The 83,819-nt window shown below is 68.2% G+C and carries 75 protein-coding genes; 22 read left to right on the forward strand and 53 right to left on the reverse strand.

Translation table 11 applies throughout. The features are described 5' to 3' along the window. The 6 genes from C265_RS31135 to C265_RS30030 form a co-directional block, all read right to left on the reverse strand. Window positions 1–1,641 (reverse strand): VCBS domain-containing protein (locus C265_RS31135; protein WP_010813943.1); only part of this gene is annotated, 1,641 nt, incomplete at its 3' end. A gap of 74 nt (window positions 1,642–1,715) precedes the next feature. Then, window positions 1,716–3,104: an HlyD family type I secretion periplasmic adaptor subunit gene (locus C265_RS30010; protein WP_010813944.1), complete on the reverse strand. Its 1,389-nt coding sequence runs from the start codon at window positions 3,102–3,104 to the stop codon at window positions 1,716–1,718. Beyond that, entirely contained in the window at window positions 3,088–5,280 is a 2,193-nt protein-coding gene (locus C265_RS30015) for a type I secretion system permease/ATPase (RefSeq protein ID WP_010813945.1), read from the reverse strand. Before C265_RS30015 ends, C265_RS30010 begins: the two co-directional genes overlap by 17 nt. 293 nt (window positions 5,281–5,573) lie before the next feature. Continuing rightward, window positions 5,574–5,780: a DUF6494 family protein gene (locus C265_RS30020; protein WP_010813946.1), complete on the reverse strand. Its 207-nt coding sequence runs from the start codon at window positions 5,778–5,780 to the stop codon at window positions 5,574–5,576. 146 nt (window positions 5,781–5,926) lie between these two features. Continuing rightward, entirely contained in the window at window positions 5,927–7,171 is a 1,245-nt protein-coding gene (locus C265_RS30025; protein WP_010813947.1) for a CaiB/BaiF CoA-transferase family protein, read from the reverse strand. Then, entirely contained in the window at window positions 7,171–8,085 is a 915-nt protein-coding gene (locus C265_RS30030; RefSeq protein WP_010813948.1) for an SDR family NAD(P)-dependent oxidoreductase, read from the reverse strand. The genes C265_RS30025 and C265_RS30030 overlap by 1 nt, the downstream gene beginning before the upstream one ends. Window positions 8,086–8,275: 190 nt before the next feature. Between C265_RS30030 and C265_RS30035 the strand changes: the two genes are divergently transcribed. Next, window positions 8,276–9,178: a LysR substrate-binding domain-containing protein gene (locus C265_RS30035; protein WP_010813949.1), complete on the forward strand. Its 903-nt coding sequence runs from the start codon at window positions 8,276–8,278 to the stop codon at window positions 9,176–9,178. A gap of 21 nt (window positions 9,179–9,199) precedes the next feature. On the opposite strand, the gene C265_RS30040 is transcribed toward C265_RS30035, so the two are convergent. Then, window positions 9,200–9,706, reverse strand: coding sequence for a DUF2628 domain-containing protein (locus C265_RS30040; RefSeq protein ID WP_010813950.1), 507 nt, complete (start codon window positions 9,704–9,706; stop codon window positions 9,200–9,202). A gap of 196 nt (window positions 9,707–9,902) precedes the next feature. Continuing rightward, a complete protein-coding gene (locus tag C265_RS30045) occupies window positions 9,903–10,370 on the reverse strand; it encodes an MgtC/SapB family protein (protein WP_010813951.1) in 468 nt (155 codons plus the stop codon). A gap of 497 nt (window positions 10,371–10,867) precedes the next feature. On the opposite strand from C265_RS30045, the gene C265_RS30050 reads away from it, so the two are divergent. The 5 genes from C265_RS30050 to C265_RS30070 all read left to right on the forward strand — a co-directional run bounded on the left by C265_RS30050 (window position 10,868) and on the right by C265_RS30070 (window position 16,449). Continuing rightward, window positions 10,868–12,037 (forward strand): acyl-CoA dehydrogenase family protein, encoded by a 1,170-nt coding sequence (locus tag C265_RS30050; RefSeq protein ID WP_010813952.1) that lies wholly within the window; start codon window positions 10,868–10,870, stop codon window positions 12,035–12,037. 9 nt (window positions 12,038–12,046) lie between these two features. Next, a complete protein-coding gene (locus C265_RS30055; protein WP_010813953.1) occupies window positions 12,047–13,243 on the forward strand; it encodes a CaiB/BaiF CoA-transferase family protein in 1,197 nt (398 codons plus the stop codon). A gap of 79 nt (window positions 13,244–13,322) precedes the next feature. After that, window positions 13,323–14,705, forward strand: a complete 1,383-nt coding sequence (locus C265_RS30060; RefSeq protein WP_010813954.1) for an MmgE/PrpD family protein — start codon at window positions 13,323–13,325, stop codon at window positions 14,703–14,705. Window positions 14,706–14,715: 10 nt separating this feature from the next. Continuing rightward, the gene (locus C265_RS30065) at window positions 14,716–15,540 is read left to right on the forward strand and encodes a CoA ester lyase (RefSeq protein ID WP_010813955.1); all 825 of its coding nucleotides are present in this window, start codon (window positions 14,716–14,718) and stop codon (window positions 15,538–15,540) included. Window positions 15,541–15,582: 42 nt separating this feature from the next. After that, window positions 15,583–16,449 (forward strand): MaoC family dehydratase N-terminal domain-containing protein, encoded by an 867-nt coding sequence (locus C265_RS30070; RefSeq protein ID WP_010813956.1) that lies wholly within the window; start codon window positions 15,583–15,585, stop codon window positions 16,447–16,449. Between the two features lie 908 nt (window positions 16,450–17,357). On the opposite strand, the gene C265_RS30075 is transcribed toward C265_RS30070, so the two are convergent. Beyond that, entirely contained in the window at window positions 17,358–18,329 is a 972-nt protein-coding gene (locus C265_RS30075) for a tripartite tricarboxylate transporter substrate binding protein (RefSeq protein ID WP_010813957.1), read from the reverse strand. A gap of 57 nt (window positions 18,330–18,386) precedes the next feature. After that, window positions 18,387–19,907: a class I adenylate-forming enzyme family protein gene (locus C265_RS30080; RefSeq protein WP_010813958.1), complete on the reverse strand. Its 1,521-nt coding sequence runs from the start codon at window positions 19,905–19,907 to the stop codon at window positions 18,387–18,389. A gap of 344 nt (window positions 19,908–20,251) precedes the next feature. Here C265_RS30080 and C265_RS30085 point away from each other — a divergent pair, with 344 nt between their 5' ends. The 4 genes from C265_RS30085 (at window position 20,252) to C265_RS33115 (ending at window position 24,496) form a co-directional block, all read left to right on the forward strand. Continuing rightward, entirely contained in the window at window positions 20,252–21,445 is a 1,194-nt protein-coding gene (locus tag C265_RS30085; RefSeq protein ID WP_010813959.1) for an acyl-CoA dehydrogenase family protein, read from the forward strand. A gap of 13 nt (window positions 21,446–21,458) precedes the next feature. Then, on the forward strand, window positions 21,459–22,586 hold the full coding sequence (locus C265_RS30090) for an acyl-CoA dehydrogenase family protein (protein ID WP_010813960.1): 1,128 nt from the start codon (window positions 21,459–21,461) through the stop codon (window positions 22,584–22,586). A gap of 301 nt (window positions 22,587–22,887) precedes the next feature. Continuing rightward, window positions 22,888–24,267 (forward strand): DUF1329 domain-containing protein, encoded by a 1,380-nt coding sequence (locus C265_RS30095; RefSeq protein WP_010813961.1) that lies wholly within the window; start codon window positions 22,888–22,890, stop codon window positions 24,265–24,267. A 106-nt stretch (window positions 24,268–24,373) separates the two neighbouring features. Then, entirely contained in the window at window positions 24,374–24,496 is a 123-nt protein-coding gene (locus C265_RS33115; RefSeq protein WP_010813962.1) for a hypothetical protein, read from the forward strand. A 71-nt stretch (window positions 24,497–24,567) separates the two neighbouring features. On the opposite strand, the gene C265_RS30100 is transcribed toward C265_RS33115, so the two are convergent. From C265_RS30100 to C265_RS30205, 22 genes are all read right to left on the reverse strand, one after another. Next, a complete protein-coding gene (locus tag C265_RS30100; protein ID WP_037025766.1) occupies window positions 24,568–25,359 on the reverse strand; it encodes an SDR family oxidoreductase in 792 nt (263 codons plus the stop codon). A gap of 26 nt (window positions 25,360–25,385) precedes the next feature. Next, a complete protein-coding gene (locus tag C265_RS30105; protein ID WP_010813964.1) occupies window positions 25,386–26,486 on the reverse strand; it encodes a Rieske 2Fe-2S domain-containing protein in 1,101 nt (366 codons plus the stop codon). A gap of 75 nt (window positions 26,487–26,561) precedes the next feature. After that, window positions 26,562–27,755: an NADH:flavin oxidoreductase gene (locus tag C265_RS30110; RefSeq protein WP_371258390.1), complete on the reverse strand. Its 1,194-nt coding sequence runs from the start codon at window positions 27,753–27,755 to the stop codon at window positions 26,562–26,564. A gap of 71 nt (window positions 27,756–27,826) precedes the next feature. Further along, a complete protein-coding gene (locus C265_RS30115; RefSeq protein ID WP_010813966.1) occupies window positions 27,827–30,268 on the reverse strand; it encodes an RND family transporter in 2,442 nt (813 codons plus the stop codon). 38 nt (window positions 30,269–30,306) lie between these two features. Then, entirely contained in the window at window positions 30,307–31,272 is a 966-nt protein-coding gene (locus C265_RS30120) for a YCF48-related protein (RefSeq protein ID WP_010813967.1), read from the reverse strand. 70 nt (window positions 31,273–31,342) lie between these two features. Beyond that, the gene (locus C265_RS30125) at window positions 31,343–32,545 is read right to left on the reverse strand and encodes an acetyl-CoA C-acyltransferase (RefSeq protein ID WP_010813968.1); all 1,203 of its coding nucleotides are present in this window, start codon (window positions 32,543–32,545) and stop codon (window positions 31,343–31,345) included. A gap of 13 nt (window positions 32,546–32,558) precedes the next feature. Next, the gene (locus C265_RS30130; protein ID WP_010813969.1) at window positions 32,559–33,014 is read right to left on the reverse strand and encodes a MaoC family dehydratase; all 456 of its coding nucleotides are present in this window, start codon (window positions 33,012–33,014) and stop codon (window positions 32,559–32,561) included. Window positions 33,015–33,054: 40 nt separating this feature from the next. Further along, window positions 33,055–33,858 (reverse strand): SDR family oxidoreductase, encoded by an 804-nt coding sequence (locus tag C265_RS30135; RefSeq protein ID WP_010813970.1) that lies wholly within the window; start codon window positions 33,856–33,858, stop codon window positions 33,055–33,057. After that, window positions 33,855–35,057 carry an acyl-CoA dehydrogenase family protein gene (locus C265_RS30140; RefSeq protein WP_010813971.1) on the reverse strand — a complete coding sequence of 401 codons (1,203 nt, stop codon included), beginning with the start codon at window positions 35,055–35,057 and terminating at the stop codon, window positions 33,855–33,857. Before C265_RS30140 ends, C265_RS30135 begins: the two co-directional genes overlap by 4 nt. Continuing rightward, window positions 35,054–36,217, reverse strand: a complete 1,164-nt coding sequence (locus C265_RS30145) for an acyl-CoA dehydrogenase family protein (RefSeq protein WP_010813972.1) — start codon at window positions 36,215–36,217, stop codon at window positions 35,054–35,056. The genes C265_RS30140 and C265_RS30145 overlap by 4 nt, the downstream gene beginning before the upstream one ends. An 11-nt stretch (window positions 36,218–36,228) precedes the next feature. Then, the gene (locus C265_RS30150) at window positions 36,229–37,113 is read right to left on the reverse strand and encodes an SDR family oxidoreductase (protein WP_010813973.1); all 885 of its coding nucleotides are present in this window, start codon (window positions 37,111–37,113) and stop codon (window positions 36,229–36,231) included. A 10-nt stretch (window positions 37,114–37,123) separates the two neighbouring features. Next, window positions 37,124–38,275 carry an acetyl-CoA C-acetyltransferase gene (locus C265_RS30155; protein WP_010813974.1) on the reverse strand — a complete coding sequence of 384 codons (1,152 nt, stop codon included), beginning with the start codon at window positions 38,273–38,275 and terminating at the stop codon, window positions 37,124–37,126. A gap of 20 nt (window positions 38,276–38,295) precedes the next feature. Next, entirely contained in the window at window positions 38,296–39,363 is a 1,068-nt protein-coding gene (locus C265_RS30160) for an acyl-CoA dehydrogenase family protein (RefSeq protein WP_010813975.1), read from the reverse strand. A gap of 20 nt (window positions 39,364–39,383) precedes the next feature. Further along, entirely contained in the window at window positions 39,384–40,550 is a 1,167-nt protein-coding gene (locus tag C265_RS30165) for an acyl-CoA dehydrogenase family protein (RefSeq protein WP_010813976.1), read from the reverse strand. Beyond that, window positions 40,540–41,331, reverse strand: coding sequence for an enoyl-CoA hydratase family protein (locus tag C265_RS30170; RefSeq protein WP_010813977.1), 792 nt, complete (start codon window positions 41,329–41,331; stop codon window positions 40,540–40,542). The genes C265_RS30165 and C265_RS30170 overlap by 11 nt, the downstream gene beginning before the upstream one ends. Before the next feature lie 19 nt (window positions 41,332–41,350). Beyond that, window positions 41,351–42,433: a nitronate monooxygenase family protein gene (locus C265_RS30175; protein ID WP_010813978.1), complete on the reverse strand. Its 1,083-nt coding sequence runs from the start codon at window positions 42,431–42,433 to the stop codon at window positions 41,351–41,353. Then, window positions 42,430–43,317: an enoyl-CoA hydratase gene (locus C265_RS30180; protein ID WP_010813979.1), complete on the reverse strand. Its 888-nt coding sequence runs from the start codon at window positions 43,315–43,317 to the stop codon at window positions 42,430–42,432. Before C265_RS30180 ends, C265_RS30175 begins: the two co-directional genes overlap by 4 nt. A gap of 7 nt (window positions 43,318–43,324) precedes the next feature. After that, on the reverse strand, window positions 43,325–44,125 hold the full coding sequence (locus tag C265_RS30185; protein ID WP_010813980.1) for a CoA-transferase subunit beta: 801 nt from the start codon (window positions 44,123–44,125) through the stop codon (window positions 43,325–43,327). A 23-nt stretch (window positions 44,126–44,148) separates the two neighbouring features. Next, window positions 44,149–45,039, reverse strand: a complete 891-nt coding sequence (locus C265_RS30190; RefSeq protein ID WP_010813981.1) for a CoA transferase subunit A — start codon at window positions 45,037–45,039, stop codon at window positions 44,149–44,151. A 7-nt stretch (window positions 45,040–45,046) separates the two neighbouring features. After that, window positions 45,047–45,943, reverse strand: coding sequence for a VOC family protein (locus C265_RS30195; RefSeq protein WP_010813982.1), 897 nt, complete (start codon window positions 45,941–45,943; stop codon window positions 45,047–45,049). Window positions 45,944–46,048: 105 nt separating this feature from the next. Continuing rightward, on the reverse strand, window positions 46,049–46,765 hold the full coding sequence (locus tag C265_RS30200) for an EthD domain-containing protein (protein ID WP_010813983.1): 717 nt from the start codon (window positions 46,763–46,765) through the stop codon (window positions 46,049–46,051). A gap of 256 nt (window positions 46,766–47,021) precedes the next feature. Next, entirely contained in the window at window positions 47,022–48,209 is a 1,188-nt protein-coding gene (locus tag C265_RS30205) for a helix-turn-helix transcriptional regulator (RefSeq protein WP_010813984.1), read from the reverse strand. A 232-nt stretch (window positions 48,210–48,441) separates the two neighbouring features. Between C265_RS30205 and C265_RS30210 the strand changes: the two genes are divergently transcribed. Beyond that, window positions 48,442–49,272 carry an SDR family NAD(P)-dependent oxidoreductase gene (locus tag C265_RS30210; protein WP_010813985.1) on the forward strand — a complete coding sequence of 277 codons (831 nt, stop codon included), beginning with the start codon at window positions 48,442–48,444 and terminating at the stop codon, window positions 49,270–49,272. 43 nt (window positions 49,273–49,315) lie between these two features. After that, complete coding sequence (locus C265_RS30215) at window positions 49,316–50,215, forward strand: NAD(P)-dependent oxidoreductase (RefSeq protein WP_010813986.1); 900 nt, start codon at window positions 49,316–49,318, stop codon at window positions 50,213–50,215. 54 nt (window positions 50,216–50,269) lie between these two features. Here C265_RS30215 and C265_RS30220 read toward each other — a convergent pair whose 3' ends face one another. From C265_RS30220 to C265_RS30230, 3 genes are read right to left on the reverse strand one after another with little or no spacing between them, the layout of a single operon-like run. Next, the gene (locus C265_RS30220) at window positions 50,270–51,028 is read right to left on the reverse strand and encodes a glucose 1-dehydrogenase (RefSeq protein ID WP_010813987.1); all 759 of its coding nucleotides are present in this window, start codon (window positions 51,026–51,028) and stop codon (window positions 50,270–50,272) included. A 25-nt stretch (window positions 51,029–51,053) separates the two neighbouring features. Beyond that, the gene (locus C265_RS30225) at window positions 51,054–51,911 is read right to left on the reverse strand and encodes an SDR family NAD(P)-dependent oxidoreductase (RefSeq protein ID WP_010813988.1); all 858 of its coding nucleotides are present in this window, start codon (window positions 51,909–51,911) and stop codon (window positions 51,054–51,056) included. Further along, on the reverse strand, window positions 51,908–52,327 hold the full coding sequence (locus C265_RS30230) for a nuclear transport factor 2 family protein (RefSeq protein ID WP_010813989.1): 420 nt from the start codon (window positions 52,325–52,327) through the stop codon (window positions 51,908–51,910). Before C265_RS30230 ends, C265_RS30225 begins: the two co-directional genes overlap by 4 nt. 205 nt (window positions 52,328–52,532) lie before the next feature. Here C265_RS30230 and C265_RS30235 point away from each other — a divergent pair, with 205 nt between their 5' ends. Beyond that, window positions 52,533–53,399: an SDR family NAD(P)-dependent oxidoreductase gene (locus C265_RS30235; RefSeq protein WP_010813990.1), complete on the forward strand. Its 867-nt coding sequence runs from the start codon at window positions 52,533–52,535 to the stop codon at window positions 53,397–53,399. A 96-nt stretch (window positions 53,400–53,495) separates the two neighbouring features. On the opposite strand, the gene C265_RS30240 is transcribed toward C265_RS30235, so the two are convergent. The 9 genes from C265_RS30240 to C265_RS30280 form a co-directional block, all read right to left on the reverse strand. Continuing rightward, window positions 53,496–53,960, reverse strand: a complete 465-nt coding sequence (locus C265_RS30240; RefSeq protein WP_010813991.1) for a nuclear transport factor 2 family protein — start codon at window positions 53,958–53,960, stop codon at window positions 53,496–53,498. Further along, window positions 53,960–55,600 (reverse strand): FadD3 family acyl-CoA ligase, encoded by a 1,641-nt coding sequence (locus C265_RS30245; protein ID WP_010813992.1) that lies wholly within the window; start codon window positions 55,598–55,600, stop codon window positions 53,960–53,962. Before C265_RS30245 ends, C265_RS30240 begins: the two co-directional genes overlap by 1 nt. Window position 55,601: 1 nt before the next feature. Beyond that, window positions 55,602–56,669, reverse strand: a complete 1,068-nt coding sequence (locus tag C265_RS30250; protein WP_010813993.1) for a ferredoxin--NADP reductase — start codon at window positions 56,667–56,669, stop codon at window positions 55,602–55,604. A 28-nt stretch (window positions 56,670–56,697) separates the two neighbouring features. After that, window positions 56,698–57,462 (reverse strand): SDR family oxidoreductase, encoded by a 765-nt coding sequence (locus C265_RS30255; RefSeq protein WP_010813994.1) that lies wholly within the window; start codon window positions 57,460–57,462, stop codon window positions 56,698–56,700. Then, window positions 57,446–59,152 carry an FAD-binding protein gene (locus C265_RS30260; RefSeq protein ID WP_010813995.1) on the reverse strand — a complete coding sequence of 569 codons (1,707 nt, stop codon included), beginning with the start codon at window positions 59,150–59,152 and terminating at the stop codon, window positions 57,446–57,448. Before C265_RS30260 ends, C265_RS30255 begins: the two co-directional genes overlap by 17 nt. Before the next feature lie 19 nt (window positions 59,153–59,171). Beyond that, window positions 59,172–59,696 carry a flavin reductase family protein gene (locus C265_RS30265; RefSeq protein ID WP_010813996.1) on the reverse strand — a complete coding sequence of 175 codons (525 nt, stop codon included), beginning with the start codon at window positions 59,694–59,696 and terminating at the stop codon, window positions 59,172–59,174. Then, window positions 59,693–61,447 (reverse strand): FAD-dependent oxidoreductase, encoded by a 1,755-nt coding sequence (locus tag C265_RS30270; protein ID WP_037025771.1) that lies wholly within the window; start codon window positions 61,445–61,447, stop codon window positions 59,693–59,695. The genes C265_RS30265 and C265_RS30270 overlap by 4 nt, the downstream gene beginning before the upstream one ends. 25 nt (window positions 61,448–61,472) lie before the next feature. Further along, window positions 61,473–62,666 carry an acyl-CoA dehydrogenase family protein gene (locus C265_RS30275; RefSeq protein ID WP_010813998.1) on the reverse strand — a complete coding sequence of 398 codons (1,194 nt, stop codon included), beginning with the start codon at window positions 62,664–62,666 and terminating at the stop codon, window positions 61,473–61,475. A 193-nt stretch (window positions 62,667–62,859) separates the two neighbouring features. Beyond that, window positions 62,860–64,011 (reverse strand): LLM class flavin-dependent oxidoreductase, encoded by a 1,152-nt coding sequence (locus tag C265_RS30280; RefSeq protein WP_010813999.1) that lies wholly within the window; start codon window positions 64,009–64,011, stop codon window positions 62,860–62,862. A gap of 211 nt (window positions 64,012–64,222) precedes the next feature. Here C265_RS30280 and C265_RS30285 point away from each other — a divergent pair, with 211 nt between their 5' ends. After that, window positions 64,223–64,567, forward strand: coding sequence for a VOC family protein (locus C265_RS30285; RefSeq protein ID WP_010814000.1), 345 nt, complete (start codon window positions 64,223–64,225; stop codon window positions 64,565–64,567). A 15-nt stretch (window positions 64,568–64,582) separates the two neighbouring features. Here the strand turns inward: C265_RS30285 and C265_RS30290 are convergent, their stop codons facing one another. After that, complete coding sequence (locus tag C265_RS30290; RefSeq protein WP_010814001.1) at window positions 64,583–65,767, reverse strand: helix-turn-helix transcriptional regulator; 1,185 nt, start codon at window positions 65,765–65,767, stop codon at window positions 64,583–64,585. A gap of 402 nt (window positions 65,768–66,169) precedes the next feature. Here C265_RS30290 and C265_RS30295 point away from each other — a divergent pair, with 402 nt between their 5' ends. Genes C265_RS30295 through C265_RS30305 form a run of 3 tightly spaced genes read left to right on the forward strand, consistent with a single transcriptional unit; the run spans window position 66,170 to window position 69,063 of the window. Beyond that, a complete protein-coding gene (locus tag C265_RS30295) occupies window positions 66,170–66,979 on the forward strand; it encodes an SDR family NAD(P)-dependent oxidoreductase (protein ID WP_037025790.1) in 810 nt (269 codons plus the stop codon). A 33-nt stretch (window positions 66,980–67,012) separates the two neighbouring features. Beyond that, the gene (locus C265_RS30300; RefSeq protein WP_010814003.1) at window positions 67,013–67,969 is read left to right on the forward strand and encodes an alpha/beta hydrolase; all 957 of its coding nucleotides are present in this window, start codon (window positions 67,013–67,015) and stop codon (window positions 67,967–67,969) included. Continuing rightward, window positions 67,966–69,063 (forward strand): 3,4-dihydroxy-2-butanone-4-phosphate synthase, encoded by a 1,098-nt coding sequence (locus tag C265_RS30305; RefSeq protein ID WP_010814004.1) that lies wholly within the window; start codon window positions 67,966–67,968, stop codon window positions 69,061–69,063. Before C265_RS30300 ends, C265_RS30305 begins: the two co-directional genes overlap by 4 nt. Before the next feature lie 4 nt (window positions 69,064–69,067). On the opposite strand, the gene C265_RS30310 is transcribed toward C265_RS30305, so the two are convergent. From C265_RS30310 to C265_RS30325, 4 genes are read right to left on the reverse strand one after another with little or no spacing between them, the layout of a single operon-like run. Then, window positions 69,068–70,033, reverse strand: coding sequence for a hypothetical protein (locus tag C265_RS30310; protein ID WP_010814005.1), 966 nt, complete (start codon window positions 70,031–70,033; stop codon window positions 69,068–69,070). A gap of 15 nt (window positions 70,034–70,048) precedes the next feature. Continuing rightward, window positions 70,049–70,840, reverse strand: coding sequence for an SDR family oxidoreductase (locus tag C265_RS30315; RefSeq protein ID WP_010814006.1), 792 nt, complete (start codon window positions 70,838–70,840; stop codon window positions 70,049–70,051). Window positions 70,841–70,873: 33 nt separating this feature from the next. Continuing rightward, window positions 70,874–72,067, reverse strand: coding sequence for a sulfotransferase (locus C265_RS30320; protein WP_010814007.1), 1,194 nt, complete (start codon window positions 72,065–72,067; stop codon window positions 70,874–70,876). Next, window positions 72,064–73,182 carry a DUF1214 domain-containing protein gene (locus C265_RS30325; RefSeq protein WP_010814008.1) on the reverse strand — a complete coding sequence of 373 codons (1,119 nt, stop codon included), beginning with the start codon at window positions 73,180–73,182 and terminating at the stop codon, window positions 72,064–72,066. The genes C265_RS30320 and C265_RS30325 overlap by 4 nt, the downstream gene beginning before the upstream one ends. A gap of 212 nt (window positions 73,183–73,394) precedes the next feature. Here C265_RS30325 and cysD point away from each other — a divergent pair, with 212 nt between their 5' ends. The 4 genes from cysD (at window position 73,395) to C265_RS30345 (ending at window position 78,208) form a co-directional block, all read left to right on the forward strand. Beyond that, entirely contained in the window at window positions 73,395–74,291 is an 897-nt protein-coding gene (gene cysD / locus C265_RS30330) for a sulfate adenylyltransferase subunit CysD (protein ID WP_010814009.1), read from the forward strand. After that, window positions 74,291–76,225 (forward strand): sulfate adenylyltransferase subunit CysN, encoded by a 1,935-nt coding sequence (gene cysN, locus C265_RS30335; protein ID WP_010814010.1) that lies wholly within the window; start codon window positions 74,291–74,293, stop codon window positions 76,223–76,225. Before cysD ends, cysN begins: the two co-directional genes overlap by 1 nt. 325 nt (window positions 76,226–76,550) lie before the next feature. Further along, the gene (locus C265_RS30340; RefSeq protein ID WP_010814011.1) at window positions 76,551–77,690 is read left to right on the forward strand and encodes a helix-turn-helix transcriptional regulator; all 1,140 of its coding nucleotides are present in this window, start codon (window positions 76,551–76,553) and stop codon (window positions 77,688–77,690) included. Between the two features lie 200 nt (window positions 77,691–77,890). Beyond that, a complete protein-coding gene (locus tag C265_RS30345; protein WP_010814012.1) occupies window positions 77,891–78,208 on the forward strand; it encodes a nuclear transport factor 2 family protein in 318 nt (105 codons plus the stop codon). A 36-nt stretch (window positions 78,209–78,244) separates the two neighbouring features. On the opposite strand, the gene C265_RS30350 is transcribed toward C265_RS30345, so the two are convergent. The 4 genes from C265_RS30350 to C265_RS30365 all read right to left on the reverse strand — a co-directional run bounded on the left by C265_RS30350 (window position 78,245) and on the right by C265_RS30365 (window position 82,751). Continuing rightward, complete coding sequence (locus C265_RS30350; RefSeq protein WP_010814013.1) at window positions 78,245–78,826, reverse strand: isochorismatase family cysteine hydrolase; 582 nt, start codon at window positions 78,824–78,826, stop codon at window positions 78,245–78,247. A gap of 175 nt (window positions 78,827–79,001) precedes the next feature. Further along, the gene (locus C265_RS30355) at window positions 79,002–80,948 is read right to left on the reverse strand and encodes a 7TM diverse intracellular signaling domain-containing protein (protein ID WP_037025774.1); all 1,947 of its coding nucleotides are present in this window, start codon (window positions 80,946–80,948) and stop codon (window positions 79,002–79,004) included. A 2-nt stretch (window positions 80,949–80,950) separates the two neighbouring features. Then, window positions 80,951–81,658 carry a response regulator transcription factor gene (locus tag C265_RS30360; protein ID WP_011616706.1) on the reverse strand — a complete coding sequence of 236 codons (708 nt, stop codon included), beginning with the start codon at window positions 81,656–81,658 and terminating at the stop codon, window positions 80,951–80,953. 172 nt (window positions 81,659–81,830) lie between these two features. After that, on the reverse strand, window positions 81,831–82,751 hold the full coding sequence (locus C265_RS30365; protein ID WP_037025793.1) for a pyridoxal-phosphate dependent enzyme: 921 nt from the start codon (window positions 82,749–82,751) through the stop codon (window positions 81,831–81,833). Window positions 82,752–82,895: 144 nt separating this feature from the next. On the opposite strand from C265_RS30365, the gene C265_RS30370 reads away from it, so the two are divergent. Then, window positions 82,896–83,807, forward strand: a complete 912-nt coding sequence (locus C265_RS30370) for a LysR family transcriptional regulator (RefSeq protein WP_010814017.1) — start codon at window positions 82,896–82,898, stop codon at window positions 83,805–83,807. Window positions 83,808–83,819 lie beyond the last annotated feature (12 nt).

An 83,819-nucleotide genomic window follows, 5' to 3' on the forward strand; every position in this document is an offset into this window, starting at 1 on the left:
GGCGGAGGCGTCGCCGAGGTCGGTGTTGCCTGCGCCGCCGGCTTCGGTGACCGCCTTGTCCTCACTGGCCGAGGCCGAGATGGTGGCGTGGTCGTTGGCACCGGTGATGTCGACCTTGATGGTCTGCTGCGCGCTCTGGTCGGCGGAGGACACCGTCAGCGAATCGCTGACCTGCTGGCCCGCGATCAGCACATCGGCCTTGGTGTTGTCGAGCGTATAGCTCCAGGCGCCGGTGTTGCTGTCGAAGCTGAAGGTGCCGTACTGTCCTGCCAGACTCTCCGGCGGCACTGCGGCAAAGTGCGCTTCACCGGTATCGACGTCAGTGACCGTCAGCTTGCCGCTGGCGGAGGCGTCGCCGAGGTCGGTGTTGCCTGCGCCGCCAGCCTCGGTTACCGCCTTGTCTTCGCTGTCCGAGGCCGTGATCGTGGCTCCATCGTTGGCACCAGTAATCCGGATGCTCAGCGATGAAGCCGCGCTGGCCTGCCCGTCGGACACCTCATAGTTGAACGTGTCCTGGACTTGCTGGCCCTGCCGCAATGCCTGCACCTGGCCATTGCCGTTGTCCAGCTCATAGCTGTAGCTGCCGTCGGCGTGGAGCGTCAGCGTGCCGTACTGGCCGGCATAAGTGCCGGGATTGGCCACGGCCAGCACGTTCCCCGCATCGACGTCGCTGTCGTTCGACAGCACATTGCCGGTGATCGGGTTCGGAGAGTTGTTCTCGCCGATCGCGTGGGTATCGGCCACTGCCGTTGGCGCATGGTTGTCGTAGCCAGCGAAGTCCGACTTGGTCAGTTCGTGCAGGCCGTTGAGCTTGATGACCATTTCCGCCGTGGCGGGATTGCCGTCGACATCCACGTAGACATAGGTATTGCCCCCCGATTGCTGGAACCAGGCTCCGTGGGCCGTGGGCTGGCGGCCACCCCATTCAAAGCCAGTGTCGCCCAGCACGGGCCGCAAGTCGAGGTGGTCCACGCCGCGCTGGAAGTCGGTGATCACATCCATGCCGGCCGCGGTGGAGTCGGAGACGGCGTTATAGACAAAGACGTCGGCGCCGCTGCCGCCGCTCAGGGTGTCGCCGCCTGTCCCGCCGGCGATCTTGTCGTTGCCGCCTTCACCGTAGATGGTGTCCTTGCCGTTGCCACCGGCAATGATGTCGTCGCCGCCCAGGGCGGCATTGTTGCCGTTGTCCCCGTAGATCAGGTCGTCGCCGTTGCCGCCATAGATGCGGTCGTTACCCGGCCGGGCTGACTCATGGCCGGCACCGAGCAGGTAGTCGGCGTAGCTGTCATAGCCGTCGCCATACAGCGTATCGCCGCCATTGTCGCCGGTGTAAAGCGCCGACGAGCCGTCGATGCTGCCGATCACGTCATCGCCGCTGCCGCCATAGACCGCGTCGGTGCCGTTGCCACCCGACAAGTTGTCATTGCCGAGCCCGCCGAAGACCCGGTCCTTGCCGTTGGCGCCCAGCAGCGTGTCGTCGCCGCTGCCGCCTTCGACGATATCGTCGCCGTTGCCGGCATCGACATAGTCGTTGCCATCGCCGGCGCTGACATAGTCATTGCCATTGCCGCTCAGGATGGTGTCGGCGGACGTGGTGCCGCTGATGCTGTCGCTGCCGTTGCTACCTGTCAGGGTTGCCATGATCACTCTCCGTCCTGAATGCCAGCCTGCTGGCCATGCCTTGCTTGTTGTCGTCGTGGGCAAACCGCCCGCTCTTATCGTTCCCGGAACGCCAGTTCCCTGGTCTTGATGATGGGCTTGAGCAGGTAATGGAGCACCGTCTTCTGCCCGGTCAGCACATCGACCGTCGCCACCATGCCGGGCAGGATGGGCACCTGCACGGCACTGCCGCCTGGCCGGTTGTCGCGCGTGCGCACGCGCACCAGGTAGTAGCTTTCCGGGCGCTCGCCCGGGCGCTCCGGTGTCAGCGTATCGGCGCTGATATGCTCCACGGTGCCGGCAAAGCCGCCATAGATCGAAAAGTCATAGGCCGACAGCTTGACCACCGCCGGCTGGCCGGGCCGCAGGAAGGCAATGTCGGCAGGCCGCACGCGCGCCTCTACCAGCAGCGTGTCTTCCAGCGGGACGATCTCCAGCAGATCCATGCCGGGCTGCACCACGCCGCCAACGGTATTGATCTTGATCTGCTTGATGACGCCCGCAAGCGGGGCGCGTACCAGGGTACGGTCGACGCGGTCCTGCAGCGCGGTGTTGGTGGCACTCTGCGCGGCCTGTTCGGCCTTGGCCTGGTTGAGCTCTTTCATGGCCTCGGCACGATAATGCGTGCCCAGTTCGTCGGCTTTTTGCTGGCTCTCGCGGTAGGCGGCCTCCAGGCGCGGCATGGCGAGCCGCGCGGCCTCGAGCTCGCCTTTCAGGTCATTGGCCTGGCGCTCCAGCCGCAGCAGGTCGACCTCGGACACGACGCCCTGCGCCATCATCGGGCGCATCATGGCCAGCTCCTGTGCCACCAGCCGATGGCTCTGCCGCAGTTGCTGCTCGCGCGAGCGCTTCTCGGTCAGCTCCTGCCGCCGCTGCTCGGACTGCTGGCGCAGCACTGCGAGATTGGCATCGAACGCGCGCTTGCGTGACTCGAACAGCGCGCGCTCCTCGGACACGAAGCGGCGGCCCTCGGCATCGGCCGGCGCGCTCGCCACGAACGCCGTGCCGTCGGCCTCGGCGCTCAGGCGCGCAATGCGTGCCACCAGCGCATCGTCCCTGGTGCGGCCTTCCTGGTATGAAGCCGTGAAGCGTGTATCGTCGATGCGCATCAGCGGCTGGTCCTTGTTCACCACCTGCCCCGGTCGCACCATGATCTCGGCGATGATCCCGCCTTCGAGGTTCTGCACCACCTGCACCTGGCTCGACGGGATCACCTTGCCCTCGCCCACGGCCACCTCGTCCACCCGCGCCAGCGCGGCCCAGGCCAGCGCCAACAGCACGAAGACCAGGGCGGACCAGAGGATCCAGCGCGTGAAATAGCGCGGTTGCGCCATCGCGGCCGCATCGCGCTCGCACATGAAGGCGGTGTCGTCGGCACGTGGCCTCAGCGCGGCGATCAGGCGCCGCACTGGCCCCATGCGTTGCGGATCAGGCTGAAGCGACATGGAGCTTCCTCCCCGCGAGCGCGTTCAGGACTTCGGCCTTGGGACCATCGGCGACGATACGGCCCTGGTCCATCACGATCAGGCGATCGACCAGGCTGAGCAGCGAGCCGCGATGCGTGACCAGGATCAGCGTGCGCCCGCCCAGCGCTAAGGCCAGGCGCGCCTTGAACTGCTCCTCGGTGCGGTTGTCCATGGCGCTGCTGGGTTCGTCGAGCAGCAGCAGCGGCGGCTGCAGCAACTCGGCACGCGCAATGGCAATGGCCTGGCGCTGGCCGCCCGACAGGCCTTCGCCGCGCTCTCCCAGGCGCAAGTCATAGCCGTCCGGCAGGCGATCGACAAAGTCGCTCACGCCGCCCAGGCGCGCCGCGCGCAGCACCGCTTCGTCGTCGGTGTGCGGGGCGCCCATCACGATGTTGTCGCGCAGCGTCCCGCTGAACAGCATCACGTCCTGCGGCACATAGCCGATGTCGCGCCGCAACGCGGCCGGGTCCAGCTGGCGCACCTCCGCGCCGTCGACCAGCACGGTGCCGGCATCCGGTGCGTACAGGCCAAGGATCAGCTTCTCGATGGTGGTCTTGCCTGAGCCGATGCGGCCGATCAGGCCAACCCGCTCGCCGCTGGCAATGCGGAACGAGACCCCATCCAGTGCCGCGATGTCGCGGCCCGGATAGCGAAAGCTGACCTGCCGGAACTCGATCTCGCCGCGCAGCGGCGGACGGTGCAGGAAATGCTTGCCGGGCGGGCGCTCGACGGGCAGCGCCATCATGCGGTCGATGCCGGCCAGCGCGGTGCGCGCCTGGTGATAGCGGGTGGTCAGCCCCGCCACTTGCGACAGCGGCGCCAGCGCGCGGCCGGCAAGGATGGTGCAGGCAATCAGGCCGCCCGTGGTCAGCCGGTCGTCGGCGATCAGGTAGACGCCGATCACCACCACCACCAGCGTGGCGGCCTGCTGGGCGAACAGCGAGAAGTTGATCACGCAGGCGGAGAGCAGCCGCGCGCGCAGCCCCAGTTGCGCCATCTGCCCGACCGCCTGCTCCCATTTGCGCTGGGCGGCACCTTCGGCACCGCTGGTCTTGACGGTCTCCAGCCCCACCAGGGTTTCGACCAGTGCGGCCTGGCGCTGGGCCGCGCAGGCGCTGCTGGCGCGCACCGCGCGCGACAGCGGTCCCTGCAGCAGCAGGCTGGTGCCGATCACCAGCGGCACCGCCAGCAGCGGCACCCAGGCCAGCGGGCCACCGACCCAGAACATGGCCGCAATGAAGACCGCGGCGAACGGAAGGTCGACCAGGGTCGTGATGGTGGCCGAGGTCAGGAACTCGCGCACCGACTCGAATTCATGCAGCTGGCTGCTCAGGCTGCCCACCGACGCCGGCCGCGCCTTCATCTCGATGCCCAGCACCTTCTCGAACACCGTCGCGGAGACCGTGACATCGATGCGCCGGCCCGCTACGTCGACAAAATAGCCCCGCAGCGTGCGCATCACCAGCTCGAAGCCAAGCACCAGGCCCACACCGATGGCCAGCGCCCACAGCGTTTCCAGCGCATGGTTCGGCACCACACGGTCATAGACGTTCATGGTGAACAGCGGCATGACCAGCGCGAACAGGCTGAGCAGCAGCGAGGCAACCAGCACCTCGCCATAGAGCGGCCACGACTGGCGCATCACGCCCCAGAACCATCCATGTGGCGACGTCGGCCCGGCATCGTCCGCCGCCTCGAAGCGGTGCGCGGGCCGGACAAAGATGGCATGGCCGGTGTACCGGGCCAGCAGGTCTTCCTGGCGGACCGGCTGCTCGCCGTCGCCCCACTCCGGCTGCGAGACCAGCAGCATGCCCACGTCGCCACGGCGCAGCATTACGCAGGCCTCGCCCTGGTCGAGCAGCAGGATGGCGGGCAGCACCAGGTCCGGGATGTCGCCCAGCGGGCGCTTGACCAGCCGGGCCGACATGCCCGCGCGTGCGGCCGCGCGTGGAAACAAGGCAGGGGTCAGGCGCTCCGCCTCCAGCGGCAGGCCCGCAATCAGGGCTTCGGCCGCGACTGGCCGCTGGAAGCGCCGGGCCAGCCAGAGCAGGCACGCCAGCAGCGGATCATCGGGGCGCGCGTGCCGACCTGCCGGATCCGGCAGGTTCCAGCCGGTGTCCTCGATGTTCCTTGCGGGCGCGGCGGCGGCATGCATGGCAACGGCCCCCGCCCTTCAGAGCGGCGCGTGGCGAGTGACCCGCCCTTGCGCACATAGCGTTGCACGGCCTGCGCATACCGCGCCCCCTGCGCAATGCATGCGCTCGTTGCATCCAGCCATGGTTTCCCCCCGGTCCCATTGGTTCGACGTTTCCGGGAAGAATATGTGAAGGGGCCCTGCGCGCCCATACTGCGGATGGATCAGATGGCGCAACAAAAGGACCGGGCGGGGTCATCCTTTTGGCGTTTCACGCAAGAAACAGAACCAAAACGAGCACCGCCATGACTGCCTTACTCAAGCTGGATTTCACCCTCGAAGCGCGCCTGGAGCTTGACACCCGCCAGTTCCAGCGTCACCGACACCGGCAAGTGCTCGTTGCCGGCGATGGTACCGTCGGCCATGGCCCTGGCTATCGCCTGTTCGATCTCGCGCTGTGAGCTGACGCCGACCACCTTCAGGAACTTGCGGATGCTGAGGTTGAAGGTCTCTTCGTTCATGGCTGTCTCCTGTGGGGAACCCGGGAATCACGGTTCGGGCCGCTACCCAGACAGCCTAGGCGATGGGGGGACTTTGTGCAGAGGCCTGGTGATCCGCCCGGAAGCAGGCAGTGCCCGGCAGTTGCCTGCCAGGCATCCGTCACCAATCAGACCACGCCTTGCTCGCGCAGCCTGGCGATGCGCTCGGCCGACATACCCAGCACCGATTCCAGCACCTGTTCGGTATGCTCGCCCAGCCGCGGCGGCGGTGCGTCGTATTGCACCGGGGTTGCCGACAGCCGCAACGGGCTCTTGACGGTCGGGCACAGGCTGCCGTCGTCGCGCACCAGGTCGACCTGCAGCTCGCGATGCCGCACCTGCGGGTCTTCCAGCACCTGGCCGTAGTCGTTGATCGGCCCGCACGGGATGCCCTGCGCTTCCAGCGCCTGCACCCAGTGCGCCGTCGGCCGCGTGCGCATATGCGCCTCGAGCAGCGGCACCAGCGTGTCGCGATGGATGATGCGGCCGGGGCCGGTGGCAAAGCGCTCGTCGGCGGCCAGGTCGGGACGCTCGACGCCGCGGCAATACGCCTGCCACTGCCCGTCGTTACCGGCCGCCACGATCATGTAGCCGTCGGCGGTGGCAAACACATGGTAGGGCACCATATTGGCGTGCGCATTGCCGTAGCGCGGCATGGCCTTGCCGGTCACGCGCTGGGCGATGATCGGCGTGGCGCCGACCGCCACCACCGCATCGAGCAGCGCCATGTCGATATGCTGGCCCTCGCCGGTGCGCTCGGCATGGCGCAACGCGGCCAGCACGGCCACGGTGGCATACATGCCGGTAAGCATGTCGACCACCGCCACGCCCACCTTCTGCGGCCCGCCGCCGGGCAGGTCGTCGCGCTCGCCGGTGACGCTCATCAGGCCGCCCAGGCCCTGGAAGATGAAGTCATAGCCGGGCTTGTGCGCGCTCGGCCCGGTCTGGCCGTAGCCCGTGATCGAGCAGTAGACGATGGACGGGTTGATCGCCTTGAGGCTGTCATAGTCCAGCCCGTAGCGCTTCAGGTCGCCGACCTTATAGTTCTCCAGCACGATCTGCGACTTGGCCGCCAGTTCGCGCACAATCTCCTGCCCTTGCGGGCTGGCGATATCGAGCGTCACCGACTGCTTGCCGCGGTTGGCGCCGGCAAAGTAGGTGGCGTCGCGCGACGGCTGCCCGTCCGCGCCGGGCAGCCAGGGCGGCCCCCACGAACGGGTGTCGTCGCCCGCGCCGGGCCGCTCCACCTTGATGACTTCGGCGCCCAGGTCCGCCAGGTTCTGCGCGCACCAGGGACCGGCCAGGATGCGCGACAGGTCCAGCACCCGCACGCCGGCAAGCGCGCCGTGCGCCGCGGCCTGGCTGCCCGCCATCAGATCGGGTCCCAGCTGATCACATCGGGCGAACGCTCCAGCTTGAAGAAGCTGTTGCGCATCGCCGGCATGGCGATCTCGCCCACGGTTTCAGGCGTCCAGCCATCGCTCATGTGCACCGAGCGCACCGGGCGCGGCTGGCTCATCAGGATGATCTCGTTGGCACGCACCGCGAAGATCTGGCCGTTGACTTCGCTGGCGGCCGGGCTGGCAAGGTAGACCGCCACCGGCGCGATCTTGCCGGCTTCCATCTTCTGCAGCTTGGCCACGCGCGCTTTCTCTTCCGGCGTTTCGGCCGGGATCGAGCTGGTCATGCGGCTCCAGGCGAACGGCGCGATGCAGTTCGAGCGCACATTGAAGCGCTGCATGTCCAGCGCGATCGACTTGGACAGCGCGGCAATGCCCAGCTTGGCCGCCGAGTAGTTGGCCTGGCCCAGGTTGCCGATCAGGCCCGAGGTCGAGGTCATGTGCACGTAGGCGCCGCTCTCCTGGTCCTTGAAGTAGCTGGCCGCGGCGCGGCTGACGAAGAAGGTGCCGTGCAGGTGCACGTCGATCACCGAGCGCCATTCTTCTTCATTCATCTTGAAGAACATGCGGTCGCGCAGGTTGCCGGCGTTGTTGACCACGGCGTCGATGCGGCCGAAGTTGTCCAGCGCGCATTGCACGATGGCATTGGCGCCGTTCCAGGTCGACACGCTGTCGGTATTGGCCACGGCCTCGCCGCCGGCGGCGCGGATTTCCTCCACCACGCGCTGAGCGGGGCCGGCGTCGCCGCCCTCGCCGGTCATCGACACGCCGAGGTCGTTGACCACCACCTTGGCGCCGGCGGCGGCCAGTGCCAGCGCGATGCCGCGCCCGATTCCACCACCTGCGCCCGTCACCAGCGCGACCTTGCCTGCCATCAAACCGCTCATTGCGTTGCTCCTCTGAATACTTTTTGTGCGGTCACCGACCGCAAACCCGGCGAAACACCCCTGCGCCGCGGGCATTCGCCCGCCGGTGCGGTCAATCCGGATGTCCACGCCGCAGTGGATACGATAAATTGACGGCCGAGACTTTGGAATTCACGAATCACAAAACTGGCCTTTGGCCTGACGGAAGCCCATGCATTACGACCTGACCGACCTCCGCCTCTTCCTGAACGTTGGCGAGACGGAGAACCTGACCCGCGCGGCCGAACGCAGCTTCCTGTCGCTGCCCGCGGCCAGCACCCGGATCAAGCAGCTGGAAGAGGCGTTCCAGACACAATTGCTGATCCGCCAGGTCAAGGGCGTGCGCCTGACGCCGGCGGGCGATGCGCTGCTGCGTCACGCGCGCGAGGTCTTCCGGGAACTGGAATGCCTGCACGCCGACCTGCGGCCCTATGCCAAGGGCGTCAAGGGCCGGGTGCGGCTGCTGGCCAATACCACCGCCACCAACTCGTTCCTGGCCACCGGCGTATCGCGCTTCCTGAGCGAGAACCCGGACGTGGACATCGAGCTGGAAGAGCACCTGTCGCAGGAAATCGTCTCGGCCATCAGCGCCGGCGCCGCCGACCTGGGCATCGTGGCTGGTGAAGTCGCCACCCAGGACCTGGATGCGATGCACCTGTGCAGCGATGAGCTGATCGTGATTGCACCGGTCAACCACCCGCTGCCGGCCTTCAAGCGGCTGCATTTCGCCGACCTGCTCGATACCTGCCGCTTTGTCGGCCTGAACCAGTTCAGCGCGATCCAGTCGTTCCTGGACCGCATCGCCGGCGGCATGGGCAAGCGCATCAGCCTGCGCATCCAGGTGGGCAGCTTCGATGCCGTATGCCGCATGGTCGAGGCCGGCGCGGGCATCGCCATCGTGCCCAACAGCTGCGCGCGCCGCTACGCCAGCCGCAAGGTGCTGCGCTTTATCCAGCTGGAAGACGAATGGGCCAAGCGCGAGCTGCGCCTGGTGCGCCGCCCGGGGCGCGAACTGCCCCAGTTTGCCGAAACCCTGATCCAGTACCTGGTCGACGCGGCGCGCGAGCCCGTGTAAATCAGGGAGGCCGCCGACCGTTCAGCCGGCGGCCAGCCCGCCGCCCTGCACCACCAGCCCCGCCAGCGGGCTCAGCGACACCGCCATCACCACCAGCAGCAGGCCCATGGCGAACACACCGGGCCAGCTGGTGCGGCCACAGCGCGCCAGCGAGTCGTGCACCAGTTCCGGTGAGAAATGGTACTCGCGCAGGTGCCGGATGGTCGCCTCGGCATGCCAGCGGTAGATCTGGTTGCCATACATGCCCAGCAGCAGCGCCATGGCATACAGCATCGGCCGGACCGCCAGCGGCATCTTCAGCCCGAACAGCGCGTGCAGCACCGGTTCGGCGCAGACGATCAGCGCATAGACCCCCACCTGCCAGTACATGCGCCGGTAGGCCATCCAGAACGGCCCCAGCAGGCACGCCGCCCAGTTCCACGACATGCCGCCGCGTGCCTCTGCCAGGGACCAGCGCTGGCTGTAGTACGCATAGCGCGGCCCCACGAATGCGGCCAGCGCCGCATCGTCACGGATCGATGATTTCATGGCTGCCTCCCCCTGCTCTGCCACGGCCGCGCCTGTGGATCGCGGCGCAACCTGTGCCACAGCATAGGGCGCAGCGCGCGCGGGCAGCGTGCGCTGGCGCGCATTACTGTGGGAAATGACGCAAATTGGCGGGCAAGCGAACAGACCGGCGCACGCCGGGCGGCACGGGGTGCCGGATGCACCGGGCGCGGGTGCGCTATTTCCAGCGCTGCAGGACCTGCAGGATGACCAGCGTGAAAATGGTGGCGATCACCGCGGTGGTATCGCGACCCAGGCCGGCAGCCACGCCGATGGCCGCGACCATCCAGATGCTGGCCGCGGTGGTCAGGCCCTGGATGTGGGCTTCGTCGCTGTGCTTCAGGATCGCGCCGGCGCCAAGGAAGCCGATGCCGGCAATCAGCCCCTGCAGCACGCGGCTGATGTCGGCCAGCGGCGTCCCTGCCTGCAGCGGCACCAGCACGAACAGCGCCGAGCCCAGCGCCACCAGCATATGGGTGCGCAGCCCCGCTGCCTTGCCGGAGGCCTCGCGCTGATAGCCGATCAGGCCGCCCAGCAACACCGCCATGAACAGGCGTGCCAGGATGCGGGTGGCCTCGCCAGCGTCCGGCACATCGGCGAACTCGGCGCGCAAGACACTGTAGATCTCGGACCAGACCCCGTCCATGGCTCGTCTCCGGGTGCTTGGGTACACCTGAGCGTAGCACGGGATGGCCTGCCGGCAACCGGGCCGGCGGGCCCCAAGGCGCTCGCGCCACACCGCGCGGGCCGTCCGCCAGGCGCTTGCGGCTGCGTCCTACACCGCAAGCGGAAGCTCGCCGACAGTGCCGCCATGACGGCATTCCTATATTGGAATCACCGATTACCGTCATCGACAGGAGTTGCACCATGCCCTATATCCTTGCCTGGCTACTTGGCGTCCCGGCCTTCATCCTGGTCCTGATCTGGCTCTTCATGCACTGATTCCCAGGCCCGGCCTGCCAGCCATCCCCGCGCAAGAGGCCGCTGCGCCGGCCTCTTGCGCAACTGCGGGCGCCCCGGCGCCGCATGCAGCTTCCGCCCCCCCGCTTCCGGCCCACCTAAGCCGCTCTTTCGCAAATCCGAATTTCAGCGTGCCGGGGGCTCGGGAATAATGGCCCCATTCAATCCGAGCGGGGCTACCCCATGCACGCACATCAGGATCCAGACCAGCTCTACCCCGAAATCCGCGAAGCGGTGCGCGACCTCTGTGCCGGCTTCGATTCGGCGTACTGGCAACGGGTGGAAGAGCAGAACGCCTTTCCTGAGACCTTTGTCCAGGCTCTGACCCAGGCGGGCTGGCTGTCAGCGCTGATCCCCGAAGCCTATGGCGGCTCGGGCCTGTCGCTGACAGCCGCCTCGGTCATCATGGAGGAAATCAACCGCAGCGGCGGCAATTCCGGCGCCTGCCACGGCCAGATGTACGTAATGGGCTGCCTGCTGCGCCACGGCTCGGAAGCGCAGAAACAGCGCTGGCTGCCGGGCATCGCCTCGGGCGAGCTGCGCATGCAGTCGATGGCCGTGACCGAGCCCACCACCGGCACCGACACCACCAAGCTCAAGACCACCGCGGTGCGCCAGGGCGACAAGTACATCGTCAATGGCCAGAAGGTATGGATTTCGCGCGTGCAGCATTCGGACCTGATGCTGCTGCTGGCACGCACCACGCCGCTGGACCAGGTCAAGCGCAAGTCCGAGGGCCTGTCGGTGTTTGTGGTGGACCTGCGTGATGCCATCGGCAAGGGCCTGACGGTCAAGCCGATCCGCAACATGGTCAACCACGAGACCAACGAGCTGTTTTTCGACAACCTCGAAGTCCCTGCCGGAAACCTGATCGGCGAGGAAGGCAAGGGCCTGAAGTACATCCTTGACGGCCTCAACGCCGAGCGCATCCTGATCGCCGCCGAGTGCATCGGCGACGGCTACTGGTTTGTCGAGCGCGCCAGCAACTATGCGCGCGACCGCATCGTGTTCGACCGCCCCATCGGCCAGAACCAGGCCGTGCAGTTCCCGATCGCGCGCTCCTACATCAATGTCGAGGCCGCCAGCCTGATGCGCTACAAGGCCGCGCAATTGTTCGACGCCGGCAAGCCATGCGGCAAGGAAGCCAATATCTCCAAGCTGCTGGCCGCCGACGCGTCGTGGGAAGCGGCCAACGTCTGCCTGCAGACGCACGGCGGCTTCGGCTTTGCCGCCGAGTACGACATCGAACGCAAATTCCGCGAGACGCGCCTGTACCAGGTGGCGCCGATCTCGACCAACCTGATCCTGTCCTACGTGGCCGAGCATGTGCTCGAGCTGCCGCGTTCGTTCTAAGGCCCCTGCATGTCCCATTCCCCCAAAGGCATCCGCCCGCTCGACGGCATCCGCGTGGTCTCGCTCGAGCACGCCGTGGCCGCGCCCTTCGCCACGCGCCAGCTGGCCGACCTTGGTGCCCGCGTCATCAAGATCGAGCGCCCCGGAGTGGGCGACTTCGCGCGCGGCTATGACCAGTCCGTGCACGGCCAGGCCTCGTACTTTGTGTGGCTTAACCGGGGCAAGGAAAGCCTGACCCTGGATCTGAAGGATCGAGAGGCGCAGGCCATCCTGCACCGGCTGCTGGCCGATGCCGATGTGCTGGTGCAGAACCTCGCCCCCGGCGCGGCAGCGCGCATGGGCCTGGACTTCGACAGCCTGCACGGCAAGTACGACAAGCTCATCGTCTGTGACATCTCGGGCTATGGCGACTCCGGTCCCTATCGCGACAAGAAGGCCTACGACCTGCTGATCCAGGCCGCCGCCGGCCTGGTGGGCCTCACCGGCGGACCGAACGAGCCGTCGCGCGCCGGCGTTTCGATCGCCGACATCTCGGCCGGCATGTACGCCTACAGCGGCATCCTTTCGGCGCTGCTGCAGCGTGGCCGCACCGGCAAGGGCCTGCGCGTGCAGGTGACCATGCTCGAGGCGATGGCCGAGTGGATGAACCAGGTCCTCTACTTCGGCCACTACGGCGGCAAGCCGCCGGGACGCTTCGGCGCTTCGCATCCGACCATCGCCCCGTATGGCGTGCATCGCACCGGCAATGGCAGCGTGATCTTCAGCGTGCAGAACGAACGCGAGTTCGCCAATTTCTGCGAGATCGTGCTCGGCAACCGGGAACTGGCGCAGGACGAACGCTTCTCCAGCAATACGGCCCGTGTGCACAATCGCCCCGAACTCACCGCCATCATCGAAGAGCGCTTCGCGCCGATGACTGTGGCGCAGGCCGAGGCACTGCTCGACGAGGCGCAGATCGCCAATGCCCCGATGAACGACATCGAGGGCGTATGGAACCATCCGCAGTTGCAGGCACGCCAGCGCTGGCGCGAAGTGGCCACCCCGGGCGGTCCGATCGGCGCGCTGCTGCCGCCCGCCAACCTGTCGGGCGTGGAGCCTGTCATGGGCGACGTACCGGCACTGGGCGCGCACAGCCGGCAGATCCTGGCCGAGCTCGGCTATGACGACGGCGATATCGCCGCGCTGGCTGACAAGCGGACCATCTGAACACACGACGCCCGGCCATCTCGCACAGAGCGCCGGGCTTTTTCCTCCTCCACGAAATCCAATCCGCATCGGAGCCTGCATGAGCCAACCCGCAGACACCACCTACCCCACCCGCCAGCTTTGCGACTTCCTGGCCGACCTCAAGCTGGCCGACGTGCCCGCGCCCGTGATCGAGCGCACCAAGGACCTGTTCCTGGACTGGATCGCCTCGGCCATCGCCGGCAAGGATGCCCCCGCCGTGCGCAAGCTGCAGGAGTTCGCCGCGGCCATGGGCCCGGACCAAGGCGGCGCCGAAGTGCTGGTGGACCGCCGCCGCACCTCGCCCTACTTTGCCGCGCTGATCAACGGCGCCTCCTCGCACGTGGTCGAGCAGGACGACGTGCACAACAGCTCGGTGCTGCACCCCGCCGCGGTGGTGTTCCCTGCCGTGGTGGCAGCCGCGCAGGCCGAGGGCAAGACCGGCGCCGAAGTGCTGCTGGCTTCGATCGCCGGTTATGAGGCCGGCATCCGCATCGGCGAATTCATGGGCCGTTCGCACTACCGCGTGTTCCACACCACCGGCACGGTGGGCACGCTGGCCGCCGCCGCGGCCGTGGCCAAGCTCTACGGCCTCGATGCCGAAGGCATCAACCAGGCACTGGGCTCGGCCGGCACGCAGGCCGCGGGCCTGTGGGAATTCCTGCGCGACGCCGCCGACTCCAAGCAGCTGCATACCGCCAAGGCCGCGGCCGATGGACTGCAGTCAGCCTGGCTCGCGCGCGCCGGCTTCACCGGCGCGAAGCAGATCCTGGAAGGCGCACAGGGCATGGCCGCCGGCATGTCCAGCGATGCCAACCCCGCCTGCCTGACCGACGGCCTGGGCACGCGCTGGGCCACCGCCGAGACCTCGTTCAAGTTCTTCGCCTCATGCCGCCACACGCACCCGGCCGCCGATGCGCTCAAGGCGCTGATGCAGCGCGAAGGCATCGGCGCCGACCAGGTCGCCAGCGTCACCACGCACGTGCACCAGGGCGCCATCGACGTGCTCGGCCCGGTGGTCAACCCCACCACCATCCACCAGGCCAAGTTCTCGATGGGCACGGTGCTGGGGCTGGTGGCCGTGCACGGCCATGCGGGTCTGGGCGAGTTCGAGCAGCATGCGCTGCAGGACCCGAAGGTGACCGCCTTCCGCGGCAAGGTCGGCATGGAACTGGATGCCGAGATCAACGCCGCCTACCCGCGCCAGTGGATCGGCCGCGTTACCGTCACGACCACCGACGGCCGCACACTGGCGGCGCGCGTCGACGTGCCCAAGGGCGATCCCGACAACACCCTGTCGCGCCCGGAACTGGAAGCGAAGGCGCTGCAGCTGGGCGCGTTCCGCCACGGCGCGAGCGAGGCCGAGATGCGCGCCATCATCCAGCGCGTGTGGGCGCTGGAGCAGGCCCCGAACGTCAACGACTGGCTGCCCGCCGCAGGCTGAGGACCAAGACATGTCCACTGCAGTCACCTACCTGTTCGTGCCGGGCGACCGGCCGGAACGCTTCGACAAGGCCGCTGCCGCCGGCCCCGATGTGATGATCCTGGACCTCGAGGACGCGGTCCATCCGGACGCCAAGCCCGCCGCGCGCGCAGCCATCGCCGCGTGGCTGGCCGGACTGCCCGCGGCCAATGCCTTTGTCCGCATCAACGACAGCGCCTCGCCGTCCTTTGCCGCCGACCTGGCCTGGCTGCGCGCGCTGCCCCCGGGTACCGCGCTGGCAGGCCTGCTGGTGCCCAAGGCAGAAGATGCCGCCGCGCTGGCCACCATCGCGCAGGCTCTGCACGCGATCAACCCGCAGGGCGAACTGGTCGCGATCATCGAAACCGCGCTGGGCCTGCATCAGATCGACGCCGTGGCCACCGCCACCGGCGTGGCACGTCTTGCCTTCGGCTCGCTCGACTATGCGGTCGACCTGGGCTGCAGCCATACGCGCGACGCGCTCGCCTTTGCACGCGCGCGCATCGTGCTGGCCTCACGCGTGGCCGGGCTGCCGCCGCCGGTCGACGGCGTGACCACCGCACTGAAAGACGAAGCCGTGCTGGCCAGCGACGTTGCCTATGCGCGCGAACTCGGCTTTGCCGGCAAGCTCTGCATCCACCCGGCCCAGCTGGGCGTGGCGCGCGCAGGCTTCCTGCCCAGCCCCGAGCAGCTCGACTGGGCCCGCCGCGTGCTGGAAGCTACCGCCAGCGGCAGCCATGCGGTGCAGGTCGATGGCAAGATGGTCGACCGGCCCGTGATCGAGCAGGCCCGCCGGCTGCTGGCACTGGCGCAATAACCCGCCTTCCGGCCACTTTCACGCATTACAAGGCTTACTGTCATGACTGACGCCACTCCTGAACTCGAACGCCTGCGCGGCTGGATCGGCCGCAGCGAATCGCGCACCGAAACGCTGTCGCCGGAACCGGTGATCGGCCTCGCCGCCACCTTCGACCTCGACCCCGAGGCCGTCGCCGCCGGCCCGCTGCCGCCGCTGTGGCACTGGCTCTACTTCCTGCCGCGCGCGCCGCAGCGTGAACTGGGACGCGACGGCCATCCCACCCTCGGCGGCTTCATGCCGCCGGTGCCGCTGCCGCGCCGCATGTGGGCCGGCAGCGAACTGAGCTTCAGCCATCCGCTGCATATCGGCGATACCGTCACGCGCACCTCCACCATCAAGGACGTGCAGTACAAGACCGGGCGCACCGGTGAACTGTGGTTTGTCGCCGTCGATCACGAGCTGACCGTCAACGGCAAGACCGCGGTCAACGAGCGCCACGATATCGTCTACCGCGCCATGCCCGACCCGTCCAGGCCGCAGCCGCCGCGCCCGCGCCTGGAGCAGGCCGCGCAGTGGCAGCGCACGCTGCAGGCAGATCCGGTGATGCTGTTCCGCTACTCGGCACTGACCTTCAACGGCCACCGCATCCACTATGACCGCCAGTACACGCGCGAGGTCGAGGGCTACCCCGGCCTGGTGGTGCACGGGCCGATGCAGGCCATGCTGATGCTGGACCTGGTGGCGCGCGAGCAACCGCAGGCGCGCGTGCGCCGCTTTGGCTTCCGCGGCCTGGCGCCGCTGTTCGACCAGGACACCATCATCGTTGGCGGCGCGGCTGATCCGGCGCAGGCTGGGCGGCTGGTGCTGTGGACGGGGGACGATGCCGGCGGGCAGGCGATGCAGGGGTGGGCGGAAGTGGAAAGTTAAGAGCCTGAAGCCTTATCTGCTCCGCTGGTTTGCTCCCCTCTCCCGCTTGCGGGAGAGGGGGCACACAAACGGTCGGTCAAGTCCTGCGGTGCCCACAATTGACACCAGCGGGACCTGCCATCTCAGTGAATCAGCGACCGACCGCGATTGGTTACCCGACCATCGCCTCCTCAATTCCCTCCGCGACTTCTTCTACCCTGTCGGCCAGCAATCCAAGGGAGGCCCGGCAGAGCGCTCGCAAGGCTCCAACGTAACCGGCTGCAAGGCTACGCTCCCCTCTTCCTGTGCGTCACATTCGCTGTGCGTAACCAACGTCAGTACGCAGGCCGTGCCTCGCGCAACCGCATCGGCTTGATCCAAGAGATTCAATAGCAAGAGTTGCCGAGGAACAGGCAGCGCGTCCTCACGCGCTGCGCGGCGGGTTTCGGGACTGAACCGCGAAAGGGAATCATCGAGTCGGGGCGGGGTGAAGGCGTCGGGTTCAATGCCGGATTGGGACATTGCTGACCTCCATAGCGTAGAAGAGGAGGTAACGTTGATCGGGTTCTCACTCCCGGCTCCTGCTGTATTAGCAGCCCATCCAGTCTAGAGAACCCTGCCGTTCACAATCAAGGCGCAGATTGTGAAGGATCGATACGCTAAGTTGAGCGTCAGTTGCCGACATCCACAGAGCGGAGAACTCCACGCCTTGGCGAAGGCACGCATCACGGCTCACGGGCGATGCCTTGATGGCATTCAAGAAGGTATTTCGGCAGATTTGTGGTGGTGGCTCTTGGAGAGGCCCCGGTTTCGCCCCTAAAGGGGCGAGTCGCTTTCTGTCGCTCGGACAGAAAGTGACCCGCCCAGCAGGGCGGAACAGGGCCGTCGACCTACAACAACATCGAACCAGCCCCCAAGCCCCTCCCCCCTCAATCCGCCTGAATCTTCGCCGCCTTCACCACCCCACCCCAAAGCGCCAGCTCCCGCTGAATCCGATCTCCCAGCGCCTTCGGCGTGCTGATATTCACGTCATACCCCCCAGCCGTCATCCGTTGCCGGAAAGCAGCATCCTCCCCAACCGCCTTCTGCGCCTTGACCAGCTTGTCCACCACATCGGCCGGCAGCTTCTGCGGCCCCACCAGCGCATACCAGCCGGTCAGGTCATAGTCCTTCTGCCCCGACTCGATCATGGTCGGCACGTTCGGCAGCGCCGGGTTGCGGGTCTTCGACGTGACCGCCAGCGCCCGCACCTTGCCGCCATTGATATGCCCGATGGCCGTGCCGGTAATATCGAACATGAACGTGACCTTGCCGCTCATCACGTCAGCCATGGCCGGCGCATTGCCCTTGTACGGCACATGCAGCATCTTCACGCTGTTCATTTGAGCCAGCAATTCCGCGGACAGGTGGTTCGATGCCCCAATGCCGGCCGAGCCGAACGAGACCCCCTCAGGATGCTTGCGCGCATAGTCGACCAGCTCGCCCACGTTCTTCGCCGGGAAGTCCTTGTTCACCAGCAGCACGTTGGTGTAATCGGTGATCAGGCCGATATAGGTAAAGTCCTTGACCGGATTGAAATTGACCGAGTGCTGGATCAGCGGCGTCATGGTCATGGTCGGGCTGGCGACGAAATACAGCGTGTAGCCGTCCGGCGCCGCCTTGGCGGTCATGTCGGCGGCGATCGCGCCGCTGGCGCCCGCGCGGTTATCCACCACCACCGGCTGCTTGAGCACGCGCCCGAGTTGCTCGGCATAGATGCGCGCGGCTGTGTCGACCGGGCCGCCGGGCGCGTAACCCACCAGCAGCTTGATCGGCCGCGACGGGTAGGCGTCGGCGGCCCACGCCGCGCCCTGCAGCAGCAGCGTGGCGGTCAGGGCTGCCAGTGTCGTCCATGTCTTCATTATTGTCTCCTCCAGGTATGGCTGATATTGCCCGGGGCCGGCGGGCCCGGCGGGCGCTTAATCGAGCATGGCGCGCAGCGGCTGCTTGAGCAGCTTGCCGCTCGCCGTGGTCGGAATCACGTCGACGGTGCGGAGCTCGGCCGGGCGCTTGTACGGGGCCAGGCTCTCGCGCAGGTAGGTGTCCAGCGCCTTGCGGTCAAGCTCGGCGCCGTCCTGCATTTCAATGAAGGCCACCACTTCCTCGTTGCCGTCGCCGGTGGTGCGTCCGACCACGGCCGACTGGCGCACGCCCGGGAAGGCATTGATCACAGACTCGACCTCGATCGGGTAGACGTTGAAGCCGGAGCGGATGATCAGGTCCTTGGAGCGGCCGGAGATAAACAGCGCGCCGTCGGCATCCAGGTAGCCCAGATCGCCGGTATTGAGCCAGCCGCCGGGCAGCAGCGCCTCGGCGGTCTGCTCGGGGTTGCGGTAGTAGCCCAGCATCACGCCCGGGCCGCGCACGCGGATCTGGCCGCGCTCGCCGGCGGGAAGCAGCTTGCCTTCGGCATCGGTGATCTCGATCTCGACGCCTTCGACGATATAGCCGGCCGAGCAGTCGGCGCGCGGGGCTTCCATGCGCGTGATGAAGAGCGAGCCGGCGTATTCGGTGATGCCGTAGCCATGGTGCAGCGCCTGGCCGAACAGGGTTTCGACCTCGCGCTTGAGCGTGGGGTCCAGCGGCGCGCCGCCGGTATAGAGGTAGCGCAGGCGCGGATAGGCGCCGGGCTTCGCGCCGACGGTGGGCGCCACCGCCATGATGCGCGTGAACATGGTCGGCACGCCCTGCAGGATGGTGACGCCGGGCGATGCCAGCGACTCGAACACTTCATTGGCGTCGAAGCGCGGGCGCAGGAACAGGCTGGCGCCCGCATACAGCGTGGCCATCAGCACCGTGGCAATGCCGAAGATATGCGACATCGGCAAGGCGCCGTAGGCCACGTCGGCCGGGCCCATGTCGCGCGAGGTGGCAGAGATGCGCGCAAACTGGGTCAGGCCCGCATGCGGCACCATCACGCCCTTTGGCGCGCCGGTGGTGCCGGAGGTATAGATCAGCGTGGCGACGCTGCGGGCCAGCCCGGCCGGCTCGCGCTGCGGCGCGGTGGCCGCGCGCACCACCCGCATGCCAGCGTCGAACACCGGGCAGCCGGTGGCCTGTGCGCCCAGCCGCTCGCCGTGCGCCGCGGCCACGTCGGAGACATGGCCGGTGAACAGCACCAGCGCCGGCTGCGCATGATCGCGGATATTGTCGATCTCGCGCGCGGACAGGCGCGCATTGACCTGGATCGGCCAGGCATGCAGCAGGCTGCTGGCGAACAGCGTGACCACCATCTCGTTGCAGTTCTCGCCGACCACCATCACGCGGTCGCCCTCGCCCACGCCCTGCGCCGCCAGCCAGTCGCGGGCGGCCTCGATACGCCGCCACAGCTCGCCGTAGCTGATGACGGCGCCGTTCTCGTGCAGGCACGGCGCGTCGGGCGTCTGCGCGGCCCAGTAGCGGGGGATGTCGTGGATGTATTCGGGGCGGAAGGAAGACATGGTGCTGGTGGGTCTCTCGATGCAGGCTGACTCGGATATGCGGCGGAATACACCCGGCCACATGAAACTGGCTGCATCAGTTTGCTGCAAGCCCCGTGCCGCAGCCATTTGGAATTCACTAAGGCCGTGTTCGTCAACGCCACTGGCCAGCCGCAGTTCGCCCCGCCACCACCCGGCGCAGGTGGTTCCGCCTCCACGAAGGACGGCTTTATCATTGATGAAGCAAAGAATCGCGCCCGGCCCCTACAATCGGCCGGCACAGTGAGGGCCGCCGCTTTGACGCACTGCACAACCAGACAGGGCAAGAAGCGCCGCGCGGCCCGCGTACCACAGGGGACATTCAGATGGATTTGCGTTTCACCGCCGAGGAACAGGCCTTCCGCGAGGAGGTCCGCGCATTCGCGCAGGCCAGCCTGCCGGAAGACATCCGCAACAAGGTTCTCAACCACCAGCGCGTGGAAAAGGACGACTACATCCGCTGGCACCGCATCCTGCAGGCGCGCGGCTGGGGTGCGCCGACCTGGCCCAGGCAATGGGGCGGCACCGGCTGGACCGCGCTGCAGCGCCTGATCTTCGAGATCGAGACCTTCCGCGCCGGCGCGCCGCGCCTGCTGCCATTCGGCCTGACCATGATCGGGCCGGTGCTGATGAAGTACGCCAGCCCCGAGATGCAGCAGCGCTTCCTGCCGCGCATCCCCAATATCGACGACTTCTGGTGCCAGGGCTACTCCGAGCCGGGCTCGGGTTCCGACCTGGCCTCGCTGAAGACGCGCGCGGTGCGCAAGGGCGACAAGTACATCGTCAACGGCCAGAAGACCTGGACCACCATGGCCCACTTTGCCGACTGGATCTTCTGCCTGGTGCGCACCGACCCGGAGGCCAAGGCCCAGGAAGGCATCTCGATGCTGCTGATCGACATGAAGTCGCCCGGCGTGACGGTGCGCCCGATCAAGACGCTCGACGGCGGCCATGACGTCAACGAGACCTGGTTCGAAGACGTGGAAGTGCCGGTCGGGAACCTGGTCGGCGAAGAGAACCGCGCCTGGACCTATGCCAAGTACCTGCTCGGCCATGAGCGCACCGGCATTGCCGGCATCGGCCACTGCCACCGCGAGCTGCGCCTGCTCAAGCACTACGCCAGCCAGGCCACCGACGGCGCCGGCCGCCCGCTGATCGAAGACGTGCGCATGCGCGACAAGATCGCCCGCGTCGAGATGGACATCATGGCGCTGGAAATGCTGCTGCTTCGCGTCGCCACGCAGGCCGCCGGCACCCCCGGCCCCGAGGCCTCGATCGTCAAGATCCGCGGCTCCGAGGTGCAGCAGGACCTGGGCATGCTGATGATGGAAGTGGCCGGCCCCAACGCCTGGCCGTATTCGCCGGACTGGCTTGAGCCGGGCGCGACGCAGCCGGTGGCGGGCCCCGACTGGGCCGCCCCTGCCGCCTCCACCTACTACGACATGCGCAAGACCTCGATCTACGGCGGCGCGACCGAAGTGCAGAAGAACATCATCTCCAAGATGATCCTGGGTTTCTGAAGGGATAGCTGACATGGACTTCACCTACAGCGAAGAGCAACAGATGCTGGCGGACAGCCTGCGTCGCTTCATCGATACCGAATACACCTTCGAGGCCCGCCGCAAGAGCGCGCGCGCAGGCGAGAGCCTGGATCGCGGCGTGTGGAACAAGCTCGCTGAAATGGGCGTGCTGGGCCTGACCGTGCCGGCCGACTTCGGCGGCTTCGGCGAAGGCCCCGCCAGCCAGCTGGTGGTGCAGCGCGAACTGGGCCGCGGCCTGGTGCTGGAGCCGGTCACGCCCAGCGGCGTGATGGCCGCGGCCATCCTGGCCGCCCACGGCAGCGCCGCGCAGAAGGAACAATGGCTGCCCGCGATCGCCTCGGGCGAGCGCATCGTCACGCTGGCCTACCTGGAGCCGACCACCCGCTACCGCCCGGAATCGGCCCGCGCCAGCGCCGAGCGCAGCGGCGACGGCTACGTGCTCAACGGCATCAAGAGCGTGGTCTGGCACGGCGCCGCCGCCGACGCCTACCTGCTGACCGCGCGCGTGGCCGGCAGCAATGAGATTGCGTTGTTCCTGGTGCCGCGCGACAGCAAGGGCCTGGGCGTCACCGCCTACCCGACCGTCGACGGCCTGCGCGCCGCCGACCTGTCGCTGCAGGACGTGACGGTGCCGGCCGACGCGCTGGTGGGCCAGCCCGCCGACGGCCTGGCCGCGCTGGGCGTGGGCCTTGAGCACGGCGTTGCCGCGCTGTGCGCCGAGGGCGCCGGCGCCATGGAAAAGCTGATCGAGATCACCGCCGAGTACCTGGGCACGCGCCAGCAGTTCGGCAAGCCGCTGGCCAGCTTCCAGGCACTGCAGCACCGCATGGCCGACATGCTGGTGCAGAAGGAGCTGGCACTGTCGATGGCATACGTCGCAGTCCAGGCGCTGGACGAGGCCGATCCCGCCGCGCGCCGCCGCATGCTGTCCGCGGCCAAGGTGACGCTGGCCCGCGCCGGGCGCTTCGTCGGCCAGCAGGCCGTGCAGCTGCATGGCGGCATGGGCATGACCGATGAGCTGTCCGTGGGCGACTACTTCAAGCGCCTGACCATGCTGGACCAGTTGCTGGGCGACAGCGACTACCACCTGCAGCGCTTCGGCGAAGTGATGGAAGCCTGACCCTGGCTGCGGCCGCTGGCCGCATGCTGGCGCGCGAGGCCGGGCACTTGCCCGGCCTCGCGCCGTTTAAGTCCCCCTACCCCCGCCCCCCTTCCCGTACCACCCCGGTACGCTCCCGCAATCCTCGCGGGATGCTGGCACGCCACCCGGATTGTCCCCGCCCCCTCCGCCACGCCGGGCGCTAGGGAAATCCACTAGTCCGTTCCAACGATTCCCCGCCGCCGCGCCATCACTACGCTGTCACCACAGGCACAGGCACAGCCGGCGCCGGCAATTCCTCTTTACAAGGAGCGAGACTTCAATGAAATCCAGCACAAGACAACTGATACGCGGTGGCCTGCTGCTCACCAGCATGGCCCTGGCGGCGGCATCGTGGGCGAAGGCCACCCCGGAGGAGCTCAAGCAACTGGATGGCCCCCTCACGCCGATGGGCGCCGAGCGTGCCGCCAGCAAGGACGGCGAGGTCCCGGCATGGTCCGGCAAGTGGCTGGGCACGCCGGCGCATGTCAAATACCAGCGCGGCGAACGCTACCCGGACCCGTATGCCGATGAGAAGCCGCTGTTCGTCATCACGGCGCAGAACATGGCGCAGTATGCCGAGCGGCTTAGCGACGGGCAGAAGGCGCTGTTCAAGAAGTATCCCGACACCTTCAAGATGCCGGTGTACCCAAGCCATCGCGATTTCCGCTACGAGGACGCGGTCTACAAGGACATCCGCACCTACGCCACCACCGTCAGCATGACGAGCGATGCCAACGGCCTGAAGGAAGCGGGTCCGCAGGTTCCCTACCCGATTCCGAAAACCGCGATGGAGCTGTTGTGGAACCAGCGTTTCTCGTCGGCCATCGGCACCGAGAAGGCTCAGTTCGACCAGGCCGTGGTGTATCCGAACGGCTCGATCGCGTGGGGGCGCGTCTCGTACAGCATCCTGTCGCCGCGCAACAATGGCAAGTTCGACCCGCGCAGCGCCCTCAACGAGCGCTCCTTCTTCCGCACCGCCACCGACCTGCCGTTGCGTGACCGCGGCCAGGTGATCGTTGGCTACGCGGTCTGGGACCAGGAGGGTTCCGACACCAACCGCACGTGGATCTACAACCCGGGCACGCGGCGGGTGCGCCAGGCGCCGGAATTCGGCTTTGACCAGCCCCAGGGTCCCGGCGGCTTCCGCACCGTGGACGACGACCGCCTCTTCAACGGCTCGGGCGAACGCTACAACTGGAAGATCGTCGGCAAGAAAGAGATCTTCGTCCCGTACCACAATTACAAGCTGCAGAGCACTTCCGTCAAGTACAAGGAGCTGCTCACGAATGGCCATGCCAATCCGGACGCGATGCGCTATGAACCGCATCGGGTATGGGTACTGGAAGCCACGCTCAAGTCCGGTTTCCGGCACCAGTATGCGAAACGCGTGCTGTATCTCGACGAAGACAGCTGGCTGGCCCTGGCGGCCGACAACTACGATGGCCGGGGCCAGTTGTGGCGCACCAATCTCCAGGCCTCGGTGTACGCCTATGATGCACGCCGCTACTATCCGACCACGGTGTTCTACCATGACCTGATTTCGGGTGCCTACATGGCCGACCGCCTGACCAACGAAGGCCCGATGGCAACGCTGAACAACAGCCCGGAATTCAACGAGGCGTTCTTCTCCCCGGACGCCGCGCGCGGGTCGGGTACCTGATCCCATCGTGATATCCGGCCGGGCGCAGCCTTTGGCGCCCGGTCGCGCTCCCCTCCCCGCCCTGAACTGCCCCCAGAAGTCGGAGACGACTTTTGGGGGCTTTTACATGGCAAAGCCCAGCCGCTCCGATTGCAACCCGGGCCGCGCCGAGTGCTTCTACCTCGAAAAGAAGGCCCTGTATCCCGGCGAACGCGAGCGCCGGATGCAGGACGATGTCATGGTCACGTAAGTCCGGGACGCCATCGAACAAAAATGGGGCATCCGCCGCGGCTCGCGGCGGATGCCCCATTGGCCAGGAGATCAGAAGTTCAGCGGTCGCTGCGCGGCATCCAGGCCGCCGTCGATGAACACCACGTTGCCATGGATGTAGGCAGCGTGCGGCCCGCACAGGAACGCGATCAGCGCGGCCACCTCTTCAGGCTGGGCGCGGCGCCCAAGCGGCGGCAGGAAATCGCGAATGGCATCGCCATAGCGCGGATCCTTCAGACCGGCCTGCAGCAGCGGCGTTTCCACCGCCCCCGGCGCGACCACGTTGAGGCGCACGCCGGCCTGTCCCCACGCGGCCGCACGTTGCCGCGCGGCCGCCGCCACCGCATGCTTGGAACTGGCATAGGCGATATAGCCAGCCTGGTCCCGGGTGGCTTCCGCCGCCGCGGCGGCCGCCACCATCGTGCACACGCCTGGCTCATCGCCGGCAAGGTAGGCATCACGCAGCGGGCTGCCCTCCCAGGACTGGAGCGTGGCCGAGTTGGACGACACCACCACGGCGCACGGATCCGAGCCCTGGTGCAGCGCCTCGAACAGGCCATCCAGCAGTGCTACCAAGCCGAAGTAGTTGACCGATGCCACCAGCGTTGCGGGTTCGACATGCGGGCCCAGGCCGGCGCAGCAGACCAGCTGGTCGATGCGGCCGCCTGACCGCGACAGTACGGCGTCGATCGCGGCAGCGCGGCCCTGCGGGCTGGACAGGTCGGCAACGATGTCGGCATCGCGCAGGTCGATGCCGATGACCCGGCAGCCGTCGGCGAGCATGCGCTGGCGCACGGCCGCGCCCATACCGGACGCGGCTCCGGTAATGACGACGGTTTTCATGGTGCGAGGTTCCGTGGAGGTTGCCATCAGGCCTCGAACACATGCCGCAGCGCCGGCGGCTCGATATTGCCCGGGTTCAGCTCAAAGATGCGCCGTGCCACGCTGGACGGCCGCACCTGCTCCACGTCGGTGTAGAACTGCTGGTACCAGTCACGCATCTGGTAGAGGGGCCCGTCGCCTTCGCACAGCAACGGGTTGTCGATGCGGATCTTGCTGTCCCAGATCGCCACGTCCTCGTAGAAGGCCTGTTTGGCCTGCTCCACATAGGCTTGCGCCATGGCACGGTTCTGTTCCTCGGACAGCCCCGGGATCTTCTTCACCAACACGCCGTAGCGCAGCGCGAAGCTGTTGAGGTCGATCGGCACATGGCAGTTGAGCAGGATCGAGTGGATCTGCTGGTCGCCCATCTGTCCGATCATCTCGGTGATGTGGTATGCGGGCCCGAAGTACGTGGACAGCGCCGTCAGCTGCGCATCGCCCGAGAGCCGGGCACTGCGCCCGATCATCAGCTGCGTGGCCTTGTGGTCTTCGAACAGGTTGGCAAAATAGTCCACCGGCGCGCCATGGACCGTGCCGAAATGCGCCATGTCGGAGATATTGTCGACCAGCTCGCGGCAATTGGTGCGGATCAGCATCTCGTCGATGGCCCAGTCCGACCAATCCGAAGAGAAGCAGGCATCGATGCGCGGAATCGCCACCTCGGGGGGTGCCGGGCGGCCTTCGGGATCGTGCCAGATGAAGAGCAGGTGGTTCTGCTCGCAGGTCTCCCAGGCGCCGACGCGGGCCTTGGGCGGCACCCGCTTGCAGTAGGGAATGGACTTGCAGCCGCCGTCGCCGCCCCACTGCCAGCCGTGGAACGGGCAGACCAGGTTGTCGCCCTGCACGGTGCCGGTGCTCAGGTCTGCGCCCATGTGCGGACAGTAGCCGTCGATCACGCGAATCGCGCCGGTCGAGTCGGCAAACGCCGCCAGGCGCCGGCCGAAGATATTCAGCGTGTGCGGCACGCCGTCGCGGTAGCCATCGGCCAGGCCGAGGCAATGCCAGCCGCGCGCGTAGCGGGCCTCGAGCGGGCGTGATTCAATCTTGTAGCCGGTCTTGTAGCCAGTCTGGTTGCCGTCAGCGGTCATGGCGTCTGTCTCCTTGAATTCCCGTGGGACCTTCAAGATAAGAGCGTCTGGCCGGCGGCTCATCGTCCCATCGGACTACTGCAGCGCGGCAATCTTCGTCAGCGCCGGGTCATTGCCCGGGCCATGCACGCAACTGACACCGGCCGGATCGTAGATCCGCGCCACGCAGCCATTGCAGCTGTCACAGGCCGAATGCGCCACCGCGCCGCTGCGCCAGTTGGCGACCAGCGCGGGATCGTGGATCAACGCGCGCGCCAGCGCGACACAGTCGAAGCCCTCTTCCATCAGCTGCGCGACATTGCCGATCGACTTGACGCCGCCGATATAGGCCAGCGGCATGCGCACCGCCCGCCGCACCACGCGCGACGCCTCCAGGAAGTACAGCTCGCGAAAGGCCAGCGCGCGCGGCGTGCGCTTCTCCAGCATGGTGATGCCGAAGCGCGCCACCGCGGTCGGTGCGGCGGCCTTCATCTGCGCCGTGGGCATGGGGCTGCCGAACAGCGCCCAAGGACTCTCGACGTTACGCCCGCCGCTGAGGGTCAGCAGGTCGGCGCCTTCCGCCTCCAGCAGGCGCGCGCTCACGGCGGAATCCGCGGGTTCGTTGCCGCCCGGCACGCCGTCGCTGACGCTCAGCTTGCAGCAGACCGCCAGCTCGGCGCCGACCGCGTCCTTCACCTGGCGCAGTACCGCGGCCGGAAAGCGGGTGCGGTTCTCCACGCTGCCGCCGAACGCATCGCGCCGACGGTTGCTCAGCGGCGACAGGAACTGGTTGAGCAGGTAGCCGTGCCCCATGTGGATTTCCACCGCGTCGAAGCCGGCTTCGCGCGCCAGCCGCGCCGCGGCGGCAAACTGGCCGGCAACGCGCGCCATGTCCGCCTCGCGCATGGCACGCTGGAAATACACGCCATGCAGCATGCCAAAGGCATTGAGTCCGGATGAAGCACTGCCCGGCGCGCGGCTGCCGCCATGGCGCATGGTGGTGAACGAGCCCGCATGGGTGATCTGCAGGCAGGCCGCCGCGCCTTCGCGATGCACGGCATCGGTCAGCACGCGCAGGTGCGCAACCTGCTCCGGGCGCATGCTGAGCTGGTGCGAAAAAGTCAGGCCGTCGTCGGCCACCGCCGCATACGCCACCGTGGTCATGCCCACGCCGCCCGCGGCAAGCTCGCGGTGGTGCCTGACCAGCGCCTCGGTCGGCAGGCCCTGCGGCGTCATGCCCTCGTTGGCGCCGGCCTTGATAATGCGATTGCGCAGCGTGAGCGGGCCGATGCGGACCGGCGTGAATGCCGCCGCGGCGTAAGCCTGGTGATCGTGCATGCTGTCTCTCCGGGTCATCGGCCTTACACCGCGTCGGATTTCAGGGCGTGCGCCGGCGGCACCGTCTCGCCGCGCGCGGCGCCACCGGCACCACCGGCGGCCACGCGCGCACGCTCTTCTTCCTCCACCCCCAGCCACGCAGCCAGCGCCGGCAGCAGCGACACCGCGCCGAACAGGTTCACCAGGAACATGAAGGCCAGCAGGATACCCATGTCGGCCTGGAACTTGAGCGCGGCAAAGGCCCAGGTGCCCACCCCGATGCACATCGTCAGCGCCGTGAACAGCGCCGCCGAACCGCGCTGGCGCATGGCCTCGGCAAAGGCCTGCGGCAGGGCCTGCCCTTCCTCGCGGATCTGGTGCTGGATGCGCTCATACAGGTAGATGCCGTAGTCCACGCCGACGCCCACGCCCAGCGTGATGACCGGCAGCGTCGACACCTTCAGCCCGATGCCAAGCCGCGCCATCAGCGCATTGCACAGCACCGACACCAGCGTCAGCGGCACGATGATGCACAGCACCGCGCGCCACGAGCGGAACGTCAGCAGGCATAGCAGCGTGATCGCACCGAAGATCGACAGCAGCATGGTCACTTCGGCTTCTTCCACGGCCTCATTGGTGGCCGCCATCACGCCGATATTGCCCCCGCCCAGGCGGAACGCCACGTTGGGGGTCTTGTCGGCGGCGGTGAAGCGGCGGATCTCGCGGATGATGTGGGCGATGGTGGCGCCCTCATGGTTGGCGGTGTAGATCAGCACCTGGATGGCCTGGCAGTTCGAGGTATTCATGCCGTTGTCCGGGTCGAAGGCCTTGGCGCCCTGGCTCAGGCCCTCGCTGCTGCGCGGCAGCGCCTCCCAGCGCGGGTTGCCCTCGTTGTAGGCGCCGATCACCACCTTGGCCAGCGACGACACGCTCACCACCGACTGCACGCCGGACACGCCGCGCATATGCATCTCGAAGCGTTCCACCGCACTCATCACCGGGTAGTGCAGGCAGCCGTCGTCGAAGCCGGTGGGTTCCACCACCACGGTCAGCGCATCCGAGCCGATGTTGTACTGGCTCACGATGCTGGCGCTGTCGCGGTTGTAGCGCGAATCCGCGCGCAGTTCCGGTGCGCCGCTGCCGACATCGCCAATCTTGAGGCCGCGCGAATCGATGGCGCCGGCCGCCAGCAACGCGAGCGCGGCAACGAACACGCCCAGCGCCGGGCCCGGACGCGCCAGCGCGCCGAACTTCTGCCACAGCCCGCCGGTTCCGTGCGCGCGCCGGGCCTGCGCCGATGCCAGCGCCGACGGCTCCAGCCGCGTGTACGACAGCAGGATCGGCAGGAACACCTTGTTGGTCACGATCATCAGCAGCACGCCCAGGCAGGCGGTGATGCCAAGCTCGCGCACGATGTCGATCTCGATTCGCATGATGACCATGAACCCGAGCGCGTTGGTCAGCAGCGCGACCGTGCCGGGGATGAACAGCTTGCGGAAGGCCGCGCTGGCGCTGTCCAGCGCACCATGTCCCTGCACCACCTCTTGCTTCCAGGCATTGGTCATCTGCACCGCGTGCGAGACCCCGATCGAAAAGATCAGGAACGGCACCAGGATCGACATCGGATCGATGCCGTAGCCCAGCAGCGGCAGCAGGCCCAGCAGCCAGGCCACGGGCAGCAGCGCCACCACCAGCGACAGCAGCGTGATACGCAGCGAGCGCGTGTACAGCCACAGCAGCAGCGCGGTCACGGCGAAGGCCAGCGCGAAGAAGCCCATCACGCCGGCGATGCCCTCTTCCACATCGCCCACCAGCTTGGCAAAGCCGACGATATTGACCTCGACGTCGGTGCCGCTGAAGTCCCCGCGGATCTTCTCCAGCTGGCGCGCGACCGAACCGTAGTCGATGGTCTTGCCGGTGGCCGGATCGGTCTCGCGCAATTCCGCGCGGATCAGCGCGGACCTCAGGTCGTTGCTGACCAGGCGGCCGATCTGGCCGGAGCGCGCCACGTTGCGGCGCACCTTGTCGAGCTCGGCCGGCGTGCCGGAGAAGCGCCCCGGCACCACCACGTCGCCGCGAAAGCCCGCCTCCGTCACCTCGGTGTAGCGCACATTGGGCGTGAACAGCGAGAACACGCGCGAGCGGTCCACGCCGGGGATGAAGAACACGTCATCGGTGGCGCGGCGCAGCTTGTCCATGAAGGCCGCGTTGTAGATGTCGCCGTCGCCCTTCCAGCGCAGGCTCAGCAGCACCGTATTGGCACCGGAAAAGGTGCTCGCGTACTTGGTGAACACCTGCATGAACGGGTGCTGCAGCGGGATCATCTTGTTGAAGCCGGGATCGAGCCGCAGCCGCGTGGCCGAGGCGCCCAGCGCCACGGTCACGGCCAGGCACAGCACCAGCAGCAGGCGGCGCCGGTGCATCAGCAGGCTGGCGCAGGCATCGACAAGGCGGCTCAGGCGGCCGGAGGAATGGGGGCGGGTCATGATCGTTCTCGCATTCGGTAAGCCAGGGTCAGGCAGGGTCAGCGGGGGTTGGCGGCGAGCGTGGCGCCGGCAAGGCCGCCATTGCCGCCCAGCGCCAGCTTGTCCTTGCCGGCAGGGGCCAGCGCGGCCAGGGTCTGCGGGCTGCCGGCGGGCAAGGCGGTGAAGTGGCGCCCGCCGTCGGCGGACATCACCAGCGTGCCACCCTGCCCGGCCAGCACGATGCGCCCATCGGGCAGCTCGACGCCGCCGAAGAACGAGGTCTTGAGGCCAGTGTCCGCGGCCTGCCAGGTGGCGCCGAAGTCCTCGCTGCGCAAGGCGTTGCCGCGCATGCCGAAGGCCAGCCAGGCGCCATCGCGCAGCGGCTGCACGCCGTACAGCGAACCCTCGTAGGGGGACTTCACCACCTCCCAGCGGCTGCCGCCGTCGGGCGAGCGCAGCACCAGGCCGGCTTCGCCGACCAGCATCAGGCGCCCCTGCCCGTCGCCGGCAATGCCGTTGAGGTGGCGGTCCTGCATGGCCTTGTCTGCGGCCGGCTCCCAGTGCCTGCCCTGATCGCGCGAGACCAGGAAGCGGCCAAAGCTGCCGACCGCGAACCACGGGCCGCCCGCCTGGGCCCAGGCACCGAGCAGCGGATCGGACGAGCTCGCGTCGAACGCCACCTGCTGCCAGTGCGCACCGCCGTCTTCCGTGCGCAAGATCCAGCCGCTGTGCCCGACCGCCATGCCGTGGCGGCTGTCGGCAAAGGCCACCTGGGTCAGCGCGGCGCCTTGCGGTTGATCCACGGCGGCCGTGCGCCAGTTGCGGCCCTGGTCATCGCTGAACAGGATCTGGCCACGCTCGCCCACTGCCACCAGGCGCTCGCCGGCGCGCGCGATGCCGTTGACCTGCAGGCCGTCCGGGCGCAGCGTCGTGGCCGCGAACGGCGGCAGCGGGCGCGGCGCGAAGGCCCATACCGCGGTGGCCAGCACGGCCAGCGACATGGCGACGCCGATCAGTCGTTTCATGATGTCTCCTCCGGTTGGAGTGATGGCAGGCGGCCTCGTTGCGGGCCGTCCCTGCAGGGGCTGCTTGTGATTACAGAACGTCGAACAGCGCGGCGGCACCCATGCCGCCACCGATGCACATGGTCACCACTGCCTGCTGCACGCCGCGGCGCCGGCCTTCAATCAATGCATGCGCGGTCATGCGCGCACCCGACATGCCGAACGGATGGCCGATCGAGATCGCGCCGCCGTTGACATTCAGGCGCGCATCCGGGATGCCCAGCTTCTGCTGGCAGTACAGCACCTGGCAGGCAAAGGCCTCGTTCAGCTCCCACAGGCCCACGTCGGCCACCGTCATGCCATGGCGCGCGAGCAGCCTGGGTACGGCGAATACCGGGCCGATCCCCATCTCGTCCGGCGCGCAGCCCGCCACCGCCATGCCGCGGTAGCGGCCCAGCGGGCGCAGGCCGCGCCGGCGGGCCTCGTCGGCACTCATCATCAGCACCGCGGCGGCGCCGTCCGACAACTGCGAGGCATTGCCGGCAGTGATGTGCTCGCCGGCGGCCACCGCCTGGCCGCCGCTCCAGACCGGCTTCAGCGCCTCCAGGCTGCTGGCCGTGGTATCGGGCCGGTTGCACTCGTCGTGCGCAAGCCGAACGGTCTCGTGGCCGGTCAGCGTGCCGGCCTTGTCGAACAGCGCGCGGCGCGTTTCCAGCGGCACGATCTCGTCATCGAAGGCACCGCGCCGCTGCGCCTCGGCGGTGCGCTGCTGGCTGCGCCAGGCGTAGGCGTCCTGCTCGGCGCGGCTGATGCCATAGCGGCGCGCCACCACCTCGGCGGTCTCGATCATTGCCATATAGGCTGCCGGCTGCCGCGCCAGCACCGCTTCGGACTGGGCGCGGTAGCTGTTCTTGTGCCTGGTCTGCGTCAGCGAGATAGATTCCGCGCCGCCGGCGACGATGATGTCGGCCTCGCCGCACTGGATCGCGCGGGCGCCCGCAGCGATCGTCATCAGGCCCGAGCCGCACATACGGTCCATGGTCATGCCGGGCACGCTGTCCGGCAGGCCGGCCGCCACAGCGCACAGGCGGCCCAGGTTGTAGCCCTGGGTGCCCTGCTGCGCGGCCGCGCCGATCAGCACATCTTCCACCTCGGACGGATCCACGCCGGCGCGCTCCACCACCGCGCGCACCACGTGGCCGCCCAGCACCGGGGCCTCGGTGTCGTTGAAGGCACCGCGGAAGGCCTTGCCGATCGGTGTGCGCGCGACGGCGACAATGACTGCTTCTTTCATTCCGGATTCCTGTTCAGAAGTAATAGCGGCTGATGGTCTCGGCCACGCAGGCCGGCTTGTCTCCGCCTTCGATTTCCACGGTCATGCGCACCACCGACTGCACGCCGCCCTGCAAGGTCTCGGCCCGCACCAGTTCCCCCACCCCGCGCACGCGCGCGCCCACGCGCACCGGCGCCGGGAAGCGCACCTTGTCGCAGCCGTAGTTGACGCCCCACTTCATGCCTTCGACCGTGACCAGCTCCGGCAGGAACTGGTTGACCAGCGCCAGCGTCAGGTAGCCGTGCGCGATGCAGGCGCCGTATGGGCCCTGCGCGGCGCGCTCCGGGTCCACGTGCAGCCACTGGTGGTCGCCGGTGGCATTGGCGAACTGGTTGACCTGTTCCTGGGTGATCTGGGTCCAGGCGCTCTCGCCGAGGCGCTGGCCGACGGCGGCGTGGATGTCTTCGGCAGAACGGAAGATTCTTGGCATGTCTGGTTCCTGCGTTGTTCCCGGTCCCAACTGTTTCCCTTCAAGCCCGCTGGCTGCTCACCGGCAGCACCTCGCCCGTCATGTACGAGGCATAGTCGCTGGCCAGGAATACCATCACATTGGCCACCTCCCACACCTCGGCCGCGCGCCCGAACGCTTCGCGCTCGCTGAGCTGGCGCAGCAGGTCGGCCGGCGCCGACTTCTTCAGGAAGTCATGCAGCGCGATGCTGGGCGCCACCGCATTGATGCGCACGCCAAATTCGGCGGCTTCCATCGCGCTGCAGCGCGTCAGCGCCATCACCCCGGCCTTGGCCGCGGCGTAGTGCGACTGCTCCTTCTGCGCACGCCAGCCCAGCACCGAGGCGTTGTTGACGATGGCGCCGCGCCGGCGCGCCTGCATGTGCGGCAACATCGCTCGCGTCATGCGGAAGGTGCCCGTGAGGGAAATATCGATCACGCGCGACCACTCGGCATCGTCCATATCAACTAGGCGGCGCGAGCCGCCCAGGCCGGCGTTGTTGATCAGCACGTCGGTTCCGCCCAAGGCTTCTTCGGCGGCGGCCACAAGTGCGCGCACCTGCGCTTCATCCGATACATCGCAAAGCTGGCCATGGATCGCCTGCAGGCCGGTTTCCGCGCGCAAGCGCTCGACCGCGTCTGCCAGCCGCTTCTCATGGACGTCGGAGATCATCAGCGCGCGGCAGCCCTCCTCGGCGCAGCGGCGCGCGGCGGCAAAGCCGATGCCGGCGCCCGCCGCGGCGGTGATGAGCACACTCTTGCCGGCGAGCAACTGATGGCCAGGCACATAGGCCGGGGCGCTGGGGATTTCGGTGTTCAGGGTCATGACTGTCCTCGTGCTTCGCGCGGCATGCCGAGGCCGCGTTCGGCGATGATGTTGAGCTGGATTTCGTTGGTGCCGGCGTAGATGGTGTCGGCGCGCGAGAACAGCGCCATCTGCTGCAGCCGCGTGCGGCGCGTGTCGCCGGCGTCCAGCACATTGGCCAGCGGACCCAGCACGTCCAGCGCCAGCTGGCCCAGGTCTCGGTGCCAGTTGGACCAGTAGTACTTGTAGATCAGCGCGTCGCGCTGCAGCGCGGTGCCGCCGTCCTGGCCCGCCTGCGCCGCGCCCGCCAGCATGCGCAGCGCATTGGCGCGCATCACGCGCAGGCCGGCCCAGGCGCGCGCGATGCGCTGGCGCACCAGCGCGTCGCGGCTGCTGCCGTTGTCGCGCGCGGCCTGCGCCACCCATTCCAGTTCATGCGTGAACTGCATCTGCTGGCCCAGCGTGGAGATGCCGCGCTCGAAGCCCAGCAGCGCCATGGCGATGCGCCAGCCATCGCCGGGCGCGCCCAGCACATCGGCGGCGGCGGCACGTGCGCCGTCGAAGAACACCTCGTTGAATTCGGCGCCGCCGCCCATCTGGCGAATCGGCCGGATCTCGATGCCGGGCTGGTCCAGCGGCAGCATCAGGAAGACCAGGCCCTTGCTGCCGCGCGAGCCGGGCTCGCAGCGCGCCAGCACGAAGATCCAGTCCGAATCGTGCGCGAGCGAGGTCCACACCTTCTGGCCGCTCACCAGCCAGTCGCCGGTGGCCGCATCGCGCTCCGCCCGCGTGCGCACATTGGCCAGGTCCGAGCCCGCGCCAGGCTCCGAATACCCCTGGCACCAGAACGTGGTGCCGTTCAGGATGCCGGGCAGCAAGCGCGCCTTCTGGTCGTCGGTGCCGAAGGCGACCAGGGTCGGGCCGATCAGCCCCTCGCCGATATGGCCCATGCGGCCCGGCCCCCCTGCCCGCGCGTATTCCTCATGGAAGATCACCTGCTGCATGACCGGCAGCTCGCGCCCGCCATGCGCGCGCGGCCAGCCCAGGCCGGTCCAGCCGCCTTCGGCCAGCCGGCGCTCCCACGCCTTGCGCAGTTCGGGATAGGCCTCTTCGTCGCCGGGGCCGCCGCGGTGCTTCAGGCAGGCGAACTCGCCGGCCAGGTTGGCGGCCATCCACTGCGCGACTTCGGCGCGGAATGCCGCCTCTTGATTCGCTGTCATGCTGTCCTCCACGCGTGCGGGCCATTTGCTGCGAGATACGCCAGCGCCGCGCCGGCACCGCCCAGCCAGTGGCTGGCGGCCTGCGCGCGCTTGAAATAGAGCTGGGGGTCGTATTCCCAGGTGAAGCCGACACCGCCATGCAACTGGATGGCCTCCTGCGCGCAGAAGCGCAGGGCATCGTCGGCTGCCACGGATGCGGCGGCGATGTCGAGGCGGATGCCGGTACCATCGGCCACCTCGCCCGTTTCCCACGCCTGCGCCGCGCCATACACCGCCGAGCGCGCCGCCTCGACCAGCACCATCATCTGCGCGCAGCGGTGCTTGACCGCCTGGAACGAGGCAATGGCGCGCCCGAACTGGATCCGTTCCGAGGCATAGGCTACGGTCAGGTCCAGGCATTGCTGGGCCGCGCCAAGCTGCTCCGCCGCCAGCATCAGCTTGCCGTGCCACCAGGCCTGGGCCAGGCCAAACGCCGCCGCGTCCGCGCGCGCCAGGCAGGCGCTGGCGGGCACGGGCAGCCCGTCCAGCCGCAGCGCGGCCTGCGGCCGCGTGCGGTCCAGCGTATCGAGCGGCGCCAGCATGAATCGCGCATCCTGTGCCAGTACTGCTGGCTCCAGCAGGAACAGCGCAGGCACGCCGTCTTCGAGCCGGGCCGGCACCAGCAGCCAGTCGGCGCCGGCGGCATCGGCCACCTGGGCGGCGCAGCCGCGCAGCACGAAGCCATCCGCGCCCGCCTGCGCGCCAATGGCGACGCCGTCGTACTGCCAGCCGCCATCGTCCGGCAACACCGCGGCGGCACGCAGCTCGCCACAGGCCAGCCGTTCCAGCCAATGCGCGCTGCCACGCGGGCCCAGGCTGGCCTGCAGCCAGGGCGCGGCCACGCACACGGCGGACCAGAACGGCACGCAGGCCAGGCGCTGGCCCAGTTGTTCCTGCAGCAGCACCAGCCCGGGCGCACCCAGGCCGGCGCCGCCCACGGCTTCGGGCAGTGCGATGCCGCACCAGCCGAGTTCGCCCGCGACCGCGTGCCACAGCGCTTCGTCGTGCGCGGCACCCGCCTCGGTCACGCGCCGCACCGCCGCCGAATCGCTGTGCGCGGCGAGGTAGTCGCGCGCGCTGTCGCGTACCATCTGCTGTTCGAGGCTAAGGGAGAAGTCCATGGCCGTCGCGCTCAGCTGCCGTAGACCGGCTGGGGCGGCTGCGCCTGCGCCAGCAGTTCCGCCACGGCTGCGCCCAGTTCGGCCGGCTGCCAGCGCGATCCCTTGTCGGTCCTGGGTCCGGTACGCCAGCCGTCGGCCACGGAAACCATGCCGCCGGCCGCCTCGAACATGCGCCCGTTGACCTGCGCGGAGGCGGCGCTGCCCAGCCACACCACCAGCGGCGCGACGTTGGCCGGGTCGTAGTAGTCGAAGCCGTCGGCCGGCGCCCGCATCATGTCGGCGAACACGTCTTCGGTCATGCCGGTGCGCGCCGCCGGCGCCAGCGCATTGGCGGTGATGCCATAGCGGCCCAGCTCGGCGGCCTGCACCAGCGTGAGCGCGGCAATGCCGGCCTTGGCGGCGGCGTAGTTGGACTGCCCGACAGAACCCTGCAGGCCCGCGCCGGAGCTGGTGTTGATAATGCGCGCGTCGACGGCGCGGCCGGCCTTGGCGGCATCGCGCCACCGTTTGGCGAGCAGGTTGGCCAGGCAGAAGTGGCCGCGCAGGTGCACGCGCATGACGTCGTCCCAGTCCGCTTCGGTCAGGCTGACAAACATGCGGTCGCGGCAGATGCCGGCGTTGTTGACCAGCACGTGGACCTCGCCGAAGGCCTCGACCGCGGCATCGACGATGCGCTGCGCGGTGGCCAGCTGCGTGATGTCGTCAGCGCTGGCCAGCGCCGCTTTTGCCTTCGCGCCGGCTGCACGGATCTCCGCGCAGACGGCCTCGGCCGCCTCGCGCCGGATGTCGTTGACGACCACGTTGGCGCCCTCGGCGGCGAAGGCCAGCGCATAGGCACGGCCCAGCCCGCCGCCGGCGCCGGTGATGATGACGGTGCGTGCGTCGCAGATTCCCATGGCGGTCTCCTTACAAGCGTTCGATGATGGTGACGTTGGCCAGGCCACCGCCTTCGCACATGGTCTGCAGGCCGTAGCGCCCGCGGGTGCGTTCCAGCTCATGCAGCAGCGTGGTCATCAGGCGCGCGCCGGTGGCGCCCAGCGGGTGGCCCAGTGCGATGGCGCCGCCGTTGGGGTTGGTGCGCTCGGCCGCGTAGCCGGTTTCGGCCAGCCATGCCATCGCCACCGAGGCGAACGCTTCATTGATCTCGACCACGTCGATGTCAGCCAGGCGCAGGCCGCTGCGCTCCAGTGCGCGTCTGGTTGCAGGGATCGGCGCGGTCAGCATCCACAGCGGGTCGTCGCCCAGCACGCTCATATGCGCGATGCGCGCACGCGGCTTGAGCTGGTAGCGCTTGAGCGCGTCTTCCGAGACGATCAGCAGCGCGGCGGCGGCATCGGCGGTCTGGCTGGACACAGCCGCAGTCAGCGAACTGCCGGGCATCAGCGGTTCCAGCGCAGCCATCCTGGCCAGCGTGGTATCGGGGCGCGGGGTCTCGTCATGCTTCACGCCTGCGCACGGCACGATCTCGCGCGCAAAGCGGCCGCCTTCGATGGCCGCGGCGGCGCGCTGATGGCTTGCCAGCGCGTAGGCTTCCATGGCCTCGCGCGACAGTTTCCAGTGATCGGCAATGCGCTGCGCCGCGTGAAACTGCGACACCGGCGCATCGCCAAAGCGCGCCTGCCAGCCCTTGCTGCCCGAGAACGGGTCGGCAAACCCCAGCGCCTGCCCTGCCAGCATGGCCGACGAGATCGGGATCTGGGTCATGGTCTGCACGCCGCCGGCAATCACCACGTCCTGCGTGCCGCTCATCACCGCCTGCGCGGCAAAGTGCACTGCCTGCTGCGACGAGCCGCACTGGCGGTCCACGGTCACGCCCGGCACCGTCAGCGGCAGGCCGGCGGCCAGCCACGCGCTGCGGGCGATATTGCCGGCCAGCGGGCCGATGGTGTCGACGCAGCCGAACACCACGTCGTCATAGTCCTCGGCGGGAATGCCATTGCGGCGCACCAGCTCGGCCAGCACGAAGCCGCCCAGGTCGGCGCCGTGCATGTGCGACAGTCCGCCCTTGCGGCGCCCGGTGGGCGTGCGCAGGGCATCAACGATATAGGCGTCTTTCATGGTCATGGTTCTCTTTGGATTCAGGCGAAGGTGGCGCCGGCGCCGATCTCATGCGCGCCGTCAAGGATGTGCGCGCCCATGCGCGCCTTGTGGAAGGCACGGTCGCCCCAGCTTCCCGCCAGGGCCCAGGCCCGCTTGGTGAAGATCTGCAGGTCCAGCTCCCAGGTGTAGCCCATTGCGCCATGCACCTGGATCGCCTGGCGCGCCGCGCTCCACGCGCAGCGCGCGGCGGCCACGCGGGCGTGCGAGACATGCAGGCCCGCGTCGGGCAGGCCGTGCGCCAGCGCGGCGGCGGCGCGCAGCAGCACCGGCCGGGCGAACTCGAGCTGGATCGCCACGTCGGCCAGCAGGTGCTTGACCGCCTGGTAGGCGCCGATGGCCTTGCCGAACTGCTTGCGCTGCGCGCTGTAGTCGATCGCCAGGTCCAGCATGCGCTGGGTCAGGCCCAGCTGCTGCGCGGCCACGCCAAGCGCGCCGCGGTTCAGCGCGCTGCTCCACAGGCCACTACCGGACGGGATCAGTTCGGACTCCGCGGCCGGCGTCCACGCCAGCTCGAACAGGCGGCGCGAAGGATCGAGCCCGGTGCGCGCCGTCAGCACGGCCTGGTCGGGCCGCAGCAGGTGCACGGCACCTTCGTGCGCGCACAGGATCGCGTCGGCGACATGGGCGTCGGCCACCAGCCGCTCTTGCGGATGCGCCACCGCCACGCGGGCATCGCCGGCGGCGATGCGCTCCAGCAGCGTGGCGCAGCGTTCGTGCGCCGAGGCGTTCGGCGCCGCCGCGAGCGCATCGCGCAGCAGCCCGGCCGCGACCAGCGCAGTGTCCAGCAAAGGCTCGGGCAGCGCAAAGTAGCCGCAGGCCTGCGCCAGCGGCGCCCATTCGACCTCGCCCAGCCCCAGTCCGCCCTGCTCCTGCGGCACCATCACCGCGGTCAGGCCCTGGTTGGCAAGCTGGCGCCACAGCGCGTCGGAGCGGCCAGACTCGGTGGCCCACAGCTCGCGCGTCAGTTCGGGCGTCATCTCGGTCATCAGGAAGCGCCGGATCGCCTCGGCAAACTGCTCCTGCTCTTCGGTCAATGCGAAATCCATGGTGTTTTCCCCGGGTGCCGTCATGCGCGCGGCATGCCGAGCAGGCGCTCGGCGACGATATTGCGCTGGATCTCGTTGGTGCCGGCATAGATCGGCCCGGCCTGTGAGAACAGGAAGCCATCCAGCCAGTGGCCGAGCGAACCCGGCGGCTGGCCGTCGGGCGCGACCTCTGCGGACTGCCCCAGGATGGCCAGCGCGGTATCGTGCATATGGATGTCCAGCTCGGACCAGAACACCTTGTTCGTGCTCGACTCCGCGCCGATATGGCCGCCGCGCACCAGGCGGCTCGCGGTGGCGTAGGTGGACAGCGTGTAGGCCTCGGCGTCCATCCAGGCGCGCAGCACCGCCTCGCGCAGCGACGGGTCGCGGTCCGCCGCCTCGCGGTTGGCCTGGTACAGCCTGACCAGCGCGCGCGCGGTTTCCTGGAAGCGCGCCGGCGAGCGCAGCATCAGGCCGCGTTCGAAGCCGGCGGTGGCCATGGCCACCTGCCAGCCGGCGCCTTCTGCGGCCAGGCGGTTTTCCACCGGCACGCGCACGTCGTCGAAGAAGATCTCGGCAAAGCCGGTCTGGCCGTTGAGCTGGCGGATCGGGCGCACGGTGATGCCGGGCGTGTCCAGCGGCATCAGGATGAAGGTCAGGCCATGGTGTCGGGTCGAGGCCGGGTCGGTGCGGAACAGGCCGAACAGCCAGTCCGCCCACACCGCCCGCGTCGACCAGATCTTCTGGCCGTTGATCACATAGTCATCGCCCTGCCGGATCGCGCTGCAGCGGATCGCGGCCATGTCCGAGCCTGCGCTCGGCTCGGACCAGCCCTGCGCCCAGACATGCTCGCCCGAGGCCATGCGCGGCAGGAAGCGCGCCTTCTGCGCCTCGGTGCCGAATTCCATCAGCGTGGGCCCGAGCAGGAAGATGCCGTTCTGGTTGACGCGCATCGGCGCGCCGGCTCGCCAGTACTCCTCCTCGAAGATCAGCCACTCGATCAGGTCGCAGCCGCGCCCGCCCAGCTCGGCCGGCCACGTGACCATGCTCCAGCGGCCCTGGTTGAGCGTGGCCTCCCACGCGCGGTGCTGGGCGAAGCCCGCTTCGGTATCGAAGCTCGCCAGCGGCGTGCGCGGCACGTGCGCGGCCATCCAGTCGCGCACCTCGGCGCGGAAGGCGCGCTGGGCGTCGGTGTATTCAAGCTGCATCGCGCTCTCCCTGCGCAAAGCGGGCTTCGCGGCCTTCGACAAAGGCGGCGCGCGCCTCGCCGGAATCGGCGCTCATGTAGGCCTGCAGCGTGAAGCCCTGTTCCCAGCGGTATTTGTCCTCCAAGTTGCCGTCTTCCACGCCGTTGAGCGCTTCCTTGGCCAGCTGCAGCATGGCCGGGCTCTTGGCGGCGATCTGGCGGGCCAGCGTCATGGCGGCCTCGCGCAACTCTGCGCGCGGCACCACGCGCTCGACCGCGCCCAGCCGGTACGCCTCGGCAGCATCGATCATCTCGCCGGTGAAGTACATCGCCCTGACCTTCTGCACGCCGAACATGCGCTGCAGGTGGGCGCCGCCGCCCATGGCGCCGCGGTCGATCTCTGGCACGCCAAAGCGCGCACAATCTGCGGCCACGATGATGTCGGCCGCGCCGCAGATGCCGATACCGCCGCCCAGCACGAAGCCGTGCACGGCCACGATGACCGGCTTGGGATTGCGATGCACGGCGCGGAAGGTGGCGTAGTTACCGGCGTTGACATCGACGATGCGCTGCGGGTGCGCGGCCAGCTCCTTGATGTCGACGCCGGCGCAGAAGCCGCGGCCTTCGCCGCGCAGCACGATCACGCGCACGGCGGGATCGGTGCCCAGCTGGTCGATCGCGGCGGCCAGCGCATGCCAGCCGGCGCAGTCGAGCGCATTGACTGGCGCATGGTCGATTACCAGTTCGGCGATGCCGTCGGCGGTGTCGATGCGGAACGGCCCGGTCTTTTTGTTCGTTTGCATGGTTTCCTCTGTCTGTGGGTCAGGCCGCTGCAGCCAGTCCGGCGCCAGCCAGCGCCGCCAGGCGCGCCTGTGCCTGCGCGGCCATGCCGGCCACGATCTGCTCGCAGGATTCGATGGCCCGGATCGCCGCGGCGGCCTGGCCGCTGGGCAGCACGCCTTCATCGGGGCATCCCTCGACCATCGCGCGCTGGATCAGCACCGGCGCGTTGGCGGCCATCAGGGTCTGGGCGGCGCTGTAGTCCTGCTCGCGCATCGCGCGCCAGGCGGTGGCCAGCATCTGCGCGCTGCGCATGCCGGTACGCGCCTGCCACTTGCGCGCGGCCGCCAGCGCCAGCCAGGTGCGCCGCAGCGGACCGGCCTTCTCCAGCGCCAGCAGCAGGTCGTTGTCGATCATTCGCTGCGGCAGGCCGTCAATGGCCAGCGATACGCGGATGCTGGCCGGGTCGCGCACCTTGACGTAGCGCTCCAGCGTTGGCGCCGGCACCGGCGATTCGGCCGACATCAGGAAGCGCGTGCCCATGGCCACGCCGGCCGCGCCGTAGGCCAGTGCCGCGGCCAGTCCGCGGCCGTCGAAGAAGCCGCCGGCGGCCACCACCGGCACGCTCACGCTGTCCAGCACCTGCGGCAGCAGCAGCGTGGTCGGCGTGCCGCCGGTATGGCCGCCGCCCTCGCCGCCCTGCACGGTGACCACGTCCGCACCCAGTTCCACGGCCTTGGCCGCATGCTTGGCCGCGCCCACGGTCGGCATGCAGACCACGCCGGCCGCCTTGAGCTTGCCGATCATCTTCGCGTCCGGGCCACGCCCGTAGCTGACGGCGCGCAGCCGGTGGCGGATCGCCATCTCGATCACTTCATCCGCGTTGGGCTGGAACATGTGGAAGTTGATGCCGAAGGGCCGGTCGCTGAGCGCCTTCACGCGCAGGATCTCGCGCTCGACCTCGCCGGGCGCAATGGTGGCGCCGGCCAGGAAGCCGAAGGCCCCGGCATTGCCGCTGGCCGCGACCAGCTTCGCATCCGCCACCCAGCCCATCGCCGTCTGCACGATGGGGTAGCGGCAGCCCAGCAGGTCGCACAGCACGGTGTGCAGGCTCGCGGTGCTCATGCCTTGTCCTCGCCGGTGCGTTGCGAAGCGGCCATGGCGCGCGCGTCATAGCCGCCGAGCTTGTCGCCGCTGACCAGCTCGTTGTGCGCATGGGCGAAGTGGTGCCAGGCAAACACCGCATCCATCGCGGTGCGCTTGCCCTGCAGGTCTTCCACATGGTTGACCGCCTGCTTGGTCAGCGTCAGGCCCAGCCGCGGCATCTGCGCGACCTTGGCGGCCATGCCGTAGACGGTGTCTTCCAGCGCGTCGCGCGGCACCACGCGGTTGACCATGCCCATGCGCTCGGCGCGTTCGGCGCCCATGCGCTCGCCCAGGAACAGGAACTCCTTGGCGATGCGCGGATGCAGCTCGTAGGGATGCGCGAAGTACTCGACGCCGGGAATGCCCATGCGCACCACCGGATCGGCAAAGAAGGCATCGTCCGACGCCACGATCAGGTCGCATACCCATGCCAGCATCAACCCGCCGGCGATGCAGGCGCCATGCACCATGGCGATGGTCGGCTTGGGCAGCTCGCGCCAGCGCCGGCACATGCCCAGGTAGACCTCCTGCTCGCGGGCATAAAGAAACTCGCCGCCCGGCTTGTTGACGTGGTCATACCAGAGCGAGGCACGCTCGAACGACTCGTTGATGTCGCGTCCCGGCGTGCCGATGTCGTGCCCGGCCGAGAAATGCTTGCCAGCGCCGCGCAGCACGATCACCTTGACCGCGTCGTCCGCGGCGGCGCGCCGGTAGGCCTCGTCCAGCGCGTAGGTCATCTTTGAGTTCTGCGCGTTGTGGAACTGCGGCCGGTTCATGGTCACGGTGGCAATGCCGTCCGCGACCTGGTAGAGCACCTCGGCATTGGGGCCAAGGCTGATGGCTTCGGTAGCTGGCGTTGTCATGTCGGCCTCACACGCGTCCGGAAGGATTGCCGCGCACGATGGCCGCGCGCAGGTTGTGCGGATCAAGCTGGGCGATCAGCCGCAGCTCTTCCGGTGTCGGCGGCGCCGTCTCCGGCAGGGCCTCGCCGGGCGTGTTCGCCAGCGCAAAGCCGGTGGCCGCCTGTACCTGGTCGAAGCTCGCCCCCGGGTGCAGCGAGCGCACGCGGATGGCATGGTCAGCCCCCCCGAAATCCATCACGCACAGGTCGGTGACAATCACGCGCAGGTCAACGAAGCTGCGCATGCCCTCCAGCCGGCGGGCCGGGTTGTAGCCGGCGCTGCAGACCATGTCGACTTCACCGGCGACGAACGCGCGCGTGCTGTGCGCCGGCACGAAGAAGGAATTGGCGTGGTGGATGCTGTTGCCGGGAAAGCCGCGCGCGCCCAGCAGTTGGGTCCTGGGCTGCGCATGGGTGCCGCCCAGGCAGGAAATATTGGCCTGGCCGAAGCGGTCGATCTGTGTCGGCATCACCAGCGCGTGGCGCCGCCCGCCCCACAGGCAGTCGAACACGCGCGAGTAGCCCATCCAGCCGCTGGCGCGCACCTTGTAGCCGGGCTCGCGCGGGCCCAGCGGCACCGGCGTTTCCACCAGGTAGGCCTCGCCGTCGGTCAGCAGCAGGCCCGGGTTGTGCGCAAGCCGCGCCAGGCCGGCGGCGATGCGCGGGCCGGTGCCGATGCCGGTGGCCAGCACCTCGCCGTCGTCGCGCCATTCGCGGGCGGCGGCGGCAATCATCAGCTCGGCGCGGGTGAATTCATAAGTGGCGCTCACGGTCGCTCCTTGGGTTGGCGGGTTCAAAGTACCGGCAGCGGGAGGTCGTGCACGTGGCCAAGGCCGCCGATGCGCTCCAGGTAGGCCGCTTCGCTCGCGCCCACCACCTCGTCGCGCCAGGTGCGGAAGCCGTCCTCGGCCTCGGCGCCGGCGCAGTACGCCTTCAGCGCGGGCAGGTCCCAGCCGTAGGCCGGCGCGCAGGAAGTGGGATGGGCGCCGCCGGGTGCGTGCACCACGCCGCTTACCAGCGAGCGCTCGAAGGCGTTGTTGCGCGCGCGCGCCAGGTCTTCGTCCTCGAGGCGCGGGTGCAGCGCTTCGCAGCTCACATAGCAGCGGTGCGCGGCGCGTGCGAACCATTCATCGAAGAACGGATCGGGCCCGTCGATGCGGGTGTTGCCGAGCACATCGCTGTCGTTCACGTGCAGCAGCGCGGCATCGAGCTCGATCGCCGGCATCGCCACCAGCACTTCGCCGTCGGCATAGGGCGAACGCACCGTCTTGAGCTGGGGATTCATGTCCAGCACGTCGGTGCCCAGCGCGGCGCGCGTCGGCAGGAACGGCAGGCGCGCGGCCGCGGCGCGCAGGCCCAGCTGCAGCATGCCTTCGTCAAGCTCCGTCACTTCCAGCACGCCGCGCTCGCGCGCCTGGCGGAAGTAGGGCTCGAGCGGAATCACGTCGAGCGAGACGAAGCCGAACACCAGCCGGCGCACCTTGCCGGCCGCGCACAGCATGCCCACCTCGGGGCCGCCGTAGGCGACCACGGTCAGGTCCTTCAGCGGCGAGCGCAGGATCTCGCGCACCAGCGCCATCGGCTTGCGGCGCGGGCCCCACCCACCGATGCCGATGGTCATGCCATCGGCGAGCTGGCCGACCACGTCGGCCGCGCTCATGGTCTTGTCGATTGTCTTGGTCATGATGTGTTTAGCGGTATCCGATGCTGAAGTCGTGTCCCCACAGGCTGACGCGCGTGGCCTCGTAGGCGGCGTGGTGGCTCCAGTCCACCTCCAGGCCGCCGTGGCCGAACTCGAGGTCGAAGCCGCCGGGGGTCTTCATGTAGAAGGAAGTCATGCGGTCATTGCAGTGCTGGCCCAGCGTGGCCGAGAGCTTCACGCCGTGCTGCTGCGCGCGGTCCAGCGCGCGGCCCACCTCGGCCATGTCCGGAACCTCGGCCATCACGTGGATGCAGCCCGCTTCCGACGGCATCTCGAAGATCGCCAGGCTGTGGTGGCGGGCGTTGCCGCAATGCAGGAAGTGGATGCGCTTTTCCGGTTCGGCCGGGTCATTGGTAAAGCGCACGCGGAAGATGTCGGACAAACCGAAACCCATCACCTCGCACAGGAAGGCATAGGTCTCGTCGAAGGCCGGCGCGGGCAGGACCGCATGGCCCGCCCCCATCGGGTCAGTGACGAAGCGCGGCACGCCCACCGGCGAGATAAAGCGCAGGAAGTCCGAGCGCATGCCCCAGGAGATCTCATGGCGGTTGCCCGAGGGATCGGCAAACCAGGCCATGGCCTGCACGCGGCGCTGTGCCAGTTCCGCGGCGCTGGCGTGCACGACCTCAACGTTCGCCTGGCGCAGCGTGTCGAGCGCATGGCGGTAGGCCGGCTCGTCGGCAAGCTCCCAGCCCGATGCCAGGTAGCGGTCGCGCGCGCCCGGCACCACCAGGTAGCGGTAGTCGCGCTCATCCATCTTCAGGTACAGCGCACCGCCGGGGGCGCCGGAACAGGTCATGCCCAGCACCTGTTCGGCATAGTGCCGCCATTGCCCCAGGTCGGTGGACTCGACCACGATGTAGCCAAGCGCACGGATATCCAACATGCCGGTCTCCTCAGGTTCGTTGCCACTGCTGGCTGATGGGACCATTCTTCCGTGCGCTGGAGCCCGGCACATCGTCCAGTGGGACTAGCCGGTCCGGCGCGGGCGTCACGCCGCTGCCGGGCGCACGAGGTACTGGCTGGTGGGGATCACGTCGATCTTGTCGAAGTCGATGAAGCGCTGGCAGCTTTCCATCATGGCCTGCAGGTTGCGCTGGAACTTGTCTTCGTCGCCGGCCGCGTCGAAGAACGCCTGCGGGTCGGTCATCGCCGCATCGGGGAAGCCCTCTTCGACAATGGCGTCGTAGTGCGGCGCGGCGTAGGTGAGCGGCCGCACCACTACGTTCTGCACGTAGAGGAAGTTGTCCTGGGTCTCGACCGCCACCGGCGTGTGGTGGTTGTGCCAGATGTCCAGCCAGGCCTGCGGCGTAAGCCGGGGCGGCCGGGTAAGGAAGGCAAGCTGCGCGAAGCCGGGCGTGCGTTCGCCGGGCGCGGCCGGGAAACGTGTATTGCGAATGGGCTGGGACTCGGTCACGAGGTAGCCGGCCATGCGGCCCACGGCGGCCGCGATCGCCTGGTCGAACGGCTGCCGCAGGCGGTCGATGGCGCTGTCCATCCAGACCGAGACCAGCCCGTCCATCTGCGGGCGGGTATTCGCCTGGCGCAGGCCCGCGGCCGGCAACACCGCGTCATCGGCCACGTTCACCTGCAGTCCGCGCGCGCCCAGCGCCAATAGCTTGTCCGCAAGCGTCGTGCGCAGCCGGCGCGCGAACTCCCCCGGCTCGGTCTGAGAATCGCGCCAGACGATATAGATGACTTTTTCCATGCTCCACGCTCCCTGGTACAGGTGCCGGCCGGGGCCGGACAGGTTGATGCGTGCGCGGAACAGGACCAAGCGCGGACAGCACGCGTCGCTGCGTCCGTCTGAGGTGCCATCCGTGTGCCGCGCCCGCTTGTCGGATGCATGCTAGGGGCGCGCATGGCGGGACTCATCCTCCATTCGGACTAGGAGAACCGATCGTCGGGCCACGAGGGAGTTACGCGTGCCCTGGAACACGCGTGCGTGGATGACGCCCTGGCGCTCAGCCGAGCGTCACCACACTGCTCAGCAGCATGCGCACCAGCGTGGCCTGCCGCGTGACCCCGGTCTTGGAGAAGATCGCGCGCAGGTGGGCGCGCGCCGTGTTCTTGCTGGTGCCCAGCGCCTCGGCGGCTTCGTCGAGCGTCATGCCGTCGGCAAGCACCAGCGCCAGCGCGGTCTCGGCGGGCGTGAGGTCGAACAGCTTGCGCACCACCTCGTGCGAGGCGCGCGACTTGCGCTCGGGATCGCGGATAAAGACCGCGCAGGCCGGGCGATGGCGGTGGTCTTCGGACCATTCGCTGAGCGGAATGGTGCGGATCAGCACGCCCAGCTTGCCGCGCCCCGAGGGGCGGGTGATCGACATGGCTTCGGCCAGCGCCGGCGCGCTGCCGTGATGCCCCATCTGGGCGCGGCGCAGCAGGTACTGGAACTTGCGGCTTTCCTGTGCGTAGGCGATCTCGAAGTTGGCGCCGTTGAGGCGGATGCCGTCGTTCTCCGCCAGGATCTCGTCGGCTTCCGCATTCTTCTTCAGGATTGCGCCGGCTGCGTCGAGGATGACCATGCCCACCAGCATGCGGTCGATCGCGCCCGCATAGAGGCTGCGCTCCGATTCGACCACATCCAGCCTGGAATGCAGCCGGACCGCGCGCCTCAGGTGCGGCAGGATGGTGGCGCACGCCGCCTTGTCCACCTCGGAGAAGTCCTGCGCGTCGTGCTGGCGGCAGACGCGCAGCCGGCACTCGACCCCGTCTTCGGTGCGGATGTCGGCGCCCAGCAGGTAGCGCACCCCAAGCGGCTGCAGGAACTGCCGGTAGATCTCGCTGCGGCACCAGTTGCCGGCGCCCATCGCTTCGTCGACCGTCACGGCCCGGTCCGTGGGCAGGTTGATAAAGGGATCGATGGCGTAGTAGTAGGTGTTGTACGACGCCTCGGCCTCCAGCGAAGTGCCGTCCTGCGACGCGTGCACCGCGATGCCACTGCGGTCGCTCGCGGGCGAGCGCAGGATGAAGCTCACATAGCTGGCACCAAGTTGCTTGCGCAGCATTTCCAGCGCGCGGCCCCAGGGCACGGGTTCCATCGGCCCTTCGTAGACCGCCGCCAGCAGCGCGCTGAATTGCGGCAGGCTCAGTCCGGACTGCGCAAACCAGGGCGACGCCACCCCTTGCGCCTCAACGGTCGCCATCAACATTGTCTGTCTCCTGTTTCCTCGCCCCATGCATGGACTGGCCGGTGCTCTGCGGCACCTGGGCAGCGCAGATTATAGGGAGGCTGCCTGCCGATGTCCGGCGCGCGGCGCCCTTGTTCGCCCTGGTTTGCACCATCTAAGTGTTTTCCCTGACCTGCAATCGGACGATGCCGGTCCCGCCTGCCGCCGATCAAATGGCCGCACACCACAGGGCAACCGAAGGAGAACGACTCAGATGGATTTCACCGACAAGACCGTGCTGGTCACCGGCGGCGGCGCCGGCATCGGGCTCGCCACCGCGCAAGCCTTCCTGGAACAGGGTGCGCGCGTGGCGCTGATCGAGATCGAAGCACAGCGCGCCGGGCAAGCCCGGGAGTTGTTGAACAAGCCCGGCACGGAAGTGCTGGTGGTACAGGGCGATGCCACCGATGCCGGCACCGTGCGCGAACTGGCTGCGCAGGTCGAACAGCGTTTCGGGGTGCTGGACGTGCTGGTCAACAACGTCGGCGATTTCCTGCGCATCGCCAAGCCGTTCGAGCACTATGCCGACGACGAGATCGCCAGCCTCTACGCCGCCAACCTGGGCCACGTCTTCACCGTCACGCGCGCCATGCTGCCGCTGCTGCGGCGCAGTGGCGCCGGCAGCATCGTCACGGTGTCGTCGATCGAGGCCTTCCGCGGCATTCCCTACTGCAGCGTCTACGGCGCCTTCAAGGCCGCCATCACCGGCTTCACGCAGAGCCTGGCGCTGGAGCTGGCGCCGGCGGGGATCCGCGTCAACCTGATCGCCCCCGAGACCACCGAAACGCCGCAGGTTCCGGTGTCGCAGATGGTCGCTGCAGAACACCAGCACCATATCCCGCGCTGGATTCCGCTGGGCCGCTTCGGCACGCCGCGCGACATTGCCGACGGCATCCTGTTCCTGGCCAGCGAGCGCGCGGCCTGGATCACCGGCACGGCGCTGCATGTCAATGGCGGCGCGCTGGCCGCGGCCGGCTGGTATCGCGACCCCAAGGGCGCGTGGACCAACATGCCGGTCATCGGCGGCAACGGCATGAACCTCTGATGGCCGCGCACCGCGGCCACACCACCCCACCAAGGAGACAAGCATGAAGATACTGATCGTCGGCGGCACCGGCATGATCGGGGGCCACGCGGCCCTGCACCTGCGCAGCCGCGGGCACGAGGTCACCATCGCGGGGCGCAACCGCCCCGCGCCCGGCACGGCGCTGGGCGGGCTGGACTTCCTGCGCTGCGACTACATCGCCAACGACGTGCCGGCCGCGCAGCTCGGCGCTTTCGACGCGCTGGTCTTTGCCGCCGGCAACGATGTGCGTCACGTGCCGCCTGGCGGCGACGAGGCCGCACACTGGGAACGCGCCAACATCGAGGGCGTGCCGCGTTTCCTGCGCGCGGCGCGCGCTGCCGGGATCCGGGTCGCCGTCTACGTCGGCAGCTTCTACCCGCAGGCACAGCCGCAGCTGGCCGAGGACAACGCCTATATCCGCTCGCGCAAGCTGGCCGACGAAGGCGTTCGCGCGCTGGCCACCGATGCCTTCCGCGTGAGCAGCGTGAACGCGCCGTTCGTCGTGGGCACGGTGCCGGGCCTGATGGTGCCGATGTTCAAGGCCTATACCGACTACGCGCGCGGCAACTTTGCGCCGATGCCGGATTTCGCGCCGCCCGGCGGCGTCAACTTCATCTCGGCCACTTCGCTCTCGGAAGCGATCGAAGGCGCGCTGTTGCGCGGTGAAAACGGCAAGGCTTACCTGGTAGGGGACGAGAACCTGTCGTTCCAGGACTATTTCGGTGCCTTCTTCCGCGACGCGGGCCGCCCGGTGCCGCCTGTCATCGACCAGGAGCATCCGTTGCTGCCGGACTCGGCCATCTGCTTCGGCCGGGGCAACACGCTCTACTACGAGCCGGATGCGGCCGAAGCCGCCCTGCTCGGCTATCGCCGCCGCGACATCCTGCGCACGGTCGGCGAGATCGTGACGCAGTACAGCTAGCCGTACGCTGCGGCGGCCCGCGCAAGCAGAACGCCGCAGCCGGCCTTACAGGCTTTATAGCCCCGAGATCAACTGCGCGTTATCGATGCGCAATTCGGCGCCATTGATAAAGCGCGACGCGTCCGAAGCCAGGAACAGGACCAGGTTGGCCACATCCTCCGGCTGGCACATGCGTGCCATCGGGTCCGTACCGATACCAAGCGTGGCCGGATCCAGGTCCGGCACCAGCGCCTGCGTCATCGGCGTCCAGACGCCATCGGGATGGATCGAGTTGCAGCGGATCCGGTAGCCGTTCTGCTTGCAGTGCACGGCCACGCTGCGCGTCAGTGCGGTAACGGCGCCCTTGGCGCCGCTGTATGCGCACATCATGGGCAGCCCGCCCAGCGCCGCCACCGACGACATCACCACGATGGAGCCCCCGGCGGGGTTGCCCTTCATTGCCTGCACACCGAACCTGCAGCCCAGGAAATAGCCGTCGGCATTGACGCGCATGACCTGCCGCCAGCTGTCGAGCGAGGTTTCCTCGATTGACCCGAGCGGACAGATGGCCGCATTGTTGACCAGCACGTCGAGCCGGCCGAAGCGGTCCTGCGTGGCGGCCATGGCTTTGCGCCAGTCCTCCTCGCTGGCAATGTCGTGGCGCACGAACATGGCCGCATCCCCGATCTCGCGGGCCAGTGCCTGCCCGGCCTCCTGGTTGACATCGCTGATGACCACGCGCGCGCCTTCGGCCGCCAGCATCAGCGCGTCGGCGCGCCCTACCCCGCTGGCCGCGCCGGTGACCAGCGCAACCTTGTCCCTGACTTGATGCATCGTTTCTCTCCTTGAGTTGCCGGCGTCAGCCGGCTTCGGGAATCCTGCCGGCCAGCACGGCCTGCAGCGCGGCTTCGCCATACACCGCAGCCACGGTTTCATCGAGGATGGGATTGCCGCGCAGTTCGCTGCCACCGTCCACGGCGATGCTCTGGCCGGTCACCCAGCCCGATTCCGGCCCCGCCAGGTAGCGCACCGCACTGGCAATGTCGTCCGGTTCGCCGGCGCGGCCCAGCGGCATCTGCGCGACGAACTTGTCGAGGATGGCCGGGTTGTCGAACATCGGCCCGGTCGCGCCGGAGCGGGTTAGCCCCGGCCGCACCGCATTGACGCGGATGCCGCATCCCGCCAGCTCCTCGGCCGCGGTGCGCACGAACGCTTCCAGCCCCGCCTTGGCGGCGCAGTACGCCGACAGCCAGCGGCAGGTCATGCGCGCCGCGTTCGACGAGATACAGACGATGGTGCCGCCATGCGGTGCCATCAGCGGCGATGCGTGGCGCACCGCCAGGAATGCGCTGGCGATGTTCAGCTCCAGCTCCGCCATCAGCGAGGCCGCGTCATGCATCAGCAGCGGACGGAAGCCGCCCCCACCAACGGTCGCGACCACGATATCGAGGCGCCGCTGCAGCTCCCAGGCTTGCTGCAGCGCGGCCTGCACGTCATCCTCGCGGCAAGCGTCGCCGGCGCTGATTGCCACGGTGGCGCCGGCCACCTGCGCGCACAGGCTGCGCCGTGCCGCTTCCAGCGCTTCGCCCCGCCGCCCCATGAGGACCACCGTCGCGCCGTCGCGCAGCAGCGCCAGCGCGCTGGCCGCACCGATGCCGCCGGCGCCGCCGGTGACGAGGGCTGTCTTGCCTTCCAGTACACGGGTCGTCGTCATCATGCCCCTCGCAGCGGCAGGTCCTGCGTCCAGTCCACCACCAGCTCGCGCGCGGCAACGCGCCACTGGCCGTCGCGCCGCACGAAGCGGTCGTGGTAGCGGATGCCCCAGTCCAGCTTGCGCGGCACGCCGTCCTGTTCGTACAGGTGGTTGGCCACGCAATAGGTCTCGCCGGTCGCGGTATCGCCATCGACTTCGACCAGTTGCTGGTGCACGTGATGCTGCGTGGCGCTGTACTGGCCGAGCGATGCCATGCCGTCAGCAATCGCCTGCGCTCCGTCCATGCGGAAGCCCGGCCCGCTCAGCCATGCGTCCGCCGTGAACAGCGCTGCCAGTTTCGGGAAATCGCGCCGGTCCACCGCCTGCGCATAGCGGCAGGTCAGGGCATGGATGGCTTCCTTGCACTCCAGTTCAGACATGGCCAGTCTCACTCCTTGTTGTGACCGCCAGCGCCGCGATACGCCGCGCGGGCAGTCGTTGGGATGGGGACTATCGTCGGCCTTGCCGCGCCGGGGGCCATCGTCCGCGTGGAGTATCCGGACCGGGTATCGCTTAGTCCGAACGAAGGATGTCGCGATGCCGTGCCCGTTCCAAGCTTCGATGACATCAATGAAGGAGACACACATGAAGCAGGCGGAACAGGCCATCGTCGCCGTCGTCACGGGCGGCTCGCGCGGTGCCGGCAGGGGCATTGCACTGGCGCTCGGTGCGGCAGGCGCCACGGTGTACGTGACCGGACGCACCGAGCAGGAAGGCAGCGCGCCGCTGCCCGGCACCATCCACGCCACCGCACGCGAGATCGATGCGCTGGGCGGGCGCGGCATCGCGCTCGCGTGCGATCATCGCGACGATGCGCAGGTGGCGCGTCTGTTCGCGCGGGTGCGAGAGGAATCCGGTCGGATCGACATCCTGGTCAACAATGCGACCTTCCTGCACGACGAGCTCATCATGCCGGGGCCGTTCTGGCAGAAGCCACTGGAGATGGCCGGCATCCTCGACGTGGGCCTGCGCTCAGGCTACGTCGCCAGCTGGCATGCCGCGCCCATGATGGCCGCGCAGGGCCGCGGGCTGATCGTGTTCACCTCGTCATTCGGTGCCAACTGCTATATGCACGGTCCGGCCTACGGCGCGCAGAAGGCGGGCATCGACAAGTTCGCGCACGACATGGCGGTCGACCTGCGGCCCTACGGCGTCGCGGCGGTGTCGCTGTGGATGGGGCCGCTGCGCACTGCGCGCACACTGCGGGTATGGGAAAAGCATCCGGACAAGTACGCGGGCTTCGCGCCGGTGGCGGAGACGCCGGAGTTCACGGGGAGGATTATCGATGCGCTGTACCGCGACCCTGCGCTGATGGAAAAGTCCGGCCGGGTGTTGATTAGCGCCGAGGCGGCGCTGGCCTATGGCATCGTCGATGCGGAAGGGGTGCAGCCGCCGTCGTACCGGCAGGCACTGGGCGGGCCCCCGCCGGTGCATCCGGCGATTGTGGAATAGGAATTGGGCGCGCGCGAGCGTTGGAAATTGCCACCACCTCTCGCATGCGCACCCCTCTCCCGCAAGCGGGAAAGGGGTGCAAACAAGCGCTGCCTCCTACCCTCCCTGCGACACCAACCCCGTCGTGAACATCGTCGAGCGAATCAGCCACGCACCATCGATCCGCACATACTCATCCGCATAACGTCCCGTTAGAAAGGTACGCGAACCACTGGCATCATCCAGCGCCAGGTAGGCCAGATCCCAGCTGCCCTGCGCCAGATTGTCATCCAGCACACGGATATCCCCCTGCCCCGCAAAATGCATCTCCCGCAGCGTCGGCCGGCACGCCAGTTCCGCAAAGCACTGCACCAGTGCCTCGCGCCCGGCAAAGCTGCCGATCCGGTCATAGTGGATATGCGCGTTGTCCGGCACGAAACAGGCGCGCATCGCGTCAGGATCCTTGTCATCGCAAGCGCGCAGGTAGCGCAGCTTGAGCGCGCGGATCGCCTCCGCGGCTTCCAGCCGCGCGACGCGGTCGGCAATGGCGGCAATGTCGGTCATGATCGGTTCCTTGTTCATCAGGCTTCACGCAACTGGTACTTCAACACCTTGCCTGCCGCGCTGACCGGCAGCGACGTCACGAACAGCACCTCGCGCGGCACCTTGTAGTTGGCCATGTGCCGGCGCGCCCAGGCGATCAGGGTTTCGGCGTCCACGCGCGCGCCGTGGCGCAGCACCACGTAGGCACGCCCCACTTCACCGAGCCGCTCGTGCGGGATGCCCACTACCGCCACCTGGGCCACGGCCGGATGCGCCACCAGCAGCTTCTCCACCTCCGCCGGATAGCAGTTGAAGCCGCCCACGATAAACATGTCCTTGATGCGGTCGGTGATGCGCAGGTAGCCGCGCGCATCGAGCGTGCCGACATCGCCGGTATGCAGCCAGCCTTCGCTGTCGATGGCTTCGGCGGTGGCTTCGGGCAGGCCGAAGTAGCCCTGCATCACGTTGTAGCCGCGCACCAGCACCTCGCCCGCCTCGCCGGTGGCGGCCGGCTGCCCCTGCCCATCGATGCAGCGGATCTCGATGCCCGGCATGGCGCGGCCGGAGGTGGCGGCGACGGTTTCGGCGTCGTCGCCGGCGCGGGTCAGCGTGGCAAAGCCGCACGACTCGGTCAGGCCGTAGCCGGTGATGATGGTGTCGAAGCCCAGTTCGTCGCGCATGCGCTGGATCAGCGCGGGCGCGATCGCCGAGGCACCGGTCACCGCGACACGCAGCGACGACAGGTCGAACTCACGCAGGCGCGGCGCGTTAAGCAGGGTCTGGTAGAGCGTCGGCGGCCCGGGCAGCACCGTGATGCGTTCGTTCTCCACGCGCGTCATCACGGCCTCGGCGTCGAACACCAGGTGGGGCAGCACCGTGGCCCCGCGCGACAGCGCGGCGAGCCATCCGGCCTTGTAGCCAAAGGTATGGAAGAACGGATTGACGATCAGGTAGCGGTCGCCCGGCCGCACCCCGGTGATGGCGGCCCAGCCGTCGACGGCACGCAGGTTCTGCGCGTGGGCGGTCATCACGCCCTTGGGACGCCCGGTGGTGCCCGAGGTGAACATGATGTCCATCAGCGTGTCGCCGCGCACCCCGTCCTCGCGCTTGGCGAACGCCGCCATGTCCGCCTGTGGCGCCAGCGCGAGGAAGGCTTCCCAGGCCAGCTCGTCGGGGCCGGGCGTCCGGCCCTGCCCGGGGCGCAGGATCACCAGCCGCTCCAGCGTGGCGGGGCGGTGTGGCGCCAGCATCTGCGGATAGCTTTCGCCGAGGAAAGCGTCGACGCAGAACAGCAGGCGCGCGCCGCTGTCGGCCAGCACGGCGCCGGCCTCGGCCCCCTTCATGCGCGTGTTGAGCGGCACCAGCGCCGCGCCTATGCTGTGCGTGGCCAGCGCCGCGATGATCCATTCGGAGAAGTTCGGCGCCCAGACGGCAACCCGGTCGCCGGGCTGCACACCCAGCGCCATCAGCGCCCGGGCCGCCTGTATCCGGCTGGCGTCGAGCGCGGCGTAGGTGAGGCGCAGCCCGTCTTCCTGGATGGCGATGCGCTCGCCGTGGCGCCTGGCCGCGCGCCGCACCAGCTCGGGAATGGTCGCGGCAATGTCGTCGTTGGCGGCGGCGAGGTCGAGGTCGAGGCCGGCCGGTGCCGCAATGGCGTCGATGATGTCAGATGGGGTCATGTCAATCCGGGAACTTCAGGTGGATTTCGGCGCTGGACGGGCGGGCCTGGCAAGCCAGGGTCCAGCCCGCCTCCAGGTCGGCGCGGTCGAGCACATGGTTCTCGCCGAGCGTCACGTCGCCCTGCGTCACCTGGCACATGCAGGCGCCGCACAGCCCGGCGCGGCAGGAATTGGGCGCGGCCACGCCGGCGCGCTGCAACGCGTCGAGCACGGTTTCGTCCGGCGCCACGCCGACGTGGTGGATCTCGCCGTCGAGCTGCACGGTCAGTGCGGCGCCGCGCATCGCGGGCGCGGGCGATGCCGTGGCGGTGTCCCCCGCGCTGGCGGCCCCGCTTGCCGGTGCCTTGGCCGCCGGCACATCGGGCAAGGACACGAAGCGCTCGACGTGCAGTTGCCCGCGCGGCACCCCCAGGGCCTGAAGCGCGGCCTGGGCGCCGTCCATGAACGGGCCGGGCCCGCAGACAAAGCATTGCGCCATGCTCCACGGCCGCACCAGTTCCTCGATCTGGCGCTGCGTGGGCGGCCCCTGCACGCTGTCCAACCAGTGGATCACGCGCAGCCGGCCGGGGTGGTTGCGCGCCAGTTCCGCAAGCGCCTCGCGGAAGATGATGGAGCGCTCGTCGCGGTTGGCATAGACCAGCGTGACCGCGCCGCGCCCGTGGCGCAGCGCCGCCTTGGCGATCGACAGCACCGGGGTGATGCCGCTGCCGCCGGCCAGCAGCAGGAAATCGCCATGCAGCGCGGGCGGGGTGAACACCCCGGCGGGCGGCATTACCTCGACCGTATCGCCCGCGCCCAGGTGGTCGCAGATCCAGTTGGACACGCGCCCGCTCTGCACGCGCTTGATCGTCACGCGCAGGGCGTTGTCCACCTCAGGCGTGCTCGACAGCGAATAGCAGCGCTGCAGCGGCACGCCGTCCACGGGCACGCGCAGGGTCAGGAACTGCCCGGGACGGTAGGCAAACGCATCGCGCAGGCCGTCCGGCAGCGCGAATACCAGCGAATGCGCCTGGTCAGTTTCCGTGACGACTTCGGCGATCTGCAGCCGGTGGAATTGCACTGGCGCCATGATGTCCTTCTATTGCTTGAGGGCGGGGTCAGGCCACGCCCATGATGGTCTGCGCGTTGTCGATACGCAGTTCCGCACCGTTGATAAAGCGCGATTCGTCGGAGGCCAGGAACAGCACCAGGTTGGCCACGTCGCGCGGATGGCACATGCGCTGCATCGGCTCGGCGCCACCCACCTCCTCCGGCAGGGCCGTGGCACCGCCCGGCAGGAAGGCCGCGGTCATCGGTGTAAGGATGCCGTCCGGGTGGATCGAGTTGCAGCGGATCCGGTAGCCGCTCTGCTTGCAGTGCCCCGCCACCGCGCGCGTGAGCGCAGCCACCGCGCCCTTGCTCGCGCTGTAGGCGCAGAACGCGCCCATGCCGCCCAGCGCCGCCACCGACGACATATTGACGATGCTGCCGCCGCCCGCCTTCATCGCGGCCACGCCGTACTTGCAGCCGAGGAAGTAGCCGTCGGCATTGATGCGCATCACGCGCTGCCATTGCTCCAGCGTGGCGTCCTCGACCGAACCCAGCAACAGGATGGCGGCATTGTTGACCAGCACGCTGGGGGCGCCGAATTGCTTTTCGGTGCGCGCCATCACCTGCTGCCAGCCGGCTTCGCTGGCGATGTCATGCGGCACGAACAGCGCGGTCTCGCCGATCTCGCGCGCCAGCGCATGGCCCGCCTCCTCGTTGAGGTCGGTCAGCACCACGCGCGCGCCCTCGCGCGCCAGCAGCAGCGCGTCTTCCTTGCCGACGCCGCTGGCGGCCCCGGTGACGATGGCGATCTTTCCTTCAGTACGTTGGCTCATGGGTGGTCTCCTCGTTGGTGTGTGCCTGCCGGTCGCCGGCAGGCTGTCGTGTCAGATGGCGGCCCGCGTTGCGCCCCGACCAGATGCAGTCGGCAAGCGACAGGCCGCTTACGTAATGGTTGGATGCGATGCCAGCGGCAGTGCGGCCCACGGCGTAGAGCCCTGGAATGGGCGCCCCGCCAGCGGCGGCCAGTACACGGCCGCTGGACTCTTCCACCGACAATCCGCCCAGCGTGATGGCAGGGCACGGAAAGACGCGGCTGTTGGCCGAGATGTCGATGGCAAGCCACGGCCCGGTTTCGAGCGACGCGCACATCGGCGCCGATTTGCCGGCCGGATCGGGGATCTCGCCGCGGGCCGCGGCGTTATAGGCATCGACGGTGGCCCGCAGCGCCGCGCCGGGCATGCCCAGCTTGCCGGCAAGCGCTTCGAGGCTGGAGGCACGCCGCGCCCCCGCCAGCATCAGCAGCGCCGCGGGCAAGGCCTGGAAGGCCCACAGCCGGCCGCCCAGGCATTCACGCAGCGCGGCGCGCGCCAGTTCGCGGTTCAGGACCAGCCAGGCCCGCCCGCCATGCCGTTCGCAGATGGCGTGGCCAAGGGTGGCGCCGTAGGTTTCCTCGTTGCCGATGCGCGCGCCCTGCGCATCGACCACGCAGCCGCGCGCCCAGTCGAACGGCGGATTGATGAAGCGCCATGCCGAGACCCGCTCCAGGTGCCGCGTGGCCGCGCCCGCCGACTCACCAAGGCGGATGCCGCTGCCGTCGCAGCCGGTCGCGCCAAGGCGCCAGTTCTGCAGGTATTTGCCGGCGTGGCGCGCCACCATGGCGCGGTTGAAGATAAAGCCGCCGGTGGCCAGCACCACCGCGCCGGTGCGCACCGCGACCGGGCGCGCATGGCGCAGTTCCAGTTGCAGCACGCGCTCGCGCAGCAGGTCGGCCAGCGCAGGCGCTGCGTTGTGCAGGCGCTCGGCCAGGCGCGCCAGGCGGGCGTGGCGTTTCTGGTGGCGGCCCGGCGGCAGCTGCCACAGCTCGATGCCGACGACCGCGCCGTCCTGGTCGAGAATCAGCCGCCTTGCCGCGGTCTGACGCATCACCGTCACCTCCGGCCGGGCCTGCACGGCGGCGCGCAGGACGGCGTACAGCGTGCGGCCGGACATGCCGGGGCCTTTCACGCGGTGACCGCGCGGCGCGGGCGCGGCATGCTGCGCGTAGGCGGCGACCGCTTCGTTGCCGGAGTAGTAGAGGTAGTAGGGCTGCGCCGGATACGAGGTCTTGCGCGGCGGCACGGTGGCGGCAAAGCCCACGCCCAGGCCTTCAAGCCAACCGATCATCTCGCGGCTGCGCTGACAGAACGCCTGCAGCGTGGCATCGCTGACGACCCCGCCCGTCTCCTGGCGCAGGTAGTCCGCCATCGCCTGCGGTGTATCGGCGTAGCCCGCGGCGGACTGGTACGGCGTGCCGCCGCCGGCGTAGACCACCCCGCCGCTCTTGGCGCTGGCGCCCCCGCCTTCGAAGCGTTCCGCAACGATCACGCGCGCGCGGCCATGCGCGGCCTCCAGCGCGGCGCAGGCCCCGGCGGCGCCGAAGCCCACCACCACGGCATCGCAGGCGGCCTGCCACGGGTGTGCGTCCGGATCGTCGAGGCGCAGCGGCGCGTGGACCGGCGTGGCGGAATCGGTCGGAGGGTACATGCTGGCTTGCGCTCCCGGCTTAGGCCGAACACAGTGCGCCAAGCGGCGCGGACGTGGTGTAGGCACCATCGACATAGACCAGCGGCGACACCTCGCCAGCCAGCTTTACCTCGCGCAGGCGTCCGATGAAGACCGCGTGCGTGCCGTAGTCGAAGCGGCCATCCTGCTGGCACACCAGGTTCGCCTGGGCATCGCGCAGGCACGGCACGCCGAGCAGATCGTCCTCCCACTCGCCACTGGTGAAGCGTTCCTCGCCCTTGAGCCGGCCGCTGCAATCCACTGCGATATCGCGGTGGTCGGCTGCCAGCAGGTTGATGCAGAAGTCCGCGCCGGCATCCAGCGGCGGGTAGATCGAAGAATTGCGGTTGATGCAGATCAGCAGCGAAGGCGGGTCCGCGGACAGCGAATCGACCGCGGTCACGGACATCGAATAGCGGCGCTCGCCATGGCGGCAGCTGATCACCGCCACCGAGCGCGCCATGCGGCGCATCGCCATCAGCATGTCTTCGCGCAGCGCGGTGCTGGGTTCGGGGTTGGCGCTCATAGGGCCTCCTGTACGGTTTGAGCATGGGGCGCGGCGGCAGGCTGGCGCGCGTTCTGAGAGAGCACGTCGGCAGCGATAAAGCCGAAGGTCATGGCCGGGCCCAGTGTCGAGCCCGCGCCGGGATAGCTGGTGCCCATCATCGAGGCACTGGTATTGCCGATGGCGAACAGCCCGGCAATGGCGCTGCCGTCGTCGCGCAGCACGCGCGCGCTGGCGTCCGTCACCAGGCCGCCCTTGGTGCCGATGTCGCCGGCATCGATGCGCACGGCGTAGAACGGCGCCTTGCCGATCGGCGCCAGGCACGGGTTGGGCCGCACTGCCGGGTCGCTGTAGTAGGTATCGAACAGGTTGTCGCCCTTGCCGAACTCCTCGTCCACGCCGGTGGCCGCATAGTGGTTCATGCGCGCCACGCTGTCGGCCAGGCCGCCGGCATCGACACCGATCCGCTGCGCCAGCTGCGCCAGCGAGTCGGCGCGCACCAGGATGCCGGACAGGCTTGCCGGAATGCCGCGGTCCGGCATGACCGAGCCGGGCAGGATCGGCCCGCACGGATATTTGTGGCGGAAGGCGGCGTCGAACACCATCCACGCCGGCACGCTGCTGCCGGTTTTCTCGTGGTCGCGGTACATGGCGGGAACGAACTCGGAATACGGCGCGGCCTCGTTGACGAAGCGCCGGCCCTGCCCGTTCACCACCAGGCAGCCGGGCATGGCGCGCTCGATAAAGAGCGCGCGCTGCTTTTCCTCGCCCTGCACATGCACGGTGGGTGCGCCCCAGACGTGGGACATCAGCGCCACGCCGGCGCCGGCGGCCTGGGCGGCGCGGATGCCGTCACCGGTGTTGTTGGGCGGGGTCGCGCTCCAGGCGGCCTGGGTCGGCTGCGGCAGGTACTGTTCGCGCATGGCCTGGTTGCGCTCGAAGCCGCCGGCGGCCAGGATCACGCCGCGCAGCGCGCGGATCTCCACCACGCGCCCGTCCTGCACCGCGCGCACGCCGCGCACGGTGCCGTCCTCGACGATCAGGTCCTGCAGCGCGGTGTCGAGCCACAACGGAATCGCGCGGTCCATCATGGCCCGCCGCAGGCCGCCGACCAGGCTGTTGCCGAGCGTGAGCCGGCGGTCGCGCCGGGTCTTGCGGCGCCAGCCCAGGTCCAGCCAGTAGCGGGCAAACTGGCGCACCGCCAGGCCCAGCCAGCCGGGCGCGCGGCACAGCAGCGCATGCGCCTCGGCCGAGGTCACGGCCACGCGCCCGCCCACCAGCGTGCCCGGCGACGGCGGCCGCAGCCGTGCGAATTCCTCGCGCAGCTGCGCGCCGTCGAACGGCATCGGGTCGAGCGCGCGGTAGCCCGGCATCGCGCCCGGAACCTTCTGGAAGTAGTCCGCGTAGCGCGGCAGCGTGTAGTAACGCACGCCGGCCTGCTGCTCCAGGTACTGGAGCATGCGGGGCGCCTGCTCAAGATAGGCGCGCACGCGCTGTGGATCGCCGTGCTCGCCGGCGCACGCCAGGATGTATTCCAGCGCCGTGGCGTAGTCGTCGCGCCCGCCCGCCGGCGCGATATGGTGGTTGAGCGGAATCCAGATGCCGCCGCCGGACACCGCCGAGGTGCCGCCGTACTGGCTGCTCTTTTCCAGCACCACCACCGACAGTCCGCGGTCCGCGGCGCGGCAGGCGGCCAGCATGCCGCCGGCGCCCGAGCCGACCACCACCACGTCGAACTCGCTGGGCTGCATGCGCGCTCTGCTCTGGCTCATATTGGATCTCCGTGCGGCGCGCGGCTCAGATGAAGAAGTCAGTGTTGGCGCGGCCCATCATCACGCCGCCCAGGTTCTGGCCGAAGCGGTCCAGGTTGTTGGCGTAGTGGGCGCGGGCCGCATGCAGGTCGAGGAAGCGGCGCACCATCGGGTTGCTGCGGTAGATGCCGTTGCCGCCGGCATAGCGCAGCAGGCCGTTGGCCAGCTGCGCGCAGCGCTCGGCCACTTGCGCGGACTGGTAGCGGAAATGCAGGCGGCGCGGGGTCTGCACCTGGCCGCCTTCACGCGCAACGGCCAGCAGCTCGTCGAAATTGCGCTCAAGGATGGTCCGCATCTCGTCGATGGCGACCTGCGCGTTGGCGCAAGCCATCTGCGCGCCGCCGTCTTCCGCGGTCTTTCCGCCACCGTTGCTGCTGACGCGGCCGTCGGCATAGGCGACAAAGTCATCGAGCGTGCCTTCCAGCGCGCCGATGCAGGCGGTGCACACCGCGCGCACGAAGATCTGCGCGAACGGCAGCCGGTACAGCGGAACGTCATTGACCGCCAGCCCCGGGCTGGTGCCCATGGCGCCATCGACGGCGCGGTGGGTGCGGTACTCGGGCACGAACACGTCCTCGACCACGATATCGTGGCTGCCGGTCGCGCGCAGGCCCAGCACATCCCAGTTGCGCACGATCTTGTAGTCGGAGCGCGGCAGCAGGAAGGTGCGGTAGTCATAGGCGCCGCCCGGCTCGGCCGGCGGCACCAGCCCGCCCAGGAAGATCCAGTCGCACAGTTCGCTGCCGCTGGAGAACTTCCAGTGGCCGGAGAAGCGATAGCCGCCTTCGACCGGCGTGACCTTGCCCACCGGCATATAGGTCGAGGCGATCAGCGTGGCAGGGTTGCTGCCCCACACTTCCTGCTGCGCGCGCTCGTCGAACAGTGCCAGCTGCCAGTTGTGCACGCCGACCACCCCATAGACCCAGGCGGTGGACATGCAGCCCTTGGCCAGCGCCATCTGGATGCGGAAGAAGGTCTGCGGATCGAGTTCGTAGCCGCCGTGGCGGCGGGGCTGCAGCACCTTGAAGAAGCCCGCGGCCTGCATGTCGGCAATGGTCTCGGCGGGAATGCGCGCTTCGGCCTCGGCCTGCGCGGCGCGCTCGGCCAGCACCGGAATCATCTGCTCGGCACGCGCGATCAGCCGTGCCGCCAGTTCCTTGGGATTGTTGTCGTGATGCACCGCGGTCTCCTTGTTGCTTGGTCTTGTAGCTGGCCTTGATGTTTGCACCGGTGGGGCCGGGTGCCATCGTCTGTTGGGACTAGCTATGTCGCGATTTGGTGAGTGGGACTTCGTGGATGCTCTGGCCCTCTCCCCCGGCCCCTCTCCCGCAAGCGGGAGAGGGGAGCAAACCCGCAGGCTTGCATAGCGCCGATCAAGCCAGCGCGCGCAGCTTCCGTCCCTGCTTGCGGAAGTGCGGGATCACGTGCTCGCCGATATTGCGGATGGTTTCCAGCTGCGCCCACTGCGGCACCGTGCCCATCTGGCAGATGAACAGGATCTCGTCGGCGCCGGAATCGATCAGGCGCTGCACGTAGCCGATGCAGTCCTCGACGGTACCGTAGGCATGGTTGGGGTTGAGCATCATCATCGACGGGTCGCTGAAATCCACCGAGACCTTCTCTGAGGCGAACTTGGTGTTGATGACGGCCTTGCCCTGCGCGTCCGTGGCGGTGACATGCTCGTCGTCCCAGGTGGACGGGTCGGGCCGCTCTCCGCCGGCATACCAGTACGACAGCGACTCCATGAAATAACGCTGGCCCTTGATGCCGATCTTGCGCGCGGCCAGGCCGTCTTCCAGCACGATGGTCGGGCACAGCGCGGCCAGGTGCTGGTGCGGGCGGAAGCCCACCTGGTCCTCCGGCTTGCGGGTCTCCCACGCGGCGCGGTAGATCTCGTTCTTCCTGGCGACATCCTCGGGGCCGCCAAAGCCAAGCACCAGCGCGCCCATGCCGCGCGCGCCGGCGCGCTGCAGCGTGTCGGCATTGGTGCAGGCCAGGTACATCAGCGGGTGCGGGTCCTGGCGCGGCTTGGGGTGGATCGGGCGGCGCGGGATCTTGATGAACTCGCCGTCGTGCTCGATCTCGTCCTGCGTCATGATCTTCGGGATCAGGTACATCGATTCGTCGATCATCGGGTGCAGGCTGTTCAGGTCGTAGCCGAAGGTGCCGGCCTCCTGCTGGGTGCCGCCCTTGCCCACGCCGAAGTGCACGCGGCCTCCGGACAGGATGTCCAGCGTGGCGATGCGCTCGGCCACCTTGACCGGATGGTTCATCGCCGGCGGCAGGCACACCACGCCGTGGCCGATGCCGATGCGCTGCGTGCGCCCGGCGACGAAGGCCAGGAAGGTTTCCGGCGCGCTCATGTGCGCATAGTTGGTCAGTGCGGTGTGCTCGACCGCCCAGACCACGTCAAAGCCCATGTCCTCGGCCAGCACCACCTGTTCCATGATTTCATCGAACACCTTGTGGTCGCCGGCACGCGAGGCATCGACGGTCTGGGCTTCATAGATCAGTGAAAAACGCATTGCAGTCCCCTTGTCTGGCATTGATGGTTCAGGACCGCCGCCGGGGCGCCGCCCGTTGCCGCGCCACCGGCCCGAAACGGCCTGTGTGATCGCAGTGTGGTCGGCGCAAGGCGTTGCAACATCGTCTGATTGGATTATGAACAGGACATGGAGCATCCCTATCATTGGCCACGGGCATCACGCCCGCTTTCACCAGGAGGATCAGGACATCATGCAAGCCAGGCTGCTGCTTTACCCCGTCGCGGACATCGACACCGCGCTGCCGTTCTTCACGGAAGGACTCGGACTACCGGTGAAGTTTCGCGACGGAAACCGCTATTGCGCGCTCGACGCGGGCGCGCTGACGCTGGCGCTGGTGGCCGGCGAGGAACGCCTGGTGGACCAGCCCGCGCTGGCCTTCAAGGTGGATGAGGGTGACGATATCGCCGCGGCGATGGCGCGGCTGGTGGGTGCCGGTGCCGGCGTGACGCTGCCCGCGGCGCAGGGGCCGCATGAGACGCGCGCGGTGCTGGAAACGCCGGAAGGCTTTGCGCTGGTGCTCAGCGCAAAGCCCTGACGTGCGTTACGTGGTTTAGCCGAGAGAAATCACGCTGCTCAGCAGCATGCGCACCAGCGTGGCCTGCCGGGTCACGCCGGTCTTGGAGAAGATCGCGCGCAGGTGCGCGCGCGCCGTGTTCTTGCTGATGCCGAGCTCGTCCGCGGCCTCATCGAGCGTGAGCCCGTTGGCCAGCTGCAGCGCCAGCTGCGTCTCCGCCGGGGTGAAGTCGAACAGCTGGCGCACGACCTCGTGCGAGGCCTGCGAGCGCCGCTCGGGGTCGCGGATGAACACCACGCAGGCGGGGCGCTTGCGGTTGTCCTCGGACCACTCGCTGAGCGGGATGGTGCGGATCAGCACGCCCAGCCTGGCGCTGCCGGACGGGCGCGTGATCGACATCGCTTCCATCAGCGCCGGCGTGGTGCCGAGGTGGCCCATCATGGCCTGGCGCAGCAGGCGCTGGAACTTGCGGTTCTCCTGGCCGTATTCCACGTCCAGGCTGCCTTTGGCGACACGGATGCCATCCTTGGCGCCCAGGATTTCATCGGCGGCGGCATTGGTCTTGATGATGGTGCCGGACTCGTCCAGGATCACCATCCCGACCAGCATGCGGTCGATGGCGCTGGCATAGACGGTGCGCTCGGATTCAACCACGTCGATGCGCGAGTGCAGGTCCACCGCGCGCTTCAGGTGCGGCAGCAGCGCGGTGCACAGCGCCTTGTCCGCGGCGGAGAAGTCGCGTCCGTCATGCTCGCGGCACACGCGGAAGCGGCATTCGACGCCGTCATCGGTACGCAGGTCCGCGCCAAGGATGTAGCGGATGCCGATGTCCTTGAGGAACTGCTGGTAGAGCTCGCTCTGGCACCAGGCGCCGGGCCCGAGATGCTCATCGATGGTCACCACCCGGTCCGACGGCAGGCCGATGAACGGGTCGAGCGCGTAGTAGTAGTTGTTGTAGGAGGTCTCGCCCGGCAAGGTCGAGCCATGCTCGGACGCATTGATCATCAGCCCGGGCCGGTCCGTGGCCGGCGAGCGCAGGATCAGGGTGCAATAGTTGGCATTGAGCTGGCGGCGGATCTGTTCCAGTGCCTTGCCCCAGGGCACCTGCTCCATCGGGCCCTGGTAGATATTGCCCAGCAATGTGCTGAACTCCGACAGCGACACCGTCGCCTGCGCGAACAGGTGTGCGGCCGCCTGGTTCTGGCTAACCTCCATCAGCATTTTCCTCTGTCTCCATTGTGGCGTGCGCAGCGCTTCGGGCGTGCCGGGTCGGCGCTGGCCTGCTACGGGCTCTGTGGCCCTTTTTTGTGCCCTGATTATAGGGACGGCAAAGGGGTCGCGGCTTGCCCCCGCCTTCGTGGTTTGCCCTAGGCAAGACCGGCTGCACACGCTGGCCGGACTAGTCCTGCGGGACAGGCCAATCCTCACGCGCCAGCGGGCCGAACACATACTCCAAACAGACTAAGGACAGACCCATCCCGGCCGTTCAAGGGCAAACCCCTACACGCCGTGTGATGCCCCCCTGTCCTACCCAAACAGACGATGCCGTGCCGCCGCGCTGCCGCTACAAGTCAGCCATGCGCGGCGATCCCCGCCGCCTTCTTTTCACGGAGAACCATGACCATGGCGGCAAACCCGCGGCAGCAGGCCGCAGTGATCACCGGAGCGGCCAACGGCATCGGCCGCGCGCTCGCGCAGGCGCTGGCAGCGCAAGGCTACGCGCTGGCGCTGGCCGATATCGACGCCGGCGCGCTTGAAGCGGTGCGCGAGGCGCTTGCCGGCCAGGGGGCGAACGTCATCGCCGTGCCCACCGATGTCTGCGACGCGCGGCAGATCGAGCACCTATGTGAAGAGAGCTTCCTGCGCCTGGGCCGCGTCGACCTGCTGGTCAACAACGCCGGCGTGCTCGTCACCGGCCGCTGCTGGGAGCTGCCGCCGGAAGTGTTCGACCACGTGATGCGCGTCAACCTGTGGAGCGTGCTGCACGCGCTGCGCTGCTTCGTGCCGCGCATGGCGGCACAAGGCGCCGGCCATATCGTCAACGTGGCCTCGATGGCCGGCCTCGCCGTGGGGCCCTGGCTGGCTCCCTACACGCTGTCCAAGCAAGCGGTGGTGGCGCTCAGCGAAGGGCTCGCGCTGGAGTTGCAGGCGGCGGGCCTGCCGCTGGGCGTGTCCGTGGTCTGCCCCGGTCCGGTGGCCACCGGCATCGCTGCCGGCCTCGACGGCGGCGGCGCGCAGGAGGTGGACCAGATGAACGGCGCGCTGCGCAGCGGCATTGCCGCCGGCATCACGCCGGACGCGGTCGCGCGCTTCATCCTGGACGGGGTCTCGGCCGGCCAGTTCTGGATCCTGCCGCACGAGCAGGCCGTGCATGCGGCGCTGGCGCGCGCGCAAGGCATTGCCGCCGGCACCGCGCCGGCGTTCGCGCTCTGACACCGATTTCCCCACTGCAATCCAGGAGACCCCATGCCGCTCGACCCCCAGGCCCGCGCCGTGCTTGAAGCCATGGCCGCCATGCCCAGCCCCGACTTTTCCACGCTGCGCGCGGCCGACTACCGTGCCGCGCTGGCTGCCATGCCCGCGTTCGCGTCCGGCGACACCGTCGCCGCGCAGCAAGACCTCACCATCGATGGCGCCGCAGGCCCGCTGAAGGCCCGCCTGTACCGGCCCGACGACGGCACCGCACTGCCGCTCGTGGTCTATTTCCATGGCGGCGGCTTTGTCCTCTGCGGCCTCGATTCGCACGACAACATCTGCCGCGGCCTGGCGCGCCGCAGCGGCGCGCTGGTGCTGTCGGTCGACTACCGGCTCGCGCCGGAGGCACGCTTCCCGGCCGCGGCCGACGACGCCGTCGCGGCCGTGCGCTGGGCCGCCGCGCATGCGGCGCAACTGGGCGCCGACCCGGCCCGCCTTGCCGTGGCCGGCGACAGCGCCGGCGGCAACCTTGCCGCCGTTGCCTGCCAGCAGCTGCGCGGCGGCGCCATCGCGCTGCGGCACCAGCTGCTGCTCTACCCCTACCTGGACTGCAGCGACGCCGCGGCCACCAGCGCCAGCTACCGCGAATGCGCGCAGGGCTACTTCCTCAGTGCCGCGGAACTGGACTGGTATCGCGCCCAGTACCTGGCCAACCCGGCGGACGCCACCGATGTGCGCGCCAGCCCGCTGCACCAGCGCGAGCTGCACGGCCTGCCGCCAGCCACCATCATCACCGCCGAATACGACCCGCTGCGCGACCAGGGCGAGGCCTATGGCGAGGCCCTGCAGCGCGCGGGCGGCAGCGCCACCGTGCGCCGCTGGCCCGGCCAGTTTCACGGCTTTATCAGCATGCAGGGGATGATCGATGCCGCCAGCGATGCACTGGATGCGGCCGCGGCATCGCTGCGCCAGGCCTTCGGCAGTACCAGCCGGCAGGAGGCAGCATGAGCGCCACCACACTGCCGCCGATGGCCGACGTGCTCGCGGCACTGGCCGCGGGCCAGCGTGTGCTGGTGATCGAGGACGAGACCGACGAGGCCACCGGCTGCGTCCTGGTTGCCGCCGAGCGCGCCAGCGAGGCCGATGTCAACTTCATGGCCGCCGAGGCGCGCGGCCTGGTCTGCATGGCAATCACCGAGGCGCGCCGCGCGCTGCTGCAGCTGCCGCCGATGGCCGCGAACCACCGCCAGCGCGAGCGCTACACGGTGTCGATCGAAGCGGCCAGCGGCGTCAGCACCGGCATCTCCGCCGCCGACCGCGCGCTCACGCTGCGCGTGGCGGCGGCAGCGCGCGCGCAGCCGCATGACCTGGTCCAGCCCGGCCACATCTTCCCGGTGGTGGCCCAGCCCGACGGCGTGCTGCGCCGCGCGGGCTTTGCCGAGGCCTGCTCAGACCTGCCGGCGCTGGCCGGTCGCGTAGCCGCCGGCGCCTACGCGATGCTGCTCGATGACGACGGCGACCTGCTGCGCGGCCCCGCCCTGCTGGCCTTCGCGCGGCACCACGGCCTGCCGGCGGTTTCGATCAGCGGGCTGATCCACCACCGGCTGCTGACCGAAAGCGCACTGTGCCGCACGCATTCGACGGAACTGGCCACGCCCTTCGGTTGCTTCACCGTGCACGCCTACCATGACGCGCCGGTCGATGCGCTTCATCTTGCGCTGGTGCTGGGCCAGCCCGATCCTGGGCAGCCAGTGCTGACACGCGTGCAGACCGTGGAAATGCAGCGCGACGTGCTGGGCTTCGGCACGCCGGCCCTGCCCGCCTGGAACCTGGAGCGCTCGCTCGCCCGCATCGGCGCCGAGGGTTGTGGGGTGCTGGTGCTGCTGGATGAGCGCGAATCGCCGCAGCAGCGGCTGGAGCGGCTGGCAGCGCCGGCCGCCGCCACGCCGGCGCCGGCCTTCGCGCAACGCGCGCTGGGGGTCGGGGCGCAGATCCTGCGCGATGTGGGGGCGCACAAGCTGCGCCTGCTCAGCCACCCGGTGCCGTATCGCGCCGTCACCGGCTTCGACCTGGAGGTCACCGAGTTCGTGCCGCCGTGCTGAATTATCAGGAACGGGGACCGAAGCAATCTGCAAAGCAGCGCGTGAAGCGCTCCACTTCGGCGTCTGGCAGGTGGTTGATGCCGCCTGCCAGGCGCCGGCCGCCGCCGGTCTCGAAGCCGCGGCAGAAATCGGCCGCCCCGGTGGCGCTGTGGGCGGGCACCCGCACGCTGACGGCAAAGCCGCCGCCGGACTTCGGCGAGAGCAGGCCGATGGCGTCGCCGGGCCGCCCGCGCACCAGTTCATTGGCCAGCACGCCGATCGCGCGCCGGGCCCACGGCGCGTCAGGCAGCACCAGCAGCGCGGCGCCGGGCACTTCGTGCGCGGGCGCCAGGCGGCGCGCGCGGGCCATGTCGTCCGCATAGCCGTCGCACAGCACCGCATAGGCCCCGCATTGCGCGGCGAACGCCAGCGGGTCGGCAAACGGCAGCATGTGCCGCGCCAGCTCGGCGGGATCGAAATGCAGGTCCGCCACGCACTCGCCATAGGCGTTGTAGTTCAGGCACGTGCCCAGCTGTTCCAGCACCGCGGTTTCGCGCTCGCCCAGCCCGGCCTGCGCCGCCAGCGCGCGCGCCACGCTGCCCAGGTTGTCGCCGAACGCGGCGGTGATCGCCCAGCGCCGGTGGCAGCCGTCCAGGTGGCGGTCGACCAGGAGGCTGGTGCAAACCTCCGGCCCCTCGTCGATATGCGCGCACAGGCCGGCATGCCCGGGCAGTTCGCCGGCATGGTGGTGGTCGAAGTAGTCCACCCGCGCACCGGCGCCGAGCAGCCGCATCAGGCCATCGCGGTTCTGCTCCAGCGAGATGTCCAGCGCGGTCACGGTATCGCCGGGCCCGGCGTCGATGCGCTCGAGCAGCCGGATATCGCGCTTGACGCCGGTGACCAGCGTGGCGTCGCCGGGCTGCGCCAGGCGCAGCTGCTGCAGGGCGCACAGGCCGTCGGCGTCGCCGTTGAAGGCAAAGTAGCGTGTCATTGGTGTGGTCAGGACTCAGGGCATGAAATCGCCGCCGTTGGCATCGAGCGAAGCGCCGGTGATGGCCCTGGCGTAGTCTGACACGAGAAACAGCGCAGCGCGCGCGCAGTCGTCGTCGGTCGGCATGCGGCCCAGCGCAATCTGCGCGGTCACCGGCGCGATCACGGTGTCCTCGCTCACGCCCTGCTCGGCCGCAGCGTGGCGCACATAGCCCTGCACCGGCTCGCCCCACATCCAGCCCATGAAGATGCTGTTGGCGCGGATGCCATGCGGGCCCAGTTCGCGCGCCAGGTACTTGACCGCCACCGCCAGCGCGCCCTTGGACGCCGCGTAGCCGGATTCGCCGGGCATCGGCTTGCGCGTGGCCTGGGTGTTGATCATGACAATGGCGCCGCCGCCCTGCGGCTTCATCAGCGCCGCCACTTCCTGCGTCAGCGTCATGGTGCCGAACACGTTAGTGTCGAACACCTGGCGCCAGACATCCAGGTCGGCCGCTTCCACCGGCTCGGGGAAGTTGCCGTGCTGGAAGGCGCTGTTGACCAGCGCATCGATGCGGCCGAAGCGGCGCATGGTCTCGCCGGCCAGGTGCCGGGACTGGGCCCGGTCGGTGATGTCGGTCACCACCTTGAGCACTTCGCAGTCGGCGCCTAGTGCATCGATGCGGGCCTGGGCGTCGTCCAGCTTCGCCGCGGTGCGCGCGGCGATGGCAATGGCGCGGGCGCCTTCGCGCGCCGCCTCAACGGCCAGCTTGACGCCCAGCCCGGGACCGATTCCCGACACGATGACGACCTTGTCTTTCAACAGCATGGTGTTGTCTCCTGTGATGCGCAGTGCGCAGTCTTAGTTTTGCTTCAGGATGTGCCGTGCGCGGTAGCCGGCGAAATCGCGTTCCAGTTGTTCCTGGCTCAGTCCGAACTGCTCCAGCGTATAGGCGTGCGCCGCGCGCTGGTTGCGCGGGTTGCCCTCCATCCATGCCCACATGCCGGCGCGCGCGGACTCGGTCAGCGGCATGCCGGCAAAGCGGTAGACCGCCTGCGCCACGCCGAAGGGATCGCGCACGGTATCCTCGAAACGCACGTCGAGGAAGCAATCGGCAGGCAGCCCGTCGCGCACCGTCATGGCATGGGCGGTGGCGCGCTGCATCTGCCCGCTCCACTGCCGCCCCACCGTGGCGGCATCGGGCGCGTCGGCGTACAGCTTCCACAGCGTATGCGCCATGCTGGCCATCGACGGAATGGTCTGGGCGGGGTCGCGATGGGTCAGCACGACCTGCGCGCCGGGGAAGACCCGGAACAGGATTTCCAGCGTATGCAGGTGCTGCGGCGTCTTCAGCACCCACCGCTGCGCCGGCGGCTCGCCGCGCTGCCGCTTCTGCCACTGCAGGAACTGCAGCATGGTCTTCAGGTAGGCATAGACCTGGGTGTGGTCCTGGCGCGCCAGCCAGTCGGTATAGGACGGCACGTTGGCGTAGGAATCCATCGCGCACAGGAAGGAATGCTCCATCAGCATGAATTCCTCGTCGGCCGCCATCGCGTCGAGCGGATGGATGGCGAGGATGTCCGGGATAAAGCGGATCATCTGCGCCACCTCCTCGCGCGCCAGCCCGATGCGCCGGCCGGCATCGCGCACGTCCTCGCCGGGCAGCGGCGCCGGGTAGCGCGTTTCCCACCACGCCGCCGAGTGGAAGCGCGCGTCCGTGGCCAGCATGCGCTGCAGCAGCGTGGTGCCGGTGCGCGGCAGGCCGACGATCACCAGCGGATCGTCGACGCGCTCTTCCAGGATTTCGGGATGGCGCCGGCAGTAGTCCTGGATCACCAGCCGGTTCACCAGTTGCGCCTGCAGCTTGCCTTGCAGCATCTGCGCGCCCTGCGGCGACAGCCCGGCTTCGCGCGCAAGCGAGTCGGACAGCACCGCCAGCGCCTCGCGGTAATCGCCCGGGCCAAAGTCAGTCAGTCCGCCGGACTGTGCGCTGGCCTGTGCCAGCAGTCGCTCCACGTCAAGCACTGCGGTGTGGTCGGATGCGATGGTGTTCATGCGTTCTCCCGGCATTCATTCCTGAGCGATTCAAGCTTGACCACGCGCGTGCGCGGATGCACCGGCTGCGCCGCCCCCACCCAGCGCCAGCACATGGTGCCGTTGCGGTGGCCCGCGGCTTCCAGCCAGTTGGGCAGGCCCGGATCGCGCGCGCTGAGGACGACGGTGACGCCGCCGTTGGCATCCAGGCGGGCACTGTGCTTGTTCAGGCAGATGTCGTGGTAGCGGTAGTCGAGCGACTCCATCCAGTAGTTGTTGATCTGGAAGTTCCAGAAATCGCAGGCCGGCACCCGGTCCACCTCGACCACCAGCGCCTCGTCGTCCGCCAGCGCCCAGCAGGAGTGGTAGTAGAAGATGTTGGGATCGCCGCCGGCCGCCTGGCATACGGCCTGGTCGGCGGGCGGCAGCGCATTGACATGGCCGCCATAGCCCTGGGCCCAGTCGGCGAAGATGCGCGCGGTCCCCTCGACAAAGCCAGCGGCGCGCAGCAGGCCGCCATGCAGGCGTTCAGCGTCGAGCACGGGCGGCTTGTCGCTGCCATTGAGGCGCTCGATGTGCAGTTCGGCCGGGGTCTCGGCCTTGCGGTCCATAAAGGTCTGCCGCACCACCAGCGCGTTGGTGCCCGGCTCCATGCGCACCCAGTTGCCTTCGTGCTGGCGCGCGCTGAGGGCGATCTCGAAACTGCCATCGGCCGCCACTGCCAGCTTGTTGCTGTCGAGAAAGCCGGTCTGGACCATGCGCCCGTCGGTTTCATAGCCGCCCTTCTGCGTGCCGAAACTCAGGTACGCCACCGTGCCGCGCCGGCCGCGGATGCGGTACTCGGCACTGCCGTCCAGGCGTGCGTATCGGTACAGGTTGTCCGGATTGTCCGCGCCGATCTTGGCGGTTTCGTGCGACGGCGAGAAGAAGCCGGGAAACGCCGGATCGGCAAATTCCACATGCATCTCCAGCGCAATGCGCAGCAGGCGGCTCAGGTAGCGGAAGCCCTCGGCGCGCGTGAGCGCGTCCGAGGGGGCCTCCGGGCGCAGGATCTGCTGCCCGCTGCGCTTGAGCACCTCGCAAAACTCGGCCCAGGTCTGGCCGCTCAGCAATTGTTCTTCGGCGGAGTTCGCCATCTGCCTGCTCCCGTGGTTCGTCGGCGAAGCAACGATACCGAGCGCGGGGCCGCCCCAGCCTCGTCCGGGTGGACTAGGAAATGCGCGCCGCGTCCCGCGATTTCTTAGTCCGCCCGGACGAAGTGGCGAAGGGCCCCGGCTCGCTACCTTGTGCCCATGCCAGACCGCCGCGACATCCCTGCACGGCGCCGGCAAACCAAGAGGAGATCCCGATGTTGACCCACCTGGAGCAACTGGAGGCGGAGAGCATCCACATCATGCGGGAGGTGGTGGCGGAATGCGAAAACCCCGTCATGCTCTATTCCATCGGCAAGGACAGCGCCGTGATGCTGCACCTTGCCATGAAGGCCTTCCATCCCGCGCGGCCGCCGTTCCCGCTGCTGCATGTCGATACCACATGGAAGTTCGGCGAGATGATCGCGTTCCGCGACCAGACCGCCGCGCGGCTTGGCCTGGACCTGCGCGTGCATGTCAACCCTGAAGGGCTGGCGCGCAATATCAGCCCGCACGAGCACGGCTCCGCCGTCCATACCGACGTGTGGAAGACCCAGGGCCTGAAGCAGGCGCTGGACCACTACGGCTTTGACGCCGCCTTCGGCGGCGCGCGCCGCGACGAGGAAAAGTCGCGCGCCAAGGAGCGCGTGTTCTCGGTACGCACCGCCCAGCACCGCTGGGACCCGAAGATGCAGCGCCCCGAGCTCTGGCGCCAGTACAACACCCGCAAGCGCAAGGGCGAAAGCCTGCGCGTGTTCCCGCTGTCCAACTGGACCGAGCTGGACATCTGGCAATACATCTACCTGAACGACATCCCCATCGTGCCGCTCTACTACGCCAAGGAGCGCCCGGTGGTGGAACGCGACGGCACGCTGATCATGGTCGACGACGAGCGCCTGCCGCTGCGCCCCGGAGAAACGCCGCAGCTGCGCAAGGTGCGCTTCCGCACGCTGGGCTGCTACCCGCTCACCGGCGCGATCGAGAGCGAGGCCGACACCCTCGGCGGCATCATCCAGGAAATGCTGCTGGCAACCACCTCGGAGCGCCAGGGACGGCTGATCGACAGCGACTCGGCCGGATCGATGGAAAAAAAGAAGCAGGAGGGATACTTCTGATGGAAACCCTGATCGACACCGCGCCCGCGCTTGCGCAGGACGCCGCGCAAGCCACCGGCACCTCGGGCGAGATCGCCCACTACCTGCGCGCCCAGCAAAACAAGAGCCTGCTGCGCTTTATCACCTGCGGCAGCGTCGACGACGGCAAGAGCACGCTGATCGGCCGGCTGCTGTATGAATCCAAGATGCTGTTCGAAGACCAGCTCGCCCAGCTGGAGGCCGACTCGAAGAAAATGGGCACGCAGGGCGAGAACCTCGACTTCGCGCTGCTGGTGGACGGCCTGGCCGCGGAGCGCGAACAAGGCATCACCATCGACGTGGCCTACCGCTTCTTCGCCACCGACAAGCGCAAGTTCATCGTCGCCGACACGCCCGGGCACGAACAGTACACGCGCAACATGGTCACCGGGGCCTCCACCGCCGACCTGGCCATCCTGCTGGTGGATGCGCGCCGCGGCGTGCAGACCCAGACGCGCCGCCACAGCTACCTGGTGGCCACGCTTGGCATTCGCCGTGTGGTGCTGGCCGTCAACAAGCTGGACATGGTCGACTACTCGCGCGAGGTCCATACGCGCATCGAGAACGAGTACCGGGAGTTCGCCCGGCAGATCGGCCTGACCGATATCACCTGCATTCCGATGTCGGCCCTGCGCGGCGACAACATCACCGAGCCCAGCGCCAATACCCCGTGGTACCACGGCCCGACGCTGATGGCCCACCTGGAGAACGTGCCGATCGACAACGCGCCCGTGCAAGGCGAACCGTTCCGGTTGCCGGTGCAGTGGGTCAACCGGCCCAACCTGGACTTCCGCGGCTTTGCCGGCACCGTCAGCGCCGGCGAGATCCGCCGTGGCGACCGCGTGCGCGCGCTGCCCTCGGGCCGCGAGAGCCGCGTGGCCGGCATCGTCGGCGCCGCCGGCGCGTGCGAGCACGCCATGCGCGGCCAGGCGGTGACGCTGACGCTGGAGGACGAGATCGACATCAGCCGCGGCGACGTGCTGGCCTGCCCGGAAGACCCGCCGGCAGTGGCCGACCAGTTCGAGGCCACGCTGGTGTGGATGAACGAGGACGCCATGCTGCCCGGGCGCCCCTACCTGCTCAAGCTCGGCACGCGCACCGTGGGCGTGACCGTGGCGCAGCCCAAGTACAAGGTCAATGTCAACACGCTCGAACACCTGGCCGCGCGCACGCTGGAGCTGAACGAGATCGGCGTGTGCAACCTGCACCTGGACCAGCCGGTGGCCTTCGATCCCTACGCGCGCAACCGCGAGCTGGGCGGCTTCATCATCATCGACCGTCTCAGCAACAACACGGTCGGCGCCGGCATGCTGCACTTTGCGCTGCGCCGGGCGCAGAACGTGCACTGGCAGGCCATCGACGTGGACCGCCGCGCCCATGCCGCGCTCAAGCACCAGTCGCCGCGCATCGTCTGGTTCACCGGGCTCTCCGGCGCGGGCAAGTCCACCATCGCCAACCTGGTGGAAAAGCGCCTGCACGCGCTGGGCCACCACACCTACCTGCTCGACGGCGACAACGTGCGCCACGGCCTGAACAAGGACCTGGGCTTCGCCGAGGCCGACCGCGTCGAGAACATCCGGCGCGTGGCGGAAGTGGCAAGGCTGATGCTCGATGCGGGCCTGATCGTGCTGGTGTCCTTTATCTCGCCGTTCCGCTCGGAACGCGAGATGGCCCGCGCGCTCGCCGGCGACGGCGATTTCGTCGAAGTCTTCATTGACACGCCGCTGGCGGTGGCCGAGCAACGCGACCCCAAGGGCCTGTACCGCAAGGCGCGGCGCGGCGAGCTGAAGAACTTCACCGGCATCGATTCGCCGTACCAGCCGCCCGAGCGGCCCGAGATCCGCATCGACACTACCGCCGACACCGCGGAGCAGGCGGCGGAGCGGATCGTGGCGTGGCTGCGGGAGAAGCCCTAGGCCGAACGGACGATGAGGCGACGGACGGGGTCGGTACGATGGGAACGGCGGGATTTGCGTCTCGGAGTGCTGACAAGCTTGCCAAGTGCCATTGAGTCTGAATGACCAGTTGTGTGCTCCCTCTCCCGCTTGCGGGAGAGGGTTGGGGAGAGGGCCGGTGTGTCGACGAAGTGCAGGCTGTCGATACTGCCAATGCCTGCCCTCTCCCCCGGCCCCTCTCCCGCAAGCGGGAGAGGGGAGCAAACCCGCGGCATGCGGGTTTTGTCAGCAATCAGGGGCGAGATTCGCGCTTTTGACTGTTGCCACGATCCGACGGACCGCCATCATGCTGCCAGCCCCCCTGCCCGCCGCCGAGCTGAGCGCCCTGCTCGCCCAGCTCTACCAGGGCCCGACCGAAGCCATGCCCTGGGCCGGCTTCCTGGAAAGCGTGCGCCAGCGCCTGGGCGCCGCCTTCGTCACGCTGGTGCTGCGCCACCCTGCCACCGACCGGCCGGGCCTGATCGTCAATGCCTCCGACTACGGCCCGCACCTGCCGGGCGAGCCCTCGTACAGCGAGCAGTACTACGCGCTGTGCCCCTTCCTGGACCTGCACCCGGACCGGCTCTTCAGCGCCGACGAACTGTTTGGCGAAGCCGGCTGGCTGGCACACCCCTTCTACACGCAATACCTTCAACCGCTGGGCCTGCGCTATATCCTGGCGGCCAACCTGGTCACGCCCGACGGCGTGGAATGCGCGCTGTTCATCAGCCGCGTCCACGCGGGACAGGACTTCGGCGAGGCCGACAAGGCACTGCTGCACGGCCTGCTGCCGCACCTGAAGCGCGCAGTGGACCTGCATGCCGCGCTCGACGTGCTTGCATCCGAACGGTCCCTGTACGCGGACGCCGTCGACCGGCTGCAGGTCGGCACGGTGATCCTGGACGAACACGGCAGGACCATCCGGACCAACGACGTCGCCGGCCGCCTGCTGCAGGCGCGCGACGGCCTCTACCTGTCAGACGGCGCACTGCACGCGCACTGCCCGGTGGAAAACCGCAGGTTCCGCAAGATCCTGGAAGGCGCGGCCCAGGCCCACGCGCTGGCCGCACCGCGCAGCGAAGTCACCACGCTGAGCCGCCCCGCCGCGCCCACACCCCTGAGCGTGCTGGTGCGGCCGGTCCCGCTCAGCTATCGCAGCGAAGACAAGTCGCGCCGACCCGCGGTGGCGGTGTTCATCCGCGACCCGGCGGGATCGCCGCGCAACACCCACGCCAACCTGCGCAAGCTGTTCCACCTGACCCCGACCGAGATCGAACTGGCTTTGCTGATGGTCGACGGGCTGACGCTGGACGAAGCCGCGATGCGGCTCGGCATCAAGAAGAACACGGCACGGGCGCACCTGCGGGGCATCTTTGCCAAGACCGGGGCGACGCGGCAGGCGCTGCTGGTGAAGATGTTGCTGTCCAGTGTGGTGGGGATGGGGTAAGGGCTTCGTACTCCAAGCGGACGATGCCGGAGTAGCGCCGGACTGCTTTAATCCTCGCAAACCACCGGAGACGAGTCGATGACCGAGGATGCCGTGCAGCTTGCCAATCTCCTCTACATCTATGCCGAGCGCATGGACGCCGGCGATCTGCCTGGGGTCGCCCACTGTTCGAGCATGCAGAGATCGACACCGGAGATGCAGTGCTGCGAGGTTCCGAGGCCATGCTCAAGCTCTGGCAAGCCTATGTGAAATTGCATGCGGATGGAACGCCCAGAACCCGGCATGTCATCAGCAATCCGATCATTGAGATTGCTTCGGGCAAGCTGACAGCTACCGTCAGATCGTACTACACGGTCCTTCAGGCATCCGACCGAATCGCGCTGCAGGTGATTGCGGCCGGTCGCTATCATGACGCCTTCGAAAAGGTCGACGGACGCTGGCGCTTCAGCCGCCGGAATTATTCGATGCTCGATCTGAAGGGCAACCTGACCGATCATCTGCTCTTCCCGTCTGCCTGAGAGATGGCGCGGCGGCACTCCTGGCAGGTCGAAATGCTAGGCAAGCAAGCGCAAGGCATCAGCGAGCGAAAGCACCGTTGTGCGCGAATCGAACGCCGTTGAAAAGAGATGGTCGTGCACGACCTGATCCGGGTCGTAGCAGCAATCCTTGACCGTGAATAGCCGGAAGTCCGCATCGCTCGCATAGGCGACCGACGACAGCACCACACCGGTCGAAGCAATGCCCACCATGAGCAGGGTATCGATACCCTGCGCGGAAAGCCGTACCTGCAGGTCAGTACCAAAGAACACGCTGGCGCGATGCGCGATGATCAGCGGCTCGGTGGCCTGCTGGCCGAGTTCCGGCGAGATCTGGTCGTCGACGAAAAGACCAAGCTGCTTGATTCCCTGCCCGTTCCGGTTCAACGGACTGACTTCCGGATAGCCTGGAGCAAAGTGGATCTTGGCAAAATAAACGCTGACGCCCCTGGCCCGCGCGGCGTCACACAGCTTGCGCGTGTTGGAGAGCAGAGTGGGCGCGACCGAGGGAAATAGCGCCAGGATGTCGGTCTGATAATGCATGACCACCAGCGCGGTTTGCGCGGGAACAATTGCCGGAATCTCAACGGGTGGCGACATAAGGCTACACGATAAGAAATGATGGTCGACTCTACCACGACCAATCGGTTGGCCGTTCTGGGTCGTCTACGGAAGTTGGCCGTGGGATCGTCAGCGAACGACCTGCACCCGGCTTCGAGGGTTCGAATGCATCCGCAGCCCGTTCAACATTGACTATGTTCGTCTCGCCGGCGGCCTAACCTTGGCCCTGAACCGGAGGATCAGTCTCTATGGCGAAGCCGGCAGGCTTTGGGCCACGGGGGGTAATGCCAGGGTCAGGAACTCGATCATTGGATCGGCCGGGCTGCAGGTCAAGTGGTGATCCAAGGGTGTCGGCCGCGATTGGGATACGCACGGTCAGCATTGTCCCCTCCCCTGTGGATCGCACGCTGAGCGTCCCGCCAAGACGCCGGGTACGCGCGCGCATGCTGCGCATGCCGGTGCCCGGATGCCGTTCGATGGCGGCGGGTTCGAAGCCCATTCCGTTGTCGCTGACAACCAGCTCCAGCCCCCGGGCATCATTGCGCAGGACGACGTCCGCGCGACTCGCCTTGCTGTGCTTCAGCACATTGGTCAGCGCCTCTTGCAAGGTCCTCATGACATCAAGAATTTGCGAAGTCGGCAGATAGCATTGATCGAGGCCAGTGAGCTGCCACCGGCACTCGATGTCGTGGCTCTCGAACAGCCGCGTAAGACGGTGCCGCAGCGGCACGATCTGACCTGCCAGCGCGTGCTCGCCAAACTGCTGGCTGGAGGTGGTATCGATGATGATGCGCAGGTCGTCGCGCAGCTCCTTGAGGATCGACAGGACCTGGCCTGGCGGGATGTCGTGAGGGATGCGCTCCAGTGTCGCAATTCCGCTGACGAGCGTGCCGCCGAGCCCGTCGTGCAGGTCGTGTGCGAGATTGAGCCGTTCACTGAGCCGCGCATTGGCGACTTCGAACTCGCGCTGGCGATCCAGGTTGGCTGCGAGCTCCGCCTTGGCCGCGTCGATCTTGCAGTGCAGTTCGTCATTGAATCGTTCAATGCGGCGCAGGTTGGCGACGAAGCGCCAGGCCAGCACCAGCGCCATGGCGATCATCTGGAACTGCGAAGTGAGGGCCGCGTAGTAGAGGTTGTCCTCGAGGATGCCAAGAAAGCTCAGCAGGTCGTGTACCGCGGCGACAAGGAAAATTGCAATGCAAAACGAGAGGATGCGATGGTCGGTGCGACCACTGCGCCCGGCAAAGCAGAGAAATACGAGGCACGTCGCGAAAAAATTGCACGCCAGTCCCACCGTCAGCGTGTTGCGCACGTCGGTCAGGTAACCGTGCGGCGCCCCGAGCATGACGGCGGCGCCCAACACTACCAGCGTCCAGAGCACCGCTTCGATGCGCGGCAGGCGCCGTTCGCAGAAGCGCACCATGGACATCGTGAAGGCAGCACTGTAGATGAGCAGCGCGATGATATTTGCGCGCCCCCAGGCATCGGTACTGGCAAACGGCCAGGTGCTCGTCGCCACCTGATTCAGCGCCACCCACCACCAGGCCAGCGACATCAGGCTGAACCATCCGTAGGTCACTTCTTGCCGGCGCATCACCCAGAGCGAAAAGAAGAAGCAACCTAGCGCGACGGTGATTGCAAGGCTGACCAACTGCAGGTCATGACGCAGCCGGTAGGCCTGTTCGTAAGCGGCCCGCAGGCGGTCCGGGTCGGCGACCGATACTGGTCCAAGGCCGGGTTGGTATGCCGACAGCCCCGAGACGCGAATCAGCAGCGTGTTGGTGCCCTCCCGCAACAGCGGCGGAGATATCAACTGATAACGGGGAGTATTCCAGGCTCGCGTGAGCGGTTCGACGAGGCTCGCGTCACGCATCAGCAAGCTGCCGTTGAGATAAACCGCCCCCGCCATATTCAGGTAAGCGAGCATCAGCGCCGTGGGTTGGCTTGCATCTGCGCACTGCCAGCTCAGCCGGTACCAGACCACGCCGTCGAAATCGGGCCAGCGCGAGGACCAGTCGTCCGGCAGCTTCACTGGGACCCAGCCCGCCGCCGGCGGGCTATCACCCTGCCAGGTCGATCGGGCAGCCTCTATGCGGGTAAAGGCGGTGGCGCCCGGCCCTTCCTGCGCGTTTGCAGCGCCGGCGAGGAGCGTGGCGCCCAAGATCAGCGCAACAAGCCATGCGCACGCGCTTCGAAAACGGCCTGCGTGCGGGAGTGGACGGCCAACTTCTTGTATATGTTCCTGATGTGGCATTCGACCGTCAGTCTGGACAAGGACAGCAAATCCGCGATCTCCCGATTGGTCAGGCCCTTGCCGACCAGCGAGAGGATTTCGATTTCCCGTGCGCTCAGCGGCGACGCGCCGACCAATCGGCGCGCATGAATTTGCGCCCCGCCTGGCAATGGTGCCGTCGTGGCGACCAGATCGAGGATGTGCCTGGCAACGAAAGGATCGATCGGCGCTCCGCCGCGCAGCGCACTGCGGATCGACAAGGAAATCTCGAGGTCGTCGCGCTCCTTGAGCAGGTAACCGGTGGCACCCGCCTGCAGCGCGCTCACGATGACGCGCTCCGTGTTCCAGGTCGAGATTACCAGAGTTGGCAAGGCAGGATCGCGCTCGTGCAACGCGCGAATGAGGTCGATGCCATTGCCGTCGGGCAACCCGACGTCAACCAGCACCATCGCAAACGGCTGGGCGGTTAGCAGCGCATTGGCGTCGGCGAGGCTGCCGGCAAACCACAAGGCCTCCTCGGCATAGCCGAGCGTGGCCAGGATCGTGCGTAGCCTGGTCTGCATCAGTGGCTCGTCCTCGACGACCAGCAAGGGAGCGGGCAACACCGATTCGCCGGTGTCAGTCAATGGTTGGCTCATTGGGTACGGTGCGGTCACGGCCAGAGTTTAGCTGTACCACCGGAACTGGCCGATCTCCGGATCACGCCAGGCTGACAGAAATCGGCCGTGAGGGGCATCCCCGGAACCAGGTAATTCGGGCGAATCTCGCCGGCGGGTAGCCGAGCTTACCAAATTGCTACCTTAAGCCCGCTCAGTCCAGCCTTGCAGCAAAGTCAAGCAGTTGCTGTGCCGTCACCGTGGCCCCGCCACATACCACCACGGTAATGCTGGACGCCGCCTGCAGCACCGGGGTGTCACAATCCAATGCCGCCAAGGCTGCGCCGCATGCCGGCTCAACCAGGACGCGGTGTTCGTCAAGAAGCCTTATCGCTGCCTCCACCGCCTGTTTGTCTGACACAACGACGCTCTGGATCTCGTGACGCTGCGCCCATCGGAGCGCGCCATCACACGGCCGCCTGGCGCCAAGCGACGTCGCCACGCTGGTGATCTGTGCGAGTTCGACCGGCCTGCCTTCGGCAACCGAGCGGGCGTAGCAGTCCGCACCGTCGGTTTCTACCGCGATCACAGGCACGTCGGACCAGCCATTCCGCTGAAGCCCCTCCAGCACGCCGCACAGCAGGCCACCACCGCCCACGGCAAGAACGATGGCGCCTGGCTTCGGCCCGGATGCCGCGATCTCGTCCACCAGCGTGGCGTGCCCCTGCCAGATGAGCGGATCGTCGAACGGGTGCACGAAGGCATCGCGTGGCCCGATCAGGGACAGTGCAAACTCGTGCGCTTCCGCCCATGTGCCTCCGCGCACGATCAACTCCGAGCCCTCCAGGCGGATCAGGTCGCGCGCTCGCGATGGTGTGCTCTCCGGTACCACCACCACCACGGGAACGCCGAGTTCGCGTCCGCAATAGGCTGCCGCAAGCCCGGCATTTCCGCCTGAAGATGCAACGAATCGCTGTACGCCCGCGGCGTGCCGCGCTTCACACAAGGCTCCGACACCCCGAAGCTTGAAAGACCCGGACGGCTGTGCGGCTTCCATCTTTAGCCAGACCGGTTTGCCGAGCCGCCGCGAATTGGGCTGGGACTGTACAAAAGGTGTGCTGATGTGAAGCGTCATGTTTGGTAGCGAAATGTGGAAAGCGAGCCGTCCCTGCAACGCGGGAAGCTGCGCCATCGTAGTCGCAGGAAGCTATGCAAACCAATGTTATTTAGGTAGCCTAGCTATGCTTAATGAGTATGGAAATGAATGGGCGGAAACGGTATGCGGAACATTGAATTGCGGCATCTTCGCTACTTCATCGCGGTAGCGCAGGCCGGCAGCGTGGTGGCGGGCGCCCGTGCCGTCGGCATTGTCCAGCCAGCCCTGTCGCGGCAAATCATCGAACTTGAGGCGGCCATCGGTACGCCACTGCTGGCGCGCAAGGCAAGGGGCGTGCAACTCACCGTGGCGGGCGAGAGCTTCCTGAGGGATGCCACACAACTTCTGGCAAACCTGCAAGCCAGCCGCGATCGCGCCCTGCGTTGCGCCGCCGGGCAGCTCGGCGAGCTGCGCCTTGGTGTGTTGCCGAACTACCTGAGTTCAGCCGTCGTGACGGAGGTGCTCCGGGCCTTCCGGATAGCGTGCCCGGAAGTCAAGGTTCTGGTGGACCCGATGCTGTCGACGGAGCAGATTGCCGCGATCCGGAACAGGCAGGTGGATGGCGGCATCATGGCCTGGCGTCGGCATGAGGCGCCGCATCTGACTGGCATCGTGTTGCTCAGCGACCGCTTCGTATTGGCCATGCCTTCATCGCAGACCGCCCGCCACAAGCAGCCGAAACGACTGGCGGACGTGGCGGATCTGCCCTTCGTCTGGTTCGATCCGGCGCGGTCCTCGTCCCAGCATCGCTTCCTGATGACGCAGTGCGAGCGCGCCGGCTTCTCGCCTCGCGTGGCCCAGGTGGGCAGCGACATCCCGACCGTGCTCGGTCTGGTTTCGGCGGGGATGGGTTGCGCGTTTGTCCCCGCAAGCCTGTCAACCGTCTGTCCGCCGACCGTGCGGCTGGTGCCACTGCCTGAGGTCGCTGACCGCTTCGACGTGGAATTCGCGTTCGACGAGGAGGTAGCGACGCCAGCAGTCAGGCAATTCGTGCAGGCGCTGCAGCAGGTGATCGATGATCGGGCAAGCCACTAGCCATTGGCTCCC

Origin of the sequence: Cupriavidus sp. GA3-3 (genome assembly GCF_000389805.1) — a bacterium.
Classification (GTDB): Bacteria; Pseudomonadota; Gammaproteobacteria; order Burkholderiales; family Burkholderiaceae; genus Cupriavidus; species Cupriavidus necator_D.

Bases quoted from the DNA above. Each gene is read 5' to 3' on its own strand.
- C265_RS30010 (WP_010813944.1), bottom strand. From the start codon at position 3,104: ATGTCGCTTCAGCCTGATCCGCAACGCATGGGGCCAGTGCGGCGCCTG.
- C265_RS30015 (WP_010813945.1), bottom strand. From the start codon at position 5,280: ATGCATGCCGCCGCCGCGCCCGCAAGGAACATCGAGGACACCGGCTGG.
- C265_RS30020 (WP_010813946.1), bottom strand. From the start codon at position 5,780: ATGAACGAAGAGACCTTCAACCTCAGCATCCGCAAGTTCCTGAAGGTG.
- C265_RS30025 (WP_010813947.1), bottom strand. From the start codon at position 7,171: ATGGCGGGCAGCCAGGCCGCGGCGCACGGCGCGCTTGCCGGCGTGCGG.
- C265_RS30030 (WP_010813948.1), bottom strand. From the start codon at position 8,085: ATGAGCGGTTTGATGGCAGGCAAGGTCGCGCTGGTGACGGGCGCAGGT.
- C265_RS30035 (WP_010813949.1), top strand. From the start codon at position 8,276: ATGCATTACGACCTGACCGACCTCCGCCTCTTCCTGAACGTTGGCGAG.
- C265_RS30040 (WP_010813950.1), bottom strand. From the start codon at position 9,706: ATGAAATCATCGATCCGTGACGATGCGGCGCTGGCCGCATTCGTGGGG.
- C265_RS30045 (WP_010813951.1), bottom strand. From the start codon at position 10,370: ATGGACGGGGTCTGGTCCGAGATCTACAGTGTCTTGCGCGCCGAGTTC.
- C265_RS30050 (WP_010813952.1), top strand. From the start codon at position 10,868: ATGCACGCACATCAGGATCCAGACCAGCTCTACCCCGAAATCCGCGAA.
- C265_RS30055 (WP_010813953.1), top strand. From the start codon at position 12,047: ATGTCCCATTCCCCCAAAGGCATCCGCCCGCTCGACGGCATCCGCGTG.
- C265_RS30060 (WP_010813954.1), top strand. From the start codon at position 13,323: ATGAGCCAACCCGCAGACACCACCTACCCCACCCGCCAGCTTTGCGAC.
- C265_RS30065 (WP_010813955.1), top strand. From the start codon at position 14,716: ATGTCCACTGCAGTCACCTACCTGTTCGTGCCGGGCGACCGGCCGGAA.
- C265_RS30070 (WP_010813956.1), top strand. From the start codon at position 15,583: ATGACTGACGCCACTCCTGAACTCGAACGCCTGCGCGGCTGGATCGGC.
- C265_RS30075 (WP_010813957.1), bottom strand. From the start codon at position 18,329: ATGAAGACATGGACGACACTGGCAGCCCTGACCGCCACGCTGCTGCTG.
- C265_RS30080 (WP_010813958.1), bottom strand. From the start codon at position 19,907: ATGTCTTCCTTCCGCCCCGAATACATCCACGACATCCCCCGCTACTGG.
- C265_RS30085 (WP_010813959.1), top strand. From the start codon at position 20,252: ATGGATTTGCGTTTCACCGCCGAGGAACAGGCCTTCCGCGAGGAGGTC.
- C265_RS30090 (WP_010813960.1), top strand. From the start codon at position 21,459: ATGGACTTCACCTACAGCGAAGAGCAACAGATGCTGGCGGACAGCCTG.
- C265_RS30095 (WP_010813961.1), top strand. From the start codon at position 22,888: ATGAAATCCAGCACAAGACAACTGATACGCGGTGGCCTGCTGCTCACC.
- C265_RS33115 (WP_010813962.1), top strand. From the start codon at position 24,374: ATGGCAAAGCCCAGCCGCTCCGATTGCAACCCGGGCCGCGCCGAGTGC.
- C265_RS30100 (WP_037025766.1), bottom strand. From the start codon at position 25,359: ATGAAAACCGTCGTCATTACCGGAGCCGCGTCCGGTATGGGCGCGGCC.
- C265_RS30105 (WP_010813964.1), bottom strand. From the start codon at position 26,486: ATGACCGCTGACGGCAACCAGACTGGCTACAAGACCGGCTACAAGATT.
- C265_RS30115 (WP_010813966.1), bottom strand. From the start codon at position 30,268: ATGACCCGCCCCCATTCCTCCGGCCGCCTGAGCCGCCTTGTCGATGCC.
- C265_RS30120 (WP_010813967.1), bottom strand. From the start codon at position 31,272: ATGAAACGACTGATCGGCGTCGCCATGTCGCTGGCCGTGCTGGCCACC.
- C265_RS30125 (WP_010813968.1), bottom strand. From the start codon at position 32,545: ATGAAAGAAGCAGTCATTGTCGCCGTCGCGCGCACACCGATCGGCAAG.
- C265_RS30130 (WP_010813969.1), bottom strand. From the start codon at position 33,014: ATGCCAAGAATCTTCCGTTCTGCCGAAGACATCCACGCCGCCGTCGGC.
- C265_RS30135 (WP_010813970.1), bottom strand. From the start codon at position 33,858: ATGACCCTGAACACCGAAATCCCCAGCGCCCCGGCCTATGTGCCTGGC.
- C265_RS30140 (WP_010813971.1), bottom strand. From the start codon at position 35,057: ATGACAGCGAATCAAGAGGCGGCATTCCGCGCCGAAGTCGCGCAGTGG.
- C265_RS30145 (WP_010813972.1), bottom strand. From the start codon at position 36,217: ATGGACTTCTCCCTTAGCCTCGAACAGCAGATGGTACGCGACAGCGCG.
- C265_RS30150 (WP_010813973.1), bottom strand. From the start codon at position 37,113: ATGGGAATCTGCGACGCACGCACCGTCATCATCACCGGCGCCGGCGGC.
- C265_RS30155 (WP_010813974.1), bottom strand. From the start codon at position 38,275: ATGAAAGACGCCTATATCGTTGATGCCCTGCGCACGCCCACCGGGCGC.
- C265_RS30160 (WP_010813975.1), bottom strand. From the start codon at position 39,363: ATGGATTTCGCATTGACCGAAGAGCAGGAGCAGTTTGCCGAGGCGATC.
- C265_RS30165 (WP_010813976.1), bottom strand. From the start codon at position 40,550: ATGCAGCTTGAATACACCGACGCCCAGCGCGCCTTCCGCGCCGAGGTG.
- C265_RS30170 (WP_010813977.1), bottom strand. From the start codon at position 41,331: ATGCAAACGAACAAAAAGACCGGGCCGTTCCGCATCGACACCGCCGAC.
- C265_RS30175 (WP_010813978.1), bottom strand. From the start codon at position 42,433: ATGAGCACCGCGAGCCTGCACACCGTGCTGTGCGACCTGCTGGGCTGC.
- C265_RS30180 (WP_010813979.1), bottom strand. From the start codon at position 43,317: ATGACAACGCCAGCTACCGAAGCCATCAGCCTTGGCCCCAATGCCGAG.
- C265_RS30190 (WP_010813981.1), bottom strand. From the start codon at position 45,039: ATGACCAAGACAATCGACAAGACCATGAGCGCGGCCGACGTGGTCGGC.
- C265_RS30195 (WP_010813982.1), bottom strand. From the start codon at position 45,943: ATGTTGGATATCCGTGCGCTTGGCTACATCGTGGTCGAGTCCACCGAC.
- C265_RS30200 (WP_010813983.1), bottom strand. From the start codon at position 46,765: ATGGAAAAAGTCATCTATATCGTCTGGCGCGATTCTCAGACCGAGCCG.
- C265_RS30205 (WP_010813984.1), bottom strand. From the start codon at position 48,209: ATGTTGATGGCGACCGTTGAGGCGCAAGGGGTGGCGTCGCCCTGGTTT.
- C265_RS30210 (WP_010813985.1), top strand. From the start codon at position 48,442: ATGGATTTCACCGACAAGACCGTGCTGGTCACCGGCGGCGGCGCCGGC.
- C265_RS30215 (WP_010813986.1), top strand. From the start codon at position 49,316: ATGAAGATACTGATCGTCGGCGGCACCGGCATGATCGGGGGCCACGCG.
- C265_RS30220 (WP_010813987.1), bottom strand. From the start codon at position 51,028: ATGCATCAAGTCAGGGACAAGGTTGCGCTGGTCACCGGCGCGGCCAGC.
- C265_RS30225 (WP_010813988.1), bottom strand. From the start codon at position 51,911: ATGATGACGACGACCCGTGTACTGGAAGGCAAGACAGCCCTCGTCACC.
- C265_RS30230 (WP_010813989.1), bottom strand. From the start codon at position 52,327: ATGTCTGAACTGGAGTGCAAGGAAGCCATCCATGCCCTGACCTGCCGC.
- C265_RS30235 (WP_010813990.1), top strand. From the start codon at position 52,533: ATGAAGCAGGCGGAACAGGCCATCGTCGCCGTCGTCACGGGCGGCTCG.
- C265_RS30240 (WP_010813991.1), bottom strand. From the start codon at position 53,960: ATGAACAAGGAACCGATCATGACCGACATTGCCGCCATTGCCGACCGC.
- C265_RS30245 (WP_010813992.1), bottom strand. From the start codon at position 55,600: ATGACCCCATCTGACATCATCGACGCCATTGCGGCACCGGCCGGCCTC.
- C265_RS30250 (WP_010813993.1), bottom strand. From the start codon at position 56,669: ATGGCGCCAGTGCAATTCCACCGGCTGCAGATCGCCGAAGTCGTCACG.
- C265_RS30255 (WP_010813994.1), bottom strand. From the start codon at position 57,462: ATGAGCCAACGTACTGAAGGAAAGATCGCCATCGTCACCGGGGCCGCC.
- C265_RS30260 (WP_010813995.1), bottom strand. From the start codon at position 59,152: ATGTACCCTCCGACCGATTCCGCCACGCCGGTCCACGCGCCGCTGCGC.
- C265_RS30265 (WP_010813996.1), bottom strand. From the start codon at position 59,696: ATGAGCGCCAACCCCGAACCCAGCACCGCGCTGCGCGAAGACATGCTG.
- C265_RS30270 (WP_037025771.1), bottom strand. From the start codon at position 61,447: ATGAGCCAGAGCAGAGCGCGCATGCAGCCCAGCGAGTTCGACGTGGTG.
- C265_RS30280 (WP_010813999.1), bottom strand. From the start codon at position 64,011: ATGCGTTTTTCACTGATCTATGAAGCCCAGACCGTCGATGCCTCGCGT.
- C265_RS30285 (WP_010814000.1), top strand. From the start codon at position 64,223: ATGCAAGCCAGGCTGCTGCTTTACCCCGTCGCGGACATCGACACCGCG.
- C265_RS30290 (WP_010814001.1), bottom strand. From the start codon at position 65,767: ATGCTGATGGAGGTTAGCCAGAACCAGGCGGCCGCACACCTGTTCGCG.
- C265_RS30295 (WP_037025790.1), top strand. From the start codon at position 66,170: ATGGCGGCAAACCCGCGGCAGCAGGCCGCAGTGATCACCGGAGCGGCC.
- C265_RS30300 (WP_010814003.1), top strand. From the start codon at position 67,013: ATGCCGCTCGACCCCCAGGCCCGCGCCGTGCTTGAAGCCATGGCCGCC.
- C265_RS30305 (WP_010814004.1), top strand. From the start codon at position 67,966: ATGAGCGCCACCACACTGCCGCCGATGGCCGACGTGCTCGCGGCACTG.
- C265_RS30310 (WP_010814005.1), bottom strand. From the start codon at position 70,033: ATGACACGCTACTTTGCCTTCAACGGCGACGCCGACGGCCTGTGCGCC.
- C265_RS30315 (WP_010814006.1), bottom strand. From the start codon at position 70,840: ATGCTGTTGAAAGACAAGGTCGTCATCGTGTCGGGAATCGGTCCCGGG.
- C265_RS30320 (WP_010814007.1), bottom strand. From the start codon at position 72,067: ATGAACACCATCGCATCCGACCACACCGCAGTGCTTGACGTGGAGCGA.
- C265_RS30325 (WP_010814008.1), bottom strand. From the start codon at position 73,182: ATGGCGAACTCCGCCGAAGAACAATTGCTGAGCGGCCAGACCTGGGCC.
- cysD (WP_010814009.1), top strand. From the start codon at position 73,395: ATGTTGACCCACCTGGAGCAACTGGAGGCGGAGAGCATCCACATCATG.
- cysN (WP_010814010.1), top strand. From the start codon at position 74,291: ATGGAAACCCTGATCGACACCGCGCCCGCGCTTGCGCAGGACGCCGCG.
- C265_RS30340 (WP_010814011.1), top strand. From the start codon at position 76,551: ATGCTGCCAGCCCCCCTGCCCGCCGCCGAGCTGAGCGCCCTGCTCGCC.
- C265_RS30350 (WP_010814013.1), bottom strand. From the start codon at position 78,826: ATGTCGCCACCCGTTGAGATTCCGGCAATTGTTCCCGCGCAAACCGCG.
- C265_RS30360 (WP_011616706.1), bottom strand. From the start codon at position 81,658: ATGAGCCAACCATTGACTGACACCGGCGAATCGGTGTTGCCCGCTCCC.
- C265_RS30365 (WP_037025793.1), bottom strand. From the start codon at position 82,751: ATGACGCTTCACATCAGCACACCTTTTGTACAGTCCCAGCCCAATTCG.
- C265_RS30370 (WP_010814017.1), top strand. From the start codon at position 82,896: ATGCGGAACATTGAATTGCGGCATCTTCGCTACTTCATCGCGGTAGCG.